The sequence below is a fragment of the Bartonella raoultii genome, from assembly GCF_019659805.1.
GTDB classification, from domain to species: domain Bacteria; phylum Pseudomonadota; class Alphaproteobacteria; order Rhizobiales; family Rhizobiaceae; genus Bartonella; species Bartonella raoultii.
In genome coordinates this window covers 115,344-197,500 of record NZ_JAIFRO010000001.1, presented here as the reverse complement: position 1 = coordinate 197,500, position 82,157 = coordinate 115,344, and the positions used below count along the sequence as shown (strand labels likewise).

Here is an 82,157-nt window from a genome sequence, read left to right as displayed (position 1 = left end):
GCCAAACAGAAAGTGCAAAAAGATCTTGTTTATAGAATAGAGTACTTACATAACTTCCTGCTATTCCTGCAAAAGCACTTGATAAGCTCGTGATACCAAGTGCACTTGCAATGAGGCGCTCATCTATGTTTGTTGCATTATAATCAAGACGTACGCGTATAATGATTTCAGCAAAGGAAAAAAGAATGATCGCTAAAAAGAGAATTATGTAAGTATGTTGAAGAGTGTTGAGGGTGAAGAAGGAGAGTGCAAACAAAATAAAAGAAAAGGTGATAGGAAATTGGGACTTTTCTTTACATGCCCATCTTGCAACAAAAAGTTGAAAAAAGATGACAATAAGGGCATTGAATAAAAATATATATGCAGGAGCACTTTCTCCAAGCGTTTTATCACTAAAAAGCGGTATAGTGGTTTCAAGTTGTACGTAAAAGAAGGTAAAGAAAAACATAAAAAATGCAACACAAAGCATAGCTTTGTTCGTTAGCAGTTTTCTAAAATCAGAAAAATTTATTTTATTGCGTGTATTGGTCGTAGTGTAGTCTTTTAATAATATCGTGTTGAGAAGGAGTAACAAACAAAAGATAAAGCTAACAAGACTAAATAATAAGTGAGGATGAATTTTAAAAATGAGCATTCCAAGTAATGGGCCAATAGCAGCCCCTGTATTGGAAAAAATGAGTCTTATGGCTAAAACATCAACTTTTTCTGCTATAGAGACGTTTTTTACTAAAAAAGATTTTGCAGCAGGATAATACATACTGCTTCCTAATCCAATGAAGATACAGGAGAGGAGTAGAATATAAAAATTATGCGTAAAACCAATGGTAAGATAGCTTGGAACTCTTATCGCTAACCCTAAAAGTATTGTTTTTTTGATATGCACATAATCAGATAGTATTCCTCCTAAAAGGGAGCCGGCTTTTTGGCACCAAAGAGCCACACCAATAATAGTACTCACTTCTATCGCACTCAGCGTATTCAATTTGTTTAAGTATATCGCTAAAAAAGGAATAACCATAAAAATCCCCATATTGCTCAAAAGAGTGGTTATGAGAATAAGCTTTACACTTGCCTTGAAATTGAGAATTTTACGTAACATTTTATTTTTTGATTACAAGATTGATTTTATTTATTTTTGAGAGTTTCTCCAATAATACTGTTTTTGAAATGATGCCAGTCATTAAGCTCCTATCAATATAGGCAATTTTGTTTTTCATTTTTACATAGAGTGTTTTTGTTAGAATTTTTCACCCAGAATGCTTTGGTTGAGAGGTGTTCTTTTAAATTTCATTATGCTGGTCAATACGGTTTTATTTTCAATAAAAGGGATGTTTTAAAATCCTATTTTGTGATGTGGGAGATGTTTGCTAGGCTGATCATGACGGTAAGATCTAGATGTAGGGTGGGTTTATCGGTTTAAAGTGTATAATGTTCTCTATTACTGTATGTGATGTGGTCATTCATAGCAGATAGAGCCAGTATTGAGGGCTTCATTGCCATATTTTTTGTGAGAGGTTTGTTATCATGCTTTATCATCCTATTTGTGCGTTGAAAAGCGTCTTTAACTTTCGTGGATTTTTTCCAAAAGATGATAAGAAACTCCTTTCTTTCAATAGGTTTTTATGGACTTTAAGGGTACAATTTTAAAAAGTAAAAACACTGCAAGGTACAAATATTGCTGATTTTAGAGTTTAAAAAATCTGCTCGTTTAGCGCTTTTTTTATAAAAAGTGATAAAGGTTAAAACAAAATTTCAGTACATTGATATTCTTTAACAGTCATAAAGCTGTATGATTATTTAAATGGTATGAGGTGTTTAAACAAACGAGGTTATAAATCAGCGCTATTCTCTTTACGTGATAAAAAGAATGCGAGGCAAAACAGTAAAAATACAGCAAGAGAGAATAGAAAGAATATGAGATATGTTTGCGTTAAGGAGAGGTATTCCTTTGTTAGAAGATGTATCAAAAAACCAGCAAATACTCCTCCTAAGGCGCCACCTATTTGCTGTAATATGCGTGTGATAACGGCCGTATCTTTGATGTATAAACTGTTGACATATTGGATAGGGGCGGATAGGCATACAATGGTGGTAATGCCAAGTCCTATACCCCTTAGCAAGAATCCCAGCCCATCCATTTTTATATTATAGCCGAAACATAATAATCCAAAGCTTGATATTACCAACCCTATTCCGATCATAAAAAAGGGAGATTTTTCTTTCCATTTTTGGTAAATAAATTTTCTGCCGATCCATGCGCCCACCCCTTGTAGAGCAAGGAGAGCGCCAATGATGAGAAGGCTCTTTTCATGGGGCTCTTTTAAGGCGAGGGCTAGGGGGAAATAAACAAGAAGGCTATAAAAAAGAAAGGAAGCCATAAGCCCCATTACCATGAGTAACGTGTAGTGTGCGTTTTTAAATCCGCTAAAGACAATTAATTTGTTCTGTGTTTTCTGATTAGAAATAATAAATAATAAGAGAGAGAGCACTGCTATAAGTGCTGTGGTAGAAATGATATTATAGTTATTTCTGTTTGTTAGGGCTTCTGTGAGGTAAAAAAATGCAATAAGGGATATGGAAAAGGTTAAAAAGGCAAAGAAATTAAATTTTATTTTTGCTATTTCATAGCTCTTTAAATGCTTTGCTCCAATGGCAACAGCCAAGAGAATAAGTGGAATATTGATGAAAAATAACAAACGCCAAGACATATACTGAGCAATTGAGGCTCCTATCAGCGGGCCAAAGGCAGGAGCAAAAACTGTTGGTATCGCTATAGTACCCATTGCTTGGCGCATCCGTTCTTTGCCAAATTGTAACGCAATAATAGTTTGGCTCAAGGGGAGCAACAGGCCTGTTCCAAAACCTTGAACAATACGGGCTGATATAATAGTTTGAAAGTTGTAGCTTAGTCCTACTCCCAGTGAGCCAAGCATAAAAATGCAGTTTGCAAGCAGCCACGTTTTTTTAACGCCTATTTTTCCTTGTAGAAAAGCTGCCATTAATAGTCCTGGCACAGTGGCGAGAAAATAAGAGGTGACAATCCATTGTATATTCTTTTCTTCGGCTGAAAAATAATACGCAAGGTTTGGAAGGATAACATTCACAATACTTCCATCTAGCAGAGGGAGTATACTGGAAATAATGACGGTATAGATGATAGACTTTTCTGATTTGCTATAGGAATCTTGTTTTTGCATTGTTATACCCCTATTGATAGTTTTTATACTACATACTATTGGTTCTGCCTCATAAATTATAGGCTTTGAGAATGAATATCTGTTTGTGAGGACTGTGCTATTGGGATAAATGTGATGGGGAGGGCCGATGGTCCTCTTGTGTACAATCCCTCTTCCTCCAACACGAAACCATTAATTAAGTTGATCTCAATGAGTTTATCGAGGAGTTTATTTGCTGTTAACTCTATTTGCATGAGAGCAAAAGCAGCACCTACACAAACGTGCATGCCTGCTCCAAAGGCCAGATGGTTTGCGGTCTTTATAAGCTTCTCCCCAGTTTTACCAACCCGTTTACGTTCTGGTATAAAATTATTGGGTTCCATAAAAACATCAGGATCACGATTAGCAGCTCCGATCATGCAAAAAACGAGAGAGTTAGCCGGTAACGAGATTCCTCTGAACTCTATCGCTTGATTGGTTTGGCGTGGTATAAGCTGAACAGGAGAAGTAAGGCGTAATGTCTCTGCGATCGCATCGCCAAGAAGTGTCCTATCGTTTTGGATTTTTTTTAATTTGTCTGGGTTTGTGAGCAAATGATAAAAAAGATAAGCTAATGTTTTGTCGGCGGGCTCTATGGCGGCTAATAGCATATTAAGGACGAGTGCAACTATTTCAGAAGTTGTCATACTGTTGCCATCATTTGTTTTTTTACATAAAACAGATATTAAATCTTCTGATGAATTTTTATCCCATTCTTCTATCAGTGGCGTTAGATAAGAAATGATATTTTTGCTGCATGATAAGCTGAATTCTTTATCTTCATCTGATTGGTTGAGGCTGGTGACGAAAGATGCAATTCCCTTGTGCCACATTGCTATATCCTTGTAGCGATCTATCGGTAAGCCTAAGACCATTAATGTAACAAGCACGCTATAATCCTTACCGAATTCATTGATAATATCTATTTTTCCTTTTCCAAGATGCGGCGTAAGAAGTTGATCTATTGTTTTTTCAATAATGGATGCATAGCGAGTGCGAAACATTTTTCCAGTAAGTTTTGAAAGTATGGCTTGCCGCTTACTGGGATGTTCATCTCCTTCCATTTGGGCCAATACGCGATCGCCCATTACCGGCTCAGCTCGAACGGCTAAAGGAGCCGTTGTGAAGTGGTTATCTTTCAAAATTGCGTTGACATCTTCATATTGTCCCAAAAAATAAGCCTTAAGATTTTCGTCCCAAAGAACAGAGTTAGAAGAATGTACCGTTTGGTATGTATTGTATGGATTTTTTTGAAAATTTTTGTCCATAATGTTGAATTTAATAACATGGCGTACCACTTTGCCTTCCCCTTACACTTTAAATCATAAACTGACCCTTTATCATAATTTTGTGTACATATAGAAATAATTCCATGTCCTTGTTGCCTGTCAACAAAGAGAGGCGCTTCGCTGTTGAGCAATAACTCTCCTACCGGCCATTCACGATGGTAGGCTAAAACTGAGCTTTCTCTATTAAGTAAAGATGGGGTATTTATGTAGAATGGTATTTCATTGAAAATATATTCAATAGAGATATTTATTGCTTCTAAATTTTTCATTTCTTCAGTTGATAATCCCACGCTTTTTGCTCGATTCCCAACTGCTTGGATTGACATTTTTCTACATAAGTCATTAAATTTTAAGTTTTTTTTGTATAGATCTATAGCTTTTGATTTTAGTATTTTGTAGTTTTCATTTTGTTTGTATTGGGAGAAGTCAAGAATGCGAAATGGTTTTTCTAAATTATTAAAATCCTGAATATTGCATAATATACGCCTTATGCGATTGAGCTCCCTTTTTGTTTTTCTCTCTGCTTTAGCCTTAGGCGCTCCAGATGCCAATACAAGGAGCATTGCCGATTCTATATCTGGAAGCAATACATCAATATCTTTAAATTTTTCCGCGCTCCAATATATGAGCTCAGTGATATATTTTTCTGAAAACCTTGAGTTGAATGGACTTATACCAATCATAAGATGTTGTTTCATCGCGATTAAACGGGAACAGTTCTCTGATTGCCCCTTTATAGAAAATGAAACGCATCTATTGACATCTATTTCTTGCAAACTCACATTTATATTCCAGCCCCCGCATTCTATCATATAGCGGAAATATAATTTATTTAAATTATATATAATTATTGAATAACTGTCCTATTATATAACAAATACAGCATATTGTAAAGGAAATCTTAAATAGTTTGTCTGTTAAGTTACTATAAAATACACAGGGGTATTTACACCACCTTAGTTATGGATATGAGCGAACTTTCAAATTCGATGGTTGGGGTTTTATGCCTGATTATACTCCATATGGATATTTTTGAAAAATGTCGGTTTGGTCCCATAAATTCACAGAGCGCTCAAAATGCACATTTGTTTGTATTTGTTGCAATGTTGAAGAGAATGTGATGGGGAGTGGTGATGGTTCTTTATGTAAAAATCCCCTTTTTCTATAAAAAAACACCAGCTAAGCTAATCGCAATGAAGTGATAGAGGAATGTCTTTGCTGTCAATTTTCTTGGTGTAAGAATAAAAGCAGAGCCTACATGAGAGATGTCTGTCTGCTCCAAAGGGAGCAGTCGTCTACGGATTTTAATGAAATTTGATTTCGTTTTATAGGCTTTTTTACAGTCTGCTATAAGGTGGTTTCTATCCATGAAATGTCAAGATTACAGTTAACAATTCCCATTATGCAAAGTAAACTATTGATTGGCAATGGGAACTCTTTAAACGCTATCATTTGCCTGGTTTTATGCAGTGTGAGAGGAATAAGGCTGGTGATAAAAGATGCAAACTCTACCTTATTGATAGAGTCTTTTGCTCTCTATCGGTCATTTATTGTATAAATGTGTACGCGTTCTTTCATTAATCAATTTTTATAGAAAATATGGAGTCTATAGGGCTCATTGTTGCAATGAAAATTTTATGGCTGATTTTAGGAGTTATATGCATTGCAAATATGAGGGATATCGCAACATTTGTGAAAATCACATATTTGCAATAAAAGCTAGGAAAAGCAGAGGCATCAAAAAAATGTAGGCAAGAAAAAAGCTGTACAGGTGTTGTACAGCTTTTGAGATTGATTTTATGTGTTTGGAAGCAATTTTTTTAAAGCATAAAAGTATCCTTGCGGCTTTTGTAGCCATAATAACCAAAGACACTAGAAAGAAGAGCGCCCATTAGGCTCCCTAAGAAGCCCCACCATCCCATGTGTGATGCTGTTTTTGTGGCTTTGTCGGCTGTATTTTTTGCTTTTTCTATGGTTTTGTCAAGTTTTTGAGAGAGTGTTTCAGCCTGTTCTTCAAGTGTTTTAATGGCTTTTTCGGTTTTATCTTCTGCTGTTTGATAGAGACGAAGTGCTTGATGAGCGTTTTCTTGTGCTTGTGTATGTGTCATGCCACCCTTCATGAGGGCATTGATGATATCGCTTCGATCCAATTTTGTGCTAAGGGCTTCTACGCGATCAGAAAGGTTCTCAGAGAGATTTTTCAAATAGGTGCGATAGCCTGAAGGATTATTTTTAAAAGCTGTTATCGCAGCACCAATATCGTTGAGTGCTTCCTGATACGTTTTTTTCAAGCGCTCAGGGTTAAGAGCAGGAATGTCGCTTTTGTTGAGAAGTGTGCGCAATTCATTGCCGAGTTTGTCAAAATTCATTCCGCTGTCATTTTTCTGTGTCAAAAACTTTTCAAAGGTTTCACTGTTGACCTTTGAAAAAAGAGGGGAAATATTTGTTTTGAAACTCTCTAGGGGTTGTTGCAACATGGAACTGTTTTCTAGGGCTGTTTTAGCGCCTAGTTTTGCTGTTGCTGAAACCACGTGGATGGCTTGGAGGGTCATGAGCAGCGTTAAGAGAGCCCAAGTGAGAAAGCCATGAAGAGCTCCTGATGTTTCGGCAAAACGTCCAGCAACAAAACCGCCCAAAGCAAGGCTTATAAACATAACGATTATTGAACCAATTCCTACGGAAAGAAAAGAGCCTTGAAAGGGAGAGGAAGAGGAAAAATCCATTTGGCGAAAACCTAAAGCGGACACTAAGAAGGATAAGCCGATTGAAAGGGCAAGAGCTGTGATGAGTCCAGCAAAGATTGCTGACCATGAAATAGAGGTATGAAAAAGAGGATACTTTGTTTCTAAGGATGCTTCTTTTAGAAAATGTGTATCAAATGCTGTATCTTCAGGAATGCGGGTTTCCATTGTTTATCTCCTTGATTGATGCTGAAGATACAATGCTTCCTGAACAATTATGTTCCAAAAGAGAACTTTATGGATACAAAAAAAAGGGAAAGTATCTCAAAAAGACCATACGTATTTATAGCGAAAATCTTTATAAAAGCGAGAATAATAACGCTCTTGTGCTGAAAGTTTGCTTTATAGATTTATTGAGAATTTTCATGAATGCTGAAAAATTGTTCTATGCTTAATAAAGAAAAAGTAAAATTTTATAATAAATTATTTGTATATTTCTATTTATAAATTTAAAATAGGCTTGTCTTTATCAGAATATAGAATAAGACGTTTATATGAAATAAATAATATTCATTTATAATTTACAAGATATCCCATTCCCTATGAATAATACATATACATTGCCATTCATTATACTTATTGTCTGTTTATCGACGGGAGGACTCGTCTCTACAGATATTTTTCTTCCAGCACTGGGAGAAATGCGCCAATATTATCATGTTACTGAATCTCAGATTCAAAGTGCGGTGGCAATTTTTTTGTTTGCATTGGCACTTGGACAGCTCATTTATGGCGCACTGAGTGATAATTTTGGGCGTAAAAAAATACTTCTCTTTGGCTTGTTTTTATGGTTGTTTACTACGCTTAGTGTCATTTATACGGTTAATATTCAGGCTTTTCTTGCTTTACGTTTTTTACAAGGTCTTGGAGCTTGTGCGGGGCTTGTCTTAAGCCGTGCTATTATCAATGATTTATTGGATAAAAAAGCAGCAGGAAGGCTATATTTGATTGTTTTTCCCTTTATTGGAATGTCACCTGCATTTGCACCTTTAGTGGGAGGAGTCTTGGTACAGGCTTTTCATTGGCAAGCGACTTTTATCTTTTTATGCCTTTTTATATTCTTTACTATTTTGCTTTGTTATTTTGTGTTAAACGAAACATTACCTTCCCAAAAAAGAGAGCGGTTTTCTCTCATAGGATTTATGAAAGGCTATTTGGGGACTCTTAAAAATAAGCAGTTTGTTTTTTATGCTCTTATTCCGTGTTTTTCTTATGGGGCTTATTTTGCTTATATTGTAGAATCGCCTTTTTTACTCACTACTTTAGGTTTACCGCTGGTCTATATTGGTTATAGCTATATTGTTGTTTCATTACCCTATGTCTTAGGAAATCTTACTGCACGATGGCTTTTTAAGCGAGAGTCTATGGAAAAAACTGTACGGCGTGGATATATTATTTTTGTGATAGGAGGAGGGCTCTTTGCTTTGCAAATGTATGTAAGTCCATGGCCACTTGTAACGAGCTTTATCACTATTGCTGTTCTTACTTTTGCAAATGGCTTTCTCTTACCATTAGGGACAGCGTTGGCTATTTCGTCGCATCCACAAGCTGCTGGGGCAGCTTCTGGTATGATGGGAGCTTTACAACTAGGCAGTGCAGCACTTAGTGCGGCGCTTATCGGAAAGATATCCGGGCACAATCCACAGATTATGGCAGTTCTTTTAGCTTTGTGCTGTCTTATAGGTTTTATTATTTACATTTATAAAGCACGTTATTATATGCAATTGGAAATAGACTGAGTGAAGAAAAAAGAGTATCCTATGTAACAATTTTGCTGCTTTTTAATTTGCATTCTGGTAATCGATTTCAATAAGGATTACGGGAGCTTGATAAGTGGGTTTTAGTGAAGTTTATTGTATTGAGCATACTTAAAATGGGTTATCTCTTTGTTTAGTATTACGAAAGTGCGTTATTGCTAGTGGTTGTTATGGGGGAGGAACATTGATACAAAAAACAATATATTTATTATTTTTAGCATAAAAATTGCTGCGCAAGTTTAGCTTTTAAAAGAACAGTTATAGGATAGAGGAAAAACAATGGATGAGCTTTCATATTGTCATTTTCCCTACTGTGAAAATTTTACCTTTTATTACAGAGAAACTTGAAAGCCATTTCAGAGGAATTCGAGTCCTTATAAAATGTTTTATGGCTAGAATATAAATATTGGCAGTAAGGCTTCTAAATGTTTGTGTTGTGCTTGCTATAAATGCATGAGGTTATCCAAATGCGCTTTTACAAAGGAGTTTTGGCTATATCTTGATTTCTTTCAAAAAGACTTATTAAGAACTTTAGAAGCGGTCAATGCTTTAATCACTCTTTGTGGAGTTTGAAACAAGATCTTTATATATAAAAAACCTAGCTATTAAGCGTATGATATGAGGATTTCAGTTTTTGCTAGAGATGGAGGCTAGAAAATGAGAGTCTCAAATATACTGGATTTTTTTTACTTGGGTTAATGAAAAGTTGCAACCATAGATAATCAAACGCATAGCCATTGTATGGATCATGAATATAAGATCACCTCTGGTATATGGGGACGCGTTTGTGGAATGATAATCCTGTTATGATATATGCAATGATTGATAAATGGATGAATAGGTTATGAAAAAGAGAATTCTTATCTTGCCTGGTGATGGGATAGGACCAGAAGTTTGTGATGCTGCATGCATGGTTTTAGAGGAGCTTAAATTGCCAATCGAACTCACTTATGGTGATATTGGCTGGGAATGTTGGAAACAGAGTGGCGATTCTATTCCTCAAGCGACTTGGAAAAAAATATCTGAAAGCGATGCTCTTTTGCTTGGTGCTGTACACAGTAAAGGACAAGATGTTGTTTTAAAAGAGACAGAGATACATGCCAAAGACTCTGAAATTCCTTATGTTTCTCCTATTATCAAGCTTCGTGAAAAATTAGGATTCTTTGCTGATATACGGCCTATAAGATATATCATTGGTCCGCAAAAACCTTTTCATTTTTGTATTATAAGCGAAAATACGGAAGGGCTTTCTGCAGGATTGGATTTTCACGGTATTACTGCTGAGACAGCGGCGTGGTTAAAACATGCAAATTTAGAGAAATATGGTTTTGATGAAGCGGTGTGGGCGGTACGTTTGCAGACGCGCTTTGGTTTAGAACGACTTTTTGAAACTGCCTTTTCTTATGCATGTGCCCATGGTTTTAAGCGGGTAACTTTTGCTGATAAGCCTCAGATAATGCAAAAAAGTGGTCTATTTGCACAAAAAATTTTTGAAGAAATTGCGCAAAATTATCCGGAAATTGAAGCAGATATTTATGATATCGATACAGTTGCTTTGTGGATTGTAAACAAACCAGAGCATCTTGGTGTGATTGTTGCGGAAAATATATTTGGAAATATTCTTGCAGCTCTTTCTTCTGGTGTTATGGGAGGGGAGGGGCTTGCTTCAAGTGTAAAGGTGGGACGTCAAATTTCTTGTTTTAAACCTGCCCACGGGAGTGGAGCACACATTGCTGGACAGAATAAAGCAAATCCTTCTGCTATGCTTTATACCACTGCTTTACTTTTGGATCATTTAGGATTTCAAGAGGCAGCACAACAATTGTCTGGGAGTGTCGATCATGTTATTCGTTCTGGAAAAACTGTTTCTCGTGATCTAGGAGGTTTGGCTTCCACAAGTCAGATATCTGAAGCTGTTTGCGATTTACTCATAAAGCCTGTTTCCATTTTTCGTGCGGCGGTTATCACTATTGGGGATGAACTCCTTTCAGGACAATATTTGAATACGAATTTGCAAGATTTAAGTCAAAGTTTGGAAAAAAGGAATATTCAGGTTACACGTCATTTTGTTTGCGCTGATCAATTACAGCAAATTAGTGAGACTTTGATTGCTTGTCTTGGGCAAGAAGACCTCATCATTATCAGTGGCGGATTAGGCCCTACATCAGATGATAAAACACGTGATGCCATTGCTCAAGCTGTACAGCGGCCTTTGGTCCATCATGAAGATGTCTGGCAGACGATAAAGGGACAATTACAACGGTTGGGAATTACAGCCGATAACAGTAATGCGCGTCAAGCATTGTTTCCTGAGACGGCAAAAGTACTTGATAACCCTACTGGTACTGCACCTGGTTTTTATCTCTCTTACGGAAAGAGTTCTCTTGTCGCTTTGCCTGGTCCACCTACACAAGCGCTTGCACTTTTAGAAGATTATTTAGAACAGAAAAAGCATTTTACTCTGTCACGTGCCCAATATGCGTGGACGTTTATTGGCATTGATGAAAGTACAATTGCCCATTGGGTTGATGTTCATTTTGCAAAAGAGCCATTTGAACGGCACTTTTTATGGAAAAGCCCTTATGTTCTTGTGCAATTGATTGGTCAGTCATCCGTAGCTTTGGAACAGCATTTAATTGAAGAATTTGAAAATCATTTTCGTCCATATTTGGTCAGTACCCAAATTACCACTGCTCGTGAACAGTTAGCAATGCATGCACAGGTGCATTGGTTGGCAGATGATCCACTGCTGTTAAAATATTTTCAACCAATAGAACAAAGTGTGAAGAATACTCCGAAAATTGAAGTTGAGGTCAGTTTATCGCCTTCTTTGGAGCTCTTAAAAAAACAAAAAGAAAACCTTGGGCATGCTACAATGAGAGTACAGATGAAAGGTTATGATGAGGATCGTATTACTTTTCCCTATACACGACCACTTTTAGGTGTTGTCTTACAAGAATATGCGGCGTGGTTGGTTTTTAAAAGATATTTGCAAAGTAAAAAAAGCAAATGAGATCTTGTAGAGATAATGAAATATTCCTTGAAGCATTTTCTATTTCATGGATTAAGAGAGTATTGTTCTGATGTTTTATAAGCATTGATTTTGGCAAGTCGTTTTTTTGATATCAGATGATGGAGAGATGGTCTTAAATACTTAGGAGATATTTTACGCTTTTACAGAAAATTAGGATATGAATGTTTAGATTTTGTGCGAAAAAGTTCTGAGGGTAGAGTTTCTTATTTTCCTATGTTGCAACAAATATTTTATGTCGTTTTTGGTAAAATCCCATGTATAGATGAAGCATGAGGAAGTTTTTATGGCGTGGATGAAATCATAATTATTCTTAGAGACTGTTTTATTTCGTTTGGGAAAAATGCTTGTAATGTGTTCTTTAAAAGATAAGAGTTTTTTTTAGAGGAGATAATAGGAAAAACTCTTTTATAACAAAGAAAATAGCTTGATGATTGATCACTATACAGAAGAATGTTTTCAATTTAGTTTTAAAATATATGAGCGAAAAATTTATCAACAACTGGCATTATTAATTTAGATGTCAATAAATTGACACAAAAACTTCATAAAAGAAATTCTCTCATGCTTTTGCTTTATCAGCTCATGGTTAAGCATGCTGCTACGTGTGTGGGTAGTGTCGGCTGTGTATATTTAATACACAGAGGAGGAAGAGTAATTTTATATAGGGAATCAAATCGTTAGTCAATATTTGGACTGTGCTTGTATTTATTCTTTGATAGGTAATTTTCAGACGTTTTAGAAAGCAGATATTTGACTCTATGGTTTGTGGATGTTTTGGGAGTTGCTTGTTTTATTGTGTGTAGGGGATGTGGAAGTACGTGTTTTTTATTATGCGAGGGCTTGATGCTTTCCAGGAGGCTAAATTTTAATCTGGGTAGTGGAATGTTTTACAAAAATTTTTAAGAGTCACTATAACGCTGATTTTTAGTATTTTTGTTGCAATCTGTGGTGCTATTCATGAAAAAGACAGAGAGGAAGAATTTCTGTGTATCAGATTGATTATCATAGTTATCGTTCTATCAAAAGTTTTAATCGTCGTGTTCGTTTTCTTGTTATGCATTATACTTCGTTTGATTTTAAAGAGGCAGTTATGGCTCTTACAGGAGAAGCTGTTAGTGCTCACTATCTTGTTCCTGATCCATCAGAGCAGAGCTATATTGAGGCAGGATTTAAGGATATGCGTATTTTCAATCTGGTTGATGAAAACGAGCGCGCATGGCATGCGGGTGTGAGTTCATGGGCTGGACGCACTAATCTCAATGATACATCCATTGGCATTGAAATCGTGAATTTAGCAAATGTGCCTTCTGCTTCTTCACAGAAAACGTATGTTGAAATGGCTTTAAAGGATATGCGTGGTTTCAATCCGAATAATCAAGATGAATGCGTATTGCAGGATGATGTTGTTTCATGGGGTAAAAACAGTAATGTACGTGAAACCGCTTTGCAGCTTGGGGCAGAGAATTTAGAGGCCTATAATCATCAGCATTTTGTGTTTCCTCCTTATAATCCAAGGCAAATTGACGCGGTTAAGGAACTTGCATTAAATATTTTACAAAGGTATCCAGATATTATGCCAACCGATGTTGTTGGACATAGTGATATTGCCATTGGAAGAAAGAGTGATCCAGGAGCTGCTTTTCCGTGGAAAGAGCTGTATTTGGCTGGTATAGGGGCTTGGTATGATGAAGAACGAAAGGGTTACTATCTGGAGCAGTTCAAGAAGAGCTTGCCTTCCAAAAAAGATGTTTTGGCTAAACTAAAATGTTATGGATACGATATTACAGCTGCAGAAGGTGAAGTTGGATATAAAAATTTGCTCCGAGCTTTTCAGTTGCATTTTCGTCAAGAAAATTATGATGGAATTTTGGATGTTGAAACAGCAGCAATCCTCTATGCATTGGTAGATAAGTATTTTCCATCAAATTTTGTATAAAAACAGTTTATAAAAACTATTTTTGTTCTGTTTTTATGCATCTTATTATTTTCTTGCTCAATATTATAAAGCAATGTTCTATTGAGTTTATTAATGTATCTTTATTAAGACATATGATAATTTCATATGGGGGCTTTTTATTGTCAAGGGTCTTATTGCCAATGAGAGTTTGTATGAAAGAGGATTGTTTATGGAGATGCCTTATTCCGTAAGATATAGGGATAAGGAGCGCATAAAAACAAAGTTTAGTATTATAAATATAAGGACAGAAGCTATAGGTCTTTATGGAAGAATTATACTACTTTAGCACTTTAAAAATATACGTTATTTTTTTTAATTAATGTTTTAAAGTTATTCATAAAATATTTGTATTATTCAATAATTTTATAATTTCTTCTGTACTGTTGTTCTTACTTTGAGTGGTTTTATACTTTATTCTCTTTCTTTGAAGAGATATTCAGCTTCTCTTTTTTCTAAGAATATTTATACATTTTTTATCATAGGTCTCCTGATAATAAAAATTTGCAGTATTTGGATAGTTTTTTACAAATCTTGCGAAATTATATCTATTCATCTCTCTCTGTTTCAGAGTTTGCTTTATTTTCATGAATAGATTGTAAAAATATATAAGAGAAAAAAATTCTAGAGATCGTTTTAAACAATAAAGCTGGCAACATAAGCTGCCAGCTTTGAAACGCATAATTTCATAGAATTAGAATGAACGTTGAAAACGAATCATACCTTGTAAAGCACTTTTCCCATGCAGAAAATGATATGTTTTATCATTATCTACGCTCTTAAAGGTACGATCATCATTCCAAGAAACATAAGTTAATTCAGGTGTAATGACAAAACCTGGCACCAGCGTATATGCAACATTCACAGAAGTTGCAAAGGTTTTTACAGCACTATAAGAAACTTGAGCGTTCAAATTTGCTTTTGGAGTAAGCTTGTAAGTTGCACCACCCCAAGCAGCCCATTTTCCTCCCCAGTTTGCATAGATTGTTGTACTTTGGCGTGAAAGTGTATCATCGCTATTTGCTGTGTAGTAATCAGTGCCATTTTTATAGCCGACCATGAACCAAAAGTTGAAACGATCATTAACATTAAAATCTACACGCGCTTTTCCAGCCCATTTTTTATAGTAAGAATCGTAAGCCGCAACGGTTGAAAAGCCTCCCCATCGTTGCATAAATTTTACACCTAAAACCAGACTAGGTGTATAATTTTTTACACCTTTACTTGGCAAGCTATCGTCAGGAAGAAGGGCAACTTTATCATCTTGATTGATGGAATAGTATGTTCGAACTTTATCATCAATGGAGGCATTGCCTAATTCTGCTCCGATAATAGCAGAAAAGCCAGAATCGCCACTAAAGGTATAAGAAATAAAATTGGTACGTGCAACACCTGCAGGTGCTATGCTATCATCGTTTAAAACATTTCCATAGCCACCGGTCCAACTGTTGAAAATCGTATCATCAAGACCTACACGAAAGCCACCAAGTTCGATATAAGCAGCTGAAAGTTTGGCACCAGCTGTATCTTTACCATTTCCCCAGTTTGAGTAGATTCGCGCATAAGAGCGAAGTGTTCCCAATTCTGTTTCAGAAGCAGCTTGAAAAACAAGGGTTAATCGTGATGATGCGCCATAAGTTTTTCTTTTATTTTCTAATTCAGCTTCAGTCGTTGCACCGATGTTATCACCGCCCAAAAGATCAGAACGGACGCTTCCTGAGATACGCATGCAAGTCTCTGTTCCAGGGATATAGAAATATCCCTTTCCATATGCATCGCAAACGCGAACATATTCTACAGGCTCTGGTTCTGCAATAACCGTGGAAGCGGCTTGCGCTCCAGAAATTGCTACAAAAGCTATTGTAGAACTTAAAAAGAGGGATTTAATATTCATAATGAATCTCCAGTGAAAGGTAGTTTAATCTTTGTTAGGTCATATGGTTTTTGAACCCGTGAAAGACAGAGAAAATACGCAATACTTATAATTAGCTATACTGGTCTTTTTTAGATATACAAATATGGAAATTGCTTTTTTCGCTGTTTTTAATATATTATTCAGAAAAATGTGGTAAAAAAGACACATTTTTGCTCTGTTTTTTTGACTCTGTGGCATATATAAAAAACACAGATATTTTTGAAAAAAAACGAAAATGTCTTGAACTTTCTTTTGATACCGTTTATGCACCCTCTTGGAGAGGTGGCCGAGTGGTCGAAGGCGCTCCCCTGCTAAGGGAGTAGGGCTCAAAAGGCTCTCGAGAGTTCGAATCTCTTCCTCTCCGCCATTTATCATAAAATCTATGGGGTGTATAAGGTGAGGGAATTTTTCTCCTTTGGCTTATTTTTTCTATTTCTAAGCTTTTAGACGTGTTTTAATATGCCAATGATTTAGAGAATCGTTGGCTATATTAAGAGGTATTATTTGAGCTAGGTATGACTATGGTTTTCTTTTTAGGAAGATCTGTGAGAGAGTGTTGGCCATTTCATGATAATCAAACCACACATGAAAAAAGTAATAGTTGGTAAGATAAGATAATAAGATGGTGAGATTTTTGCAGGCAGAAAAGAAATAATGCTTAATACTACAATTGAAAATATTCTTCCACAAAAAGATACAGCGCCAATGACACCAGAAATATGCAGAGTTTGTTTTTGGTTAAGTTCTAAGAAAAACAAGCTTTTTGCTCCTATTGGTACTGTGCAAATGAATCCGTGAATTGATGAAAATGCGATGATTGCTACAGTGGTTTGATTTCCATGAACTAAAAAATAAAGCGCTATGCACATGAGTGCAGAAAAAAACGAAAAATATTTTACAAAATTCTTGTATTTGTTATCTAAGACATGATGTTGAGACATCAGCAAATTTGAAAAATATTGCGCTGAAAAAGCGCCTATATGGCAGCACATAAGTGTGAGCATCTGCGCACTGTTAAGGTGATCGATTTTGGTTGTTGAGAGTATTATTGGTTGCCAGAAATGATAAATAATTTGAATACCGGCATTAAAAAGGCACATGAGTAAAATAAACTATGCTCCTCCCACAGTGTTTTGAAAGATCCACAGCGTTTCTTTGGCATTTTGTAGGATTGTTGTTGTTTTGATTTTTTCAATAGTTGATTGTCTTTCTTCAGGAATAAGGAAAAATATCAAAAAAATGATACTCATCATTAGGCATGAGATGATATATCCCATAAAATATTGTCCAGAATAGTATATGGTGCCAATTCCTATGATGCCGCTGATAATGCTACCGAAAGAATTTACTTGCTGATAAAGATGCGCATAATGCGAAAAGCGATCTTGTTTGTTGCCTAGTGAATGATAAATCCATCCATCAATGGCACTTGTGATGAAGCAAATTCCCGTAGCATAGAGGATTTGTGCAATAATAAGGATCATCATATTGGGAGCTTGCAGGCATAGAAGATAAAATATGCTGGTCATAATGACCCCTGCTAGAACCGAATATTTACGTCGATATCTGTCTGAGAGAACAGTACAGGGAAAATCAAGAAACAGAATGGTTAGGGAAAAAGCGACTTGAAGCACAGCCAATTGCGCCAGACTAACCCCCATAGACATTAAAAAAAATCGCATGGTAAACACCAATAAGCATCCGTACTGCATTATAGGATCCATAGGTAAGAGCAAGGGTACGCGGTCTGTTCATTGTGGTGTTCCACAGACCGTACAGTGGGGATTCTTCGTTAGAGAATGTTCTTTTGTGAGAAGTTTTCTGCTCCATATCCCCACACGGAGATGAGTGAAAAGCACATTGCCATAACCACCTAAAAACTTAAGAGCATCATTAGTACACATAGCAGCTGGAAGGGCATTAACAAGAGGAAATGTCGCAACTTTGAAATTATTATTGAGAGCAGTATAGGTTTGGTGGATTAAATGATCATTTTTTCTGGGGAGGTTTCTTATAGATGTGTTGCGTGCATAGCAACCAATTTTCCCAAATATGTAAACAGGACCTAAAATAGCTATATCGTTGATATAGTCCGTATTTATAGAGGTTTGTTTATCTTTCACGCGCCATTCATTTATCCATGATCCAAGCTTATTCACTGAATCGGCAGAAATAGTCCATAAATCTGTTTTGTAGGTAATTGGTTGATATCTTCTTACTTCAGTAAGAAGAACGTGTCTGGTAGAGTTGGTCATCTCGATCACATTATGGTCAATAAGAATTTGTTTTCCGACAACGGAGGCGTGAGTATTTTGGATATATGATGACCAATTCCAGCGCATTCTCAAATGACAACTTTTTTGCAGAAGCGTATCGTGAACGGAGGCTGGATGCATGCTATAATTATTTGATAATGAAGACAGCTTCTAGAATATCTCTTATGGCGGATATTTTTTGATTTTTCATGCAAAACTGCATTTTTTATTACAGATAACAACAGATATATCTTTTTTCGAAATATATAGCCGTTCCATCATTTCCCTTATGTATTTATAAAATTTACTGTTCTAAAAAGTAACTATAGGAAAAAGTGTTTGTCTTAACAAGTTATTTTTTACTTGAATTCTTCTACAGTTCTTTGATTTTATTTTAATAAAAATTCGATTTATGGAAATATTTACGATATAAATTTTATATTATGCTTATATTAGAGCCTTTATTAATATTTATCAAAATTATTATTTTGATTTAATATACTTATTATAAAATTTTGCCATTCATACAAAATGTTTCAATTTATGACACAAACAAAATAAAGAGAAAACCTTATATTATAGGCAGATCTCTATAGATTTATTCTGTTTATAAAATATTCAATAAGCGCATATTCATTTTACTGTAGATTTTAAAAAATAAATTTAATAGTGTTCATTTCGAATCTTTTGATATGAATTTATCATGTTTAGTGAAATATTATACATTGGAAAATAATAGTATGTTAAAAAAAAAAATCTATTTCGAGAAGCAATTATCATATTCTTGATGACATTTTTTATGTCTCTCTCATGCAGCTATGCTGATAATCAATCATTTTGTTTGCAAGTGGTTAAAGAGCGCGATGATGCTCTTCAGAAATTAAATCTAGTAGAGTTTGAAAAAGCAAATGCAGAACGGGGATGGAATGATGCAGTAAAGGCATTGGGTATTATGGCAGAGGATCTAACAAGGATCGCTATTGAGCAGCAGGACGTGTATTTAGCATTAGTGAAAACTGTGCCAAATAATCAGAAACTTCGCTCTATGTATGAAGTAACTCTAAAGAGAAATTCAGAAATTTTTCATCGATTTCAGAAGATCCTGACTATATTTGAGCATGTTGCAAAAAGGACTGAGGCTTTTCAAGGGCTCAGTGAGGCAGATAAGCTTAAAGATAAATCTAAATCATTACAGCACTTACAAAATATTACTAAATATACTGGCTATATTGATGCATTAAATAAAGAGATTACAAAATTAAATCAAGAAATTGATGCTCTAAACAATAAGCTTGAAAATTTGAAGAAAACATCTCGATAAGAAAGAGAAAGTTAGGCGTTAAGGAAGCGTGGAAAGAATGAGTGAGGCAATTAATTCATGGTTTGAGAATGAGGTATCGGTGGGATTTATAATTATATTTGTCATACTCATTACAGTTATCATAGTAACTCTTATCTTTTGGTGTAATAGGCAGTGTGAAAGAGCGGAGAAAGAGAGGAGATATAAAGAAAATTTAAATTATAAGGAAGAAAATGAACCTTGGAAACTTTACGAAACAATTCAAGAATTGAATGAGGCCAACATGGCAATAGAAAAAAAACAATGTCCGCGTGTTTTTGTTCAAACACAGAATGATAATTCTTCTATGTCGTATTCAATGCGCGAAAAAGAATTAAAAGTTGTATCATTTAAAGAGGATATGATGCTTTCATCGAGAGATTATAAAATCATATTCTGTATATTTATTATAAATCTAGCTGTAGGGGGTGTTATCCGGATGTTAGGGGAAGCAAATAGAGAGTTTGATATTATTACCCTTGTATCTATGCTGATTGTGTTTATTTCGATAGGTGTGTCTCTCGCTTCTCCGGTTATTTGGGTGCTGCACATAAGATTAACTAAAAAACTGAAAGTAATGATTCAGCAATTGGAAGAAGCAATTGAGCAACGAGATAAAGCGATTATGACCCATGATTTGAGAGAGAAGAAAAGATGACAATTCTTATAGTGTTATTTCTCATCGTAATAATTATAGTTGGTTGTTTTTTAAACCTGGCAATTATTACACTTTATTATTCTTTTATTAAGCGTTCTAAACTCTATAAAAGAGTAGCAGCGGAGCTAGAAAAAGTAACTGAAGAATTGAAATGTAGTCGTTAAGAAATTATTAAAGCAAGAACAATCACATAGGTTACATTCCTTTAACGGTTAAAAAAGTGACATGCGCTTTGATCTATAGAGATAGCTTCTAAAATCCAAGATATTAAAGATATTCTAGAATATTTGCGTCCAAATAAAAAAGTGTTTAGGATAAATAAGATGCATGATTGAAGTTTATTAGGCGATTGATAGGAGTGTATTGTAATTTTTTCACTCTATTGCTGGTAAGAAATACAATATTGTCCTAGTTTTTTCAAGCTTCTCATAAGCTTTTGTGCATTCGCAGAAATGTAGGTTCTCTTTCATGGATAAAAGATAAAGCTTATGTCTTTTTACAAATATAGTTATTTCATTGCCCTCTCATTTATTAAATGGTCAGTCTCCTAAAAAGTAATTTCAAAAAAGTTGTTTATTTTAGCTATTTAAAATTATCGTCTTTGTAGCGTGCTCTATTTTTATGATTATAATGTGGTAGGAAGAAAGTTTTAAGAATTTTTACTTTGAAAATATAAATTTAGAATATTTGAAGTGGTTAAAATAACCTAAAATTTGGAATGAGGTTATCATTCGTAATAATTGAGAGGCATGTTAAAAAATTCTATTCTCTTGCTTTTATCTATCTATCTCTCATTTTTTAAATAATATTAAAAACAATTGGTTATAGATTTAAAATACAAATGGTGCCCAAAAGAGGATTCGAACCTCCACGCCTTGCGGCACAGGTACCTGAAACCTGCGCGTCTACCAATTCCGCCATCTGGGCTCCAGATTGATCTAAGCTTGTGAAGCAATTCTGTCAATTGAAAATTATAGAATTGCTTTTTCAGTTCAAAACTCTTGAAGTAGAAACTTGGTCTTTAATCTGGAATAAGGATTTTATGGCGTAAGAATTGTTTTTGATGCAATTGTTGAATCAGAATGAAAGGTATAAATAATGGGAATGCCTGTTGCTAACTCTTGAGAGATAATTTCTTCGCTATTGAGACCTTCAAGAGCCATAATGAGAGCACGAAGAGAGTTTCCGTGTGCTGCAACTAAAACGGTTTGAGAGCGCAAAATATGCGGTTGAATATGATAAAGATAGTAGGGTAAAACACGTGCACTGGTATCGCGCAGACTTTCTCCGTTAGGAGGGGCAATAGTATAGGAGCGGCGCCATTTTTGCACTTGTTCTTCTCCCCATTGTTGACGGACTTCGTCTTTATTCAGACCAGAGAGATCTCCGTAATTGCGCTCATTTAAAGCTGAGTTTTTGATCAAAGCTAAATCTGATTGTTCCATTTGTTCTAAAATATGTCGTGCTGTGTTTTGTGCACGCTGTAAGGCAGATGTATAAACAATGTCAAACTTTAAACCCGATGTTTTAAGATTTTTTCCTGCTGTTATTGCTTCTATACGGCCTTTTTCTGACAAATCAGGATCTTTCCATCCCGTAAAAAGGTTTTTGAGATTCCATTCACTTTGTCCATGACGGATTAATACAAGAGTACGTCCCATGATAGAGTTCCTGTGTGAGCTATAGATTATTTAGAGTTCATCGTTTAGTCCTAAAACATCAAGCATTGAATAAAGACCATTTGCTTGATCTTTTGCCCATAAAGCTGCTTTTAAGGCACCATGAGCAAAAAGAGAGCGTTCTTGTGCTGTGTGTGAAAGGATGAGGCGTTCATTGGAACCGGCAAAGATAACACTATGATCACCAACAACTGTTCCACCGCGTGAACAAGCAAAGCCAATGGTGCCTTTTGCACGTTTGCCTGTATAACCGTTACGTTCACTGACACGAACATTTTTAAGCATAACATCGCGACCTTCGGCTGCAGCTTGTCCTAGAAGAAGAGCTGTTCCAGAAGGTGCATCCACTTTGTTTGCATGATGCATTTCATAAATCTCAATATCAAAATCGTCCGCTTCTAATGCTTTGGCTGCTTTTTTGACAAGGCTTGCTAAAAGATTAACGCCAAGGCTCATATTTTCAGATTTGACAATCGTTGTATGTTTTGCAAAGTCTATAATCTTTTCTTCTTCTTCTTTGCTAAAGCCTGTGGTTCCAATAATATGAATAAGATTTCTTTGGGCTGCATGTTCGGCATAAAGAAGGCTCGCTGGTGGTTGTGAAAAATCTAGAATAGCTTCTGCCTTAGAAAAAGCATCTTCGGGGTTATCTACAATACGAATGTTTAGAAAATCTGAACCAATCAATATACTTGCATCTTGGTTGATAAAGGGGGATCCTGGGCGAACAAGAACAGCACAAAGCTCTACGTCTTTCCTATGCTGGATAGCTCTCATAAGTTCGCGCCCCATTCTTCCATTTGCACCAACAACTGTAAGACGCATTTTTATCTCCTTATAACATTTTATACTTTAACTATAGGAAAATTCTTTTCTTCTTTCCAACGGTTCTTTTTTCCATAAGCCTTTCTCTTTTTTTCATTCAGTGAATGAATTTCTACTTTATATAAGTGGATGAGAAGGGATAATTTCATTATTGCTATAGAGGAAATACTGTCAAGTTTGCTCGCGATAGTTTTAAATATGTATTATGCATGTGCTATACAAATATATAAAATTTCATGGAGGCTCATATAGGATCAAAATATGAAATATTATCTTTACTCTTGTTAAAGAGAAAGCATTAAAAGTCAAGATCTGTGTAATGCGCGCTTGCAACAATTCCTCGGATACGATCTGTTAAAAGAGAACGAAAAGAAGGGCGCGATTTAATTCTCATATACCAATCTTTGGCTGCAGGAGATTGCTCCCAATCAATTTCTCCAAGAAAATCAAGAACAGAAATAGTAGATGCGGCTGCTAAATCTGCATAAGATAAGGCAGGACCTACTAACCAGTCGCGAGAGGCACATAACCAATTGAGATAGTTCATATGTGGTGAAATATTAGAGCGCGCATTGCGTAAAATTTGTGAATTGGGGGCGCCCCCGCCAAGGGAGAGTGGCATTTCACGTTTATAGACGCGTTCTCGTACAATATGGCGCGTAGCTTCATTTTCAAATTTATTTAAAAACCAATCATTGAGACGGCGTACTTCAGCACGATCTAAAGGGTTTTCTGGAAAAAGTTTATTGTCTTGTCGCAAACTTCCGTGTGTTTCATCTAAATATTCACAGATAACAAGGGCTCCTGATAATGGAACTTCATGTTCTGCAAGAAGAACAGGGACAAGCCCGGCCGGATTGAGGGCAAGAAACTCGTGTCTTCTTGCCCATTCATGTTCTTCAATGAGTTGAATGCTTACGTTATATTCTCCAAGAATAAGGCGAATAAAGCGAGAGGTAGAAGAAAGGGGAGAATGAAACAGTGTTAACATAACCTAAGCTATCAAATAGAGTTTGATGAGAATTCTTTTGAACAATAGAAATTTTTATAAAGATGCTTTATGGGAAGTACAAGATTATTAGTAGCTGTTAGCGATTATATTTAACAAACTTTTAAGAACAAGAAGATGCCTGATTATATGATTGCTTGTAAAATAGCGGAACGTAATTCTTCTAAACCAAAGTTTTTTTCTGAAGAGGTTACTAGAAGTTCAGGATAAGCGGCAGGATGTTTAAGAAGTTTCGTTTTTGTGGTTATTATTAATTTTTCAAGTGCATTGAATTTAACTTTATCACTTTTCGTGAAAACAATCTGATAAGAGACAGCTGCTTTATCAAGGAGAGCAAAAATCTCAACATCATTTTTTTTTATTCCATGACGTGAATCAATCAAAACATAAACACGTTTGAGTGTTGTACGCCCCCGTAAATAGCTAAAAATGAGATGTGTCCAAGCATCAACCAAATTCTTAGGAGCTTCAGCAAAACCATAACCTGGCATATCTACGAGCGCTATAGGGGGAAGGTCTTCTGGTTGTCCACTGAAACCATCAGGTACAAAGTAATTAAGTTCTTGGGTTCTTCCTGGGGTATTTGAGGTACGCGCCAAATTTTTTTGTTGTACGAGCGCATTAATCAAGGATGATTTACCAACATTGGAACGTCCTGCAAATGCAATTTCTGGTGGTCCTTCACAGGGAAGAAAACCTATTGAGGGAACACCACGAATAAAAATCCAATTGCGAGAAAAAATTCCAGAAAGGGAAGAACTTTGTGTCATTCATGTACTTCTTTTTTGCTCACCTTTTCCACTTTGGTGGTCTGTTCCACATGTTTTGGTGCTTTTTTCCACATGGCTTTAAGATTATCGAAAAGCTCGATTTTGGCTCCTTGACGTTTCATTATAATAGCCTGCTGAACTATTGATAATATATTATTCCATGCCCAATAAATGACAAGACCAACAGGGAAGGAAGCTAACATAAAGGTAAAGATGACGGGCATCCACGTGAAAATCATGGCTTGTGTTTGGTCTTGGGGGGCTGGGTTCATACGCATTTGTAAAAACATTGTTATTCCCATAATTAAAGGCCATGCTCCAAGCATAAGAAAGGCTGGAACAGTGTAAGGTAAAAGACCAAATAGATTGAAGAGAGAAGTTGGATCAGGTGCTGCTAAATCCTGAATCCAGCCAAAGAAAGGTGCATGTCGCATTTCGATGGTGATATAAAGAACTTTATAAAGCGCAAAGAAGATAGGAAATTGAACTAGCATGGGCCAACATCCCGCAAGAGGATTAATCTTTTCAGTCTTATACAACTCTATGAGTGCTTGTTGTTGTTTGTCTTTGTCATCTGCATATTTTTCTTTTATTTCCAGCAACAGCGGCTGTAAAAGCTTCATGCGTGCCATAGACTTATAAGATTTATTTGCCAACGGAAAGAGAAGCGTTTTCAAGAGAACTGTGACAAGAAGAATGGCTATACCAAAATTACCTGTTTGTTTATAAAGTAAATCAATGAGAGAAAACATTGGTTTGGTAATAAAATCAAACCAACCCCAATCAATTAAAAGAGCAAATTTTTTAATTTGCAGAGCATTTTGATAATGATTAATAATTTCAACCTGTTTTGCACCAGCAAAAAGATGATTTGTAACAGTTTTTGTTTCATGGGGCGCAATCGTTAAAAGCGCGCCCAATAAGTCTGATTGATAATGCGTCTTTAGACGATCAAAATAAATAAAGCGGCTTGTATATTCTTTATCTTGTGGAGGAATAATTGCCACAGCCCAATATTTATCAGTAATACCGATCCACCCACCTGTCACTTTAGAGAAAGTCATACTTTTTTGCCCAGTATTGGGATTAGGGTCGAGTTCAGCTAAGGCTTTATATTTTTCAGTTTTGAGTGAATCTCCTGCAATTCCTATCATACCTTCATGAAGCAAATAGGTTGCATTGGTATGTTCGGGGGGAGCAGCACGTGCAACGCGCGCATAAGGGGAGAGATGGATTGCTTTATCACTCTCATTGCTGATCGAATCTTGAATCGTGAACATGTAGTGATCATCAATCGAAAGGGTGCGACGGAAAATTTGTCCTTGCCCATTATTATAAATTAAAGTAACAGGTGTTGAAGGGGTGAGGATTTTGTTATTTCCTTCTATCTGCCATTGTGTATCAGATTGCGGTAATGCTTTCTTTGATAAGGATGTGCTGGTAAAACCAAATTCAGCAAGATAAGTCGTTGTGAACCCTTTAGGATTGAGCAAAGCGATTTCTGGTGACTCTTTATCTACTGTTAGACGATATTTTTTGAGTAGAAGATCATCAAATTGGGCCCCAACAAGATTAATAGAACCTTCAAGTTCGTTAGTTTTGATTACAATGCGGTTTGTTTTTTCTAATTGCGCCTTGCGGATTTCAGGAGTCATTGGATGATCAATCATAGTGTCTGAATCGAGGGTTGATGTATCATCAGAAAAATGCGTTATAGGCGCAGAAGAAGCAGACTGTTGTTTTGAAAATTGCTGCGCGATTGCTTGTTTTTGCTGTAACTCTGCCTGTTTAGGTGCAACGTAAAAGAAATGCCATGCCATTAATACACAAAAAGATAATGCAATGGCGATAAAGAAATTACGGTTATATTCCATTCTTAATTATCCTGTTGCTGTCGTGCGTGTTTTACTTTTGGTTTTATTCGCCGACTTAATTCACTGATCAAAGATGTAAAAGGCGCATGAAGCGCATCAGGATGTGCTACAATGACATAATCTGTTCCTGCTTCCATATCATTTGTTAGACCGACCCTCACTGCCTCACGTAGACGCCTTTTTATACGATTACGTTTAACTGCATTTCCGTTTTTACGTGTAACAGTAAAGCCAACACGTGCAACAAGAGGGGATTTCATTTCTGCTGGTTGTTCACGAGGTTTAACTTCAAGTAAAAATAAGGGACCACGTCGTTTTTCTCCTGTACGTACAGCCAAAAAATCTGCTCTCTTGCGAATGCGGCAGGGATGTTTTTTCTTCATAAAGAGCGTTTCGCAATTTTACTCAATGTCTGCAAAAGCAGGCACGAAAGTTCACAATAAAAATTTCACAAACAAAAAAGAAATGGTCTAAAGTACATAATTGTTTTGAAATTTTAAATGGTTAAGCAGATAACCGCTTACGTCCACGCGCACGTCTTGCAGCAATAACTTTGCGGCCACTTGCTGTTGCCATGCGCGCACGAAAGCCATGGCGGCGTTTACGGACAAGTTTAGAGGGTTGGTAAGTACGTTTCATTTTCTTTAAATACCGCGGAGTGCGGCCCTTCTTAAGTTTTACCGGCTATTTTATGCTAGATGAATAACTTTATCCCATCAGATAACTGTTTATGCATAGGGAAAAACATAAAAAAAGTCAATCTTAGATTCTTTTTCTCTTTTTTGAAAAATACAAAAAATTTTATGATGGACGTTTATTTTGTTTGTAATACTGTTTGATATTTAAAAATAAATGTTCAAGCTATGAAAGAAAAATGGTTGGAAATTATATAGTACACTACGGCAAAATGGCAAAGTCTATTTTAGAAAAGAGGAAGAGATTGCTCAGTTTTAATTTTTAAAGATGCTGATAAAAATATTCATAAAATGATTATAGGATAAAGCTATTTTATAGAATACAGCATCAAATTTTATGGTTAGAATTTTTTCTGTAAGACAGAGTTTCGTGTTTTTTTAAATATATAATATAAGATATATTGATTTATCATTAGTGGGCGACTTCAGGTCGTTAAGTTGGGGTGTTTTTCGTCCTTATTGCTGCTCTATTTGTTAATATTTGTATAGAGAGGAAAGAGCGTGGATTCTGTCACAAGTGAGGTTATCCTTAATGCGTTACATAAAATAAAAGGACCAGATCTTGAAAAGGATATTGTATCGCTGGGGCTTCTTTCAGAAATATTGATTGCACACGGAAAAGTTTTTTTTTCCATTACAGTTCCTGATGGGCGTGTACAAGAATGGGAATCTTTGCGTCGTGCTGCTGAAGAAGTGGTGTGTGCGATAGATGGGGTTGAATCTGCTGTTGTTACACTTACAGCAGAAAAAAAGTGGAAGCTATCTTCTCAGATGCGTAGAGATGTCTCTGATGTTGCACCAAAACGCAAAGTAAATCAATTGCCTGTGAAAATGCCCATAGAAGGGGTGCGGCATGTCATTGCGGTTGCTTCTGGAAAAGGCGGTGTTGGTAAATCCACAATGGCTATGAATATCGCTTTAGCTTTACAAGCTGCAGGTTTTAAAACAGGGGTGATGGATGCAGATATTTATGGTCCATCTTTGCCGCGTTTGACAGGGCTTGTTAATCAAAAACCACAGTTGATTGGTGAAAAAAAACTTCAACCTTTGGAAAAATTTGGTCTTAAATTGATGTCAATGGGTTTTTTGGTTGAGGAAGAAAAACCAGTGGTATGGCGTGGTCCTATGGTCATGGCCGCTGTGACACAATTGCTCAGAGAGGTTTTATGGGGACCTCTCGATGTTTTGGTGGTTGATATGCCCCCAGGTACAGGGGATGCGCAATTAACACTTGCGCAACAAGTGCAGCTGACGGGAGCACTGATCGTTTCTACTCCTCAGGACCTTGCGTTGGTGGATGCACGTAAAGCAATTGAAATGTTTATGAAAGTTCATGTTCCTATTTTAGGGCTTATTGAAAATATGAGCTATTTTATTGCTCCTGATACGGGGAAACGCTATGATATTTTCGGCTATGGTGGTGCTCGTGCAGAAGCAAAAAGGCGCGGTGTTCCTTTTTTGGCAGAAATACCGCTCGATGCTGCTGTACGCTCTTCTTCAGATGAGGGAATCCCTCTCTTTGTGTCTCAATCTGATGGGGAAAACGCTAAGCTGTATTGTGCAATTGTTGATAAAATAAAAAATGCATTCTTGTAAATTTGGATCTTATAAAGATTGTCGTACAATATTTTAGATATAAAATAATCAGAGCTATTTGCTCCCAAGGGGAGAGCCCAAGGGGAGAGATTGAGATTATTCGTTTGTTATTGGCACAATGAAAGTGATTTTTAAAAGATGCATGCAAGCACAAAGAAATATTGTTCAACGTTAATTATATCATTGTAAAACAGATAATGAAGAAGGTAAAGCGAAGCCTTTAATCTTTAATCCTGTTGGCTTCGGTCATCATGTAAATTGCTGCTGATATTGTTAAAGGAAACTTATATTTACTTGAACTAAAGTGTTTTCAACAGTAGATAATACTGTTCTGAAAGGTGCAGCTTATAAATTTTTTAATGGTTTTTTAAAGACATATGAGCACAAAATGTAAGGATAAATAAAATAATTGTCTTGGGTCTTAGAAAAGAAAAGCTTTATGAAAAATTATTGAGGCAACATTCTCTACGTGAAATTTTTTTATGGAAAGTGATAAGGAGATAAAACAACTTATAATGCTTGACAATATGTTGATTGTTTGGAGATAAGTGATCTTATTGTGGTTAAATCTATGATTTAAGCAAGGTCTGTTTTTGAGAAAAAATCGAGTGGCAAGAAGAATTTTGCTAATAATAATGAGAAATATGGCTTAATCTTGTAGAGAAAATATCTTGGATAAAGAAAGAAGTGTATGCAGGAGAAAGCATATTTTATAGGGGCTCATGCTTATTGTGCACCTGTTATAGAACCAGCGCTTTATTTAGTAGCAACGCCTATCGGAAATCTTGCTGATATCACGCTGCGTGCTTTGCAAGTGCTTGCAGGAGTGGATATTTTAGCATGTGAGGATACGCGGGTAACGCGTATTTTGTTGGAACGCTATGGTATTGAGAAAAAACCTCTTCTTTATCATGAATATAATGCTCAAAGAGCAGGGCCAAGATTATTAGAAGCTTTGGCAGAAAAAAAAACTGTAGCACTTGTATCAGATGCAGGGACACCACTTATTTCTGATCCTGGATTTCGATTGGTAGAACAGGCACGTGAAGCGGGGCATAAAATTATTCCTCTTCCTGGTGCATCAGCTCTTCTTGCGGCTCTTGTAACGACAGGATTGCCCACGGATAGTTTTTTCTTTGCAGGTTTTTTGAGTGCACGCAAATCCCAGCGCCAAAAGAGATTGGAACAATTAAAGGCTATCCCTGCGACTTTAATTTTTTATGAATCACCACATCGTCTTGTGGAAACTTTACAAGATATGGTTTCTCTTTTTTCTGCTGAGCGATCTGCGGCAATTTGCCGTGAATTAACAAAAAAATTTGAAACGGTGGATGTTTCTCATTTAGGGGATTTATTCGAAAAATACAAAAAGCAAACACGTATTCGTGGAGAAATTGTTATACTTGTTGGTGAAGAGCGTTCTGCTTTGAATGTCATGAGTGATCAGGAGGTTGATAAAATATTATTAGAATTTGCACAGACGCATTCTACCGCTAAGGCTGCTGCTCTGGTTGCAAAAAAAACTGGGTTAAAAAAGCAGGCGCTTTTTCAACGATTAATTTTTCTAAAAGATACATAAAGTAATGCCTAAGACACGACAAAAAAAACACAGACAAAAGTCTTTTTATAGAGGTATTCGTGCAGAAAAATGGGCGGCTTGGTGGTTACGTTTCAAAGGGTTTCACATTTTAGAGGTTCGCTTTAAAACAAAGTGTGGTGAAATTGATATCATTGCACGACGTGGAAATCTTGTTTTAATTGTTGAGGTTAAAGCACGTTCAACATTGGCTGAAGCAATGTCTGCTGTTTCTCGGGTGAATGAGAGACGTATTGAAGCAGCGGCTGATATTTGGTTGGCACGACAAAAAGATCACACTCTTTTATCTGTACGCTTTGATTTTATTGCAATTTTACCATGGCGTTTTCCGCATCATGTTCCTGCATTTTTTACCTCTGATCAATAAGAGGACTGTATCATTTTAACTATGATTGATAGAAAGCATTTCGTTTTTACAAGCATATGGGTTAGAAAACTATACAGCAGCTTAAGTCTAATGAGGAGCAGAATATGGATGATTACGAAAAATTTGCAACTGGTTTATTGATTGTTTTTGGAGCACTCATTATCGGTGGTCTCATGGCCATGCATATTGTACTTATGAATAAACCTGGTTTTTTATTTGCGTTAGCTGCCGCTATTGTTGGTTGGTTTTCTGCTTTTGCGGTGCTCTTTGATAAGCCTAAAATTTATTTGGGGCTGATTATTCTGGCCATGTTGTGTGTTGCTTCCTCAATTAGTCTTTATATGCGTTAAAATGGTAAAGCGTTGGTGGAGCTTGAGCGTTACTTTAAAAAAGATGAGAGATAAGGAATAAAAATGAAAATTGGCTTTTTAGGAACAGGGAAAATCAGTGCTTCTATGGTGGAAGGCTTAATAAGAAGCGCTTTTGACGTTCCTTCCATTATCGTTTCACCACGCAATGCACAAATAGCTGCGCAACTTGCAAGCCGTTATGACAAGGTTGTGATTGCTGACAATAACCAAGCATTGTTAGATAGCAGTGATTGTGTTTTTCTTTGTTTGCCTAATCAAATTGCAGAAGGTGTCTTGCGTTCTCTTCGTTTTCGTTCAGAACAGCTTGTTATTTCTGTGCTTGCCATGGCAAAGGCAGCAGAAATTGAAGAATGGATTCATCATAAGGTGCATCGTGCTGTTCCGCTTCCTTTTGTTGCAGAATGTAAACATTTAACGCCCATTTATCCAGATCATCCTTTTTTACGTTCTTTCTTTGATGCGTTAGGTGGGACATGGGTATTGGATGCTGAAGAGCAGTTTAATCTTTTTATGACGGCTGGTTCACTTATGGGGGTTTATTTTAATTTTATAGAAACGGCACATCAGTGGTTTGTAACACAAGGATTAAATAAACAGCAAGCAGCGAATTTTCTTGCTAAGATGTTTGGGAATCTTACCGACGAAATGCGTAATATGGTAGTGGGTGATTGCTCCCAATCGCTTGATTTTTCTTTGCTTGAGAAAGAGTTTTCAACGAAGGGGGGAACAAATGAATTTTTATCAAACTGTTTTTCTCAGCAAGGGGGAAGACGCGCTTTAATAACAGCTCTTGAGGCAACTTTGCAAAAAATGAATGATTCAAGTACAAGTGAGAAATATTGAATAAAGCTTTTTTTGCTTTTAATCAAAGCAGTCTTCTTATTTGTATAAGACTAATATGGGGATATGTTCATTTATCCTTTTGTGCCATAACACTATTTAAAATGGTATTTTTCAAGTTGTGTGTGAATTTTCAGGGTAAAACTTATCTTTTAGCTATATTTGTCGCTTCTACGTGAAATCTATTAAGAGAATCTGAATTGTTGACAGAGCTAAACTGATAGAAATTTTTGGCTTTTAAGAAGAAAAAGCCAGTTTATATTCATATAGAGTAACAAATTTTTTTCTTTGCATTCTCAGTCTGATAGATCTTGGCGATTTTTCTCTCAAAAGTTATGATAGTTCAGATATTTTCTTTTCAGATCTTTGGTAGATCATAGTCTTTTATATTATGAGAGGATATTCGAGATTTTTTAAATGTGTAAAGTGCATGCGGGAGTGGTAAATTTTGTGTTGCAATGGTGCAATGAGAAATTTCATGTGATGAAAGAATGCTTAGTTTAGATGATAGGATGGGATTGTGTTCTAAAAGCAATTTTTTTCATTGACGATCTTGCTATGCGTTAGCAGATTAGAAGATGGACAATGATTATATATTGGAGATTACATATTGGGATAAATAGGGCCTTCATTGCCTTGTGGACATGTCCAGGTAATATTTTGGTTAGGGTCTTTAATGTCGCATGTTTTGCAATGTATGCAGTTTGAGGCATTGATTACATAAGTTTTTTGGTTATCATGGTCTAGCCACTCGTAGACAGCAGCAGGGCAATAGCGTGTAGAAGGTCCTGCATAGATTGCATATTCAGAGTCTTTTTGCGTTTCTTGTGAAGCTATTTTTAAATGACAAGGTTGATTTTCTTCATGGTGCGTATGAGATAGTGCAATACTGGAAAGACGATCAAAGGTGACGATACCATCCGGTTTTGGATAAATAATAGGTTGAAATTTTTCTGCTGGTTCAAGGCAGGCATAGTCTGCTTTTCCATGGGAAAGGGTTCTAAATAAAGAAAATCCAAACAACTGTTGCCACCACATATCAAAACCAGCAAGTTTTATTCCGTATTTTGTGCCGTATTTTGCCCAGAGAGGTTTAACATTGCGTGCTTTATAAAGATCTTTTCCAATGGGGCCTTTTCGCCAACTTTCTTCGATTTCTTTAACTTCATCGTGGGTTCGTCCTTGAGAAAGAGCTGTTGCAATTTTATCTGCAGCTAATATGCCAGATAAAATGGCATTGTGTGATCCCTTAATTCGTGGAACATTGACAAAGCCAGCAGAACAACCAATGAGTGCTCCACCGGGAAAAGTGAGTTTTGGTACAGATTGCCATCCTCCTTCGCTGATGACGCGCGCGCCATAGGAGAGACGTTTTGCGCCTTTAAAGATTTCATAGAGTTTGGGATGTGTTTTAAAACGTTGAAATTCTTCAAAGGGGGAGAGATAAGGGTTTTTATAATCTAGGTGTACAACAAAACCAACAGAAATGAGATTATTTTCTTGATGATAAAGAAATCCTCCACCGCCGGTAGAGTTGTCTAAAGGCCAGCCAGAAAAATGTTGTACTAAACCAGGCTTATGTTTTTTGGGGTCAATTTCCCAAAGCTCTTTGAGACCAAGACCAAATTTTTGTGGTTCACGGTTTTTGCTGAGGTTAAACTTTTGAATGAGTTGTTTTGCAATAGAGCCTCTTGCTCCTTCTGCAATCAGAATGTATTTTGCTAATAAGGCCATACCAGGTATATAATTTTTTCCAGGTGTTCCATCTTTTTCAAGCCCTACATCACCTGTAAGAACACCAATAATAGCACCTTTCTCATTCTGGATAGTCTCTGATATGGCAAATCCAGGATAGATTTCAACGCCGAGTGCTTCGGCTTTTTTGCTTAGCCAGCGGCAGACATCGCCAAGAGAAACAACGTAACAGCCGTCATTTGATAAGATTTTGGGGCGAAAAATATTGGGAAATATTGTTGCATGTTTTGGCTTTAGCAAAAAAAATTGATCATGGGTTACAGGTGTTTTGAAAGGGTGATCCTCTTCCTTTCTCCATTCTGGTAAGAGTGTATCGATACCAATGGGATCAATGACTGCACCAGAGAGAATATGGGCCCCAACTTCTGTCCCTTTTTCAACGATCATTACAGAAAGTTCAGGGTTAATTTGTTTTAAACGAATTGCGGCGGAAAGTCCTGCTGGTCCCGCCCCCACAATGACAATATCAAACTCCATGCTTTCGCGTTGATCATGCAAAGATGCATTCATGGTTTATAAAGCTTTCTCCAATTCAGGAATAATTTGATGAAGATCACCTACAAGGGCATAATCAGCAATTTTCATAATGGGGGCTTCTTCATCTTTATTAATAGCAACAATAATTTGTGCATCCATTATTCCTGCTAAATGTTGGATTGCACCAGAAATACCAACAGCGATATAGAGTGCTGGTGCAACAATTTTTCCTGTTTGCCCAATTTGCCAATCATTGGGAGCATATCCGGCGTCAACGGCTGCACGGCTGGCACCTAAAGCAGCTTCTAATTTGTTTGCAAGAGGTAAAAGAAGATCCATAAATTTTTCTTGTGAGCCAAGACCACGCCCACCTGAGACAATAACACGTGCTGAGTTAATATCAGGCCGATTATTTTTATTGATTTCTGCTTTCACAAAAGAGGAAAGATTTGGATTAGGAGCAGGTGTTATTGTTTGAATGGGAGCGCAATGATTATGAAAGGAAGTAGGTGTGAAAGAAGCCGTGCGAATTGTTATTACTTTTTTAAGATCATTGGCGCGGACAGTTTCAAGAGCATTTCCTGCATAAATGGGGCGTTTGAAGGTATCAGGTGCAAGAACAGCGACGACGTCTGAAATTTGCATAAGATCAAGGAGAGCAGCTACACGTGGCATCACATTTTTTCCAGTGCTGTTGGATACTGCCATGATCACATCATAATTATTGGCATATTTTATGATTGTATCTGCGAGAGGTTCAGCTAATTGATGTGCTAAATAGTCAGCTTCAGCAACAAGAACTTGTCGTATACCAGTTAGTTTGGCATTGTTTACAGCAATATTTTGGACCTTTTCTCCACAAACTAAAAGGTCGATATCGTCGCTGATTGCGCGCGCAGCGGTGAGAGCTTTTGCGGTTTCTTCTGTATTATGTTCTGCCAATAAAAGAATTGCCATAAGTTTTTGCCTTTTTATGCGGTGTTTTTTTAATTCACGGATTATTGAAGATTAAATGCAATTTGTTTGTTTTAGTGCACTGACAAGCTCTGTGACATTGGCAACTTTGACTCCAGCTTGACGAGGCTTTGGTTCTTCAACGCTTAAAACTGTTAAGCGTGATTGTGTTTCTAAACCAAGCTCAGCAAGCACTTTTTGTTCGATTGTTTTCTTTTTTGCTTTCATGATATTGGGGAGAGAAGTATACCGCGGCTCGTTTAATCGTAGATCTGTGGTAAGTACTATGGGAAGAGGAAGACAAAGAGTTTGGGTACCATTATCCACTTCGCGAATAACTGTTGCGTGTCCATTGTTTATGTCAAGGTGTGAGGCAAAAGTTGCCTGCCCCCATCCTAAGAGAGCAGCTAACATCTGCCCAGTTTGATTGCTATCATCATCAATGGCTTGTTTGCCTAAAAAGACCATATCAGGTTTTTCTTCATGAACAATGGCTTTAAGAATCTTAGCAATTGCTAAAGGTTCGAGTGTTTCTTGCGTTTTGACAAGGAGTGCGCGATCAGCGCCCATAGCAAGCCCTGTTCGTAAAGTTTCTTGTGCGGCATCTGGTCCAATAGAAACGAGCATAACTTCTGAAACTTTACCGGATTCTTTTTGGCGGATTGCTTCTTCCACAGCGATTTCATCAAAAGGATTCATAGACATTTTAACGTGGGATAAATCAACGCCTGTACCATCGGGTTTGACGCGTATCTTAATGTTATAATCAACAACACGTTTGACAGCGACAATTATCTTCATGATGATCCTCTTTGTTTATGTGCTCACAAGTTTATCGTAATAATTGTAAGAAACCAAATTATTTAGAATGTAAACCTATTTATCATTGCTTTTCTCATTATATAAGTTTTCTTAATGTTTATCTGTTCCATTTTTTTGTCATTTTAATCTATAATTTTTCGTTTTTGGATGCTTTTATTATTGTATTATTTGCTTGAATAAAAAGTAAAAAATAGTGTCTTTTACGAGAATATTCTTTTTTGCTTTGAGAGATTTCATTTATAGAGAACATGCTAGGATAAAAGTAAAAAGAATGAAGAGTGTTTTTCTATTTGCATTCTAAAGAAAAACTTAAAGATGTCTCTTCTAAATCTTTTTGATAAAAAAATTTAGAATTTTTTAAAGCTCTATTTACTAAAATGGAGCACACTTCATTATTTATTTGCGTGATTCTTTGCAGAAGACAAATGAAAAAGTGGTGTTTGTTAATATTATGAGGGGTAGGCATTTGTGAATACGAAGCATCATATGCAACATGATAAAGCATCTTCCTTTGTTATTGCGCAAAAGGCAAGGGAGGAAACCCCTGCTGAAGTCACAATGTCTGATATTGCCCAAAAATTACGCTCTGTTTACGCAAAAATGCAGATGAAACATAAACCGCATCATTTTACACCGCTAAGTTCTGCAGAAGAGCGTTTTAAATCTTATTTGGATGATATTAGTCGGGCAATTTTGGCAGAGCATTATATGCGTCGTCAAAAAGAAAAAAAACTTTTTGAATCCTTAGAGCAGATTAAAATGCTTCTTCAAGCTTTGCATGGTGAAAAAAAAAATGTGCAAACAGATGTAACACGGCAAATATCTCGTTCGCAGTTGCCCCATTCTGTTGTGCAGTATCTCGCTCAGATGGCGAGTGAGGAAAATCAGCAATGCACTTCACTGAAAGAAAGAGCACATTTTGCAGAACAAAAGAATGTAACAATATCTCAAACAAACTCTGTCAATATGTCACAACATGGCAATAAGGATTCCTTGGCAAAAGGTACTACAGCACCTTTTGTAAAAGAAAACCAGAAGATTCCAGAAGATTTTGCAAAAAAAGAAAGATATTCTGATGCTCAAACCTCTACTCTTTATCTTGCGGATAAGATGTCTGTTTCTTCTTTTTTTAAGAAAAAAATGAGAAAAACTTTCTTTTTTTTACGTTATTCTGTTAAAAAATTGCTTTCTTGTTTTTTAACCATTGCATTTATGGCAGCGATAACGTTATGTTTTTATAGCTTTTTAAGAGGAGCGCGTTTTTTATAACATTTATAATGTAAGCTAAGAAACATAAGGATATATGTATACAGTTCGTAATTTTATAAAGATCTGTATGGTATTTCAAATTGTTTTAAAAACGTAATAAAGATTATTGGAGAAGCGTTCTCCAATTGCTTTAAAGCCCTCACATTATCTTGAAGGTTCTGTCAGTGAGTATTTATTTGCCAATTGCTGAAATGTCGCTCAACATGCTGGTTTTGATTGGTATGGGAATTGTTGCTGGCTTTTTTTCAGGTCTTTTTGGTATTGGTGGTGGTTTTCTTATTACACCCTTATTGATTTTTTATAATATTCCTCCTGCTATTGCCGTGGGAACAGGGGCTAATCAGATGATTGCATCCTCTGTGACAGGGGCAATTATGCATTTTAGAAGACGAACTCTTGATATTAAACTTGGTATTTTTTTGGTTTTTGGAGGAGGGATAGGCTCTTTAATCGGGATTCAGATTTTTTCTGTTTTGAAAAAATGGGGACAGTTAGATTTAATGATTTCGCTTCTTTATGTTATTCTTCTTGGAAGTATAGGAAGCTTGATGATTATTGAAAGTTGGTGCGATATGATGCGTCGGCGTAAAGCACAAAAAGTAAATGTGCGTCTTGCTGGTCGGCATAATTGGATTCATCGCTTGCCATTTAAAATGCGTTTTCGTACATCAATGATCTATGTTAGTATTATTCCAGTTTTAGGGATTGGTCTTATTGTTGGGTTATTATCTTCCATCATGGGAATTGGTGGGGGATTCTTCATGATACCAGCATTGATTTATCTTTTGCGTGTCCCAACCAGTGTGGTAATTGGAACGTCACTTTTTCAGATTACATTTGTATCTTCTTTTACAACAGTTTTACAAAGTATAAGTAATCAGTCTGTTGATATTGTTTTAGCTTTTTTACTTATGCTTGGAGGAAGTATTGGTGCACAATATGGTACGCGGGCTGGACGAAAATTAAAGGCTGAACAATTGCGTATGGCGCTTGCATTTTTGGTATTGGTTGTGTGTATGCGCCTTGCTTTCCAATTATTTGTACGCCCTGATAATCTTTTTTCTCTAGATATTCTTATGAGATAAAAATGGGTAAATTATTTTCTTTATGCATTTGTGCAAGCTGCTTTTATTTGTTTCCTTTTTCTACCTGGGCATATATTGGCAAAAAAACATCGCTTATTGATCAAGCCTATCATGAAACTATTCAAATTATCGTCACAACAAATACAATTACGGTTGATACACATTTCGATGGTCGTGATCTTTATATTGCGGGTGTTTTGGAAAATGTTGATCCGTTATATTCTCGACAAAATCGTTATGATGTTGTTGTGAGCTTAGAAGGACAAACGCGCTCGATGGTTATGCGTGAAAAGAAGCGTAATGCTGGCGTTTGGATTAATACAGATTCTCTTGTTTTTAATAATGTTCCTCTTTTTTATTCTATGGTTACAACACGTGAGATTGATGAAATTTCCAGTGCTGAAGATTATAAACGCTTAGGTCTAGGGTTATCCTATTTGCCATTACAAACCGATGAACACGATCAAACCAAAATACAAAGTTTTCGTGATGAACTCATAAAATTACAAAAAGCAAGAAAACTTTATCATGAAGAGGTGGGGGGCGTTCGTTTTGGTTCTGGTACACTTTTTACAGCACATTTTAGATTGCCGGCAAATATTCCTGTTGGACATTATAAGGTACGTGCTTATCTTTTTCGTGATGGGCAGTCTATTGACAGTGCGACTACAACTCTTGAAATCGTGAAAGCACATATTGCTTATACAATTTTCTTTAGTGCTCATCAACATAGCTTCTTATATGGAATAATCGCAGTGCTTGTTGCGGTTAGTACAGGTTTTTTATGTCGTTTGATTTTTCGAAAAGATTAGTACCTCTTAAGCATTTATCTTTTACGAAAAATGCGTGATAGAAGAAAAATAGGTATAACAATGATAGCTCCCATAACGGTCATATGAAAGAGATTTGTAAAAGTTATAAATCCTGTCTTCCATAGAGATTTTAAAAATTCGCTCATTGTGTGTATAAGATTTTGAGGTGTCCATCCAATAAGGCGCATTATGATGCCAGTAAGAAGTGAAAAACCGAGCAATTTTATCATAACATGCTTTAATGTTCCTCCAAGAAATGCGTGAAAAGAATTGGATAATTTTTTTCTTTGTTTCATTTGATACACTTTTAAATATATTAATTTCCATTGTATAATAAAATGTATTTATCATCTCATTAAGAGAAAATACTTTTTCTTAATTCTCTTTTTAATCTTATCGGATGAATGTAATATCTATATTGGCATTTAAACTTTTCATGTTTTATTGGCATTTTTTGTAATACTTTCATAGTATTTTTTTCATTAACTTATAAAATAGTTTATGCTTTTTGAACTTTTAAAGTATATATGTATACGATATTATTGTTTTGCATGCATTAAGCGTTTTTAAACACTGTAAATCTCTTAAAAACGTTAATATGTTGTGTATAGGATAAGATCTTGAAATATTTATTTAAAAAGTGATACTATGCATTCTTATAAAATTTTTAATATATGGATATGGAAATGTAGAGCTTCAAGATTGATGAATTGAAAATAGATCAATTCTTATTCTTAATTAAGAGGAGAAGAGGTAGTAGAATTTTGTGTTTTAAAAAGAGTAGAGGCATTTGCAGAAAATTTGGTTATATGCGGATCTCTGGGAAAATATGAGGTTGTTGTGATATCCATATTTTACACCACATTAAAATATAATAAGAGGGGGGGATAGAGCTGTTATATGGCATGCGTTATGGAAGAATATAAAGTTTCTCTTGAAGAAGACAGGAACGTGGTTATTGTCAGCAAACTGACGATTTTCTAGGAGCATCAAAATCAAGTTGTCATTGAATCTCTTGAATGAGCAAGGAATCTCTTTAAATAGTGGGGTATTTGGGTGATAGGTCTAAAAGAGGGTAGAGGAAGTTTCAGGAAATAAGCTTTTTTGATAAAATAACGGTTATTTTTTGTCTAAATTTGCATCAGATTATAAACGTTGTAATATTTCAATGAGTGCAATCGCTCGTGATACCGTATATTGTCTATGGGGTTATTTTTCTTTGAACTTTTTGTTTTGATCTTTCTATCTGCTAGGGACGACAAGGGATTAAAAAGTGATTATTGATCTTGCGAAGTTTCATGTTTTGCCTCTTTTATGGGATGGAATAACGATTCTGCAGATCCCTATACAATGGCTTCACGCCTTGTGTACAATCCTGATAATCGGTTTGAGGCTAAAAATACAGGCTTTCCAAGTTGGTGCCATGGGTATTTCGATGAAGAGATGAATCAAAAAGTTAGAGATGCATTGTTTGAAAAAGATCCAGAGAAACGAGCAAAAATCTATGCTGATTTGCAGCGTGAATTTATGCAAAAGGGACCTTACGCTTTTATCTATCAGACATATAATATTATCGCTATGATACCTGATGTTAAAAAATGGGTCTGGAATAGTGCTCCACGTTATTTTTACAGTGAAATAGAAAAATAAATGTGCCTTAAAACTTTGTGAAATGTTGAAGTTTATTAATAATAACGAAGTGTTATATTATCTATAAAATGTAATTCTAAGGCATCTTTTTACGAAAAGAAGTGATTTATCTTGATAAAAGTATAATATATAGGTATTAGAATTAAATGTTTCAATTTTTGTAAATTAAAAAATATTATTATTTTACCAAATAAAATGCGTTTACTAAAAATAGTTGCAATAATTGGAATAAGGTTGAGTGTTTTTAAAAGAGTGGGGTGTTTGGGTAAAACTTCTAAAAAAGCGTAAGAAGAAGTTTAAAAGAGTAAAGTTTTTAATGAAGCAAAGATTATTTTTTGCCTTAATTTGTACTAGGCTATCGGTATTGTAATATTATGAATAGATCCTCTTAACTTATGATGTCATACAGTCTCTATAAGGTTGTTTTCTTGCCGATTTTATAAAAAAAACAATATCTTATAGGTTATCTTCCGTTCTTAAAGGCTCTAATTTGTTGGCTCTAGAAAGCATTCTTTCTAAGCTTAATTTTATTATTTTAAACGTTATTGTTGCATGAAAATTTTATACGATAAGTTTTAAAGGAAAAGGATATGAACTTCAAAAAAGAGATATTGAAAAGCAGCAGTTTTTTTGTTTCTGCTTTTATTGCTTTGGGAATACTTGTGCAACAAGTTTCAGCAAAAACACCCGCTAATACACTTGTGATGGCTTTGGATCTCGGTACAATCGATACATTTGATCCTGCACAAATCAATGACCGTTATGGAAATGAAATTATTGTTAATATTTGTGATAGCTTGATCGATTCTGCTACAGATGATCCGACTAAAATAGTTCCTTCTTTGGCAAAGAGTTGGGATGTTTCAAATGACAATCAGGGTACGGTGCTTACTTTTCATTTGCGTGATGGTTTGAAGTTTAACGATGGTCGTCCTGCTGGTGCGCATGATCTTGTTTGGGGTATAAAGCGCGTTGTCAAATTGAAGTTGTCTGCAGCGGCAATATATAATGAGTATGGAATTACAGAACAAAATGTTGATTCTACGCTTTTAGCACCGGATGAGAAAACGGTGGTGATGAAATTTGATAGGCCTTATCCAGCAGACATTATTTTAGGCCATATTCTTACTGGTCGCACTACTGCTTTGCTTGATCGTGAGACAATTATGAAACACGAAAAAGATGGTGATATGGGAAACCGTTATTTGGCCAGTCATGCTGCTTGCGTTGGTCCTTATCAGTTAAAGAGCTGGCGTCCTGGAGAAGCGATTTTATTGCGTGCAAGTGCTAATTACTGGGGAAAGGCACCGAAATTAAAACAGATTTTAATTCGTCATATTGCTGAACCTGGAACACAACGCTTATTATTGCAAAAACACGATATTGATGTGGCACGTAATTTAATGCCAGAGGATATTGCTGATCTTCAAGCGACAACAGATATTAAGATTGAGAAAAAGCTTACGCCATCGGTGATCATGTGGGGATTCAACGTAACAAACCCAATTTTTGCCAATGAAAAAGTGCGTTTGGCAATGCATTATCTTATTGATTATGAAACGCTTGGAAAAACACTTCTTAAAGATGTTGGCATTCCACGTGCAAGCTTTATTCCTCTTGGTAATCTTGGGGCTTTGGATGAAAAAGAAGGTCAGCCTTTTAAACTTGATCTAAAAAAAGCCAAACAGCTTTTAACAGAAGCAGGTTATCCAGATGGTTTTGAGGCTAATATTTATGCAGGAGCTTCCCCTTATCCTTTTGCTTTGCCTATTGCTCAATCTATTCAAGATAATGCAAAAAAAATAGGCGTACACTTTAAAATTGAAAAATTTGTAGGTACACAATTGTTTTCAAAACTTTATGCACGTAGCTTTGATACAATTTTTATGGGATGGAATAACGATTCTGCAGATCCCTATACAATGGCTTCACGCCTTGTGTACAATCCTGATAATCGGTCTGAGGCTAAAAATACAGGCTTTCCAAGTTGGTGCCATGGGTATTTCGATGAAGAGATGAATCAAAAAGTTAGAGATGCATTGTTTGAAAAAGATCCAGAGAAACGGGCAAAAATCTATGCTGATTTGCAGCGTGAATTTATGCAGAAGGGACCTTACGCTTTTATCTATCAGACATATAATATTATCGCTATGACACCCGATGTTAAAAAATGGGTTTGGAATAGTGCTCCACGTTATTTTTACAGTGAAATAGAAAAATAGGCATGTCTTCAATATTGAAAAATATAAAAAACGTGATCATGGTCTCTTCGACGTTTTGTATATGGTTTAAAAACTTTATAGTAAGTTGAAGGGTATTGATAAAGAAACGATGCGTTGTGTATAGAATGTCTTAAAAAGACATTCTATACATTTTTTTTAAGAGAAGAGCTCTTATCTTTTGATAAAGAGATGGTTGTATAAATGTTCCAATTATAAGTTTTAACTTTTGTGAATTGAAAAAATGTCCAGTTTATTTTTTGAAAAAGCAGAAGCAACGAATGTAGCTGAATTTAGTGTTTCTGAAATAGCAGGGGCTTTAAAGCGTATCGTTGAAGAAAAGTTCGGTTATGTACGGGTGCGTGGAGAAATATCCGGTTATCGTGGTACGCATGCTTCAGGCCATGCTTATTTTGCGTTAAAAGATGAGAAGGCACGCTTGGAAGCTGTTATTTGGCGTAGTGTGATGGAAAAGCTAAAATTTCCTCCTGAAGAAGGGATGGAAGTGGTTGCTGTTGGAAAGCTTACAACCTATCCAGGATCATCAAAATATCAAATTGTTATTGAGAAGCTTGAGCCAACGGGCATTGGTGCTTTGATGACACTTCTAGAAAATCGTAAGAAGAAGTTTTTTGAAGAAGGTTTATTTGATGACGCAAAGAAAAAGCCTTTACCTTATCTGCCTTGCATTATTGGGGTTGTGACATCACCAACAGGTGCTGTTATTCGTGATATTATTCATCGTATATCGGATCGTTTTCCGTTACATATTTTGGTTTGGCCTGTCCGTGTTCAAGGAGAAACCTGTGGACGTGAAGTGGCTGCTGCTGTTGAAGGTTTTAATGCGTTGCCTCTAGGTGGCATTATTCCAAAACCTGATCTGATTATTGTTGCACGAGGAGGAGGAAGTTTAGAAGATTTGTGGGGCTTTAATGATGAAGCAGTTGTTCGTGCTGTTTATGCATCTGCTCTTCCAGTTATTTCTGCTGTTGGACATGAAACAGATTGGACTTTGATTGATTATGTTGCTGATTGGCGAGCTCCTACTCCTACGGGAGCAGCAGAAAAGGCTGTTCCTGTCAAGATAGATCTTGAAATATATGTCTCATTGCTTGGTGGACGTTTGCGCATGGGGTTGGTGCGTTATTTTGGTTTTCATCAACAAAAATTGCGTGCTATTATACGCGGACTTCCTACGGCTGACCAACTTTTTGCTCTTCCACGGCGTGGTTTTGATGAAGTTTCAAGTCGATTACAGCGGGCTCTTTGTGTAAGCTATGATAAAAAGCGTTTTTATTTTCATACACTTTCTCTTCGTCTTGCACCACGGTTGTTAAATACAGAAAAAGCACAACGCAATACAAAAGAGTATAGTGCACGTTTTTATCGTGCTTTTGTGTACAATGTAGAAAAACAGCGCACTCAGATGGAGATCGCATTTCGGCTTTTAAAAAGCACTTCCTATCAGAATATTTTAGAAAGGGGCTTTGTTTTGGCTTTAGGACAAGATCATAAGCCCATTAAGCGGTTGACACAGATTCCTGAAACAGGGCAAATAAATTTACGTTTTTTTGATGGTGATATCAGTGTTGCAACACAGGAAAATACTTTCACGAAAGCTTCAAAACACAAGCAGATAAAGCAGCCAAACGATGACCAAGGAACTCTTTTTTGATATAGCTCATGGCGCGATTAGCGAAGGGCTTCTTATGGGAAAGGATGGAAAAGTTCGTTGTTCGTGGGCAGGAACTGATCCACTCTATTGTGCTTATCATGATAATGAATGGGGAAAGCCTGTTTTTGAAGATCGCCATTTATTCGAAAAAATTTGTCTTGAAGGTTTTCAAGCAGGGCTTTCTTGGTTTACAATTTTAAAAAAACGCCCTTCTTTTCGAAAGGCATTCGATTCTTTTGATTTTGAAAAGATTGCTCATTATGATGAAGCAAGAGTACAAAGTTTGATGCAGAATAAAAATATTATTCGCCATCAAGGAAAAATTCGCTCAGTTTTGAATAATGCACTAAAAGCGCAAGAAATTATAACAGAGTGGGGAAGTTTAGCCCACTATTTCTGGTCTTTTGAACCACCACACTCAGAACGTTACCAAAAGATAGACTTTCAAACATTACTGGCTAATCCTACCACACCTGCGTCTCTTCGCCTTTCTAAAGATCTCAAAAAACGTGGTTGGACATTTGTTGGTCCTACAATTTGTTATGCTTTTATGCAGGCAGTAGGAATTGTTAATGATCATATCGAAGGATGTTTTTGTCGATAAATTTCAAAAGTTTTTTCTTATTGAAGTGAATCATAAAACAATAGTGAGGGGTTCTCATTGGATTATTTATAGAGTGTTTTTTAAAATGTGCGTACCAGCATACAGAAAATGAAACTCTGAAAAACTGTATTTAAATCATTCAGGCTGCTTGTATTACACTTTATTATCTGTTAGCCTCCATAAGTGGAGAAGTAGTTTTTCTACATGTATGTTTTGTTTTGGGGGGCAAATTCAGATAAGTTTGTATCCATTGGTCGCTTGGGTAAACCTCTCATTTGCTGTTATGAGTGAGATTGAATGTTTTCTTATGTATTTTGGGAAATGCTCAAAGTAGTGAAGATTAAAAGTGGGGAGAAATTATAGTTAATTACATTTTTTAGGGCTGGAAAGTATAGTAAATGCTTTTTTATGAAGGGGATGCTTTTGGGAAAAATGTTGCTGAGAAAAAAAGTCTTCCTCATGGCCATTTTATTTTTGTTGATTCATTTGAGACTGTCCATAAAAAAGGAAAATTTCTTTTTACGTATAATTTTTAGAAGTTTGTACAATAAATACACAATTTTAGCGAAGATATTTGCTTGTGTTTTTTTAGCTAGTTTAAAAAATTGATTATAGGGTGAGGATGTGCCTATCTGAAAACTAAGTATTTAAAGGGGTGCAGTTATTTTAGACAAGGCCCATTATAGTAAAATTATTTTTAAATAATGGGAGAGAGTGCTTATGAAGTATTGTGTGATGGCTTTCTATATGGTTTGCCGTGATGATCGGTTTAAAGATAAGATATTGTTTTAAGATATTGTTTATTGCGGGTGGTAAAGAGGTTTTATAATTTAAATATGGTACTGGTTAGCTGAAAATATGGTGTATAGTTTTTGGTTTTATTCCTACTTAAACGAGGGAACTTTAAAAGTAAGGAACGACAATAGGTGATTAGAGTGTATTGTTTTAGTCTTGGTTACTATAAACTTATCTTATCACTCCAGAATAATTCATCAGTACAATAATGCTTAAAAGGAAAAGTTTATGAATTTAAAAAGAAAAATATTAAAAAGCAGCAGTTCTTTTGTTTCTGCTCTTATTGCACTGGGAATGTTTGCACAACAGGCTTCAGCAAAAACACCTAAGAATACATTGGTGATGGCTTGGAATATTGACGGGATCAGAACATTTGATCCTGCACAAATTAATGATGTTTATGCAAGTGAAATTATTCTTAATGTTTGTGATAATTTGGTTAGTACAGCAATTGATAACCCCGCTAAAATCGTTCCCTCTTTAGCAAAAAGCTGGGATGTTTCAGGTAGTGATCACAGCACGGTGCTTACTTTTCATTTACGTGATGGTTTAAAGTTTAATGATGGTCGTGTTGCTCATGCCAATGATATTATTTGGGGTATGAAGAGGATTATCAAATTGAAGATGGCTAATGCGTCAATCTTTAATGAGTACGGGATTACAGAACAAAATATGGATGCTGCTTTTGACGCTCCTGATGAAAAAACAGTGGTGATAAAATTTGATAAGCCTTATCCTGTAGAGCTTCTTCTTAATAATATTATTGCAAGCCGTGCAACTGCTCTGCTTGATCGTAAGACAATTATGAAACATGAAAAAGATGGTGATATGGGAAACCAGTATTTGAAAAGTCACGCTGCTTGTGTTGGTCCTTATCAGTTAAAGAGTTGGCGTCCTGGAGAAGCTGTTTTGTTGCGTGCAAGTTCTCATTATTGGGGAGAAAAGCCTAAATTAAAGCAGATTTTAATTCGCCATGTTCCAGAGCCTGGAACACAACGTTTATTATTACAAAAACATGATATCGATGTTGCTCGTAATTTGACACCTGAAGATCTTGCAGATCTTAAAGCAACAACAGATGTTAAGGTTGAAACAGTATTAGAGCCAACCATGATGTATTGGGGGTTTAATATGACAAACCCAATTTTTGCCAATGAAAAAGTGCGTTTGGCAATGCGCTATCTCATTGATTATGAAGGTCTTGGGGAAAAATTGCTCAAAGGTATTGGTGTTCCACGTGCAAGCTTTATTCCTCTTGGTAATTTTGGTGCTTTGGATGAAAAAGAAGGGCAACCCTTTAAGCTAGATCTTCAAAAAGCCAAACAGCTTTTAACCGAAGCAGGTTATCCAGATGGATTTAAAGTGGATTTTTTAGTCTCTAATATACCTTATGCTTTGGCAATTGCTCAATCCATCCAAGATAATGCTGAAAAGGTAGGAGTGCATCTTAATATTGAACGTTTGGCAGGGACACAGCTGTTTTCAAAAGTTGATTCACGTAGCTTTGATACGGTCTTTGTAGGATGGAATAACGATTCTGCCGATCCTCATACTATGGCTTCACGTCTTATCTATAATCCTGATAATCGGCCTGAGGCTAGAGAAACAGGCTATCCGAGTTGGAAGCATGGATATTTTGATGAAGAAATGAATAAAAAAGTTGAAGAGGCATTATTTCAAAAAGATCCGAAAAAACGGGCGCAAATATATGCTGATTTACAGCGCGAGCTTATGCAAAAAGGACCTTATGCTTTTGTTTTTCAGAAATATAGTGTTATCGCTATGACGCCTGCTGTCAAAAAATGGGTTTGGAATAGTGCGCCACGTATTTTTTACAGTGCAATTGAAAAATAAGTGCTTATTAAATGCATTCAAATAGAAAAAGAATATGGTCATATAATGTAAATAATAGCATATATCTCCTTATGTAGAATAATTTTCTGCTTCTTTAGGGGGGAGTGGAGGAGGATAATGCGATTAAGGTGTCGTTTATAAGTGGAGGGATGTTTATTGGTATGGAAGTGATATTTTAAAAATTTTTCACTTATGTGCTATAGATGATCTTTATCAACAATGAGAAGTCGAGATATAAGAAATACTTAGAGAGATGAAAGAAATTGAGAAGGCTTTCGTGTGGGAAAGTTACCATAAACTGCAAAAAAGGGGATATAATGCGTAAAATAAGAATGTTGAAAAGCTTTGGTATTTTATTAAGTATAGTTGGTTTTTTAAATGGATCTGTAGTTACAGCATTTAGTGAAACACCTAAAGATACATTGGTAATGGCATGGAATATTGATTCTATAAGCAGTTTTGATCCAGCACAAACCGTTGAGGTTGTAGCAAGTGAGTTGTTGACGAATATTTGCAGTGCATTGGTGCAATATGATAAGTCTGATTCCACCAAAGTGCGTCCTGCTATGGCAAAATCTTGGGATGTCTTAGATGGCGGAAAAAGAATTGTTTTTCATCTTCGTGATGATTTAAAGTTCGATGATGGAAGAGTGGCAACAGCACAAGATCTTGCTTGGTCAATGCGCCGAATTCTTCAATTAGGGTTGGGTTATGCTCAATTTTTGATGGATTATGGCTTTACAAAAAGCAATGCTAAAACACATATTCAAGCTCTTGATGATAGAACTTTGCAATTAAAGTTAGATAAACCTTATCCGATTAATCTTATATTGACAGCTATTGGGCAATCTTATGCTTCTGCCTTGCTTGATCGAAAAACACTTGAAGCAGAGAGCATTAATGGTGATATGGGTAATAAATATTTGGCAACCCATTCAGCTTGTGTTGGTCCTTATAAATTGGTACGCTGGTCTCCAGGAGAACGCGTTATCCTACAGGCAACCCAACATTATTGGGGAGATGCACCTAAAATGAAAACAATTGTGGTGCAGCATGTGGCAGATTCAGCGAGCCAAAGACTTCTTTTGGAAAAAGGTGATGTGGATATAGCGCGTGATCTTTCTTCAGAAGATATTTTGGACATTGAAAAACAGGGGGGGCCTGTTAAAATTGTCCGCGTTTTGCGACCACAGATTATTTATCTTTCATTAAATAACAAGCATACACCTTTTTCTAACGAAAAAGTAAGATTAGCGCTTCGTTATTTAGTTGATTACCAAGGTCTTGGAAAAACCGTTTTAAAGGGTATTGGAGTTCCACGTGCAACTTATATGTCATTGGGTATTCCTGGGGCTCTGGATGAAAAAGAAGGATTGCCATTTAAGTTGGATTTAAAAAAGGCAAAACAATTGATAAGTGAAGCAGGCTATCCTCATGGCTTTAAGGCTGATCTTTTAGTTGGAAGCCTTACTTATATGTCCTCTGTTGCACAGTCTATTCAAGCTAATGCACGCAAAATTGGTATTGAGCTTAACATTGAAAAAATGGCACAGAATCAATTATTAAGCCGTGTGCGTGGTGGGAATTACGATACTGCTATTATGGGGTGGGGAAGTGCAGATCCTGATGGACATCCTGCTTCTTTAAACCATGTTTTTAATCCTGATCCAACTTTTACAGAAAAACATAATATGTATTTGGCTTGGCGTGCTGGATATTATGATAAAAATGTCAATAAAATGGTGATGGATGCTTTGTTTGAGCAAAATCAAAATAAACGTCTTATGATCTATCGTGATCTACAGCATTATATTTTTGAACATGGCCCTATGGTTTATTTATTTCAGACGTATTATACCATTGGTATGGGACCTGCTGTAAAAAAATGGGTTTGGAATAGTTTTAGACTTTACTATTCTGATGCAGAAAAATAAGAAAAATATGCTATAAAGAAAATGCGTGAAAAGCTTGATTGAAAAAGTGCCTGATTATATGAAAAAAGGTGTGAGCTTTATGGTTTATTGCGATGGAGGGGGATATTATAATGGTTTCGCCATCTTCAGAGACTGAAAGAGTAGAATTACAGCAGAAAAAGTTATTGATATGGGACTTTGCTTTCAAGCTATTGAAAATACTCATTTCAGTTTTTGTAACATTGCTTGGGTTGGTGACCATCACTTTTTTTATTGGTCATCTTCTTCCTTTAGATCCTGTTCTTGCTATTCTTGGTGATAATATTAGTCAGGAAGCTTATGATGCAATGTTTTATAGGTTGGGTCTTGATAAACCGTTAGTGGTTCAATATTGGAACTATATTCAGAATATCTTTTTTTTCGATTTTGGTGATGCTTTAACTTCTGGGCGTCCTGTTTTAGAAGATATTATGCGTGTCTTTCCAGCAACCTTAGAGCTTGCGACAGTTGCTATCGTCATTGGTACCTGTTTGGGTATTCCATTTGGAGTTTTTGCAGCAATGTATCGTGATTCATTCATTGATTACTTTGTTCGTATTTTTACACTTTTGAGTTATTCAACACCAACTTTTTGGCTTGGCTTAATGGCATTATTGATATTTTATGCCAAACTTGGCTGGGTTGGTGGTCCAGGACGTATTGACTTTCTTTATGAATATTCTTTTGAACCCAAAACAGGATTTTTTCTTTGGGATACAGTTCGTCAGGGAGCTTGGGAAGCTTTTGGTAATGTCTTTAGTCATATTATTACACCTGCTTTAATTCTAGCTTTTGGTGCTATGGCTTATATTAGTCGTATGACACGTGGGTTTATGGTTGAGCAACTTAATCAGGAATATATCATTACTGCGCGTGTCAAAGGATTATCGTGGGCGCGAACGGTTTGGGGGCATGCTTTCCGCAATGCTGCTGTCCAGATTATTACTGTTGTTGCACTTTCTTATGCTTTTTTATTAGAGGGTGCTGTTTTAACAGAGACAGTTTTTGCTTGGCCTGGCTTTGGACATTACTTAACTAATGCTCTTTTAGCAGGAGATATGAATGCGGTTGTAGGATGTACTTTACTGGTAGGTTTTCTCTTTGTCGCCATTAATTTACTTTCTGACCTGCTTTATCGCATTTTTGATCCAAGGACACGCTGAATATGACACAAATACATCATCAAAAACCGCAGTCATCATCTTCTTTGAAAGGTTGGTTCAATGCTCCTGTCCCACAGTCAGTAGCGCAAGCAAATCTACAAAGAATTTATCATACAGCAATTAAATTTTCTCATAACTTTTCGGCTGTAATTGGTTTGATTATTATTTGTATTATTATTATATGTGCGCTTTTTGCTCCTTGGATTGCAACCCATGATTTTCTTCACAATGATCTTGCCCATCGATTACAGCCTCCATCTTTGTTACATTATTTTGGGACGGATGAATTAGGACGTGATATTTTTAGTCGTCTTGTTTTTGGGGCACGTATTACCCTTTATATTGTTTTCCTCACGACAATTATTGTGGGGCCAATAGGGCTAATTGTGGGAACCGTATCTGGATATGTCGGGGGATGGGTTGATACTATTCTTATGCGTATTGTTGATATTTTTCTTGCTTTTCCAGCTTTAATTTTAGCTCTTGCTTTTTCAGCAGCATTAGGTCCCGGTATTGAAAATGCATCTATTGCAATTTCTATTGCTGCGTGGCCACCAATAGCGCGTTTAGCGCGTGCTGAAACTTTGACAATACGTTCTTCTGATTATGTTTCTGCAATCCGCTTACAGGGCGCATCTGCTTGGCGGATTATTTTGTTTCATATTGCACCGATGTGTATTCCTTCAGTGATTGTACGGTTAACGTTAGATATGTCCGGAATTATTTTAACAGCTGCTGGTCTTGGTTTTTTAGGGTTAGGTGCGCAACTTCCAAGTCCTGAATGGGGTGCAATGCTTTCATCTGGTCGGGAATTTATGATGACAAATTGGTGGTTGGCGGCAATACCAGGGTGCGCAATATTGTTTGCAAGCCTTGCCTTCAATCTGTTGGGTGATGGGCTTCGTGATGTATTGGATCCACGCAATGGATAAAAATTTATTAGAAATAGAAGATTTACGTATTTCTTTTCCTACAACGCATGGGCTTGTAGAAGTTGTGCGCGGTGTTAGTTTTTCTATGGGAAAAGAAAAAATCGGAATTGTTGGTGAATCTGGATCTGGAAAATCAATGACTGGGCGCGCTATACTCAAATTAAGTCCAGCATCTGCAATTGTTAAAGCTAAAAAGATGCGCTTTCATGATATTGATTTATTGACTGCGCGTGAATCTGAAATGAGAACTATTCGGGGTAAGCGTATCTCAATGATTTTACAGGATCCAAAATATTCTCTTAATCCATTAATACGGATTGGGGATCAGATTATGGAAGCTTACCGTATTCATTATCGTGTTTCAAAAGCTGATGCCCGAAAGCAAACAATTTCTATGTTAGAATCTGTTCATATTCGCGACCCTGAACGGGTGATGCGATTATTCCCTCATGAAATATCAGGTGGAATGGGACAGCGTGTAATGATTGCTATGATGCTTATTCCTAAACCTGATTTAATTATTGCAGATGAACCAACCTCTGCGCTTGATATTACAGTCAGGCGTCAGGTTTTATCAGTGTTGGATGCGCTTGTAACAAAATCTGGAATGGGGCTTATTTTTATTAGTCATGATTTGAATATGATTGCTGATTTTTGTGATCGTATTTTGGTGATGTATGCTGGTCGTGTATTAGAAGAATTGCCTGCTTGTGATTTGTCTCGCGCTTGTCATCCTTATACGAAAGCTTTGCTTGCGAGTTTGCCACGGCTGAATAATGCTGTTGATGTTTTGGCTGTTCCTGAGCGTGATCCTGATTGGTTACACAATCCTAAGATTGTTAATGGTGTTGAAGGAGTTGCTCCATGACCCATTGTGAGAATATTATTGATGTTTTGGATTTATCTGTAGCCTTTGGGCATAGGCACAAGGTTGTCAAGGTGGTTAAAAATATTAATTTTCATATTAAGCGTGGTGAAGCTTATGGTTTAATTGGTGAATCAGGGTGTGGAAAGTCAACTATTTTGAATACATTAGTTGGGCGTATCAGAAATTATAGTGGGCATTTCATTTTTGATGGGCAAGAAGTAGAAAAAAAAAGAAATAAGGATTTTTTACGCCGTGTTCAAATGGTTTTTCAAGACCCTTATGCTTCGCTTCATCCAAGAAAAATGGTTCATACGGTTCTTTCTGAATCTCTTAAAATTCATGGTATGGATAATCACAAAAAACGGGTCCATGATGCTTTAAATTCTGTTGGTTTAAATTCTTCATTTCTTTATCGTTATCCGCATGAGTTATCTGGAGGGCAACGTCAGCGTATTGCTCTTGCACGTGCCTTGATTATTGAGCCAGAGATTTTGTTGTTGGATGAGCCAACATCTGCATTAGATGTATCGGTGCAGGCTGAAATTTTAAATTTGTTGAAATCATTACGAGAGGACAAAAAGCTTACTTACTTGATGGTATCCCATGACCTTGCTGTTGTTGCGCATATTTGTGAACGTGTTGGAATTATGCATAAAGGCATTATTCTTGAAGAGCTAAGCAATGATGATTTGCGCAATTTACATGCGCAACATGACTATACAAAAATGTTTTTTGAAGCAAGTATTGAGCCGGTTGTTCATAGAGATGAGAGAGTGTAAGATATTTTTATAGGAAAGAGGATGGAGCTTTTTACTGTCTGTTTTTTTGAATTTGCTTTCTTTACTATGTTTTTCTTGAAACTTTTATGATGATAAATTTTCTTATAAATGTTCTCGTAATATCCTCATTATGCATGACTAGTATATTTATGCAGCATAATTGATACGATTTACATTTTATGACTTTTTTTGGTATTTAGTGCATTTTTGATTTTTATAGGGTGTTTTGTGTGTTCATTAAGACTAAGTTTGATAAGCTATCATAGCTTATCAGAACTATAAAGTTGTATTGTAATGGAAAAGTGCATCATTATTTTATGAGATATATTTTCTTTATCTGGAAAGATAAATTTTTTTCTTTGAAAATATTGTATTCTTTTGGAAAGTTTTTTATTATAAATAAAAATTATTCAAATATTTTTTATTTTTTGTCAAAATTAATTCATTCCTTTTTCTTAAGGAACAATAATTGTTAATATTGAAAGCAATGTTTTGATGTGCTGATCTTGATAATTTTATGATGAGAAATACAGGAATAAAAAAGATACTCTGAAGAGAACATAAAAAAGTTTTTTCATAGTTATTTTTATCATAAAAATACTTTAAATTATATCTATTTAACTTTAATAAAGGAATGTATTGTTTGACATTATATTTTACTATGTGAAAATATAATATATTATATAGGAATATGTAGTCATTTATTGTGATTATTTAACTTTTTTATTAAGCATTTATGTATAAAATGTGCTTTGAAAAGAAAAAAATTAAAAACTCTTTTAAATAATTTTTAAATACAGAAAATTGTTACATATCTAGTAACAAAATATATTGTTAGTAAATTATAACTGAAGAAAAAGAGAATAAAATAGAGGTTAGGCTGATCTATACATTAAAGAAATTAAAAAGGTCTTTGAAGATCCTTTGAGAATCCCTTAAAAATTATTTGAAAGAAAATAAATTGGTACAAAACCTAGTATCAAAATGTAAAAAACCTGGTGGTAAGCTCTATTTATACACAACTTTTGTTAAAAATTATAAAAACGGTAGCGGAGGAGGGATTTGAACCCCCGACACAAGGATTATGATTCCTCTGCTCTAACCTACTGAGCTACTCCGCCTAACAAATATGCAAAAAAAGATAATATGGTCGTACTTCATCTTATCTTATGCGGATATAAGAGGTAGAATAGTCAGATGTCAAGCATCCTTTTTAAGCTTTTCTCTTGTCATTCTATTTTATCCTCGATATGGAATAGATGAAAGCTATTTTTTTATAGGATGAGTGGGGTGAGGCATAAAAATGTTGCCACGTGTAGCGGTTTTGGGATGCGGTCATTGGGGTGAAAATCATATACGAACTCTTCAGAGTCTTGGAGCTTTAGAAGCAGTTTCTGATGTTGATAATGCGCGTGCTGCAAGTTTTGCAAATTTATATGGCGTTGAGGCTATTCTACCTGATGATCTTTTTACGCATAAAAATATTGATGCATTGATATTAGCTCTGCCTCCACAGTTTCACACAGAAAATGTGCTTCGTGCTGTAAAAAATGGTAAAGATGTTTTGGTGGAAAAACCAATAGCCTTGAATGTTGTAGATGCTGAGCGTCAAGTGCAGGCTGCTCATGCCTATGGGAAGCTTTTAATGGTGGGACATGTTTTGCGGTTTCATCCTGCGTTTGAAAAAATATGTGAATTGGTGAAAAAGAAAGAACTAGGGGAGCTGCGTTACCTTTATTCTCATCGATTAGGCTTTGGAAAATTTCATACACAAAGTGATGCTTTATGGGATCTTGCTCCTCATGATCTCTCGATGATTCTTGCTTTGACGGGATGTGAACCTTCCAAAATTTTGGGGGAGGGGGCGGCTGTTATTGATAAGCTTTCTGATTTTTCCCATATTCATATGACTTTCCCAAATGGTATACAAAGTCATCTTTTTGCTTCACGCTTTACTCCCTATCGTGAAAGGCGTTTAACGGTTGTTGGCACAAAAGCTATACTTGTTTTTGATGATATGGAACCTTGGAACCGTAAATTGTCATTGCATCATTTTGCTGTTTGGAAAAAAAATAAAGAGTGGGCTTTTCGTATGGATGAGCCAAATTACATCGACATTTGTGAAGATTTACCGCTTACTCGAGAGCTGAAGCATTTTCTTCATTGTATTGAAACGCGTCAAGCACCTCGTACAAATGGTGAGGATGCTCTTGCTATTTTACGGATTTTAACTGCTGCTCATGTCAATTATCATGAATAAAAGAGATAAGTAGCGCTTTTGCATTTTTGAGATAATCAATGGAGTAAATATGCAATTCATCGACCTTGGAGCGCAGCATGCGCGTATTGAAGATAAAATTAATGCTGCAATAGCGCATGTGGTCGCTAGTGGTAAATATATTTTGGGGCCAAAAGTTACAGAATTTGAAGAGAGATTGGCAGACTATCTTGGTGTTAAACATGTCATTGCATGTGCGAATGGAACTGATGCGCTGAAAATGCCTCTTATGGCTAAAAAGATTGGTCCAGGTGATGCGGTTTTTTGTCCAAGCTTCACGTTTTCTGCAACAGCTGAAGTTATCGCTTTGGTAGGAGCTGAACCTGTTTTTGTGGATGTTTTATCCGATACATTTAATATGAATGTTGAAAAACTTTGTGAAGCAATCAAAATGATCAAGAAAGAAGGACGACTTAAACCAAAGGCTATTATTACCGTCGATTTGTTTGGTCTTCCAGCTGATTATGCACAAATAGCTAAAGTAGCAGAAAAGGAAAATCTTTTTGTTATTGAAGATGCTGCTCAGTCAATGGGGGGAAGAAGTGCTAATATTATGTGTGGTGCTTTTGGTGATGTGGCGGCGACAAGTTTTTATCCTGCAAAACCACTAGGATGTTATGGCGATGGTGGTGCTATGATGACCAATAATGATCATTTGGCCGCACTTTTACGTTCTATCCTTTTTCACGGTAAAGGCGAAACACAATATGACAATGTGCGTATTGGAATGAACTCGCGTTTAGATGCTATTCAGGCCGCAATTTTGTTAGAAAAGTTTGCTATCTTTGAAGATGAAATGGAAAAACGGGTAAAAATTGCTCAACGTTATTCTAATGGTTTAAGAGATATTGTTGAAGTTCCAGAAGTTGGAGAAAATGTCCGTTGTGCCTATGCACAATATACTCTTAAAGTAAAAAATCGTGACGAATTAAAAGACTATTTGCAAAAGAACTCTATTCCTACAATGATTTATTACAAAACTCCCTTGCATCAACAGCCAGCTTATAAGCATTTTCCTTATATAGAAGGTTCTCTTTCTGTTTCTGATTCTTTAGGAGAGAGTGTGTTAAGTTTACCGATGCATCCTTATTTGATACAAGCTGATCAGGATATGATTATCCAGAAAATAAGAGATTTTTATCATTCTTCAAAATGAGTGCTTTTGTCTTTGAAAACTATTGAAGAGCTGACTTTATTGGAATATTTTTTTAAAGGTATTTTTGCGCAATAATTAACGAATACGTTAAAATGAGAAACAATGCTATAAAGCATGCCATTTATATATAAAAAAAGTGCCTTATTTTTTATATTAACATGAAAAAATTTGCTGTATCAGAGATGTCTTGTTAAGGATTCATTGACGCTAATCTTTAGATCTAGTTATTTTTAAAGATAATTTATGTAAGAGGCGTTTTTTTCATGTTGGTAATTTTTTCACGAATACGTGACGCTAGGTCGTTCTTATTTAGGGATTGTTCAACGTAGGTATTAATGGGAGATGATTCACCTTCTTGTAGCGCTATTTGAGCAGCTAATGTTGCAGCTAATTCCTTTGTTTCTTCACGAAGTTCATTAAGCAGTTGATGACTTGTTGTGTTGTCAAGTGCACTGGTTTGAATTTTTTCAAGACATTGCTGATAATGTGCAATTTTTTCACGCATAGCTTTTATTTCCTTTATAACGGTGTCTGTTGCAAGAGTACTTTGTTGTTTTTTTGTTATAAGTGCTTCTTTATGAGGAGAAGAAGATGTATCTTGTGTGGGAAGACAAAAACGATAAAGCTGTTCTATGATTTGGCCTAGTTGTATTTTCTGCTGAGCATATTTTTTTTGTAAAGATTCGTATTTTTGTTCGTTATGCGCCAGTTCAAGAGCATGTTGTGCACAGAGAAAATCGTAGTTTGCTTCTATTTCAGTGCGTGATAATGGAATTTGTGCAGAAACCTTCTTATGTGCAAAATGAATAGCTTTGCGCCAAATAAGAGGAGCCAAAAGCACGAGTAACCAAGAGATGGAGGCAACTCCAAGAATAAAAAAAAGAATGGATTGAATAAGCATAAATCCTCTTTTCAATGAGAGTTTGTTTAAAATGGATTCCATGTTGGTTTTGGTGTTAATTTTAAATATCCTATATTAATACCAAGACGTGCACCAATGCCTGTCCGTACCGGAATTAACAGAATATTGTGGCGTTTTAGGACATGAAAACCAACTCCTGCAATTAAATAGGCTGAACCTGAAATACCACCATAGCGTCCCCATAAATTATTTATACTATTGAGATCATAAACTAAAATCATTAAACGGGATCCTTGACCACCAAAATCCCATCCCACAGATGGGCCTTGCCAAAAAACTTTATACTGGCCGTAGTTTTTGATAAAAATTGTTCCTTCACCATAGGTTAATCCAGCAAAAAAGGCACCAGAAGCCTCTTCTCCTAAAATATAGGCATTGGGATAACCATATTGTGAAAAGATATTTTGAAGTGCTACTGCTATACCGCTGGCAGTTTTTCCAAAAAAAGTATGACCAGAATCGATAATTTCTTGCAGTGAATAATGGGGTTCGTTTTTTTCTATTGGTCGGAATTGAGCGTTTACAGGAAGTATGGTGACGAATAAAAGTAATATTAAAAATGTAATACTTTTGTATAAGCGTATAAGAAGAGAAAAAGTCATAGAGATTTTCCTTTTATTAGTTGTAAACAAAAATATAATATTAGTATTTTCATTCGTTTGAAAGAAAAAATAAAATATAAACTTATTTTCACTTTTGAATTTATTTTACTAAAAATATTTAGTGTAATTGTTAAAGTTTCATATATGTGTGTATGAGATGTTAAGATTTTTTCTTTAAAATAGGGTGTGTTTTTTCATTTTTAGGAGTTTTCTATAACTATGACATTAACTGTTTCTTTAAAGCCAACCGATCTTGCTGCTTTGCTTTGTAGCCGTATTTGCCATGATTTGATTTCACCTGTTGGTGCTATTCAAAATGCGATGGAGCTTTATGATGAAGGAGGAGCTGATGAAGATGCTTTGCAATTGGTACGTTGGTCTGTTGCAAGTGCTTCTGCGCGTCTACAATTTGCAAGATTGGCTTTTGGTTTTTCAGGGGCAAGTGGGGAGCAAATAGATACACGTTCCGCTGAACAGGTTGCTCAACAGTATATGAAAGAAGAAAAAGCAACTTTAAAATGGCAAGCACCTGCTATGCTTTTACCTAAAAATGAAGTGAAGCTTTTGCTTAATTTGTTGTTAATTGCAAATGTAACCGTTTCTCGTGGTGGTGAAGTGGTTGTTATGATTTTACAAAATGAAAAGAAACGTTCTTTTCGCTTTGAGATTTGTGGTGAAACTTTACGTATTCCTTCTCATTTTCGTGCTTTATATGATGGAAAGCTTCAAGAAGAACATATTGATGCGCATGTCATTCAATTTTACTATACAATGTTACTTGCTGAAATGACAGCTATGAAGCTAAATCTCGATGAGATGAAAAATTGTATCATCTTGGAGAGTGTCAAGAGTCTTTGAGTAAAATTGAGGGCTTTTAAAATTATTTTGAAAAAAGTTTAAGATTTTTTCTGTAAGCAAAGATGATGAGGGCTTTTAAGTTGTAAGTTTTTCTTCTTATAAAAGTTTTTTTGTGTTTTTATAATGGGGGAAAAATCTCGGCCCGCTATATTCCGAGATTTTACAATGTGACTTTCACTGTTTAAGCGGTTTTACGTACGTTTTCTTCAACTGGATCACGTAATACGTAACCACGTCCCCAAACTGTATCGATGTAATTTATACTAGAGGAAACAGCTTCTAGTTTTTTCCGTAATTTACAGATAAATACATCAATAATTTTAAGCTCTGGTTCATCCATTCCACCGTAGAGATGATTGAGGAACATTTCCTTGGTGAGTGTTGTACCTTTACGCAGAGAGAGTAGTTCTAGCATTTGATATTCTTTACCAGTTAAATGGACGGGATGTCCTGCAACTTCAACAGTTTTTGTGTCAAGGTTAACGGTGAGATCACCGGTAACAATAACCGATTGTGCGTGGCCTTTAGAGCGACGAACAACTGCATGAATACGCGCAATGAGCTCATCTTTATGGAAAGGCTTTGTCATATAGTCATCAGCACCAAAGCCAAAACCTCGAACTTTATCTTCAATAGCACTCATGCCGGAAAGAATGAGCACTGGGGTTTTTATTTTTGCCAATCTTAGGGTCCGCAAGACATCATAACCTGACATATCAGGAAGATTTAGATCTAGCAAAATGATATCGTAATCATAAAGCTTTCCTAAATCGACACCTTCTTCACCTAGATCAGTGATATAGACATTAAAATTTGCTGACTTTAGCATGAGCTCAATGCTTTGAGTCGTTGCTTTATCATCTTCAATTAATAATACGCGCATCTTAGATCCCTCACTTTGCTCCTTCCGAATCAAAAGGAGCATATTTATTTCATAACAGTTGGTAAAACCACTGTTTATAAAAGATAATTCATGAAATCAAACACTTATAATAAAAGCGTCGATGAATGTTTTCAGTAGTACGCGTAACAATCACCACTGAATTCTTCACTATCTATGATAGTGGTTAACAAAATATTTTTATTTTTAAAAGAGATTAACAAAATTATTTTACAAAAATCATATATTTTTAAATTCCATTGGAAATAAAAGGATTTTTTTGCATGTTTAAAGTTAAAAAAAGTGGTAATAGATTCTTTTAAATCACTTTTTTACCATTTTAGCATTTATTTACCGAGCTTTAAATTTCTTTATTTTATAGTGAAAGAAAAAATGAGGAAATGATGGTTCCTCCTTAGAGCAGATTGTGTGTGCAGATGCTTTAAGGAAAAGCAGGAAATTATAGTTTCAAGTAAAAATAGACTGTTTTGCGTTAGAAAAATAAGAACCTCTGTGTAGACACAGATACAAATTTTTAGCTAGCGTAATCAAGGAGTAATGAGTATGAAGCCACGGGAAAGTATGGTGCAATTGAAGATGTTTCAAGTGCGTGCAAAGCGTCGTGAAATCGCACAGCTTGATATGATGATTGTAGAGTTTGAGCGAATGGTATTAGAGTTAGAAGCACAAATTATGAAGGAAGAACGTAAATCTGGCAACACGGATGTTCATCATTTTGCTTATTCAGCTTTTGCTCGTGCAGCACGGCAAAGGCGTGATAATTTGGTCAATTCAATTCGTGATTTACAGCTTCAGAAAACAAATGCTGAAATTGTTCTCCATGAAGCTCATACAGAGTTGCAACGTGCTAAACTCTTGGAAGCGCGAGGAAGTGGAACAATACGTGGGGATGATGATATTGTTATTCAATCAAATTCGATGACGGGATCATGAAGATTTGTATTTAAAGATAAACTGTCAGTTTTTTAAGGAATTGAAAGCAAAAAACCGCCAAATATATAACAAATTTGGCGGTTTTTAGCCTGTGCTTTAAAGCGCATGATCTATTGTTATCGATAGCAATTAATGCCTGTAGTGTTGGATTCTGGTTGTTCGTAACCCTGCCAAGCCGTGTTCGTCGATTAAACTCTGCCATGAAAGAAATTCTTCTACGGTTAAGGTATAACGTTGACACGCTTCATCAAGACTTAACAATCCTCCTCTGACAGCCGCAACAACTTCCGCTTTACGGCGAATTACCCACCGCCGTGTTGTTTTTGGCGGTAGGTCTGCAATTGTAAGTGGACTTCCATCTGGTCCGATAACATATTTCATTTGTGTTTTCATCAAATTGGTCATTGTATTCTCTATTTTGAGTCAAGGACTTGATTCGTTTGTAAAACATGAAATTTAAAAAAGAGCTAAACACGCTGAAAGAAAAAATTAATAAAGTAAGTTTGCATAAGTAAAGCTATGGTTCAAAATGAAGCGGCAAGAAAAATGAAGTGCTCTATTTGGAAGGATTTTTGAAAAAGAATAGATAGGATTTTTTTTAATGCCTTATTTCTATCATTCTTTTTTGTTTTCAGCCGCTTTTAAGAAAGTGATGCTATTGGTTGTGGAAAGGTTTAAAAAACAATATATAAGAATAAAGAAGCGTATGCTTTAAGAATATTAACAATGGGTATCCATTAAATAGAGAATAGATATATGTTTTTAAACAGTCTTGATTTGCCCGGAGAACCTAAAAACTCTCGCATTGTTGTTGCAATGTCAGGAGGGGTTGATTCATCAGTTGTTGCGGGTCTTTTGAAAAAAGAAGGGTATGATGTCATTGGAATTACCTTACAGCTTTATGATCATGGAGCTGCAACACATCGGGTGGGAGCATGTTGTGCTGGACAAGATATTGAAGATGCTCGCCGTGTAGCAGAAATATTGGGAATTCCTCATTATGTTCTTGATTATGAAAAGCGATTTCGTGAAGCGGTTATTGATCCTTTTGCAGAAAGTTACGCTCATGGTGAAACACCCGTACCATGTGTGGCCTGTAATCAGACTGTTAAATTTGCTGACTTATTAGCAACTGCACGCCAATTAGGAGCAGATGCTTTGGCAACGGGCCATTATATTCGTTCGTGTGCTCATGGAGCGCATCGCGCACTTTTTCGTCCTCTCGATAGCGACCGTGATCAAAGTTATTTTCTTTTTGCAACCACACAAGAACAGATTGATTATTTGCGTTTTCCACTTGGTGATCTTCCGAAGACACGTGTGCGTGAAATAGCAGCAGAAATGGGCCTTGTTGTTGCCAATAAGCATGACAGCCAAGATATTTGTTTTGTTCCACAAGGAAAATATTCTGATGTTATCACGAAATTACGTCCAGAGGCTGCCAATCCTGGAATGATTGTTCATATTGATGGAAAGGTTTTAGGCAAACATTCAGGAATTGTTAATTATACTATTGGTCAGCGTCGTGGCATTGGTGTTGCAACGGGGGAGGCGCTTTATGTCGTTTATCTTGATGTAGAAAATGCGCGTGTTATTGTTGGTCCCCGTGAAACACTGGAAACGCATAAGCTTTTTTTGCGTGATGTGAATTGGCTTGGTGATGAGGCATTAGAGAACTTTCCTTCTGATGGTGTTGAAGTTGCCGTAAAAGTCCGCTCAACACGTCCTCCTCATCTTGCTCGATTGTTTTATCAAGAAGGCGCTTTTTCTGTTGAATTGTTAGAGTGTGAAAATGGTGTAGCACCAGGACAGGCTTGTGTTCTTTATGATGGAAATGATCAACAAGCGCGTGTTCTTGGAGGTGGATTTGTTACCCATTCAGAACGTGCTGCTGATATTGAAGTGATGTTAAAACGCCTTTTATGCAATTTGGAAACAAAAGCGCCTGCTCCCTCTGAACTTACAACAACAGCTTCTTATAAATAACATAGCTAGGTTTGATAAACTGAAAATTGTGTTATCTTTAGAGGAGTTTATCAAAATTACTAAAATGTGATAGGGCAATAGCTGATGCTGTAGCAACATTAAGACTATCAAATCCATGGGCCATGGGAATACGTAAAGTTTTCGATTTTTGTAATACATGGGGTGGTAAGCCATTACCTTCTGTTCCTAAAATAAGTGCTATCCTTTTTGTTTTTTTGGCTTGTTTTAAAGTGTATGAAGCAGAAGGGGAAAGCGCATAAAGGTGAAAATTTGCAGCGTTGAGAGCTGCTAGAATATCGTGAATATCAGCGTGTTGTGTATAAGGGACCTTTAAAGCAGCACCAGCAGAAACTCTGATTGATTTGCGGTAGAGTGGATCGCATGAGGTTTTGTCAACGATGATACCATCACTGGCAAAGGCAGCTGCGTTGCGAAAAAGAGCTCCCATATTATCGTGATTAGAAATTCCACATAAAACCAAAATTAAAGCTTTGCTTGGAAGATTTTGTAAAAAACTTTGTAACGATGGCAGTGTCTTGCGTTGACCAATACCGAGTATACCACGATGAACATGAAAGCCAGCGATGTTATCCATAATGTTTTGTGGAACACAGTATATAGGGCATGTTGGTTGTGTTATTTCTAAAAGAGACATAAGCCCAGGAAGGCGCTTTGTCACAATAAGAAAGGAGAGAGCAGAAAACTCTTTTGAATGCAGTAGTGCTGATAATATTATTTTTCCTTCAGCGATAAATTTATGTTGCCGTCCAACAAGGTCTTTTTCACGAATGTTTTGATAATCTTTTAAACGTAGATCATGCGGGTCATAAATTGTTGTGATATTCAAATGCATAAGGGTCTTTTAACGTGTTTTTTTCTAAATCGCTAGATTTTGAAATTTGCTTTTTTTGAAGAAAGAGGTCAAAAAATATAAATTTTAAAACCTATGATAGAATTATGTTGACATAATACAACCATAGGTATAATATGCAAATACCAAGTACGGCACAATCTAGTGTTTTCGTGTTGGGTACAGGGTCTTGGGTCCCCGCTATTTCCCAAGTCTTGTATGCCCTTAATTCCTAAGGGAAAAGAATCTGGGTCCCCAATGCCCAGATTCTTTTTTTTAATTTTTCTATTATGTCTAAAAATGGTTTTTAGATGTTTTATGATCTCCTTTTTTAATTTATAAAGGTTATAAGTTTGCAGAATAATGCAAGCTGCTTTTTTGTTGTGTACAGTGATGTAGATTGATTATGATACGTATCATAGGATTAATAAATGGTGCGTAAATGCGATGTATTTTAGAAAATAGACTTATTGTTTTTAAGTTATATCTGTGTGCTTTGGTTTATATCGCATTTCGTGTAGTAGAGGGATGTTGCTAAAATGATATCCTTAAAAGGTTATTTTATAGCATAAAAATTTCTCTCTCTTGAGATGGTATTGGCGATATATCAAAAATATTATTATATGGTTGAATCGCATTATCCCTTATTACGAAAAAAGGGCGTGGTTATGGATATAAAAATCAATATACAAAGCTTGACTCTATACTCTATTTTCGTTGCTTGTATCGTTTTTGCTTTGAAATATTGGGCATATCATATCACAGGTTCGGTTGCACTTTATTCGGATGCATTGGAATCAATCGTTAATATATTGACAGCATTGGTAGCATGGTGGGCTGTTAAAATAAGTATGAAGCCGGCCGATCAAGACCATCCTTTTGGCCATCATAAGGCAGAATATTTTTCTGCAATTCTTGAAGGGATACTTATCATTATCGCAGCTATCATTATTTTAAAGGAAGCATGGATAGCTCTTTCAACCATTAAATTATTACAACAGCCTGGAATATGGCTCGTGATTCATCTTGCTGCTAGTATTATCAATTATATATGGGGCGTTATTCTTATTCGGCAGGGAAAAATCCACCGCTCACCGGCTTTAAAAGCTGATGGAACGCATTTTATAACAGATGTTTTTACCTCACTTGCTATTTTAGTAGGGCTAGTGGTTGGTTTCTTCGGTGGTTGGAGTATTTTAGATCCAATTTTAGCAATAATTGTTGCTGTCCATATTCTTTTTCAGGGATGGAAAGTAATAAATAATGCTGTTCAAGGATTGATGGATGTTGGTGTGGAATTGAATGAAACTATGCGTATTCGGGAACTTATTTCTGCTAATGCACATGGTGCACTGGAAGTTCATGATTTGCGTACGCGTGTTGCTGGTAGAGTGACGTTTATAGAATTTCATTTGGTTGTACCGGCGACAATGCAGGTAGGGGAAGCGCATCAGATTTGTGATAAAATTGAGGGAGTTCTTCAAAAAGAGTTTGATAATGTGCGTATTTCTATTCATGTCGAGCCAGAAGAAGAGGCAAAATTGCCTCCAGGAACAACGATGGTCCCTTTTATATAGAAATTTTCTTCACGCATCTTATTTTTTAAAAAAATATGAATTAAAGAATATCTTTGTTTTTGCTGTTTTTACAATTTTACGAAGGTTACAAAATATTAAAGATCTATAGTTTCTGTACAGGCTATTTCATTTTGAGGATTAATAAGGCTATAGCGTTGCAGTTGACAATGCCATTGATGGTGAGAGTGTTCAATTGCAAACAAGTTGAAGCTTGCGGGTGGTTTTTTATCACCAAATGCTTGTGAGGCGGAAGAAACACCAACAATAGGAATCTTTTTCATTGTTCCTTCAATGGTATTCAATGTGGGTAAATGCGTATGTCCATGAAGAATAAGCTCGCATCCGTGATGCTTAATAACATTTAAAAAGCGCTCGATCCCCCATAATTTTTTATGCCAAGAAGTTGCATTGTGAAAGGGAGGATGATGAATCATCACAACACGAAAGAGATTACGCGCTAAAGCTTCTGTTAAAAGTTGTGATAAAGTTTGCGCTTGCGTTTTGCCAAAATAGCCAAAAGCTTGAAAAGGTGGTGTTGCAATGGCCGAAGAAGCAGCGATAATGGCGACATTTTTACGAATGCGCATATAAGGAAAGGGAAGAGCATTCTTTTGAGGAATATCGCTTGTAATCCAAGGTTGGAAAAAAGTGCAAGCTTTGTGCAAAGCGCCACGGACATAGGCATCATGATTTCCAAATGTTAAAGAAATATTTTGAGGTTGTCCTTGTTTTAGTAACCAATGACGTGCTTGTTCAAACTCTTTATCTAAAGCAAGATTAACAAGATCACCAGATATTACAAGATGATCAGGATTCTTCTTTTTTAAAGTGTGTAGAACAGCTTCTAGGCCATTTGTTGCCATTTGATTCTTTCGTTTTTTCTGCCAATTAAGATAGCCGGTAAGACGCTTCCCAAAGAGCTCAAATAAGGAAGGTGATGGTAGCGGTGAAAGATGCACATCTGAAATATGGGCGAGATAAAACATGGGCGTTAACATAGTGTAAAAGACGATTTAGCTAATAAACATAAGCTAAATTGGTGCATTTTTGAAGACAATAGAAGCCTTGCCAAATGAAAACCGTTTCTTGAAAATACAAAAAAGCTTTTTTTGAATTTATACTATATTTATTTTTAAAATGAAAAGGAAAGCATGGTAGACATATTTATATTATTACAGGTTATGTGATAATGACAATAAGGGTATTATTGCAAAGTACATGTGTTATTGTTTTAAAGTGTTGAGAATTCTTAACGGCTTTCACGATACCACATACAGTTTAAGAGTAAAAGACAAGCAAGCAGTGCAAAGAAACCTGAAAATATTGAAAAATAAAAACTATTTATTAAACGTGTTTCTGTTGCTTCTTTTAGCACAATTTCATGAGCAGGGGAAGATGTAGAACTTTTTTGTGATTGAATAAGCTTGAGAGGAGGAAGAAGAATGCTTTCTTTCCCCTTATGGTGTAAACGCGTGATATACCCTCCCGTGTGTTTAATAATGGGAGCCAACTTTTCTTCTGTTGAAACTAAGTCAAATAATTCAAGATTATCATGCATTCCCATAGAAGAAAGGGCTGTTAAATTGCCATTTTTGATGGTAAAAGTTCCTGTTTCATCGGTTGTAAGCGTGGCTGTAAAGATACCTTCTTGTTCTTTACTAAGGCGTATATTTTCTTTTTTTCCAGAAGGAAAGATTACTTCGGCTGATTCTGGGTGGTCTTTAAGTGTTTGGCGACGAATAGTTAAATGATGATGATCGCTGGTAGCGCTTAACTTTTCTTCTTCAAGTTCTGGTTCTTTCATAAGCCAATGAGCAATGCGGCGGTAAAGAGCTGCATAGGGACCTCCACCTTCAAAACCTCTTGCCCAAAGCCAACTTTCATCTGAAAGCAACATGCCTACACGTCCTTTACCAACATGAGAAAGGAGTAAAAGTGGCTGTTCATCAGCACCTTTCATGAGAGCTATGCCATTATTTATCTGTTGAATTGCAATTTGTCGTAGCCATTGTCCCCATTGAGATGCTGGAGATTCTGGTGTTGAAAGTCCTCGCGTGACGGGATGACGTTTACCTTCTTTGGTTAATTGAGGGCGAAAAGGCTTTTGAATGATAACACCGCTGGGTAAGGCAGGCAGGACACTGATTAAAGGGGTTCTTGCAAGCGAGTTTTGTTGGGTAAATTCAGGTCCTGTCACCATCAGCAATGCACCACCTTTTTGTACATATTGGGCGATATAGTCATAATAGATTAAGGGAAGAACAGCAGAATGTTGATAGCCGTCAAGGATGATGAGATCAAAGTTGTTAATCTCTTCAACAAAGAGCTGTTTTGTCGGAAATACGACGAGTGATAATTGGCTTAAGGGCGTGTTATCTGCTTTGTTAGGGGGACGCAAAATCGTAAAATGAACGAGATCAATATTAGAGTCACCTTTTAAAAGATCACGCCATGTTCTCTCACCGTTATAAGGTGCACCTGAAATAAGAAGGACACGCAAATTTTCTCTGATCCCTTCGATAGTTATGATGGTGCGGTTATTTTCAAAGCTTAATTCACCTTTGTTTTTATCTGTTGTGACTTGGATGATATTTTTTTCAGCGTGAGGGAGAGTAACCTCAGTTTGAAAAATAGTGCCAGGGATAACAGAATAATGGCCTACTTTTTGTCCATTAACACTTACGGTAATATTTGCTTGTGCTGGTATAGATTCTGGGCGCTGTCCTTTATCTTCAACTAAAATAGAGAGCAGTTGTGGTTTATTGATCAAGGCAAAGCGAGGAGGAGAAATAATTTTGATTTGGCGGTCAAATTCATCAGATCTTCCTGTAATCAGAGCGTTAAGAGGTGCTTTATGATGAAGCTCTGAAATGGAGGGAATGTCATGGACTTGTCCATCGGTGATAAAAATTGTACCGGCATAACGAGAAGGGGGGATATTAGAGATAGCTTGTGTTAAACTATGAAACAAATTTGTTTCGGGTGCATATTGGTGATCAGAAAGTTTTCCAGATTCGATAAAGAGTGGTTGATATTGTGGATAGCGTTCTAATATTTTTGTGAGTTGTGCACGTGCTTCGTCCGTATCGTGGGGGCGTGTATCCAATGTTTGGCTTTTACTATGATCAATTACAATGCCCACTGTGCTTTTAAGAGGTTCACGTTGTTCTTTGATGAGCATTGGATTGAGTAAAGCAAGGATCAATGTGCCCAAGGCCATAAGACGAAAGAAAGATCCTTGACGTTTTGTCACAAGACCAATAATGACAAAAAAGGCGGCTATTCCACTTAAGAGAAGAATCCAAAAAAATGGTAAAAAAGGCTGGAAAGTGAAAAGTGGTATCATTGCCTTCTTTCTCTTTTAAAGCGTTCTAAGAGTGCTGGAACATGTATTTGATCTGCTTTATAGTTTCCTGTGAGCACATAGATCACAATATTCAATCCCGCACGAAATGCCCATAGGCGTTGTGTGGGATCATTGGGAATAAGTGGATATTTCCATTTACCTTTTTCATCAAGTGCCCAAGCACCAGCAAAGTTATTCGCAGTGATAAGAAGAGAACTTACATTATCACCGAAGCTAAGAAGATTTTTATTTTTTTTATTCATTGATGATGCTTCAACCCATAAGGGGGAACCACGGTAGAGACCAGGAAAATCTGGCATAATATAGAAAGAATGAGAAATAACATGATCGGCTGATGCTGGTTCAATAGCTGGAATATTTAATCCCTTTAAAATGGCTCGTAATTTTTGTGTTTCTGGAGTTGCAATACCTTCGAGATTAAGGTTGCTCTTTATTTGATCACGTGTATCAAATAAAATTGTTCCCCCATGTTTCATAAAAGTATTTATTTTTTCAAGACTCTTTTGGGTGGGAACTGGACTGTTTGCATCAATCGGCCAGTAAATGAGAGGATAAAAGGCAAGTTCATCTTTATCGAGATCAAGTGCAACTACAGAACCAGGTGCAAGCATTGTACGTTGTGCAATAAATTGGCTTAAGGCTTCAAGACCACTTTTACTTGTTGTATCAATCTCGTGATTATTTGTAACAACGTAGGCAAGATGTGTAGCTCCTGCTGCTTCTATGATTGTTTCATTATTATTTTCTATTGTTTGCGCGTGGAGTGCTGGTATCTGTGAAAATAAGGCCATAAAACCTATGGTGAGAGGAAGCAAGAGAAATACATTGCTTCGTTGCTTGAGAAAAAAAGCGCCCCCCATCCATAAAGTTAAAAAATGATCAAAGGCAAATAATAAGATAGCCAATCCTAAAAGTGGTCCCATTAAATGTTTTTCTTTTGTATCATAGGATAAAGGATGCTTCTTTAAAGAAGAAGGCAATGATGATTGTTGTACCAAGCGGGATGAATGATTTAAAAGATTGAGTGCATAAAAATTGTTTTTTACGCCGTAGAGTCCAGGCGGAGTCCGATAGGAAGGATGCGGTGGCGTTTGGGCATCAATAACGAGTGGGACAACATAAGAGGGGGGGATTTGTAGCTGCCCATCAGCATTTAAGGTCCGCCAAGGATTTTGTATTGTTGTTTTTGTTTTTACGTGGGTTTGGGTTGTATCTTCATAAGTGTTTATTGTGATTAGTTTTTGCAACATTTGTGCAAAAAAGCCAGAAAGAGGGAGATTAGACCATGTAGGATCAGGGGCTATATGAATAAAAATGAGAATGCCTTTTCCGCGTTTTGCCGCGGTAATGAGGGGGGTGCCATCAGAAAGGCTAAGCCATGTTTTTTCAAAAAGGTCAGGATTTGGTTCGGCAAGGATTTGTCGCGAAACCGTGACATCTTCTGGAAAGGTAAGATCAGAAAAGAGGCTGTTTTTTGCAAAAGGTGCAAGTTTTTGTGGTTTTGTCCACGACATAATACTTCCAAGCAAACGTTTTCCAGGACGTAGTGGTACGGGGAGGAGGTTATCATAATGCTCTACGCTACTTAGATTTTCTCCTGCAAAACGGATGAGTGTTCCGCCTTTATTGATAAAATTAGAGAGTTTATTTTCTACTTCTTTTGAGATATTGATAAGATCACCCATTATGAAAACAGATGGATTTTGCTTGAGTAAATGATCAATATCACTTGAAAGTCCTTTTCCCTCAGCTGTTATAAGTTGTGTATTCCCTTGTAATGCTTTGATAATGTAGTAAAATGGGGAAAGCAAAGGTTGTATCATTTCATTGATATTCGGTGAGAGGAGAGCAACACGGTTTACTCTATTATGGCTGTCCACTAAGAAAGTCGCTGCAGCAGTGGCTTGGTTATTGATTTTAATCCAAGCAATATCGTTACGTAATTCAAGGGGAAGATTAAAAGGAACAAGCGTTGTTGTTTTTCCTTCAAGAAAGTTTTGCGTAAAATGACCTAACAATTGATTGTTAGCATCATAAAGGCTCAATGTTATTGGGGTTTTGCCGTGGGTTGTTGCACGGATAACGCGTGCTCCCATATTTCCGTTGTTATTTTCTATGGCTGTTATGCCGGTTAAATCGGAAATATCTGCTAAATACCATAAGAATGTTTGGGGTTTTAGTCGTTCAAGAAGAGCAAAAGTTTGATCATCTTCCTTTGTTTGTAATCCATCACTTAAGTAAGCAATATCAAGAGGTATTCCTTTGGTTTTTTCAATAAGCTTTTGGAGTGCACGTGTGCGATTAACAGGCCAAGGATGAGGTTGCAAATGTATTAAATGTTGTTTTACTGCTTCTGCAGATTGGGGAACTATATCGGAAATATCATTTTCAGCGGTTGCAAGAAAATAAATATTTTTTTTCTGTTTTGCTGCTTGTGCAAGAAGGTTTTCGGCGATAGAAATACGTTTTTTCCATTCTTTTGCAGAGGCCCATCCATTGTCGATAATGAGTGCAAGTGGTTGAGATCCAGAAAGTATAATGGGCTTTTTATCCAAAATAGGTCGGGCTAAAGCGACGATAATCAGTGTTGCTATGGTTAAGCGTAATAACAGTAACCACCAAGGTGTGTGCTGTGCTGTTTCTTGTTGTTTGGTCGCTTTTGGTAGAAAACGTAAAGGGGGAAAAAGCTCTTTACGTGGAGAGGGGGGCTTTACCCGCAACAACCACCAAATGACTGGTAGAGATAAAAGTCCTAATAATAGCAGGGGAGCAGCAAAACTCAAAGTGACCTCCTGATATGAGATGGAGAGCCACCCATTTGATGTACAAGATGAAAAATGGTTTGTGTTAAGGGCTGATCAGTTGTACTTACTTGGTAGGTCCATCTTTGGCGCGCACAAAAATTTATTAATTCTTGTCGTCTAGCTTTATACAGTTTGCAATAATCTTTACGAAGACTTTCTGCTTTTTTGAAAATATGTTTTTCTTTTGTTTCTGGATCAAAAAATTCTGTATGACCTTTATAGGGAAAGTTTTCTTCTGCGGGATCAGCAACTTCAATTAAATGTACAGTGACTTGTTTTGTAGATAAAACGGTTAAATGTTGGATAATCTTTTCAGGATGATCAAGAAAATCACTCATGATAATGACATGTGAAAAACGCGTAATTGTTGAAAAATCTGGAAATGGATTTTCATTACGATGATTTTCTAACGCTAAGGCTATGCGTTCAATAATATTGGATGCCATTGTTGGGGGCATTAAGCTTGGAATAGCAATCTGTTCTCCACTGCGTGCAAGAAGTGTTGCCAATGCAAGGGTCAAAATGATGGCATGATTACCTTTAGAGACTTTGGAAAATCGTGAACAGTAATGCATAGAGGCACTCTGATCAGGCCAGAACCAAATGGTTTGTGTCATTTCCCATTCGCGTTCACGTAGGTAAGTATGCTCATCACGTGCTGAACGACGCCAGTCAATACGTGTAATGGATTCTCCTTCCGTATAAGGGCGAAATTGCCAAAAATTTTCTCCATTACCTCGTTTTCGTTGACCATGCCATCCGGTTATCAATGTATTCGCAATCAGACGTGCTTGTAAAAGAAAAGCTGGCATGTTGGCTGCCTCTTTATGCAACTGAGAAGCGAGTGATAATGGAGATTGTTGTAAAACTTGTTTGCCAATAGCCATTAAAGAGCGTCTTTCACGAGGTTGTTGATAACATCTTTGATGGTAATATCTTCAGCACGTGCAGAAAAGTTGAGTGCCATGCGGTGTTGTAAGACAGGATAAGCCAATGCTTCAACATCATCAAGTGAGGGTGCCAGGCGGCCATAATAAAGTGCACGGGCACGCACACAAAGTGAAAGTGCTTGTGATGCCCGTGGACCAGGTCCCCAAGCAACATAAGTTTGCGCAAGGCTATTCTTTGTATGTGGACGTGCTGAACGGACGATCTTTAAAATGGCCTCTACAATATTTTCTGAGAGGGGCATTTTACGAATAATTTGTTGAATTTTTTGTAGTTTGGAGGCTGATAAAATTGGTTTTGCATTTTGTTGCTTTTCTTTAGTTGTTTCCAGAATGATACGTCGTTCTGTGCTAAGGTCAGGGTAATCAATATCGATTTGCATCAAAAAGCGATCCAGTTGCGCTTCAGGAAGTGGATAGGTTCCTTCTTGTTCAAAAGGATTTTGGGTTGCAAGAACATGAAAAGGTTGTGGTAAGTCATAACGGGTACCAGCAACAGTGACATGATATTCTTGCATGGCTTGTAAAAGAGCTGATTGCGTGCGAGGAGAGGCACGATTAATTTCATCAGCCATAAGAAGTTGCGTGAAAATAGGACCTTTAATATAGCGAAAAGAACGTTTTCCCTCTTTATCTGAATCCATAATTTCTGAGCCAATAACATCTGATGGCATGAGATCAGGGGTAAATTGGATGCGTTTTTCATCAAGCCCTAAAACTGTTCCTAATGTTTCAACAAGACGCGTTTTAGCAAGTCCTGGAGCACCGACAAGAAGGGCATGTCCACCAGCAAAAATTGCAATTAAAGCGTATTCAATGACATGATTTTGCCCAAAAATAACTTTGTCAATTTCTTGTTGTAAAATATCTAATTCTTTATGGGCTGTATCAATATCATGAATAATTTCTTGGGCTTCATCATTGATATGCGCCTTTTTTACAGAATTGGATGATGTATTACTTTGACTCATATTTTTTCCTTAAGGCATTTGTCGCAAAACCGATCAATGTTTTTGTATGATAGTGAATATTTTATTTGTAACAGAAAATGAAAAGAAAAGAAAACGCATATATTGTTTTTTTATATTTGCATACGAAGAGGAATTTATTTGGAAAAAATAGGTGTATGTTATGTAAGGGATCTTTTAAAAATATTAATTTATAAGAAGAGCTGTTTAAGGCATTTAGGAAAAGTTTGTTTAAAGGTTAAAGGATGAGCATAAAGCCAAATTTTAAACAGGTTACATGGTTGCAAAAAAGTGATCTCCAAATACTTCTTCGCGTTTTATCTTTCGATGGTGAGGAAGCGCGTATTGTGGGGGGAGCAGTGCGTAATCAGTTGTTAGAGCTGCCTATTAGTGATATTGATATTGCAACAACATGTTTACCAAAACAGATTATAGCACGTGTAGAAGAAGCAGGATTTAAAGCTATTCCGACAGGTGTTACATTTGGTACAGTTACGGTGCTTACCCCATCAGGTTCTTATGAGGTTACAACGCTTCGCTCTGATATTGAAACAGATGGTCGTCATGCAAAAGTGGTATTTGGTCGTGATTGGAAAAAGGATGCTGAACGGCGTGATTTTACGATAAATGCGCTTTATTGTGATGCTGCTGGTAATCTTTATGATGATGTAGGAGGATTGCGTGATATTGCTCATCAAACAGTACGCTTTATTGGTGTTGCAGAAGAGCGTATTAGCGAAGATTATTTACGTATTTTGCGTTTTTTTCGCTTCTTTGCGTGGTATGGGGCAGGACGACCAGATGGGCAAGGGTTAAAAGCATGCGTTGCTTTAAAACATGGGCTACAAAAACTTTCATCTGAGCGTATTTGGGCAGAGATGAAAAAACTTCTGATGGCTTCGGATCCAACACGTGCTCTTTTATGGATGCGCCAAAGTGGAGTTTTAACATGTATTTTTCCTGAAACAGAAAAATGGGGAATTGATGCAATTCATTCACTTGTGAAAACAGAACAAGCTCTTGGCTGGAAAATCGATCCGTTGTTACGCTTAGAAAGTCTGCTTCCTCCTGATCCTATACGTCTTCATGAAATGGCGCACCGTTTGCATTTTTCTAAAAAGGAAACAATCCGGTTAAAAGAATGGGCAGAGTTGGAGATGATGAGTCAAAACTGTTCAGATCATTTTGTACAAAAATTGATTTATTTTCATGGACGTCAACCTGTTCTAGATCAATTGTCTTTATCTGTAGCTGCTGCACATGGTACTGTTTTGGAGGAAAGTGAAGCTTTGCAAAAAGCAGAAAATTATATCAAGCTTTATCAATTGGCTCAAGAATGGCAGATCCCAATTTTTCCTGTTTGTGGTAAAGATTTGATCAATAAAGGTTTGGTAAAAGGTGTGTTTTTAGGGAAAAAACTTAAAGAGTTGGAAAAAATATGGATTGAAAGTGGATTTTTAATGGATCGTAATGCGTTATTAGAAAAAATTGATTTATAATATTATTTTTATAAGAAATTTTTTCTTTATGTAATTTCATTGCTTTGTTTTTAGGGCTGGTTTGGAGGTATTGATTCTATAATTATTGAGATTATCAGAGATAAGAGAATACGAAGGATTTTGAGAAATTCCAACTACAAATATGTGCTCTATGATGATGTTTTTTTTCAGAGCTTTTAATGAATAGTAAAAAATTAAATGATTTTGTAAGATTTGTGGAAAGATGTGGTATTTTCAGTTTTCTAGTAATCTGCAGGCTATTTTTTTGTTTATTGAAGATTATAAAAAATTTGTATTTTTCTAAAATTTTATGTTTCATAAAAACCAATTTGACGAAGGGCTTCTCCTGTCGTTATGGCAACACTCATTGCGAGATTGAGTGAGCGTGCGTTGGGTTGCATGGGGATTTTTAATGTGTAATCAACAGCTTCGTGGACATAATCAGGAACGCCTGCTGATTCACGACCAAAAAGTAAAACATCCTCTTTTTGATAGCATATCTGTGTATAATATGTTTTAGCTTTTGTGCTTAAAAGCAAAAGACGGCGATTAAAATGCTTCATCGTTTTTATAAAATGTTGCCAATCAAGATGTCGCTTTAGCGAGGCATATTCGAGATAATCCATTCCTGCTCGTTTAAGATTCCGATCTGATAGATTAAAACCTGCGGGTTCAATAATATGCACATGTAGATTAAAACAGGCGCTAAGGCGCAAAATTGTTCCTGTATTACCAGCAATATCAGGCTGAAAAAGAGCAATGTGAAGTGTCATATGCCTTAACTCTCATTTAAGTTTATAAAGTATGGTTTTCTCCTGATGATTTGTAAAGCTATTCTTGTATTTTATTTAAAAAGAGAATGAAGCGCTATGTTTTTTGTTTTTAGCTATCCTTTCGAATTTTAGAGAGATAAAGGTTTATTGCTTAAGTTTTAATTTATAGGAAAACAGAGTATTATTAATAAAAAATAATGATTACACATATATTTGGATATATCTGATAGAGATTGGAAGTATTATATCCTTTAAAAGGGGGGGAAAACTATTTTGTTTTTGTAAGTTTTTTCATATGTAATAATTTTTACGAAAGTGAAAAGTATGTTTATTGGGTTAGATAATGCATGAGAACAGAAAGGATATGAAAAAAGTTTTGCCTATCATGAAAATGTAAAACATATATTTTGAGATGTGAAAAAAATACAAGGAATTTCGGTTTTTGTTTAAAGGCAAATGTGGTGAAAAGGATTAAAAAAGCAAGTTATACGAAGATGTTGAGGGACATAGTTCGAATGATGAGGGATTGTGTAAGAGGTAGGGGGATGGTGAAATTATTCTAGGAGAATAGGCTCTGTAAGGTAATGAGTGAGCAGACAAGGCGGGATTTTCTATTTTTGCTAACAGGAGTTGCAGGGGCTGTTGGTGTGGGGACAGTTATGTGGCCTTTTATCAGTCAATTGCGCCCTGATGAGGCTGTTTTGGCATCTTCTTGTGTTGAAGTTGATCTTTCTGGTATTGAAGAGGGGATGTCGGTGACGGTTAAGTGGCGTGGACAGCCTGTTGTTATTCGCAACCGTACTGCAAAAGAAATTGCTGAGGCGCGTGCGACTGAATTGCATATTTTGCGAGATCGTTTGGCACGTAATCCTAATCTTGACAGTAATGAAGAAGCAACAGATTTAGCGCGCTCTGCAGGAAAGGGGCGTGAAAATTGGCTTATTATGATTAATCTTTGTACCCACCTAGGGTGTGTAACACTTGGGCAATCGGGGCAATTTGGGGGATGGTTATGTCCCTGTCATGGGTCTGTTTATGATACAGCGGGAAGAGTACGTTCAGGACCTGCGCATGCTAATTTAGCAATTCCACCTTATCGATTTCTTTCAGATACTTTGCTAAAAATAGGAGAAAGTGATGAGAAAATTTCCCCCCTATCTTCCTAAAAGCGCTCTTGCTCGTTGGTTTGATAAGCGTTTGCCTCTTCCTCGTATTTTTTACAATGCGTTTGTCATTTTTCCTGTTCCACGTAATCTTAATTACTTTTATACATTTGGTGGTATTTTGACCCTTATGCTTTTATCACAGCTTTTGACGGGTATCGTTTTAGCTATGCATTATGTACCAGATGTTCATTTGGCCTTTGAAACCAGTGAACGCTTTAAGCGTGAGGGACAATTTGGTTGGCTTTTTCGTCCATGGCATTGTGTTGGATCTTCCTTCTTTTTTATTGCTGTTTATATTCATTTAGCTCGTGGACTTTATTATGGTTCTTATAAAAATATGCGAGAAATGGTTTGGATCACGGGTATTTTTATCTATATGATCATGATGGCAATAGCATTTTTTGGCTCTGTATTGGTTTGGGGGATGGTATCTGTTTCCGCGGCCTCAGTGCTTGCGGGTCTTGTACAAGCTATTCCTTGGGTAGGAACGTGGTTACATGAAACACTTCTTGGGGGATATAGTGTAGGACAGCCCACGTTGAATCGTTTTTATGTTCTTCACTATTGTTTATCCTTTATTTTGCTTTTTTTGGTGGGGATACATATTTGGGCAATTCATCAAGTGGGACAAGGTAATCCAACAGGTCTTGCAATACAATCGGAGAAGGAAACTGTGCCTTTTTCACCTTATATGCTGATCAAAGATATTTTTGCTATTACTATTTTTTTAATCTTTTTTGCGTGGTTTTTGTTTTATATGCCTGATTATATGGGACAAGCTGAAAATTATATTGTTGCTGATCCTTTAAAGGCGCCTCTTCGTGTAACACCGGAATGGTATTTTTTACCTTTTTATGCTATGCTTCGTGCGATCACTTTTAATATTGGGACTTTTTCATCATCTTTTTTGGGGCTTATTGTATTGGTAAGCGCGATTTTCGTTTTAATCTTTGTTCCATGGTTAGATCGCTCTCCCATACCTTCAGCAAGGTATCGACCTCTTTATAAAATTTTCTTTTGGGTGTTGATAATTGATATTGTTTTATTGGGGTTGCTTGGTTCAAGGGAAATTAATGATAGGGTTCTTTTATGGACACAATTGGGAACCGCCTATTATTTTATATTCTTTTTTATCGTTTTACCCTTTCTTCCCTTTTTTGAAAAAAACCGTTCTCTTCCTTCTTCAATTATGGAAGATATAAAAAAGAAAACAAACAAATTATGGTAATGAATACTTTTATTGGACTAATTTTTATAGCTTTAGTTAGTTTTTCTTTTCAAAGTGGGGCAAATAATATTTCTGATGAGGAAAAGGCGGTTATTTCTTTTCCTTTACGTCCTCCTAAAAAACAAGAGTGGAGTTTTTCAGGACCGTTTGGGATTTATGATAAGGCGCAGTTACGGCGGGGATTAAAAGTTTATAGACAAGTCTGTTCTAGCTGCCATGGATTAAAATATGTCGCTTTTCGTGATTTGAAAGCTCTTGGCTATGATCAAGAACAGATTAAGGCTTTGGCTCAGCAATATCAAGTCAGCGATGGTCCGAATAGAGAAGGAAAATTTTTTAAACGTCTAGCTGTTGTGACAGACACTTTTCCTTCTCCTTTTGACAATGAAGAGGAAGCAAGATTTCTTCATAATGGTGCTTATCCTCCAGATTTATCATTAATAGCGCGGGCGCGTGTTGTTTCTCTACCGTTTCCTGCTGCGATTTTTGATGTATTGACACATTATAATACAGCTGGACCAGATTATATTACTTCTCTTTTAACAGGATATCAAAAGGCGCCCAAAAACATAAAAATGGCTGAGGGAGCTTGGTATAATCCTTATTTTATTGCTGGGAATGCTTTAATTATGCCTCCTCCTTTGCGTGAGGGACTTGTCTCATATGAGGATGGTACGCCAGAAACGGTTGGACAGTATGCACGTGATGTTTCTGCTTTTTTGATGTGGGCTGCTGATCCTCACATGGAAATTCGTAAAAAAACCGGTTTTCGCGTTATTTTATTTCTAATTATTTTTGGGGGGCTTGTTTATATTGTAAAAGGTCGAATTTGGCGTGACTTAGAAAAAGAGGAAGTTGAGGAAAAAATAAAAGATTAAAAAGGAAAGAGGTTAGAGGATATTGGTCTTAAAGGAGGAGAGGGAACAAATTGGGTGATGAGGCATTGAGACTTTGCAAAGTAAAAATGGAGATGTTAAAATGAAAAAAATTGCGTTTGCAACTCTTTTGCCAGTTTTGATGGCTTCTGGTGCTTATGCCCAGTCTTTCGAAGTTCCTTCTAAATCTGAAATGGTTTCTTCGATGGGTATTGTACAGATGGAGTCGGGTATGACGACACGTTATGTTACCCCTTTGGCAACAGATTTTGTTGCTTCAAGCCTCATTGGTGCAAAAGTATACAATATAGAAGATGAAAATATCGGAGAAGTAAAAGATATTGTTCTGCGTGAAAATAGCATTGCTGGATTTGTTGTCGCTATTGGCGGTTTCCTTGGTCTAGGGGAGAGTTATGTGGTTGTTTCTCCAGAAACAATTCAGATGACAAATGATTATGGAAAATGGAAGCTTATTACGAATGCGACAAAAGATTCTTTAAAGCAAGCTCCAACATTTAAATATGAAGGACATTGGATACGTTAATTTTCTGTGTCCATTCTCTGTAAAAAACAGTTGCTACCATATAGTATGATAGCAACTGTTTTTGGTGAAAATATTTTGGAAGTTTTTTCTATAGCGGGTTATAGCTTCCATTTGAGGACTAGAGAGACAGCTTTGGTTTCTTTAAAGAAGTGCAATATTAGGTATTATGTTTAAACAACATGATATCACCATCTTGCACGATATATTCTTTTCCTTCATCACGCGCTTTTCCGGCTTCTTTTGCGCCGTTTTCTCCACCTAGACTAATATAATCCTCATAGCTTATGGTTTGAGCACGAATGAAACCGCGTTCAAAATCAGAATGGATAACACCAGCAGCTTGGGGTGCTTTCGTACCACGCGGAATTGTCCATGCTCGTGTTTCTTTGGGACCACAAGTGAAATAAGTAATTAGATCAAGCAAACGGTAGCCAGCATAAATGAGGCGATTCAAGCTTGGTTCATCGAGCTCTAAAGTGTTTAGATATTCTGTAGCTTCTGCATCATTTAATTGCGTGATTTCAGCTTCTATAGATGCGGAAATAATAATGCTTTGAGCGTTTTGCTCCATTGCCATTTTTTCAACCATTTGCGTAAAGTTATTTCCATGAGCAGCATCATTTTCGCTGACATTACAAACATAAAGCACGGGTTTGGAAGTTAAAAGATTCAAACTTTCAAGAATGCGGCATTCATCGGAAGAAATTTCTTTGCGTAATAATCGGACAGGATTTCCTTTTTGCAATAAGTTTAATGCTGCTTCCATTACGGGCAAAATTGTGAGCGCTTCTTTATCTTTTCCAGTTGCACGTTTACGGATTTGTATAATGCGTCGTTCAAGACTTTCAAGATCTGCAAGCATAAGTTCTGTTTCAACAGTTATAGCATCAGAAATAGGTTCAATACGTCCTTCTACATGGGTAATATCTTCATCTTGAAAACAGCGTAAAACGTGAATGATGGCATCGACCTCGCGGATATTGGCTAAAAATTTATTTCCTAAACCTTCGCCTTTTGAAGCACCTCGGACAAGTCCTGCAATATCAACAAAACTGATACGCGTGGGGATGATTTCTTTTGAACCAGCAATAGATGCAATTTTTTCCATTCGCGAATCTGGAACAGCAACTTCGCCGGTATTGGGCTCTATAGTACAAAAAGGATAATTAGCAGCTTGTGCTGTAGCTGTTTTTGTTAATGCATTAAAAAGCGTTGATTTGCCCACATTAGGTAGCCCAACGATACCGCATTTAAAACCCATGGCGTCTTCTTTTCTGTTGATTATTATGATAAAGGTAAATTTTTTTAACATTTTTATAGCATATTTTTAGAAGAGTTATAGTCTCCTATTGCTGTAGAGAAGAAAAAAAACTATGTTAGAAAAATGATTTTTCTTTTTTTTATCAAATTTAAAATCTCCTATCTTTTTTAAGAAGGAAATTATAAATTAATGTTAACAGTGTGCTAAGTTTTTCATAGTATCAAAATATGCAAGTCTGCATAAAAATTAATCGGAGAAAATAGAAGAGTGTTATCTCGTCATGCCTTTTCGTTTGCTGCATTTCTCGCTTTGGCTGGATGTGCTACGAGTCAGTCAGATATGTCGTTTGTTTCTTCACAACAAGTACGGCACATTCCAGAAGAAATACAAGAATTATATGGGCCTGTAACTAATGAGCCTTATTTTTTACCTGCTGTTGATCTTTCAAAGATTGATCCAAAATTTTGGCGTCAGCAAGTTATGTATTATACGTCTTATCCACCTGGAACATTGGTGATTGATACGCAAGAACGTTTTCTTTATCTTATTGAGGAAAATGGGAAAGCTTTGCGGTATGGTATTGGTGTTGGTAAAGAAGGGCTAGCATTTGAAGGTGAGGGGGTTGTGCAACGCAAGCGCCGATGGCCAAGTTGGACTCCAACTGCGGCAATGATGGCGCGAGAACCTGAACGCTATGGTCATTTAGGGAAAGGAATGCCACCAGGGCCTGATAATCCATTAGGAGCACGAGCACTTTATCTTTTCAAGAATGGGCAAGATACACTTTTCCGCATTCATGGCTCACATGAATCGTGGTCAATTGGTCAAGCTATTTCAAGTGGGTGTATTCGTTTGCTTAATCAAGATATCATTGATCTTTATAATCGTGTTCCCGTTGGAGCGCGAGTGGTGGTATTGCAAAAAAATAATGATACATCAAATGTCTTAAGTCAAAGATCGTCAAATATGTATGATCCTCTAGAATCTACTATTTATCCAAATAATTTTTAAATTTTAAAGAATCGGCGCTTAATTCGCTTTATTGCATTATTTGAGATCTGTTATTGCATACATTTTTTTCAAAAGAAGAAAATTTTACGCTGTAGAGAAAGTTATGTGGATTTGTTGCTTATAAAAACAATTTTATTATAGATCTTTATTTTTCATTGCTTGTGAGATTGCATTCATAAAGAGGCTTTTGTTCTCTTTTATGAGGA

64 protein-coding genes, 3 tRNA genes and 3 pseudogenes (2 of these 70 cut by a window edge) are annotated in these 82,157 nt (G+C 36.3%); 36 read left to right on the top strand and 34 right to left on the bottom strand.

Going from position 1 to position 82,157, the window contains the following annotated elements; genetic code table 11:
* The 5 genes and pseudogenes from K3248_RS00815 to K3248_RS00800 all read right to left on the bottom strand — a co-directional run.
* A protein-coding gene (locus K3248_RS00815) for an MFS transporter (protein ID WP_220716479.1) crosses the window boundary here: on the bottom strand, positions 1 to 1,099 show its 5' portion. It extends 74 nt beyond the left edge of the window; only the first 1,099 of its 1,173 coding nucleotides appear in the window; the start codon lies at positions 1,097 to 1,099; its stop codon lies off the left edge, out of view.
* A 730-nt stretch (positions 1,100 to 1,829) separates the two neighbouring features.
* Complete coding sequence (locus K3248_RS00810) at positions 1,830 to 3,197, bottom strand: MFS transporter (RefSeq protein WP_220716478.1); 1,368 nt, start codon at positions 3,195 to 3,197, stop codon at positions 1,830 to 1,832.
* Between the two features lie 56 nt (positions 3,198 to 3,253).
* Complete coding sequence (locus tag K3248_RS00805; protein ID WP_220716580.1) at positions 3,254 to 4,483, bottom strand: cytochrome P450, cyclodipeptide synthase-associated; 1,230 nt, start codon at positions 4,481 to 4,483, stop codon at positions 3,254 to 3,256.
* A 104-nt stretch (positions 4,484 to 4,587) separates the two neighbouring features.
* Positions 4,588 to 5,316: pseudogene (locus K3248_RS08580) on the bottom strand (tRNA-dependent cyclodipeptide synthase); the annotation flags it as partial.
* Between the two features lie 1,008 nt (positions 5,317 to 6,324).
* Positions 6,325 to 7,413, bottom strand: coding sequence for a DUF3792 domain-containing protein (locus K3248_RS00800; RefSeq protein ID WP_220716477.1), 1,089 nt, complete (start codon positions 7,411 to 7,413; stop codon positions 6,325 to 6,327).
* Between the two features lie 374 nt (positions 7,414 to 7,787).
* Here K3248_RS00800 and K3248_RS00795 point away from each other — a divergent pair, with 374 nt between their 5' ends.
* The 3 genes from K3248_RS00795 (at position 7,788) to K3248_RS00785 (ending at position 13,972) form a co-directional block, all read left to right on the top strand.
* Positions 7,788 to 8,984, top strand: a complete 1,197-nt coding sequence (locus K3248_RS00795; RefSeq protein ID WP_220716476.1) for a multidrug effflux MFS transporter — start codon at positions 7,788 to 7,790, stop codon at positions 8,982 to 8,984.
* An 862-nt stretch (positions 8,985 to 9,846) separates the two neighbouring features.
* Positions 9,847 to 12,015, top strand: coding sequence for an isocitrate/isopropylmalate family dehydrogenase (locus K3248_RS00790; protein WP_220716475.1), 2,169 nt, complete (start codon positions 9,847 to 9,849; stop codon positions 12,013 to 12,015).
* 1,006 nt (positions 12,016 to 13,021) lie between these two features.
* Positions 13,022 to 13,972 (top strand): N-acetylmuramoyl-L-alanine amidase, encoded by a 951-nt coding sequence (locus tag K3248_RS00785; RefSeq protein WP_220716474.1) that lies wholly within the window; start codon positions 13,022 to 13,024, stop codon positions 13,970 to 13,972.
* 712 nt (positions 13,973 to 14,684) lie between these two features.
* On the opposite strand, the gene K3248_RS00780 is transcribed toward K3248_RS00785, so the two are convergent.
* The gene (locus K3248_RS00780; RefSeq protein WP_220716473.1) at positions 14,685 to 15,884 is read right to left on the bottom strand and encodes a porin; all 1,200 of its coding nucleotides are present in this window, start codon (positions 15,882 to 15,884) and stop codon (positions 14,685 to 14,687) included.
* Between the two features lie 297 nt (positions 15,885 to 16,181).
* On the opposite strand from K3248_RS00780, the gene K3248_RS00775 reads away from it, so the two are divergent.
* Positions 16,182 to 16,272, top strand: a tRNA-Ser gene (locus K3248_RS00775).
* A 166-nt stretch (positions 16,273 to 16,438) separates the two neighbouring features.
* Here K3248_RS00775 and K3248_RS00770 read toward each other — a convergent pair.
* Both K3248_RS00770 and K3248_RS00765 read right to left on the bottom strand, forming a co-directional pair.
* Positions 16,439 to 17,660: pseudogene (locus tag K3248_RS00770) on the bottom strand (MFS transporter).
* Positions 17,657 to 18,160, bottom strand: coding sequence for a hypothetical protein (locus K3248_RS00765; protein WP_220716472.1), 504 nt, complete (start codon positions 18,158 to 18,160; stop codon positions 17,657 to 17,659). The pseudogene K3248_RS00770 and the gene K3248_RS00765 overlap by 4 nt, the downstream one beginning before the upstream one ends.
* 787 nt (positions 18,161 to 18,947) lie before the next feature.
* Here K3248_RS00765 and K3248_RS00760 point away from each other — a divergent pair.
* Both K3248_RS00760 and K3248_RS00755 read left to right on the top strand, forming a co-directional pair.
* Positions 18,948 to 19,481, top strand: a complete 534-nt coding sequence (locus K3248_RS00760) for a hypothetical protein (protein WP_220716471.1) — start codon at positions 18,948 to 18,950, stop codon at positions 19,479 to 19,481.
* Positions 19,482 to 19,518: 37 nt separating this feature from the next.
* Positions 19,519 to 20,157 (top strand): hypothetical protein, encoded by a 639-nt coding sequence (locus K3248_RS00755; protein WP_220716470.1) that lies wholly within the window; start codon positions 19,519 to 19,521, stop codon positions 20,155 to 20,157.
* A gap of 842 nt (positions 20,158 to 20,999) precedes the next feature.
* Here the strand turns inward: K3248_RS00755 and K3248_RS00750 are convergent.
* From K3248_RS00750 to rpmH, 8 genes are all read right to left on the bottom strand, one after another.
* Positions 21,000 to 21,084: transfer RNA gene (locus K3248_RS00750), tRNA-Leu, on the bottom strand.
* 113 nt (positions 21,085 to 21,197) lie between these two features.
* Positions 21,198 to 21,818, bottom strand: coding sequence for a 2,3-bisphosphoglycerate-dependent phosphoglycerate mutase (locus K3248_RS00745; protein WP_220716469.1), 621 nt, complete (start codon positions 21,816 to 21,818; stop codon positions 21,198 to 21,200).
* Positions 21,819 to 21,848: 30 nt separating this feature from the next.
* Entirely contained in the window at positions 21,849 to 22,661 is an 813-nt protein-coding gene (gene dapB, locus K3248_RS00740; RefSeq protein ID WP_220716468.1) for a 4-hydroxy-tetrahydrodipicolinate reductase, read from the bottom strand.
* Positions 22,662 to 22,959: 298 nt separating this feature from the next.
* Positions 22,960 to 23,652, bottom strand: coding sequence for a glutathione S-transferase family protein (locus K3248_RS00735; protein ID WP_220716467.1), 693 nt, complete (start codon positions 23,650 to 23,652; stop codon positions 22,960 to 22,962).
* A 143-nt stretch (positions 23,653 to 23,795) separates the two neighbouring features.
* Positions 23,796 to 24,440, bottom strand: coding sequence for a ribosome biogenesis GTP-binding protein YihA/YsxC (gene yihA, locus K3248_RS00730; RefSeq protein ID WP_220716466.1), 645 nt, complete (start codon positions 24,438 to 24,440; stop codon positions 23,796 to 23,798).
* Complete coding sequence (gene yidC, locus K3248_RS00725) at positions 24,437 to 26,314, bottom strand: membrane protein insertase YidC (RefSeq protein ID WP_220716465.1); 1,878 nt, start codon at positions 26,312 to 26,314, stop codon at positions 24,437 to 24,439. The genes yihA and yidC overlap by 4 nt, the downstream gene beginning before the upstream one ends.
* 2 nt (positions 26,315 to 26,316) lie before the next feature.
* A complete protein-coding gene (gene rnpA / locus K3248_RS00720; protein ID WP_220716464.1) occupies positions 26,317 to 26,697 on the bottom strand; it encodes a ribonuclease P protein component in 381 nt (126 codons plus the stop codon).
* A 121-nt stretch (positions 26,698 to 26,818) separates the two neighbouring features.
* Positions 26,819 to 26,953: a 50S ribosomal protein L34 gene (rpmH, locus tag K3248_RS00715; RefSeq protein ID WP_011181069.1), complete on the bottom strand. Its 135-nt coding sequence runs from the start codon at positions 26,951 to 26,953 to the stop codon at positions 26,819 to 26,821.
* Between the two features lie 557 nt (positions 26,954 to 27,510).
* Between rpmH and K3248_RS00710 the strand changes: the two genes are divergently transcribed.
* The 5 genes from K3248_RS00710 (at position 27,511) to K3248_RS00690 (ending at position 31,783) form a co-directional block, all read left to right on the top strand.
* A complete protein-coding gene (locus K3248_RS00710; protein ID WP_220716463.1) occupies positions 27,511 to 28,605 on the top strand; it encodes an Mrp/NBP35 family ATP-binding protein in 1,095 nt (364 codons plus the stop codon).
* Positions 28,606 to 29,296: 691 nt separating this feature from the next.
* On the top strand, positions 29,297 to 30,184 hold the full coding sequence (gene rsmI, locus K3248_RS00705) for a 16S rRNA (cytidine(1402)-2'-O)-methyltransferase (RefSeq protein ID WP_220716462.1): 888 nt from the start codon (positions 29,297 to 29,299) through the stop codon (positions 30,182 to 30,184).
* Between the two features lie 4 nt (positions 30,185 to 30,188).
* Positions 30,189 to 30,569 (top strand): YraN family protein, encoded by a 381-nt coding sequence (locus tag K3248_RS00700; protein WP_220716461.1) that lies wholly within the window; start codon positions 30,189 to 30,191, stop codon positions 30,567 to 30,569.
* 104 nt (positions 30,570 to 30,673) lie between these two features.
* Entirely contained in the window at positions 30,674 to 30,919 is a 246-nt protein-coding gene (locus K3248_RS00695; protein ID WP_220716460.1) for a hypothetical protein, read from the top strand.
* A 63-nt stretch (positions 30,920 to 30,982) separates the two neighbouring features.
* Positions 30,983 to 31,783 (top strand): pyrroline-5-carboxylate reductase, encoded by an 801-nt coding sequence (locus K3248_RS00690; RefSeq protein WP_220716459.1) that lies wholly within the window; start codon positions 30,983 to 30,985, stop codon positions 31,781 to 31,783.
* Positions 31,784 to 32,383: 600 nt separating this feature from the next.
* Here the strand turns inward: K3248_RS00690 and K3248_RS00685 are convergent.
* From K3248_RS00685 to K3248_RS00675, 3 genes are read right to left on the bottom strand one after another with little or no spacing between them, the layout of a single operon-like run.
* A complete protein-coding gene (locus K3248_RS00685) occupies positions 32,384 to 34,045 on the bottom strand; it encodes an electron transfer flavoprotein-ubiquinone oxidoreductase (RefSeq protein ID WP_220716458.1) in 1,662 nt (553 codons plus the stop codon).
* A gap of 3 nt (positions 34,046 to 34,048) precedes the next feature.
* Positions 34,049 to 34,969, bottom strand: a complete 921-nt coding sequence (locus K3248_RS00680) for an electron transfer flavoprotein subunit alpha/FixB family protein (RefSeq protein WP_220716457.1) — start codon at positions 34,967 to 34,969, stop codon at positions 34,049 to 34,051.
* A 51-nt stretch (positions 34,970 to 35,020) separates the two neighbouring features.
* Positions 35,021 to 35,767, bottom strand: a complete 747-nt coding sequence (locus K3248_RS00675; protein ID WP_220716456.1) for an electron transfer flavoprotein subunit beta/FixA family protein — start codon at positions 35,765 to 35,767, stop codon at positions 35,021 to 35,023.
* A gap of 489 nt (positions 35,768 to 36,256) precedes the next feature.
* On the opposite strand from K3248_RS00675, the gene K3248_RS00670 reads away from it, so the two are divergent.
* From K3248_RS00670 to K3248_RS00660, 3 genes are all read left to right on the top strand, one after another.
* Complete coding sequence (locus tag K3248_RS00670) at positions 36,257 to 37,057, top strand: hypothetical protein (RefSeq protein WP_220716455.1); 801 nt, start codon at positions 36,257 to 36,259, stop codon at positions 37,055 to 37,057.
* Between the two features lie 164 nt (positions 37,058 to 37,221).
* Positions 37,222 to 38,142, top strand: coding sequence for a sulfite exporter TauE/SafE family protein (locus tag K3248_RS00665; RefSeq protein ID WP_220716454.1), 921 nt, complete (start codon positions 37,222 to 37,224; stop codon positions 38,140 to 38,142).
* Positions 38,143 to 38,144: 2 nt separating this feature from the next.
* Positions 38,145 to 38,954, top strand: coding sequence for a TIGR02186 family protein (locus K3248_RS00660; protein ID WP_220716453.1), 810 nt, complete (start codon positions 38,145 to 38,147; stop codon positions 38,952 to 38,954).
* A 14-nt stretch (positions 38,955 to 38,968) separates the two neighbouring features.
* On the opposite strand, the gene K3248_RS00655 is transcribed toward K3248_RS00660, so the two are convergent.
* Positions 38,969 to 39,250, bottom strand: coding sequence for a DUF6460 domain-containing protein (locus tag K3248_RS00655; protein ID WP_220716452.1), 282 nt, complete (start codon positions 39,248 to 39,250; stop codon positions 38,969 to 38,971).
* A 1,015-nt stretch (positions 39,251 to 40,265) separates the two neighbouring features.
* Between K3248_RS00655 and K3248_RS00650 the strand changes: the two are divergent.
* From K3248_RS00650 to K3248_RS00605, 10 genes and pseudogenes are all read left to right on the top strand, one after another.
* A pseudogene (locus K3248_RS00650) lies at positions 40,266 to 40,604 on the top strand (ABC transporter substrate-binding protein); the annotation flags it as partial.
* A 590-nt stretch (positions 40,605 to 41,194) separates the two neighbouring features.
* Entirely contained in the window at positions 41,195 to 42,826 is a 1,632-nt protein-coding gene (locus K3248_RS00645) for an ABC transporter substrate-binding protein (RefSeq protein ID WP_220716451.1), read from the top strand.
* Between the two features lie 241 nt (positions 42,827 to 43,067).
* Positions 43,068 to 44,498 (top strand): exodeoxyribonuclease VII large subunit, encoded by a 1,431-nt coding sequence (xseA, locus tag K3248_RS00640; protein ID WP_220716450.1) that lies wholly within the window; start codon positions 43,068 to 43,070, stop codon positions 44,496 to 44,498.
* Complete coding sequence (locus K3248_RS00635; RefSeq protein ID WP_220716449.1) at positions 44,476 to 45,102, top strand: DNA-3-methyladenine glycosylase I; 627 nt, start codon at positions 44,476 to 44,478, stop codon at positions 45,100 to 45,102. Before xseA ends, K3248_RS00635 begins: the two co-directional genes overlap by 23 nt.
* A 1,023-nt stretch (positions 45,103 to 46,125) precedes the next feature.
* Positions 46,126 to 47,751: an ABC transporter substrate-binding protein gene (locus K3248_RS00630; RefSeq protein ID WP_220716448.1), complete on the top strand. Its 1,626-nt coding sequence runs from the start codon at positions 46,126 to 46,128 to the stop codon at positions 47,749 to 47,751.
* A gap of 317 nt (positions 47,752 to 48,068) precedes the next feature.
* Positions 48,069 to 49,685 carry an ABC transporter substrate-binding protein gene (locus tag K3248_RS00625; protein WP_220716447.1) on the top strand — a complete coding sequence of 539 codons (1,617 nt, stop codon included), beginning with the start codon at positions 48,069 to 48,071 and terminating at the stop codon, positions 49,683 to 49,685.
* Positions 49,686 to 49,795: 110 nt separating this feature from the next.
* Positions 49,796 to 50,866, top strand: a complete 1,071-nt coding sequence (locus tag K3248_RS00620; RefSeq protein WP_220716446.1) for an ABC transporter permease — start codon at positions 49,796 to 49,798, stop codon at positions 50,864 to 50,866.
* A gap of 2 nt (positions 50,867 to 50,868) precedes the next feature.
* A complete protein-coding gene (locus K3248_RS00615; RefSeq protein WP_220716445.1) occupies positions 50,869 to 51,798 on the top strand; it encodes an ABC transporter permease in 930 nt (309 codons plus the stop codon).
* Positions 51,791 to 52,666 (top strand): ABC transporter ATP-binding protein, encoded by an 876-nt coding sequence (locus K3248_RS00610; protein ID WP_220716444.1) that lies wholly within the window; start codon positions 51,791 to 51,793, stop codon positions 52,664 to 52,666. The genes K3248_RS00615 and K3248_RS00610 overlap by 8 nt, the downstream gene beginning before the upstream one ends.
* Positions 52,663 to 53,445, top strand: coding sequence for an ABC transporter ATP-binding protein (locus tag K3248_RS00605; protein WP_220716443.1), 783 nt, complete (start codon positions 52,663 to 52,665; stop codon positions 53,443 to 53,445). The genes K3248_RS00610 and K3248_RS00605 overlap by 4 nt, the downstream gene beginning before the upstream one ends.
* Positions 53,446 to 54,492: 1,047 nt before the next feature.
* Here the strand turns inward: K3248_RS00605 and K3248_RS00600 are convergent.
* A tRNA-Met gene (locus K3248_RS00600) sits at positions 54,493 to 54,566 on the bottom strand.
* A gap of 182 nt (positions 54,567 to 54,748) precedes the next feature.
* On the opposite strand from K3248_RS00600, the gene K3248_RS00595 reads away from it, so the two are divergent.
* Together K3248_RS00595 and K3248_RS00590 are read left to right on the top strand one after the other, a co-directional pair.
* Entirely contained in the window at positions 54,749 to 55,705 is a 957-nt protein-coding gene (locus K3248_RS00595) for a Gfo/Idh/MocA family protein (protein ID WP_220716442.1), read from the top strand.
* Positions 55,706 to 55,754: 49 nt separating this feature from the next.
* Positions 55,755 to 56,879, top strand: a complete 1,125-nt coding sequence (locus K3248_RS00590; protein ID WP_220716441.1) for a DegT/DnrJ/EryC1/StrS family aminotransferase — start codon at positions 55,755 to 55,757, stop codon at positions 56,877 to 56,879.
* A 241-nt stretch (positions 56,880 to 57,120) separates the two neighbouring features.
* On the opposite strand, the gene K3248_RS00585 is transcribed toward K3248_RS00590, so the two are convergent.
* Both K3248_RS00585 and K3248_RS00580 read right to left on the bottom strand, forming a co-directional pair.
* Positions 57,121 to 57,780 carry a hypothetical protein gene (locus tag K3248_RS00585; protein WP_220716440.1) on the bottom strand — a complete coding sequence of 220 codons (660 nt, stop codon included), beginning with the start codon at positions 57,778 to 57,780 and terminating at the stop codon, positions 57,121 to 57,123.
* A 26-nt stretch (positions 57,781 to 57,806) separates the two neighbouring features.
* Entirely contained in the window at positions 57,807 to 58,403 is a 597-nt protein-coding gene (locus K3248_RS00580; RefSeq protein ID WP_220716439.1) for a DUF1134 domain-containing protein, read from the bottom strand.
* Positions 58,404 to 58,622: 219 nt separating this feature from the next.
* Here K3248_RS00580 and chpT point away from each other — a divergent pair, with 219 nt between their 5' ends.
* Positions 58,623 to 59,261: a histidine phosphotransferase ChpT gene (gene chpT, locus K3248_RS00575; RefSeq protein WP_220716438.1), complete on the top strand. Its 639-nt coding sequence runs from the start codon at positions 58,623 to 58,625 to the stop codon at positions 59,259 to 59,261.
* 181 nt (positions 59,262 to 59,442) lie between these two features.
* Here chpT and ctrA read toward each other — a convergent pair whose 3' ends face one another.
* Positions 59,443 to 60,144: a response regulator transcription factor CtrA gene (ctrA, locus tag K3248_RS00570; protein ID WP_220716437.1), complete on the bottom strand. Its 702-nt coding sequence runs from the start codon at positions 60,142 to 60,144 to the stop codon at positions 59,443 to 59,445.
* 561 nt (positions 60,145 to 60,705) lie between these two features.
* On the opposite strand from ctrA, the gene K3248_RS00565 reads away from it, so the two are divergent.
* On the top strand, positions 60,706 to 61,095 hold the full coding sequence (locus tag K3248_RS00565) for a flagellar export protein FliJ (protein ID WP_220716436.1): 390 nt from the start codon (positions 60,706 to 60,708) through the stop codon (positions 61,093 to 61,095).
* A gap of 129 nt (positions 61,096 to 61,224) precedes the next feature.
* Here the strand turns inward: K3248_RS00565 and sciP are convergent, their stop codons facing one another.
* Complete coding sequence (sciP, locus tag K3248_RS00560) at positions 61,225 to 61,500, bottom strand: CtrA inhibitor SciP (RefSeq protein ID WP_220716435.1); 276 nt, start codon at positions 61,498 to 61,500, stop codon at positions 61,225 to 61,227.
* 351 nt (positions 61,501 to 61,851) lie between these two features.
* Here sciP and mnmA point away from each other — a divergent pair, with 351 nt between their 5' ends.
* Positions 61,852 to 63,081, top strand: coding sequence for a tRNA 2-thiouridine(34) synthase MnmA (mnmA, locus tag K3248_RS00555; protein WP_220716434.1), 1,230 nt, complete (start codon positions 61,852 to 61,854; stop codon positions 63,079 to 63,081).
* A gap of 37 nt (positions 63,082 to 63,118) precedes the next feature.
* Here mnmA and K3248_RS00550 read toward each other — a convergent pair whose 3' ends face one another.
* Positions 63,119 to 63,934 (bottom strand): TrmH family RNA methyltransferase, encoded by an 816-nt coding sequence (locus K3248_RS00550; protein WP_220716433.1) that lies wholly within the window; start codon positions 63,932 to 63,934, stop codon positions 63,119 to 63,121.
* 665 nt (positions 63,935 to 64,599) lie between these two features.
* On the opposite strand from K3248_RS00550, the gene K3248_RS00545 reads away from it, so the two are divergent.
* Entirely contained in the window at positions 64,600 to 65,508 is a 909-nt protein-coding gene (locus K3248_RS00545) for a cation diffusion facilitator family transporter (RefSeq protein ID WP_220716432.1), read from the top strand.
* 95 nt (positions 65,509 to 65,603) lie between these two features.
* On the opposite strand, the gene K3248_RS00540 is transcribed toward K3248_RS00545, so the two are convergent.
* From K3248_RS00540 to K3248_RS00520, 5 genes are all read right to left on the bottom strand, one after another.
* A complete protein-coding gene (locus K3248_RS00540) occupies positions 65,604 to 66,506 on the bottom strand; it encodes a metallophosphoesterase family protein (RefSeq protein ID WP_220716431.1) in 903 nt (300 codons plus the stop codon).
* 251 nt (positions 66,507 to 66,757) lie between these two features.
* On the bottom strand, positions 66,758 to 68,854 hold the full coding sequence (locus K3248_RS00535; RefSeq protein WP_220716430.1) for a glutamine amidotransferase: 2,097 nt from the start codon (positions 68,852 to 68,854) through the stop codon (positions 66,758 to 66,760).
* Positions 68,851 to 71,658, bottom strand: a complete 2,808-nt coding sequence (locus K3248_RS00530; RefSeq protein ID WP_220716429.1) for a DUF4159 domain-containing protein — start codon at positions 71,656 to 71,658, stop codon at positions 68,851 to 68,853. Before K3248_RS00530 ends, K3248_RS00535 begins: the two co-directional genes overlap by 4 nt.
* On the bottom strand, positions 71,655 to 72,566 hold the full coding sequence (locus tag K3248_RS00525) for a DUF58 domain-containing protein (protein ID WP_220716428.1): 912 nt from the start codon (positions 72,564 to 72,566) through the stop codon (positions 71,655 to 71,657). Before K3248_RS00525 ends, K3248_RS00530 begins: the two co-directional genes overlap by 4 nt.
* Positions 72,566 to 73,597, bottom strand: coding sequence for an AAA family ATPase (locus K3248_RS00520; protein WP_220716427.1), 1,032 nt, complete (start codon positions 73,595 to 73,597; stop codon positions 72,566 to 72,568). Before K3248_RS00520 ends, K3248_RS00525 begins: the two co-directional genes overlap by 1 nt.
* 242 nt (positions 73,598 to 73,839) lie before the next feature.
* Between K3248_RS00520 and K3248_RS00515 the strand changes: the two genes are divergently transcribed.
* A complete protein-coding gene (locus K3248_RS00515) occupies positions 73,840 to 75,093 on the top strand; it encodes a CCA tRNA nucleotidyltransferase (protein ID WP_220716426.1) in 1,254 nt (417 codons plus the stop codon).
* Positions 75,094 to 75,401: 308 nt separating this feature from the next.
* Here K3248_RS00515 and K3248_RS00510 read toward each other — a convergent pair whose 3' ends face one another.
* Entirely contained in the window at positions 75,402 to 75,866 is a 465-nt protein-coding gene (locus tag K3248_RS00510; RefSeq protein ID WP_220716425.1) for a tRNA (cytidine(34)-2'-O)-methyltransferase, read from the bottom strand.
* Between the two features lie 584 nt (positions 75,867 to 76,450).
* Between K3248_RS00510 and petA the strand changes: the two genes are divergently transcribed.
* The 4 genes from petA (at position 76,451) to K3248_RS00490 (ending at position 79,679) form a co-directional block, all read left to right on the top strand.
* On the top strand, positions 76,451 to 77,032 hold the full coding sequence (petA, locus tag K3248_RS00505; RefSeq protein ID WP_220716424.1) for a ubiquinol-cytochrome c reductase iron-sulfur subunit: 582 nt from the start codon (positions 76,451 to 76,453) through the stop codon (positions 77,030 to 77,032).
* A complete protein-coding gene (locus K3248_RS00500; protein WP_220716423.1) occupies positions 77,004 to 78,260 on the top strand; it encodes a cytochrome b in 1,257 nt (418 codons plus the stop codon). Before petA ends, K3248_RS00500 begins: the two co-directional genes overlap by 29 nt.
* Entirely contained in the window at positions 78,254 to 79,138 is an 885-nt protein-coding gene (locus K3248_RS00495) for a cytochrome c1 (RefSeq protein ID WP_220716422.1), read from the top strand. The genes K3248_RS00500 and K3248_RS00495 overlap by 7 nt, the downstream gene beginning before the upstream one ends.
* Before the next feature lie 100 nt (positions 79,139 to 79,238).
* The gene (locus K3248_RS00490; RefSeq protein ID WP_220716421.1) at positions 79,239 to 79,679 is read left to right on the top strand and encodes a PRC-barrel domain-containing protein; all 441 of its coding nucleotides are present in this window, start codon (positions 79,239 to 79,241) and stop codon (positions 79,677 to 79,679) included.
* A 157-nt stretch (positions 79,680 to 79,836) separates the two neighbouring features.
* Here K3248_RS00490 and ychF read toward each other — a convergent pair whose 3' ends face one another.
* Positions 79,837 to 80,940, bottom strand: coding sequence for a redox-regulated ATPase YchF (gene ychF / locus K3248_RS00485; RefSeq protein WP_220716420.1), 1,104 nt, complete (start codon positions 80,938 to 80,940; stop codon positions 79,837 to 79,839).
* A 267-nt stretch (positions 80,941 to 81,207) separates the two neighbouring features.
* On the opposite strand from ychF, the gene K3248_RS00480 reads away from it, so the two are divergent.
* A complete protein-coding gene (locus tag K3248_RS00480) occupies positions 81,208 to 81,951 on the top strand; it encodes a L,D-transpeptidase (RefSeq protein ID WP_220716419.1) in 744 nt (247 codons plus the stop codon).
* 135 nt (positions 81,952 to 82,086) lie between these two features.
* On the opposite strand, the gene pth is transcribed toward K3248_RS00480, so the two are convergent.
* Positions 82,087 to 82,157, bottom strand: partial view of an aminoacyl-tRNA hydrolase gene (gene pth / locus K3248_RS00475; RefSeq protein ID WP_220716418.1) — the final stretch only. It continues 508 nt past the right edge of the window; 71 of the gene's 579 nt are visible here — the last part of the coding sequence; its start codon lies beyond the right edge, outside the window — the gene reads right to left on this strand; its stop codon occupies positions 82,087 to 82,089.

Bases quoted from the DNA above. Each gene is read 5' to 3' on its own strand.
- K3248_RS00810 (WP_220716478.1), bottom strand. From the start codon at position 3,197: ATGCAAAAACAAGATTCCTATAGCAAATCAGAAAAGTCTATCATCTAT.
- K3248_RS00805 (WP_220716580.1), bottom strand. From the start codon at position 4,483: ATGGACAAAAATTTTCAAAAAAATCCATACAATACATACCAAACGGTA.
- K3248_RS00800 (WP_220716477.1), bottom strand. From the start codon at position 7,413: ATGGAAACCCGCATTCCTGAAGATACAGCATTTGATACACATTTTCTA.
- K3248_RS00795 (WP_220716476.1), top strand. From the start codon at position 7,788: ATGAATAATACATATACATTGCCATTCATTATACTTATTGTCTGTTTA.
- K3248_RS00790 (WP_220716475.1), top strand. From the start codon at position 9,847: ATGAAAAAGAGAATTCTTATCTTGCCTGGTGATGGGATAGGACCAGAA.
- K3248_RS00780 (WP_220716473.1), bottom strand. From the start codon at position 15,884: ATGAATATTAAATCCCTCTTTTTAAGTTCTACAATAGCTTTTGTAGCA.
- K3248_RS00765 (WP_220716472.1), bottom strand. From the start codon at position 18,160: ATGACCAACTCTACCAGACACGTTCTTCTTACTGAAGTAAGAAGATAT.
- K3248_RS00760 (WP_220716471.1), top strand. From the start codon at position 18,948: ATGACATTTTTTATGTCTCTCTCATGCAGCTATGCTGATAATCAATCA.
- K3248_RS00755 (WP_220716470.1), top strand. From the start codon at position 19,519: ATGAGTGAGGCAATTAATTCATGGTTTGAGAATGAGGTATCGGTGGGA.
- K3248_RS00745 (WP_220716469.1), bottom strand. From the start codon at position 21,818: ATGGGACGTACTCTTGTATTAATCCGTCATGGACAAAGTGAATGGAAT.
- dapB (WP_220716468.1), bottom strand. From the start codon at position 22,661: ATGCGTCTTACAGTTGTTGGTGCAAATGGAAGAATGGGGCGCGAACTT.
- K3248_RS00735 (WP_220716467.1), bottom strand. From the start codon at position 23,652: ATGTTAACACTGTTTCATTCTCCCCTTTCTTCTACCTCTCGCTTTATT.
- yihA (WP_220716466.1), bottom strand. From the start codon at position 24,440: ATGACACAAAGTTCTTCCCTTTCTGGAATTTTTTCTCGCAATTGGATT.
- yidC (WP_220716465.1), bottom strand. From the start codon at position 26,314: ATGGAATATAACCGTAATTTCTTTATCGCCATTGCATTATCTTTTTGT.
- rnpA (WP_220716464.1), bottom strand. From the start codon at position 26,697: ATGAAGAAAAAACATCCCTGCCGCATTCGCAAGAGAGCAGATTTTTTG.
- rpmH (WP_011181069.1), bottom strand. From the start codon at position 26,953: ATGAAACGTACTTACCAACCCTCTAAACTTGTCCGTAAACGCCGCCAT.
- rsmI (WP_220716462.1), top strand. From the start codon at position 29,297: ATGCAGGAGAAAGCATATTTTATAGGGGCTCATGCTTATTGTGCACCT.
- K3248_RS00700 (WP_220716461.1), top strand. From the start codon at position 30,189: ATGCCTAAGACACGACAAAAAAAACACAGACAAAAGTCTTTTTATAGA.
- K3248_RS00695 (WP_220716460.1), top strand. From the start codon at position 30,674: ATGGATGATTACGAAAAATTTGCAACTGGTTTATTGATTGTTTTTGGA.
- K3248_RS00690 (WP_220716459.1), top strand. From the start codon at position 30,983: ATGAAAATTGGCTTTTTAGGAACAGGGAAAATCAGTGCTTCTATGGTG.
- K3248_RS00685 (WP_220716458.1), bottom strand. From the start codon at position 34,045: ATGAATGCATCTTTGCATGATCAACGCGAAAGCATGGAGTTTGATATT.
- K3248_RS00680 (WP_220716457.1), bottom strand. From the start codon at position 34,969: ATGGCAATTCTTTTATTGGCAGAACATAATACAGAAGAAACCGCAAAA.
- K3248_RS00675 (WP_220716456.1), bottom strand. From the start codon at position 35,767: ATGAAGATAATTGTCGCTGTCAAACGTGTTGTTGATTATAACATTAAG.
- K3248_RS00660 (WP_220716453.1), top strand. From the start codon at position 38,145: ATGGGTAAATTATTTTCTTTATGCATTTGTGCAAGCTGCTTTTATTTG.
- K3248_RS00655 (WP_220716452.1), bottom strand. From the start codon at position 39,250: ATGAAACAAAGAAAAAAATTATCCAATTCTTTTCACGCATTTCTTGGA.
- K3248_RS00645 (WP_220716451.1), top strand. From the start codon at position 41,195: ATGAACTTCAAAAAAGAGATATTGAAAAGCAGCAGTTTTTTTGTTTCT.
- xseA (WP_220716450.1), top strand. From the start codon at position 43,068: ATGTCCAGTTTATTTTTTGAAAAAGCAGAAGCAACGAATGTAGCTGAA.
- K3248_RS00635 (WP_220716449.1), top strand. From the start codon at position 44,476: ATGACCAAGGAACTCTTTTTTGATATAGCTCATGGCGCGATTAGCGAA.
- K3248_RS00630 (WP_220716448.1), top strand. From the start codon at position 46,126: ATGAATTTAAAAAGAAAAATATTAAAAAGCAGCAGTTCTTTTGTTTCT.
- K3248_RS00625 (WP_220716447.1), top strand. From the start codon at position 48,069: ATGCGTAAAATAAGAATGTTGAAAAGCTTTGGTATTTTATTAAGTATA.
- K3248_RS00620 (WP_220716446.1), top strand. From the start codon at position 49,796: ATGGTTTCGCCATCTTCAGAGACTGAAAGAGTAGAATTACAGCAGAAA.
- K3248_RS00615 (WP_220716445.1), top strand. From the start codon at position 50,869: ATGACACAAATACATCATCAAAAACCGCAGTCATCATCTTCTTTGAAA.
- K3248_RS00610 (WP_220716444.1), top strand. From the start codon at position 51,791: ATGGATAAAAATTTATTAGAAATAGAAGATTTACGTATTTCTTTTCCT.
- K3248_RS00605 (WP_220716443.1), top strand. From the start codon at position 52,663: ATGACCCATTGTGAGAATATTATTGATGTTTTGGATTTATCTGTAGCC.
- K3248_RS00595 (WP_220716442.1), top strand. From the start codon at position 54,749: ATGTTGCCACGTGTAGCGGTTTTGGGATGCGGTCATTGGGGTGAAAAT.
- K3248_RS00590 (WP_220716441.1), top strand. From the start codon at position 55,755: ATGCAATTCATCGACCTTGGAGCGCAGCATGCGCGTATTGAAGATAAA.
- K3248_RS00585 (WP_220716440.1), bottom strand. From the start codon at position 57,780: ATGCTTATTCAATCCATTCTTTTTTTTATTCTTGGAGTTGCCTCCATC.
- K3248_RS00580 (WP_220716439.1), bottom strand. From the start codon at position 58,403: ATGACTTTTTCTCTTCTTATACGCTTATACAAAAGTATTACATTTTTA.
- chpT (WP_220716438.1), top strand. From the start codon at position 58,623: ATGACATTAACTGTTTCTTTAAAGCCAACCGATCTTGCTGCTTTGCTT.
- ctrA (WP_220716437.1), bottom strand. From the start codon at position 60,144: ATGCGCGTATTATTAATTGAAGATGATAAAGCAACGACTCAAAGCATT.
- K3248_RS00565 (WP_220716436.1), top strand. From the start codon at position 60,706: ATGAAGCCACGGGAAAGTATGGTGCAATTGAAGATGTTTCAAGTGCGT.
- sciP (WP_220716435.1), bottom strand. From the start codon at position 61,500: ATGACCAATTTGATGAAAACACAAATGAAATATGTTATCGGACCAGAT.
- mnmA (WP_220716434.1), top strand. From the start codon at position 61,852: ATGTTTTTAAACAGTCTTGATTTGCCCGGAGAACCTAAAAACTCTCGC.
- K3248_RS00550 (WP_220716433.1), bottom strand. From the start codon at position 63,934: ATGCATTTGAATATCACAACAATTTATGACCCGCATGATCTACGTTTA.
- K3248_RS00545 (WP_220716432.1), top strand. From the start codon at position 64,600: ATGGATATAAAAATCAATATACAAAGCTTGACTCTATACTCTATTTTC.
- K3248_RS00540 (WP_220716431.1), bottom strand. From the start codon at position 66,506: ATGTTAACGCCCATGTTTTATCTCGCCCATATTTCAGATGTGCATCTT.
- K3248_RS00535 (WP_220716430.1), bottom strand. From the start codon at position 68,854: ATGATACCACTTTTCACTTTCCAGCCTTTTTTACCATTTTTTTGGATT.
- K3248_RS00525 (WP_220716428.1), bottom strand. From the start codon at position 72,566: ATGGCTATTGGCAAACAAGTTTTACAACAATCTCCATTATCACTCGCT.
- K3248_RS00520 (WP_220716427.1), bottom strand. From the start codon at position 73,597: ATGAGTCAAAGTAATACATCATCCAATTCTGTAAAAAAGGCGCATATC.
- K3248_RS00515 (WP_220716426.1), top strand. From the start codon at position 73,840: ATGAGCATAAAGCCAAATTTTAAACAGGTTACATGGTTGCAAAAAAGT.
- K3248_RS00510 (WP_220716425.1), bottom strand. From the start codon at position 75,866: ATGACACTTCACATTGCTCTTTTTCAGCCTGATATTGCTGGTAATACA.
- petA (WP_220716424.1), top strand. From the start codon at position 76,451: ATGAGTGAGCAGACAAGGCGGGATTTTCTATTTTTGCTAACAGGAGTT.
- K3248_RS00500 (WP_220716423.1), top strand. From the start codon at position 77,004: ATGAGAAAATTTCCCCCCTATCTTCCTAAAAGCGCTCTTGCTCGTTGG.
- K3248_RS00495 (WP_220716422.1), top strand. From the start codon at position 78,254: ATGGTAATGAATACTTTTATTGGACTAATTTTTATAGCTTTAGTTAGT.
- K3248_RS00490 (WP_220716421.1), top strand. From the start codon at position 79,239: ATGAAAAAAATTGCGTTTGCAACTCTTTTGCCAGTTTTGATGGCTTCT.
- ychF (WP_220716420.1), bottom strand. From the start codon at position 80,940: ATGGGTTTTAAATGCGGTATCGTTGGGCTACCTAATGTGGGCAAATCA.